The sequence below is a fragment of the Hymenobacter norwichensis DSM 15439 genome (genome assembly GCF_000420705.1).
Taxonomy (GTDB): Bacteria; Bacteroidota; Bacteroidia; order Cytophagales; family Hymenobacteraceae; genus Hymenobacter; species Hymenobacter norwichensis.
Genome location: NZ_ATVL01000011.1, coordinates 230,158 through 344,039 on the forward strand (window position 1 = coordinate 230,158; position 113,882 = coordinate 344,039).

Annotated in this window: 102 protein-coding genes and 2 tRNA genes; 52 read left to right on the forward strand and 52 right to left on the reverse strand. The window is 56.9% G+C overall.

Annotated features, from left to right (window positions below; all coding sequences use genetic code 11):
* The first annotated feature begins 64 nt into the window (after nt 1–64).
* A complete protein-coding gene (locus G536_RS0121630; protein WP_022825696.1) occupies nt 65–826 on the forward strand; it encodes an exodeoxyribonuclease III in 762 nt (253 codons plus the stop codon).
* Here G536_RS0121630 and G536_RS0121635 read toward each other — a convergent pair.
* The 7 genes from G536_RS0121635 to G536_RS0121670 form a co-directional block, all read right to left on the reverse strand.
* Nucleotides 823–2,091 carry a protoporphyrinogen/coproporphyrinogen oxidase gene (locus G536_RS0121635; RefSeq protein ID WP_022825697.1) on the reverse strand — a complete coding sequence of 423 codons (1,269 nt, stop codon included), beginning with the start codon at nt 2,089–2,091 and terminating at the stop codon, nt 823–825. The genes G536_RS0121630 and G536_RS0121635 overlap by 4 nt on opposite strands.
* A gap of 59 nt (nt 2,092–2,150) precedes the next feature.
* Nucleotides 2,151–2,930: a toxin-antitoxin system YwqK family antitoxin gene (locus G536_RS0121640; RefSeq protein ID WP_022825698.1), complete on the reverse strand. Its 780-nt coding sequence runs from the start codon at nt 2,928–2,930 to the stop codon at nt 2,151–2,153.
* A 28-nt stretch (nt 2,931–2,958) separates the two neighbouring features.
* Entirely contained in the window at nt 2,959–3,648 is a 690-nt protein-coding gene (locus tag G536_RS0121645; RefSeq protein WP_022825699.1) for a c-type heme family protein, read from the reverse strand.
* 103 nt (nt 3,649–3,751) lie between these two features.
* The gene (thrC, locus tag G536_RS0121650) at nt 3,752–5,044 is read right to left on the reverse strand and encodes a threonine synthase (RefSeq protein WP_022825700.1); all 1,293 of its coding nucleotides are present in this window, start codon (nt 5,042–5,044) and stop codon (nt 3,752–3,754) included.
* Nucleotides 5,045–5,082: 38 nt separating this feature from the next.
* Nucleotides 5,083–6,009 (reverse strand): homoserine kinase, encoded by a 927-nt coding sequence (locus G536_RS0121655; RefSeq protein WP_022825701.1) that lies wholly within the window; start codon nt 6,007–6,009, stop codon nt 5,083–5,085.
* A 100-nt stretch (nt 6,010–6,109) separates the two neighbouring features.
* Entirely contained in the window at nt 6,110–8,557 is a 2,448-nt protein-coding gene (gene thrA, locus G536_RS0121660; protein WP_022825702.1) for a bifunctional aspartate kinase/homoserine dehydrogenase I, read from the reverse strand.
* A gap of 281 nt (nt 8,558–8,838) precedes the next feature.
* Nucleotides 8,839–9,732, reverse strand: a complete 894-nt coding sequence (locus G536_RS0121670; RefSeq protein ID WP_022825704.1) for an outer membrane beta-barrel protein — start codon at nt 9,730–9,732, stop codon at nt 8,839–8,841.
* A 239-nt stretch (nt 9,733–9,971) separates the two neighbouring features.
* Here G536_RS0121670 and prfA point away from each other — a divergent pair, with 239 nt between their 5' ends.
* The 4 genes from prfA (at nt 9,972) to G536_RS29320 (ending at nt 13,842) form a co-directional block, all read left to right on the forward strand.
* Nucleotides 9,972–11,042 carry a peptide chain release factor 1 gene (gene prfA / locus G536_RS0121675; RefSeq protein WP_022825705.1) on the forward strand — a complete coding sequence of 357 codons (1,071 nt, stop codon included), beginning with the start codon at nt 9,972–9,974 and terminating at the stop codon, nt 11,040–11,042.
* Between the two features lie 180 nt (nt 11,043–11,222).
* Entirely contained in the window at nt 11,223–12,737 is a 1,515-nt protein-coding gene (locus tag G536_RS0121680; protein ID WP_022825706.1) for a hypothetical protein, read from the forward strand.
* Between the two features lie 4 nt (nt 12,738–12,741).
* Nucleotides 12,742–13,167, forward strand: coding sequence for a secondary thiamine-phosphate synthase enzyme YjbQ (locus G536_RS0121685; RefSeq protein ID WP_022825707.1), 426 nt, complete (start codon nt 12,742–12,744; stop codon nt 13,165–13,167).
* Nucleotides 13,168–13,269: 102 nt separating this feature from the next.
* On the forward strand, nt 13,270–13,842 hold the full coding sequence (locus G536_RS29320) for a hypothetical protein (RefSeq protein ID WP_022825708.1): 573 nt from the start codon (nt 13,270–13,272) through the stop codon (nt 13,840–13,842).
* A 507-nt stretch (nt 13,843–14,349) separates the two neighbouring features.
* Here G536_RS29320 and G536_RS0121695 read toward each other — a convergent pair.
* Entirely contained in the window at nt 14,350–14,940 is a 591-nt protein-coding gene (locus G536_RS0121695) for a hypothetical protein (RefSeq protein WP_022825709.1), read from the reverse strand.
* Nucleotides 14,933–16,480 carry a 2,3-bisphosphoglycerate-independent phosphoglycerate mutase gene (gpmI, locus tag G536_RS0121700; RefSeq protein WP_026880468.1) on the reverse strand — a complete coding sequence of 516 codons (1,548 nt, stop codon included), beginning with the start codon at nt 16,478–16,480 and terminating at the stop codon, nt 14,933–14,935. Before gpmI ends, G536_RS0121695 begins: the two co-directional genes overlap by 8 nt.
* Before the next feature lie 145 nt (nt 16,481–16,625).
* Here gpmI and G536_RS0121705 point away from each other — a divergent pair, with 145 nt between their 5' ends.
* From G536_RS0121705 to G536_RS0121725, 6 genes are all read left to right on the forward strand, one after another.
* Nucleotides 16,626–17,024 (forward strand): DUF4783 domain-containing protein, encoded by a 399-nt coding sequence (locus G536_RS0121705; RefSeq protein WP_022825711.1) that lies wholly within the window; start codon nt 16,626–16,628, stop codon nt 17,022–17,024.
* 171 nt (nt 17,025–17,195) lie between these two features.
* Nucleotides 17,196–18,056 carry a carboxylating nicotinate-nucleotide diphosphorylase gene (gene nadC / locus G536_RS0121710; RefSeq protein WP_022825712.1) on the forward strand — a complete coding sequence of 287 codons (861 nt, stop codon included), beginning with the start codon at nt 17,196–17,198 and terminating at the stop codon, nt 18,054–18,056.
* 64 nt (nt 18,057–18,120) lie between these two features.
* Nucleotides 18,121–18,735, forward strand: a complete 615-nt coding sequence (locus tag G536_RS0121715) for a hypothetical protein (RefSeq protein ID WP_022825713.1) — start codon at nt 18,121–18,123, stop codon at nt 18,733–18,735.
* Between the two features lie 145 nt (nt 18,736–18,880).
* Nucleotides 18,881–19,243, forward strand: a complete 363-nt coding sequence (locus tag G536_RS29325; RefSeq protein WP_022825714.1) for a hypothetical protein — start codon at nt 18,881–18,883, stop codon at nt 19,241–19,243.
* Between the two features lie 12 nt (nt 19,244–19,255).
* The gene (locus G536_RS32325) at nt 19,256–19,522 is read left to right on the forward strand and encodes a heavy metal-binding domain-containing protein (RefSeq protein WP_157530840.1); all 267 of its coding nucleotides are present in this window, start codon (nt 19,256–19,258) and stop codon (nt 19,520–19,522) included.
* A 221-nt stretch (nt 19,523–19,743) separates the two neighbouring features.
* The gene (locus G536_RS0121725; RefSeq protein ID WP_022825715.1) at nt 19,744–20,481 is read left to right on the forward strand and encodes a ZIP family metal transporter; all 738 of its coding nucleotides are present in this window, start codon (nt 19,744–19,746) and stop codon (nt 20,479–20,481) included.
* A 73-nt stretch (nt 20,482–20,554) separates the two neighbouring features.
* Here the strand turns inward: G536_RS0121725 and G536_RS29330 are convergent, their stop codons facing one another.
* From G536_RS29330 to G536_RS0121740, 3 genes are all read right to left on the reverse strand, one after another.
* The gene (locus G536_RS29330; protein ID WP_022825716.1) at nt 20,555–20,887 is read right to left on the reverse strand and encodes a chaperone modulator CbpM; all 333 of its coding nucleotides are present in this window, start codon (nt 20,885–20,887) and stop codon (nt 20,555–20,557) included.
* Between the two features lie 26 nt (nt 20,888–20,913).
* Entirely contained in the window at nt 20,914–21,825 is a 912-nt protein-coding gene (locus tag G536_RS0121735; RefSeq protein ID WP_022825717.1) for a DnaJ C-terminal domain-containing protein, read from the reverse strand.
* Between the two features lie 111 nt (nt 21,826–21,936).
* Nucleotides 21,937–22,272 carry a DUF3140 domain-containing protein gene (locus G536_RS0121740; protein ID WP_022825718.1) on the reverse strand — a complete coding sequence of 112 codons (336 nt, stop codon included), beginning with the start codon at nt 22,270–22,272 and terminating at the stop codon, nt 21,937–21,939.
* 146 nt (nt 22,273–22,418) lie between these two features.
* Here G536_RS0121740 and G536_RS0121745 point away from each other — a divergent pair, with 146 nt between their 5' ends.
* Nucleotides 22,419–22,832, forward strand: a complete 414-nt coding sequence (locus G536_RS0121745) for a DUF6799 domain-containing protein (RefSeq protein ID WP_022825719.1) — start codon at nt 22,419–22,421, stop codon at nt 22,830–22,832.
* 95 nt (nt 22,833–22,927) lie between these two features.
* Here the strand turns inward: G536_RS0121745 and G536_RS0121750 are convergent, their stop codons facing one another.
* The 3 genes from G536_RS0121750 to G536_RS29335 all read right to left on the reverse strand — a co-directional run bounded on the left by G536_RS0121750 (nt 22,928) and on the right by G536_RS29335 (nt 24,534).
* The gene (locus G536_RS0121750) at nt 22,928–23,116 is read right to left on the reverse strand and encodes a hypothetical protein (RefSeq protein ID WP_026880469.1); all 189 of its coding nucleotides are present in this window, start codon (nt 23,114–23,116) and stop codon (nt 22,928–22,930) included.
* A 77-nt stretch (nt 23,117–23,193) separates the two neighbouring features.
* Nucleotides 23,194–23,601 carry a septal ring lytic transglycosylase RlpA family protein gene (locus G536_RS0121755; RefSeq protein ID WP_022825721.1) on the reverse strand — a complete coding sequence of 136 codons (408 nt, stop codon included), beginning with the start codon at nt 23,599–23,601 and terminating at the stop codon, nt 23,194–23,196.
* Nucleotides 23,602–23,709: 108 nt separating this feature from the next.
* Nucleotides 23,710–24,534 carry a glycoside hydrolase family 25 protein gene (locus G536_RS29335; protein ID WP_169515137.1) on the reverse strand — a complete coding sequence of 275 codons (825 nt, stop codon included), beginning with the start codon at nt 24,532–24,534 and terminating at the stop codon, nt 23,710–23,712.
* A 120-nt stretch (nt 24,535–24,654) separates the two neighbouring features.
* Here G536_RS29335 and G536_RS0121765 point away from each other — a divergent pair, with 120 nt between their 5' ends.
* Nucleotides 24,655–24,930, forward strand: a complete 276-nt coding sequence (locus tag G536_RS0121765) for a VF530 family protein (protein WP_022825723.1) — start codon at nt 24,655–24,657, stop codon at nt 24,928–24,930.
* A 75-nt stretch (nt 24,931–25,005) separates the two neighbouring features.
* Nucleotides 25,006–25,329 (forward strand): hypothetical protein, encoded by a 324-nt coding sequence (locus G536_RS0121770; protein WP_022825724.1) that lies wholly within the window; start codon nt 25,006–25,008, stop codon nt 25,327–25,329.
* Nucleotides 25,330–25,462: 133 nt separating this feature from the next.
* Here the strand turns inward: G536_RS0121770 and G536_RS0121775 are convergent, their stop codons facing one another.
* Nucleotides 25,463–25,813: an Hsp20/alpha crystallin family protein gene (locus G536_RS0121775; RefSeq protein ID WP_169515138.1), complete on the reverse strand. Its 351-nt coding sequence runs from the start codon at nt 25,811–25,813 to the stop codon at nt 25,463–25,465.
* A gap of 259 nt (nt 25,814–26,072) precedes the next feature.
* On the opposite strand from G536_RS0121775, the gene G536_RS0121780 reads away from it, so the two are divergent.
* Nucleotides 26,073–26,729, forward strand: coding sequence for an alpha/beta hydrolase (locus G536_RS0121780; RefSeq protein ID WP_022825726.1), 657 nt, complete (start codon nt 26,073–26,075; stop codon nt 26,727–26,729).
* 135 nt (nt 26,730–26,864) lie between these two features.
* Nucleotides 26,865–27,650 (forward strand): PPK2 family polyphosphate kinase, encoded by a 786-nt coding sequence (locus G536_RS29340; protein WP_022825727.1) that lies wholly within the window; start codon nt 26,865–26,867, stop codon nt 27,648–27,650.
* Between the two features lie 28 nt (nt 27,651–27,678).
* On the opposite strand, the gene G536_RS0121790 is transcribed toward G536_RS29340, so the two are convergent.
* Together G536_RS0121790 and G536_RS0121795 are read right to left on the reverse strand one after the other, a co-directional pair.
* Nucleotides 27,679–28,221 (reverse strand): GNAT family N-acetyltransferase, encoded by a 543-nt coding sequence (locus G536_RS0121790; protein WP_022825728.1) that lies wholly within the window; start codon nt 28,219–28,221, stop codon nt 27,679–27,681.
* A gap of 47 nt (nt 28,222–28,268) precedes the next feature.
* Nucleotides 28,269–28,730, reverse strand: coding sequence for an SUKH-3 domain-containing protein (locus G536_RS0121795; RefSeq protein ID WP_022825729.1), 462 nt, complete (start codon nt 28,728–28,730; stop codon nt 28,269–28,271).
* Between the two features lie 201 nt (nt 28,731–28,931).
* On the opposite strand from G536_RS0121795, the gene G536_RS0121800 reads away from it, so the two are divergent.
* Entirely contained in the window at nt 28,932–30,008 is a 1,077-nt protein-coding gene (locus G536_RS0121800; protein ID WP_022825730.1) for an NADH:flavin oxidoreductase/NADH oxidase, read from the forward strand.
* Nucleotides 30,009–30,241: 233 nt separating this feature from the next.
* Here G536_RS0121800 and G536_RS0121805 read toward each other — a convergent pair whose 3' ends face one another.
* The gene (locus G536_RS0121805) at nt 30,242–31,093 is read right to left on the reverse strand and encodes a pirin family protein (RefSeq protein WP_022825731.1); all 852 of its coding nucleotides are present in this window, start codon (nt 31,091–31,093) and stop codon (nt 30,242–30,244) included.
* A gap of 182 nt (nt 31,094–31,275) precedes the next feature.
* Here G536_RS0121805 and G536_RS0121810 point away from each other — a divergent pair, with 182 nt between their 5' ends.
* The gene (locus tag G536_RS0121810; protein WP_022825732.1) at nt 31,276–31,728 is read left to right on the forward strand and encodes a VOC family protein; all 453 of its coding nucleotides are present in this window, start codon (nt 31,276–31,278) and stop codon (nt 31,726–31,728) included.
* A 133-nt stretch (nt 31,729–31,861) separates the two neighbouring features.
* Here the strand turns inward: G536_RS0121810 and G536_RS0121815 are convergent, their stop codons facing one another.
* Nucleotides 31,862–35,881, reverse strand: a complete 4,020-nt coding sequence (locus G536_RS0121815) for a T9SS type A sorting domain-containing protein (RefSeq protein WP_022825733.1) — start codon at nt 35,879–35,881, stop codon at nt 31,862–31,864.
* Between the two features lie 204 nt (nt 35,882–36,085).
* Nucleotides 36,086–38,002 (reverse strand): peptide-N-glycosidase F-related protein, encoded by a 1,917-nt coding sequence (locus G536_RS0121820; protein ID WP_022825734.1) that lies wholly within the window; start codon nt 38,000–38,002, stop codon nt 36,086–36,088.
* A 438-nt stretch (nt 38,003–38,440) separates the two neighbouring features.
* On the opposite strand from G536_RS0121820, the gene G536_RS0121825 reads away from it, so the two are divergent.
* Entirely contained in the window at nt 38,441–39,286 is an 846-nt protein-coding gene (locus G536_RS0121825; protein ID WP_051167074.1) for an SDR family oxidoreductase, read from the forward strand.
* 198 nt (nt 39,287–39,484) lie between these two features.
* Here G536_RS0121825 and G536_RS0121830 read toward each other — a convergent pair whose 3' ends face one another.
* Nucleotides 39,485–40,330, reverse strand: coding sequence for a helix-turn-helix domain-containing protein (locus tag G536_RS0121830; protein WP_022825736.1), 846 nt, complete (start codon nt 40,328–40,330; stop codon nt 39,485–39,487).
* 391 nt (nt 40,331–40,721) lie between these two features.
* On the opposite strand from G536_RS0121830, the gene G536_RS0121835 reads away from it, so the two are divergent.
* On the forward strand, nt 40,722–42,881 hold the full coding sequence (locus tag G536_RS0121835) for a glycoside hydrolase family 97 protein (RefSeq protein ID WP_022825737.1): 2,160 nt from the start codon (nt 40,722–40,724) through the stop codon (nt 42,879–42,881).
* Between the two features lie 261 nt (nt 42,882–43,142).
* Here the strand turns inward: G536_RS0121835 and G536_RS0121840 are convergent, their stop codons facing one another.
* Nucleotides 43,143–43,823, reverse strand: a complete 681-nt coding sequence (locus G536_RS0121840; RefSeq protein WP_022825738.1) for a response regulator transcription factor — start codon at nt 43,821–43,823, stop codon at nt 43,143–43,145.
* A 10-nt stretch (nt 43,824–43,833) separates the two neighbouring features.
* The gene (locus G536_RS0121845) at nt 43,834–45,219 is read right to left on the reverse strand and encodes a sensor histidine kinase (protein ID WP_022825739.1); all 1,386 of its coding nucleotides are present in this window, start codon (nt 45,217–45,219) and stop codon (nt 43,834–43,836) included.
* A gap of 178 nt (nt 45,220–45,397) precedes the next feature.
* On the opposite strand from G536_RS0121845, the gene G536_RS0121850 reads away from it, so the two are divergent.
* The 4 genes from G536_RS0121850 to G536_RS0121865 all read left to right on the forward strand — a co-directional run bounded on the left by G536_RS0121850 (nt 45,398) and on the right by G536_RS0121865 (nt 52,637).
* On the forward strand, nt 45,398–48,397 hold the full coding sequence (locus tag G536_RS0121850; protein WP_022825740.1) for a glycosyltransferase family 117 protein: 3,000 nt from the start codon (nt 45,398–45,400) through the stop codon (nt 48,395–48,397).
* 347 nt (nt 48,398–48,744) lie between these two features.
* A complete protein-coding gene (locus G536_RS0121855) occupies nt 48,745–49,338 on the forward strand; it encodes a gluconate 2-dehydrogenase subunit 3 family protein (protein WP_022825741.1) in 594 nt (197 codons plus the stop codon).
* Nucleotides 49,339–49,464: 126 nt separating this feature from the next.
* Nucleotides 49,465–51,144: a GMC family oxidoreductase gene (locus G536_RS0121860; RefSeq protein WP_022825742.1), complete on the forward strand. Its 1,680-nt coding sequence runs from the start codon at nt 49,465–49,467 to the stop codon at nt 51,142–51,144.
* A gap of 158 nt (nt 51,145–51,302) precedes the next feature.
* The gene (locus G536_RS0121865) at nt 51,303–52,637 is read left to right on the forward strand and encodes a family 1 glycosylhydrolase (protein WP_022825743.1); all 1,335 of its coding nucleotides are present in this window, start codon (nt 51,303–51,305) and stop codon (nt 52,635–52,637) included.
* Between the two features lie 87 nt (nt 52,638–52,724).
* On the opposite strand, the gene G536_RS0121870 is transcribed toward G536_RS0121865, so the two are convergent.
* Nucleotides 52,725–54,236 (reverse strand): catalase, encoded by a 1,512-nt coding sequence (locus G536_RS0121870; RefSeq protein ID WP_022825744.1) that lies wholly within the window; start codon nt 54,234–54,236, stop codon nt 52,725–52,727.
* Between the two features lie 143 nt (nt 54,237–54,379).
* On the opposite strand from G536_RS0121870, the gene G536_RS0121875 reads away from it, so the two are divergent.
* The 4 genes from G536_RS0121875 (at nt 54,380) to G536_RS0121890 (ending at nt 61,518) form a co-directional block, all read left to right on the forward strand.
* Nucleotides 54,380–55,309, forward strand: a complete 930-nt coding sequence (locus tag G536_RS0121875) for a LysR substrate-binding domain-containing protein (protein WP_022825745.1) — start codon at nt 54,380–54,382, stop codon at nt 55,307–55,309.
* Between the two features lie 269 nt (nt 55,310–55,578).
* Nucleotides 55,579–58,035: a T9SS type A sorting domain-containing protein gene (locus G536_RS0121880; protein ID WP_084708775.1), complete on the forward strand. Its 2,457-nt coding sequence runs from the start codon at nt 55,579–55,581 to the stop codon at nt 58,033–58,035.
* A 532-nt stretch (nt 58,036–58,567) separates the two neighbouring features.
* Nucleotides 58,568–60,589: a T9SS type A sorting domain-containing protein gene (locus G536_RS0121885; protein ID WP_084708777.1), complete on the forward strand. Its 2,022-nt coding sequence runs from the start codon at nt 58,568–58,570 to the stop codon at nt 60,587–60,589.
* Nucleotides 60,590–60,756: 167 nt separating this feature from the next.
* Nucleotides 60,757–61,518, forward strand: a complete 762-nt coding sequence (locus G536_RS0121890) for an alpha/beta fold hydrolase (protein WP_022825748.1) — start codon at nt 60,757–60,759, stop codon at nt 61,516–61,518.
* Nucleotides 61,519–61,797: 279 nt separating this feature from the next.
* On the opposite strand, the gene G536_RS29345 is transcribed toward G536_RS0121890, so the two are convergent.
* Complete coding sequence (locus tag G536_RS29345; RefSeq protein WP_022825749.1) at nt 61,798–64,134, reverse strand: patatin-like phospholipase family protein; 2,337 nt, start codon at nt 64,132–64,134, stop codon at nt 61,798–61,800.
* An 818-nt stretch (nt 64,135–64,952) separates the two neighbouring features.
* Here G536_RS29345 and G536_RS0121900 point away from each other — a divergent pair.
* Entirely contained in the window at nt 64,953–66,491 is a 1,539-nt protein-coding gene (locus G536_RS0121900; protein ID WP_169515139.1) for a PA14 domain-containing protein, read from the forward strand.
* A gap of 364 nt (nt 66,492–66,855) precedes the next feature.
* On the opposite strand, the gene G536_RS29350 is transcribed toward G536_RS0121900, so the two are convergent.
* From G536_RS29350 to G536_RS29355, 4 genes are all read right to left on the reverse strand, one after another.
* Complete coding sequence (locus G536_RS29350; protein ID WP_022825752.1) at nt 66,856–67,599, reverse strand: phospholipase D-like domain-containing protein; 744 nt, start codon at nt 67,597–67,599, stop codon at nt 66,856–66,858.
* Nucleotides 67,600–67,678: 79 nt separating this feature from the next.
* Nucleotides 67,679–68,881: a hypothetical protein gene (locus tag G536_RS0121915; protein WP_026880475.1), complete on the reverse strand. Its 1,203-nt coding sequence runs from the start codon at nt 68,879–68,881 to the stop codon at nt 67,679–67,681.
* A 134-nt stretch (nt 68,882–69,015) separates the two neighbouring features.
* Nucleotides 69,016–69,978, reverse strand: a complete 963-nt coding sequence (locus G536_RS0121920) for a cation diffusion facilitator family transporter (RefSeq protein WP_022825754.1) — start codon at nt 69,976–69,978, stop codon at nt 69,016–69,018.
* Nucleotides 69,979–70,074: 96 nt separating this feature from the next.
* Nucleotides 70,075–70,293: a cation efflux transmembrane domain-containing protein gene (locus G536_RS29355; RefSeq protein ID WP_084708780.1), complete on the reverse strand. Its 219-nt coding sequence runs from the start codon at nt 70,291–70,293 to the stop codon at nt 70,075–70,077.
* A 142-nt stretch (nt 70,294–70,435) separates the two neighbouring features.
* Between G536_RS29355 and G536_RS0121930 the strand changes: the two genes are divergently transcribed.
* Nucleotides 70,436–71,875 carry an APC family permease gene (locus G536_RS0121930; protein WP_022825756.1) on the forward strand — a complete coding sequence of 480 codons (1,440 nt, stop codon included), beginning with the start codon at nt 70,436–70,438 and terminating at the stop codon, nt 71,873–71,875.
* A 69-nt stretch (nt 71,876–71,944) separates the two neighbouring features.
* The gene (locus G536_RS0121935) at nt 71,945–72,553 is read left to right on the forward strand and encodes a DNA-3-methyladenine glycosylase I (RefSeq protein WP_022825757.1); all 609 of its coding nucleotides are present in this window, start codon (nt 71,945–71,947) and stop codon (nt 72,551–72,553) included.
* A gap of 16 nt (nt 72,554–72,569) precedes the next feature.
* On the opposite strand, the gene crcB is transcribed toward G536_RS0121935, so the two are convergent.
* From crcB to G536_RS0121960, 5 genes are all read right to left on the reverse strand, one after another.
* A complete protein-coding gene (gene crcB, locus G536_RS0121940; RefSeq protein WP_022825758.1) occupies nt 72,570–72,947 on the reverse strand; it encodes a fluoride efflux transporter CrcB in 378 nt (125 codons plus the stop codon).
* A 70-nt stretch (nt 72,948–73,017) separates the two neighbouring features.
* Complete coding sequence (locus G536_RS0121945; RefSeq protein WP_022825759.1) at nt 73,018–73,431, reverse strand: EamA family transporter; 414 nt, start codon at nt 73,429–73,431, stop codon at nt 73,018–73,020.
* Between the two features lie 73 nt (nt 73,432–73,504).
* Nucleotides 73,505–74,020 carry a GNAT family N-acetyltransferase gene (locus G536_RS0121950; protein ID WP_022825760.1) on the reverse strand — a complete coding sequence of 172 codons (516 nt, stop codon included), beginning with the start codon at nt 74,018–74,020 and terminating at the stop codon, nt 73,505–73,507.
* Between the two features lie 81 nt (nt 74,021–74,101).
* The gene (gene hemB / locus G536_RS0121955) at nt 74,102–75,094 is read right to left on the reverse strand and encodes a porphobilinogen synthase (protein WP_022825761.1); all 993 of its coding nucleotides are present in this window, start codon (nt 75,092–75,094) and stop codon (nt 74,102–74,104) included.
* A 75-nt stretch (nt 75,095–75,169) separates the two neighbouring features.
* Nucleotides 75,170–75,706 (reverse strand): hypothetical protein, encoded by a 537-nt coding sequence (locus G536_RS0121960; protein ID WP_022825762.1) that lies wholly within the window; start codon nt 75,704–75,706, stop codon nt 75,170–75,172.
* A gap of 173 nt (nt 75,707–75,879) precedes the next feature.
* On the opposite strand from G536_RS0121960, the gene G536_RS0121965 reads away from it, so the two are divergent.
* Nucleotides 75,880–76,200 (forward strand): hypothetical protein, encoded by a 321-nt coding sequence (locus tag G536_RS0121965; RefSeq protein ID WP_022825763.1) that lies wholly within the window; start codon nt 75,880–75,882, stop codon nt 76,198–76,200.
* A 113-nt stretch (nt 76,201–76,313) separates the two neighbouring features.
* Here G536_RS0121965 and G536_RS0121970 read toward each other — a convergent pair whose 3' ends face one another.
* Complete coding sequence (locus G536_RS0121970) at nt 76,314–76,841, reverse strand: hypothetical protein (protein ID WP_169515141.1); 528 nt, start codon at nt 76,839–76,841, stop codon at nt 76,314–76,316.
* A 72-nt stretch (nt 76,842–76,913) separates the two neighbouring features.
* A complete protein-coding gene (gene rocD, locus G536_RS0121975) occupies nt 76,914–78,167 on the reverse strand; it encodes an ornithine--oxo-acid transaminase (RefSeq protein ID WP_022825765.1) in 1,254 nt (417 codons plus the stop codon).
* A gap of 210 nt (nt 78,168–78,377) precedes the next feature.
* Here rocD and G536_RS0121980 point away from each other — a divergent pair, with 210 nt between their 5' ends.
* Entirely contained in the window at nt 78,378–79,310 is a 933-nt protein-coding gene (locus G536_RS0121980) for an LEA/WHy family protein (RefSeq protein WP_084708782.1), read from the forward strand.
* Nucleotides 79,311–79,486: 176 nt separating this feature from the next.
* Nucleotides 79,487–79,984: a methylated-DNA--[protein]-cysteine S-methyltransferase gene (locus G536_RS0121985; protein WP_022825767.1), complete on the forward strand. Its 498-nt coding sequence runs from the start codon at nt 79,487–79,489 to the stop codon at nt 79,982–79,984.
* A 129-nt stretch (nt 79,985–80,113) separates the two neighbouring features.
* Here G536_RS0121985 and G536_RS0121990 read toward each other — a convergent pair whose 3' ends face one another.
* On the reverse strand, nt 80,114–80,992 hold the full coding sequence (locus G536_RS0121990; protein WP_022825768.1) for an alpha/beta hydrolase: 879 nt from the start codon (nt 80,990–80,992) through the stop codon (nt 80,114–80,116).
* A 212-nt stretch (nt 80,993–81,204) separates the two neighbouring features.
* Here G536_RS0121990 and G536_RS29360 point away from each other — a divergent pair, with 212 nt between their 5' ends.
* Complete coding sequence (locus G536_RS29360; RefSeq protein WP_022825769.1) at nt 81,205–81,924, forward strand: tetratricopeptide repeat protein; 720 nt, start codon at nt 81,205–81,207, stop codon at nt 81,922–81,924.
* Between the two features lie 231 nt (nt 81,925–82,155).
* Entirely contained in the window at nt 82,156–82,761 is a 606-nt protein-coding gene (locus tag G536_RS0122000; RefSeq protein WP_033370670.1) for a hypothetical protein, read from the forward strand.
* Nucleotides 82,762–82,860: 99 nt separating this feature from the next.
* Here G536_RS0122000 and G536_RS0122005 read toward each other — a convergent pair whose 3' ends face one another.
* Complete coding sequence (locus G536_RS0122005) at nt 82,861–85,275, reverse strand: M4 family metallopeptidase (protein ID WP_051167065.1); 2,415 nt, start codon at nt 85,273–85,275, stop codon at nt 82,861–82,863.
* 292 nt (nt 85,276–85,567) lie between these two features.
* Here G536_RS0122005 and G536_RS0122010 point away from each other — a divergent pair, with 292 nt between their 5' ends.
* Entirely contained in the window at nt 85,568–86,356 is a 789-nt protein-coding gene (locus G536_RS0122010; protein ID WP_022825773.1) for an SDR family oxidoreductase, read from the forward strand.
* Between the two features lie 43 nt (nt 86,357–86,399).
* Here G536_RS0122010 and G536_RS0122015 read toward each other — a convergent pair whose 3' ends face one another.
* Nucleotides 86,400–86,582 (reverse strand): hypothetical protein, encoded by a 183-nt coding sequence (locus G536_RS0122015; protein ID WP_022825774.1) that lies wholly within the window; start codon nt 86,580–86,582, stop codon nt 86,400–86,402.
* Between the two features lie 168 nt (nt 86,583–86,750).
* On the reverse strand, nt 86,751–87,131 hold the full coding sequence (locus G536_RS0122020; RefSeq protein ID WP_051167075.1) for a hypothetical protein: 381 nt from the start codon (nt 87,129–87,131) through the stop codon (nt 86,751–86,753).
* Between the two features lie 313 nt (nt 87,132–87,444).
* On the opposite strand from G536_RS0122020, the gene G536_RS31090 reads away from it, so the two are divergent.
* A complete protein-coding gene (locus G536_RS31090) occupies nt 87,445–89,814 on the forward strand; it encodes a response regulator (RefSeq protein ID WP_157530842.1) in 2,370 nt (789 codons plus the stop codon).
* A gap of 6 nt (nt 89,815–89,820) precedes the next feature.
* On the opposite strand, the gene G536_RS0122035 is transcribed toward G536_RS31090, so the two are convergent.
* Together G536_RS0122035 and G536_RS0122040 are read right to left on the reverse strand one after the other, a co-directional pair.
* Nucleotides 89,821–90,552, reverse strand: a complete 732-nt coding sequence (locus G536_RS0122035) for a LytR/AlgR family response regulator transcription factor (RefSeq protein ID WP_022825778.1) — start codon at nt 90,550–90,552, stop codon at nt 89,821–89,823.
* A gap of 201 nt (nt 90,553–90,753) precedes the next feature.
* Nucleotides 90,754–91,713, reverse strand: a complete 960-nt coding sequence (locus tag G536_RS0122040) for a ribonucleoside-diphosphate reductase small subunit (protein WP_022825779.1) — start codon at nt 91,711–91,713, stop codon at nt 90,754–90,756.
* 470 nt (nt 91,714–92,183) lie between these two features.
* Between G536_RS0122040 and rplU the strand changes: the two genes are divergently transcribed.
* The gene (rplU, locus tag G536_RS0122045; protein ID WP_022825780.1) at nt 92,184–92,489 is read left to right on the forward strand and encodes a 50S ribosomal protein L21; all 306 of its coding nucleotides are present in this window, start codon (nt 92,184–92,186) and stop codon (nt 92,487–92,489) included.
* 116 nt (nt 92,490–92,605) lie between these two features.
* Nucleotides 92,606–92,893, forward strand: a complete 288-nt coding sequence (gene rpmA / locus G536_RS0122050) for a 50S ribosomal protein L27 (protein ID WP_022825781.1) — start codon at nt 92,606–92,608, stop codon at nt 92,891–92,893.
* Between the two features lie 132 nt (nt 92,894–93,025).
* On the opposite strand, the gene G536_RS0122055 is transcribed toward rpmA, so the two are convergent.
* The 4 genes from G536_RS0122055 to hemW form a co-directional block, all read right to left on the reverse strand.
* Nucleotides 93,026–93,802: a cyclase family protein gene (locus tag G536_RS0122055; RefSeq protein ID WP_022825782.1), complete on the reverse strand. Its 777-nt coding sequence runs from the start codon at nt 93,800–93,802 to the stop codon at nt 93,026–93,028.
* A gap of 179 nt (nt 93,803–93,981) precedes the next feature.
* On the reverse strand, nt 93,982–94,632 hold the full coding sequence (locus G536_RS0122060) for an alpha/beta fold hydrolase (protein ID WP_022825783.1): 651 nt from the start codon (nt 94,630–94,632) through the stop codon (nt 93,982–93,984).
* Between the two features lie 48 nt (nt 94,633–94,680).
* Nucleotides 94,681–95,166 (reverse strand): hypothetical protein, encoded by a 486-nt coding sequence (locus G536_RS0122065; protein WP_157530844.1) that lies wholly within the window; start codon nt 95,164–95,166, stop codon nt 94,681–94,683.
* Nucleotides 95,167–95,305: 139 nt separating this feature from the next.
* Nucleotides 95,306–96,457, reverse strand: a complete 1,152-nt coding sequence (gene hemW / locus G536_RS0122070) for a radical SAM family heme chaperone HemW (protein WP_026880480.1) — start codon at nt 96,455–96,457, stop codon at nt 95,306–95,308.
* Between the two features lie 115 nt (nt 96,458–96,572).
* Here hemW and G536_RS29370 point away from each other — a divergent pair, with 115 nt between their 5' ends.
* Together G536_RS29370 and G536_RS0122080 are read left to right on the forward strand one after the other, a co-directional pair.
* Nucleotides 96,573–98,474: a BamA/TamA family outer membrane protein gene (locus G536_RS29370; RefSeq protein ID WP_084708784.1), complete on the forward strand. Its 1,902-nt coding sequence runs from the start codon at nt 96,573–96,575 to the stop codon at nt 98,472–98,474.
* Between the two features lie 146 nt (nt 98,475–98,620).
* Nucleotides 98,621–98,693: transfer RNA gene (locus G536_RS0122080), tRNA-Met, on the forward strand.
* Between the two features lie 80 nt (nt 98,694–98,773).
* Here the strand turns inward: G536_RS0122080 and G536_RS0122085 are convergent.
* A complete protein-coding gene (locus G536_RS0122085; protein ID WP_169515142.1) occupies nt 98,774–99,991 on the reverse strand; it encodes a zinc dependent phospholipase C family protein in 1,218 nt (405 codons plus the stop codon).
* 226 nt (nt 99,992–100,217) lie between these two features.
* Nucleotides 100,218–100,290: transfer RNA gene (locus tag G536_RS0122090), tRNA-Phe, on the reverse strand.
* Nucleotides 100,291–100,455: 165 nt separating this feature from the next.
* Here G536_RS0122090 and G536_RS0122095 point away from each other — a divergent pair.
* The 5 genes from G536_RS0122095 to G536_RS0122115 all read left to right on the forward strand — a co-directional run bounded on the left by G536_RS0122095 (nt 100,456) and on the right by G536_RS0122115 (nt 106,689).
* On the forward strand, nt 100,456–101,859 hold the full coding sequence (locus tag G536_RS0122095) for a 4Fe-4S dicluster domain-containing protein (RefSeq protein WP_022825787.1): 1,404 nt from the start codon (nt 100,456–100,458) through the stop codon (nt 101,857–101,859).
* Between the two features lie 150 nt (nt 101,860–102,009).
* The gene (locus G536_RS0122100) at nt 102,010–102,870 is read left to right on the forward strand and encodes a (Fe-S)-binding protein (protein ID WP_022825788.1); all 861 of its coding nucleotides are present in this window, start codon (nt 102,010–102,012) and stop codon (nt 102,868–102,870) included.
* Between the two features lie 170 nt (nt 102,871–103,040).
* Complete coding sequence (locus G536_RS0122105) at nt 103,041–103,526, forward strand: hypothetical protein (protein WP_022825789.1); 486 nt, start codon at nt 103,041–103,043, stop codon at nt 103,524–103,526.
* Between the two features lie 80 nt (nt 103,527–103,606).
* Complete coding sequence (locus G536_RS0122110) at nt 103,607–105,568, forward strand: CHU_0125 family OmpA-like outer membrane integrity protein (protein ID WP_483790108.1); 1,962 nt, start codon at nt 103,607–103,609, stop codon at nt 105,566–105,568.
* 230 nt (nt 105,569–105,798) lie between these two features.
* Nucleotides 105,799–106,689 carry a proline and serine-rich protein 1 family protein gene (locus tag G536_RS0122115; protein ID WP_022825791.1) on the forward strand — a complete coding sequence of 297 codons (891 nt, stop codon included), beginning with the start codon at nt 105,799–105,801 and terminating at the stop codon, nt 106,687–106,689.
* Between the two features lie 107 nt (nt 106,690–106,796).
* Here the strand turns inward: G536_RS0122115 and G536_RS0122120 are convergent, their stop codons facing one another.
* Nucleotides 106,797–107,273 (reverse strand): DUF4293 domain-containing protein, encoded by a 477-nt coding sequence (locus G536_RS0122120; protein WP_022825792.1) that lies wholly within the window; start codon nt 107,271–107,273, stop codon nt 106,797–106,799.
* Between the two features lie 91 nt (nt 107,274–107,364).
* Here G536_RS0122120 and G536_RS0122130 point away from each other — a divergent pair, with 91 nt between their 5' ends.
* From G536_RS0122130 to G536_RS0122150, 5 genes are all read left to right on the forward strand, one after another.
* Nucleotides 107,365–108,567 (forward strand): thiolase family protein, encoded by a 1,203-nt coding sequence (locus G536_RS0122130; RefSeq protein WP_022825793.1) that lies wholly within the window; start codon nt 107,365–107,367, stop codon nt 108,565–108,567.
* A gap of 92 nt (nt 108,568–108,659) precedes the next feature.
* A complete protein-coding gene (locus G536_RS0122135) occupies nt 108,660–109,202 on the forward strand; it encodes a GNAT family N-acetyltransferase (protein WP_022825794.1) in 543 nt (180 codons plus the stop codon).
* A 104-nt stretch (nt 109,203–109,306) separates the two neighbouring features.
* Nucleotides 109,307–110,098 carry a tRNA pseudouridine(38-40) synthase TruA gene (gene truA, locus G536_RS29375; RefSeq protein ID WP_022825795.1) on the forward strand — a complete coding sequence of 264 codons (792 nt, stop codon included), beginning with the start codon at nt 109,307–109,309 and terminating at the stop codon, nt 110,096–110,098.
* A 158-nt stretch (nt 110,099–110,256) separates the two neighbouring features.
* The gene (locus G536_RS0122145) at nt 110,257–111,966 is read left to right on the forward strand and encodes an ABC transporter ATP-binding protein (protein WP_051167076.1); all 1,710 of its coding nucleotides are present in this window, start codon (nt 110,257–110,259) and stop codon (nt 111,964–111,966) included.
* Between the two features lie 112 nt (nt 111,967–112,078).
* Complete coding sequence (locus G536_RS0122150; RefSeq protein WP_157530846.1) at nt 112,079–112,603, forward strand: hypothetical protein; 525 nt, start codon at nt 112,079–112,081, stop codon at nt 112,601–112,603.
* Between the two features lie 75 nt (nt 112,604–112,678).
* Here the strand turns inward: G536_RS0122150 and G536_RS0122155 are convergent, their stop codons facing one another.
* Nucleotides 112,679–113,404: a hypothetical protein gene (locus G536_RS0122155; protein WP_022825798.1), complete on the reverse strand. Its 726-nt coding sequence runs from the start codon at nt 113,402–113,404 to the stop codon at nt 112,679–112,681.
* A 140-nt stretch (nt 113,405–113,544) separates the two neighbouring features.
* Nucleotides 113,545–113,775 (reverse strand): hypothetical protein, encoded by a 231-nt coding sequence (locus G536_RS0122160; RefSeq protein WP_022825799.1) that lies wholly within the window; start codon nt 113,773–113,775, stop codon nt 113,545–113,547.
* Nucleotides 113,776–113,882: the final 107 nt, after the last annotated feature.

Consider the following 113,882-nt stretch of genomic DNA (forward strand, 5'->3'; position numbering starts at 1 on the left):
TAGTCAGTCTAATAGCAGCGCAACAACGCACAAATCAACTAGTTAGTAATCAATAATTCAACTGATGAACATCGTCAGCTACAACGTGAACGGTTTGCGTTCGGCGCTGAGCAAGGGGCTGCTGGATTGGGTGCGGGAGGCGCAACCCGACGTGCTGTGTGTGCAGGAAATCAAGGCCGGACGGGAGGCGCTGGACGTATCGGGCTTCACTGAACTGGGCTACCATGCGTATCTGCATCCTGCGGAAAAGCCCGGCTACAGCGGCGTAGCTACGTTCGCGAAGCAGCTACCCACTCATGTGGAAACGGGTTGCGGTACGCCGCTCTACGATACGGAAGGCCGGGTGCTGCGCCTTGATTTCGACGATTTTTCGGTGTTAAACGTGTATATGCCTTCGGGTACCAGCGGGCCGGAGCGGCAGGCATTCAAGGTGGAGTGGCTGCACTTTTTCCGGCGCTACGTGCACCAATTGCGGGTTGAGGGTCGGCACTTGGTGGTGGGTGGCGACTTCAATTGCTGCCAGACGGCCATCGACCTGCACAATCCCAAAGCCAACCAAAACAGCCCCGGTTACACACCCGAAGAGCGGCAGTGGTTCAAGGATTTGCTGGCCGACGGCTTCACCGATTCGTTTCGCCACCACCACGGCGATGCTACCGGGCATTACTCTTGGTGGAGCTACCGGGCAGGCTCGCGCAAGCGCAACGTCGGCTGGCGCCTCGACCACCTGTTGGTAGACAAAACCCTGGAGCCTCGCATCAAAGACGCCGGCCTGCTCCCCGATGTGGTGTACTCCGACCATTGCCCAGCCTACCTAACTTTCTAAGAACCTAAAATCAACTCAGCTACTTGCCGGCCCGAGGCCATAGCGGCATTAAGTGAGGGGTAGGCAGTGTAGTCGCCGCAACGGTAGAGGGTGGGGTTGAGCTTTAGCTCCTGGTGCTGTGCCGGTCCGTTGGCGTATATAGGCAATGCGTGCGGAATGTGATAAGTGCGCAAGTGCTTCCATTGCGCTACTTCGTCGCCAAACCAGAGCATGAGCTCGGCGTGCAGCATAGCTACGAGAGTGGTTTCTGGTAGATGATGCTCGCCGTGAGTGCTCACCGAAACTAGCGTTTTACCTGGCGGTGCATAATCCGGAGAAACATCAGAAGGAAAGCAGACGTTGTGGGCCATGTGGCCGGGCGCCGCATTGAGGCGCAGCAGCTTATCCTGACGGCCAGGGGAGGTAGGAGCCGCAAAATACGTGCAGGTGGTACGCCGCCAGGCCGTAGCGTGTAGCTGCGGGAGGTGTGGCAGCAAGCGGGCAGTAGTGTCGCCATCTGTGGCTACTACTATGGCCGCGGCGGCTAGGGCTTCGCCACCGCGCAGGCGCACGGTGGTACCTTCTACAGTTTCCACGGGTGAGTTGAGGCGTACGGTGCCAGCAGGCAGGCGCTGGGCCAGCTGTTCGGGAATCTGCTGTATGCCTAGCGCTGGTACTGTGGCTTCGCCTTCTACGAACTGCTTGAACACAAACTCGAAGAAATTGCTGGCGGTGGTCAGGCTTCGGTCGAGAAATACGCCGCCGAAAAACGGGCGGAAGAAGGTGTCAATTATTTGCTCGCTCCAGCCGTAGCGCCGCAGGAAAGTAAGTGTATCAGTGGCGGGATGGGCCAACAGTTCCTCACTGGTGCGGCTGCGGACGTGCTGCACTAAGCTGAGAATCCGAAGCTTATCAGCAAGGGTGCCGATGGGCGAAGTCAGGGCCGGGAAAGCGGCCAGCGGGTTTTGCAGCGGATTTTGCAGCGTGGTTTCGCGCCCGTCGGGCAGGCGAATAACAGCTCCCGAGCGAAAGGCTTTCAGGTCGAGGGCACCGTAGTCCATCATGCGCTGCACTTCAGGATACTTGGTGAGGAGTACCTGAAAGCCATGGTCGAGGCGGAAGCCGTCGGCCGTAACATCGGTGCGGACTCGGCCGCCTACGGCCTCGGTGGCTTCGAGTACCACTACGGGCACGCCCGCGCGATGCAGGTAGTTAGCGCAGGTCAGGCCGGCCATACCGGCCCCAATCACGACGACGGGGAGTTGTGCAGAAGCTGGAACGTTCATATATCAACCCGAAACTGAAAAATGGGCGCTAAGGTTGGGGTAGCCCGATAAGGAAGCCGCTAATTGGTGCCGGAGCAAGCCAAACTAAGCTTGTATTCGTCGGCCATAAGATATCCCTGCCAGTCGGTGACGGAAAGGCGTGGCTGATCCTGGTAGCCCTCCAACTGGTCAATAAGGAAACCGCCGCGGAACCTCCCTTTAACAAAAGTTTCCCGTGCTACCACAGCCCCATTTTGCTGGCGGCGCAGAAACCATTTGCCATCCTGCACGCCACTCACCACGGCACCTTGCAGCCGCATACCATCTTCGTCGCGGTACCAGGTGCCGGTGCCGTTCTTGACGGTCTGCTGGCCGGCTTCGTTCCAGAATTGCTGAATGAGTGGGTACTGGCCGTTGCGGAAGCTGAGTACCTGCCGGTGTTGGCCCGACGGGTACCAGTAGCCCCAGTCACCGACCTGCTGGCCTTGGAGATAACGGCCGCGCGCCGCCAGTTCGCCGGTTGGGTGGTACAACTCCAACTGCCCCTCTAGCTTGCCCTCTCGGTACGCGGCTTGTAGTAGCAATTGGTTGTTGCTGAGCTGGTAGTCGCGCACGTAGCCAAAGAACCGGCCAGCGCTGTCGAGGCGGACGTGGCGACGGATGGCCGCACAGCCGGGCGGCGTGAGCTTGTATTCCAGCGAGTAGAAGAACACGACGCTGTCTTTGCCCACTACGCGGTAGCACTCGTCTAGCTTGGCAAATGCGGGTAGCTGCTCACGGGTTTGCGCGTACGCGGCGTTGCCAAGCAGAATAAATAGTAGGCCGAGTAGTCGCCTGTAGGCAGGAAAGAAATGTCGCACAAGGAATAAACGGTTAATAGCTAGGGGCTTAAAACAGCTTCTTGCGAGGCTTCATTATTTTGCGTGTTTTCATGGTATAGAACTCCGCCACACCGGTTCGTTGCATAGAAACTTGCCACACGCCCATTGCCTGGCCTATCTGGTAGCCTGTGGCTTTGTCCTGCGGGAATTGCTTGGTAATAAGTGCGTAATCGGCCGGCGCAATATCTTTCCCTACTTCGCCGTGGCAGCGTAAGCACAGCGCATCATTCAGCACGATGGGCCGCTGGTAGCTGAAGACGTCGGTGCCGATGCGGGCCACTTGGCGGGTAGTATCGGGCGCGAGGTCGGTGGGCGAGAGGGTGGCTTGGTTGGCCGGGTTGCGGGGGCGTGCACTGCGGCGCCGGACAGTAGCCTCCAGCACCCGCGCTACCGAGTCGACGGAAGCAAAGGTTTCGGGGCGGCAGTAGGGTAGGGCCCCCGCTACGCCGCTAGCTTGGAGCTTTTCAGCTAGCACGCGGCGCAACTCCCGGTCGGCGTGGTGGGTGAGCGAGTCACCGGCCCAGCGCGTGGCGCGCAGCAAATCGGCGGGTAGAATGCGCTTCACGGTCATATTTTCCAGGTCGCGCGCTATCTTCTTGCCGTTTTTGATGTGCTCAATTTGGTCGGAGCTACAGGCGGTCAGCAACCCGGTGAGTAGCAGCGCAGTAGCGGTAAGTCGGCGGAAAACGAGAGGCATGGCAGGAGGGAAAAGCAGCACCGCAAAGAGACAACAACGGCCGCACTTCCCCAACTACCCGCCAAAGGCCGTTCTGGTTTCGGCAACAGCCAGCAGCCGGCATTTACCGCAGCAAAAACTCCTGCAACGCCGCATAGTCTGGCTCGAGCAGCACGCTTTGCTTGGTGCGCGACAACAGGCCCCGCACCGCCACAGGTACCGGCACCTCGGTCCCGATAACCGGCTCTACCACCTCCGGGAATTTCACGGGGTGTGCCGTTTCCAAGAAGATGCCGTGCGCTTCGGGGTGCTCTGTCAGGTAGTCTTCCAGCGCCCGGAAGGCTACGGCGCCGTGTGGGTCGAGGAGGTAGCCGGTTTGCTGATGCACGCGCCCAATGGTAGCCGTAGTTTCCGCATCCGACACTACCGCGCCGCTGACCAGCCGGCTTACTGCTGCGTGCTGCTGCTCAAACAGCTCCAGAATCCGCCCGAAGTTGCTGGGGTTGCCCACGTCCATGGCGTTGGAGAGCGTAACCACCGCTGGCCGCGCCGCAAACATGCCGGTACGCAAGTAGTCGGCCACGGCCGAGTTGGCGTTGCAGGCGGCCACAAAGTGCCCAATGGGTAAGCCCGAGGCGTGGGCCATGAGCCCGGCGCAGATGTTGCCGAAGTTGCCGCTGGGCACGGCTACCACTGGCGCCGTATCGTGCGCCCATTGTTGCAGGGCGTAGCAGTAATAGAACTGCTGCGGCAGCCAGCGGGCCACGTTGATGGAGTTGGCCGACGTGAGTTGCCGATGCGCCAACACCTGCGGGTCGAGGAAAGCCTGCTTCACCAGCCGCTGGCAGTCGTCGAAGTTGCCGCGCACTTCCAGGGCCGTAATGTTCTGGCCCAGGGTGGTCAGCTGCAACTCCTGCAAAGGGCTGACCTTGCCCGATGGGTACAGAATAACCACTTCCACGCCTTCCACTCCCAGAAATCCGTCGGCTACGGCGCCGCCCGTGTCGCCGGAGGTGGCTACCAGCACCGTGACGGGAGCCGTTTGCTGCTGCGAGAAATACCCCAGGCAGCGGCTCATAAACCGGGCGCCCACATCCTTGAACGCCAGCGTGGGGCCGTGGAACAGTTCCAGCGCGCTTATCTGCCCGGTTACCGGCACCAGCGGAAACTCGAAATCCACGGTTTCCGCACAGATGCTGCGTAGCACATCCGTTGGAATAGCGTCGCCCACGTAAGGCTGAATCACCTCGAAGGCCAGCTCGGCCCGCGTCATGGTTTTCAGGTTGGCTAGTACTTCGGGCGAGAATTGCGGAATCCGCTCGGGGAAATACAGGCCACCATCAGGCGCTTGGCCGGCAATGGTAGCGGCCCGGAAGTCAACGGTTGGAGCTTGCTGGTTGAGGCTGTAGTAGCGCATAGTGAAGGTGTTAAGGGCTTGCTGTAGCGGCGGCGCTACTATTTGAACCGGACGCCGGTGGTATTAATCGTGCTGACGTGGATGTGGAAATCGACGCCGAGCTGCTGGTACACTTCCCGCATGGCGTCGGCCACGGCCTGCGCGGTGGCTTGGGTTTCGCTGAGCATGAAAATAGACGGTCCCGAACCCGAAATGCCTCCGCCCAAAGCTCCCGCTTCCAGGCTGCGTGCTTTCACGGCGGCAAAACCCGGAATGAGGATGCTGCGCACCGGCTCTACAATACCGTCTTCCAGAGAGCGGCCAATCAGCTGGTAGTCTGACTTCAACAAACCGGCCACCAGCCCGGCCACGTTGCCCCACTGCCGGATGGCAGCTTTCAGCGGGACTTGCTGCTTGAGGATCTGGCGGGCATCGGCGGTGCGCACTTCAATTTGGGGGTGCACCACCGTGACGTGCAGCGGCGGCGCTTGCAGCGGCACCACGTCCAGTGGTTCGGCTGAGCGGATGAGCGTAACGCCGCCGTAAATGGCAGGTGCAATGTTGTCGGCGTGCTGGGCGCCGGAAGCCACTTCTTCGCCAAACATGGCAAAACGCACCAGTTCTTCCTTCGTGAAGATGTTGCCCAACAGCTGATTAGCGCCCACCACGGCTCCGGCCGCACTGGCGGCACTGCTGCCAATGCCGCTGCCCGGCAGAATAGCCTTGTTGATGCGCATCTCGAAGCCGGTACCCGCCGGGGCCGCACGGAGCAGCGCCAGCAGGGCCGCCCCGGCCACGTTGCGCGCCGGTTCGGTGGGCAGGTCGAAGGCGTCTTCGTGGGTGATGGTCACGCCGGGCTGCTCGGTGAGGCGCAGGTGCATGGTGTCGTAGGGCGCTTCCAGGGCAAACCCCAGCACATCGAACCCGCACACCATGTTGGCCACGGTAGCCGGCGAGTACAGCGTCAGAAAATCAGAATCAGGCATGAGGTAAAGCAGTAGCGCGAAGCCGTTGCTTCGCGTGTCGGAACACGATAAGTGGCTCTTTGGAAGGCTGTTAGGCGAGAAGCAAGGGCTTGGTACTACCCTACGCCCGGGCGGCCCGGATGATGTCGGCGAAGACGCCGGAGGCCGTAACGTCGGCACCCGCGCCGGCCCCTTTCACCACCAGCGGCTGCTCAGGATAGCGGTTCGTGAAGAAGAGCACGGCGTTGTCTTTGCCTTGCAACACGTAGAAATCGTGGCCCGGTGCCACGCTTTGCAGCCCCACGCTGGCTTGGCCGTCGGCGTAGCGCGCCACAAACTTCAGCCGTTTGCCTTGCGCTGCGGCTGCATCATACAGGCTGCGGAAATGCGCTTCGTGCACCGCCAGTTGCCCGTAAAACGCATCCACGTCGCCTTCCAGGCACGATGCCGGCAGGAAGGACTCGTTGTGAATATCGGCCAGCTCCATTTCCTGGCCGGCTTCACGGGCCAGAATCAGAATCTTACGGGCCACGTCGGTGCCGCTCAGGTCCAGGCGCGGGTCGGGTTCGGTGTAGCCTTCGGCCTGGGCCTGGCGCACCACTTCGGCAAACGGCACGGTGCCGTCGTAGTGGTTGAATACGAAGTTGAGTGTACCCGACAGCACGGCTTCAATCCGGTGCACCTGGTCGCCGCTGCGTATTAGGTCGTTGAGCGAGCCGATAACGGGCAGGCCGGCCCCCACGTTAGTTTCAAACAGAAACTCGGTATTGAACTCGCGCACCAAGGATTTCAGGCGGGCATAATTCGCGTATTCCGACGAGCAAGCCACCTTGTTGCAAGCCACTACCGCCATGCTTTTCTCCAGCAACGATGCGTAGATGGTAGCCACGTCGGCGCTGGCCGTTACATCCACGAACACCGTGTTGCGCAGGTTGCGGACGCGAAGCTGAGTTACCACTTCCTGAAGGTCGAGCGGCTGACCTTTTTCCAAGGCTGCCTGCCAGTTGCCAAGGTCGAGGCTGCCTTCTTCGGCCAGCACAAACTGGCGGCTGTTGGCCAGCCCGACCACCCGCAGGTTCAGGCGCAGTTTCTCGCGCAGCCACAGCTGCTGCCGGGCTAGCTGTTCGAGAAGCTTGCTGCCCACGTTGCCCACGCCCGCCACAAACAGGTTCACTTGCTTGGTAGTCTCCTCGAAAAACTCTTCGTGCAATACGTTGATGGCCTTGCGCACATCAGCGGTGCGGATAACTGCCGAAATATTCCGCTCCGACGAGCCCTGCGCAATGGCCCGGATATTCACGCCGTTCTGGCCCAGGGCCCCAAACATTCGGCCGCTGATGCCGGGGTGGTTGCGCATTTGCTCGCCCACCAGCGCCACAATGGCCAAGTCGGTTTCGCAACGCAGCGGCTCCACTTTACCGGCGGCTATTTCGGTGCTGAATTCCTCGTTAACCACTGTTTGGGCCACGGCTGCATCGGCGGCCCGCACGGCCACGCAGATGGAGTGCTCCGACGAGCTTTGGGTGATGAGAATCACGTTGATGCGCTGCTGGGCCAGCGCCCCAAACAGCCGCCGCGAGAAGCCCGGAATACCCACCATGCCGCTGCCTTCCAGGTTTAGCAAGGCTAGTTGCGAGATACTCGACAAGCCCCGCACCACATCCTGGTTGGCGGGCGGGCTTACTTCTACCAGCGTGCCTTCGTCTTCTGGCGCGAAGGTGTTTTTGATCCACAGCGGGATGCCCTGGCTCATGACCGGCTGAATGGTAGGCGGATACAGCACCTTCGCGCCGAAGTGTGACAGTTCCATAGCCTCCTGATAGGAGATACGTGGAATCGGGCGGGCCAGAGTCACGAGGCGAGGGTCGGCCGTCATCATGCCGCTCACGTCGGTCCAGATTTCCAGCCGCGTTGCTGCCAAAGCGCCAGCGAAAATAGCCGCCGTGTAGTCGGAGCCGCCGCGACCGAGGGTGGTAGTAACGCCCTGCGCATCGCTGCCAATAAAGCCGGGTACCACGTACACCGCGCTGGGCTGCGCGGCCACAAATTCCTGAATCTGCTGGTTGGTAACGGCGGTGTCAACGGCTGCAAACCCGTAGTTGGAGTTGGTGCGGATGAGTTGCCGGCTGTCCTGCCACAAGTGCGCCGTGTCTTGCGCTTTCAAACAAGCCGCCAGCAGCCGCGACGACAGCAACTCGCCGTAACTCACCAGCCGGTCCAGCGTCCGGTTCGACAGTTCGCCCAACGAAAATACCCCGTCGCAGATGCTGTCCAGCTCGTTGCAGTACGTCTTCACTAGGCTCAGAACCGCGCTTTGGTCGGGGATGGGCAGTAGGCCTCGCACGGCTTCCAAGTGGCGCTCTTCCAGCAGCTTGAGGGTGGTGCGGTACTCTTCCGACCCCGTGGCGGCCAACCGGCCGGCTTCAATCAGGGCGTCGGTAGTGCCCCCGAGGGCCGATACAACTACCACAGTAGGTGCTTGCTGCCCAGCCGCGGCTACGAGCCGGGCTACGCGCTGGAGATTGGGCGCCGTAGCCACCGACGAACCACCGAATTTCAGAACCTGCATACAGAAATAAGACGTGAAAGGACACAAAAAAACCCGTCGGTTCCGGCTTGGCTTCTGGTTAGGAAGCGGCCGGCGACGGGCTGCGAAACATCAAAGGGAGGAGAGGTAGCGCAGCCCGTCTAGCGGGTTGTAATACCTGTAATAATGCCGGTGCCGGTCGTCAGAGAGACGCCGGTGCAAGCAGAAATAGTGGACGTTGAGAAGGAAAGGAAGGCCATGAGTGCGTACTTCTGGCCGTAAAGTAGTGAATATTCGGAAAGCTGCTACAACTGGCTCGCGAATTACTGCAAGAAATATACCGCCGCTACGCTCACGGCGTGTTGCTTCACTTGGTAGGGAGTTGCTCGTTTCTGCCAGTTGCTAGCAGAGAACACACCCGAGAGAGCAGGCCGCAAGCTCAGCGTGCAGGCAAGGCGGGAGGTAAGCTGATATTCAGTTTCGGCCACCAACCGCCAGTTAATTAGCCGCAGGGCTGGGTCGTCCTGTTTCTTGCGGGTGGTAGCCACTTTCGGCTGGCCATTGGGCTGCGCTTCCGGGTAAGAGGTTTCGATGCGTACTTGCCTGTCTAGGAGTAGGCTAGTAGCCACGCCAACTTGCAAGTGCCACCGCTCTGCCACTTTGTAGCGGGCGTACAATGGTAGCTCCAGAGACGCCATAGAGTAACGGTAAACCGTTGGTAAATCAGCTTCGCTGATAGCATTGGCAACGCGTGGCCGCCCGTTTGCATCCAATAGGATGTTGCCATTCTGGTCCCTAACAAACCCGATTCCATTTATCACAAAGCTACCATTCGGGTTCTGCACCATTCCGCTACCCGTGGAAACATACCGTTCGTAGCCAGCTTTTTCCGGCGAAAAGCGCTGTTCTATGGCAAAAGGCTGGTATTGAAGCAATAATTCAGCTCCATAGCTCCAACGGCCGGCAGCGGAGTAGCGCGCCATCAGGCCAGCCGTGAAGCCGGATTTAGCTTGAAAGGTGTGGTCGTAGGAAGTAGGCTGCGACAATACGAAGCCACCCGCGCTACCCGATACGGACACCGCCCTTGCGTAAGTGGGCATATACTTGCCGGTAGGCAACGAGCACCCGGCGGCGGCTTTCACGGCAAACTGTATTTGCTGGGCCTGCGCGGTAACAGCTAGGGCTAGCACACTAATAGGAAGTAGGAGTAGCTTCATAAAAAGATAAAAGGTGCAGGAAATGGATAACGTGTTGCAAGATAGATATAGGCGCGCTGCGCACTATTTGAGTGCCCAAAAGTGTTCGTAAAAAAGTTGCAAAAGGAAGAAACGCAACCGCTGAGCATAGGCAGCGGAAGGCGGCCGCAACCCACTGGAACGCACGCAATGTGGTGGCCTTTCGGGACGGGTTCGTTTTCAGTACCTTTGCATTCCTACTATAATTCTCTGAAGGCAAGATGCTAGATAAACTGGAGGCCATCCAACAGCGGTTCAACGACGTGGCGGAGCAGCTCACGCAGCCCGACGCCATGAGCGACATGAAGCGCTACAAGACGCTCAATAAAGAATATAAAGACCTGAACAAGATTGTTGTTGAGTACAAGGCCTACCAGAACGTGTTGGCCAACATCGACAACGCCAAGGAGGTCATTGCCAACGAAAAAGACGAGGACTTCCGCCAGATGGCGAAAGACGAGCTAGAAACGCTCTACCCCGAGCAGGAGCGCCTCGAAGTGCTGATTAAAGACCTGCTGCTGCCCAAGGACCCCAACGACTCGAAAGACGTCATCATGGAAATCCGGGCCGGTGCGGGCGGCGACGAGGCGGCTATTTTTGCCGGCGACTTGCAGCGCATGTACATGCGCTACGCCGAACGGCACGGTCTGAAAATGGACTTGATTGACGCCACCGAAGGTACTTCGGGTGGCTACAAGGAAATTATCCTGGCCGTGAAAGGCGAGGATGTGTACGGCAAGCTGAAGTTCGAATCGGGGGTGCACCGCGTGCAGCGCGTGCCAGCCACCGAAACCCAGGGCCGCATTCACACCTCGGTGGCTTCTATTGTGGTGATGCCGGAAGCCGAGGAACTGGACGTGCAGATTGACATGAATGATGTGCGCAAGGACCTCTTCATGTCGTCGGGCCCTGGTGGGCAGTCGGTAAACACCACGTACTCGGCCGTGCGCCTCACCCACTTGCCTACGGGCTTGGTGGCGCAGTGCCAGGACCAGAAGTCGCAGCTCAAAAACTTCGACAAGGCGTTGCAAGTGCTTCGTTCGCGCATCTACGAAATCGAACTGGCCAAGAAGAACGAGGTGGAAGGTGCCGCCCGCAAGAGCATGATTGGTGGTGGCGACCGGTCCGACAAAATCCGGACCTACAACTACCCCCAAGGCCGCGTAACTGACCACCGCATTGGCTTCACGGTGTACAACCTGGCCAGCGTGATGGAAGGTAACATCGACGACTTTGTGGAGCAGCTCCGCCTCGCTGAAAGCGCTGAGCGCCTGAAAGAAGGCGTGTCGTAATACGTACTAAGCCCAGCCGAAATTCGTTTGTCGTGCTGATAAAGTGAAGTAGTATTCTATACCGTCATGCTGAGCTTGCCGAAGCATCTCTGCCGCTAAACTAATTCCTAATGTAAGGACGAAGCGGTAGAGATGCTTCGGCAAGCTCAGCATGACGGTTTATTTTAGTCCCACTCATCTATGCGCTTTCTACTCCCGTTGCTGCTTGTTTTTTCGGCGTTGCTGTGCTTGCTGCCGGGTTGCGAGCCGAAGGAAGACATTCTCACCACCGATGGTAGCGCCCAGCTGGAATTTTCGGCCGATACGGTGCTATTCGATACCGTTTTCGCGCAGGTGGGCACCGTCAGCAAGCGCTTGTGGGTGTACAACCGCAACAACCGCGCAGTGCGGGTAGAGCAAATTCAACTGTCGAATACCAACCCTGGCACCTACTCGCTCATCGTGAACGGCGACGAAACAAACGCCGCTAGTAACCTTGAAATCAGGGGCAAGGACAGCCTGTTGATTCTGGTGAAAGCCGTGCTTGGCCCTAGCGCCACCGTCAATAAGCCGTTTTTGGTGGATGATGAGGTGCGGTTTCGTACCAACGGCAACGACCAGCAAGTGAAGTTGGTAGCTTACGGACAGAATGCCTATTTCCATGGTATCGAAGAGCATATCACCCGCAACACCACCTGGCCCAAGAACCGCCCTCACGTTATCTACGGCTTTGTGGTCGTGGACCCCGGCGTGACATTGCGCATTCAGCCGGGCACGCGCATTTACTCGCACGCGGGGTCGGGTATGCTGGTGCAGGGGCGGCTGAGCATCAACGAAGGCATCAACCCCGCCACGGAGCTGGCACCCAACGACACGGCCACGTTCGTGCGTTTTCAGGGCGACCGGCTGGAGGCAGGCTACAGTGATACACCGGGGCAGTGGCGAGGCATTCAGTTTGCGGCCGGCAGCAGTACCAACAACGTGGTACGCTTCACGGAAATCAAGAATGCCGGCTTTGGCTTGCTGATTTATAACCCGCTGAATGGCCCGCACCCCAAGGTAACAGCCGAGCACACCATTCTGCGCAACATTTCCGGGGCAGCCCTCACCTTCGCCAGCGGCGGCCAGGGGTTCGACGGAGCCGGCGTTTTGAGCTTCTCCGGCGACTTTGATTTGCGCAATTGCCTGTTTACCAACTGCGGTGAGTACGCTATAGCGGCCTATGGGGGTACATATGACTTGAATTATTGCACCATTGCCAACTACACGCCGCAGTTTCAGCGTAAATCGGCCGCGCTAAGCCTCACCAACGAAATAGTGGATACGCGGGCGGCGCAACCGAACATCACCCGCATTACCATCAACAATTCCATCGTGTGGGGCTCGATTGTCGATGAGCTGTTTTTCAAGAACGGCGACCAATACCGCCCTAACCTGATTATCCGCAACAGCATCCTGCGGACCGAAGAATACAAGGCTGCCACCGATGCGGGTAGCAAGCTGGGCCTCAACAACAACAGCAACCAGATCAACACCACTCCCAAGTTCAAACACTCCCCCGAGAACTTCGGCGACCGGTACGACTACCGCCTCGACACGCTTTCCCCAGCCAGCAACAAAGGCATCTACAACGCCCAAATACCACGCGACTTGCTGTATAAGGTGCGAAACACGACCGCGCCAGATTTGGGCGCGTATGAGCGGGTAAACCCTTAGGCGAATGATCTACTTTCAGAAACGTTTGCGCCTGCCGGCCGTGCGGCGGGGCTTCCACCTGGTTACCGACTTGCTGGTGGCCGAACTGCCAGAACTAGAGCAGATTCGGATTGGAACGGCGCACTTTTTCATCCAGCATACTTCGGCAAGCCTGAGCGTCAACGAAAACGCCGATCCTACCGTGCGTGTTGATTTCGAGAGCTATTTCAACCGGGCAGTACCCGAAAACGCGCCATATTTTCGCCACACGCTGGAAGGTCCCGATGATATGCCGGCTCATTTGAAGGCGGCTATGTTGGGCCACGCAGTGAGCTTGCCTATCATAAAGGGTGAGTTGGCACTAGGTACTTGGCAAGGAATTTATCTGGGGGAGCACCGCAACGATGGTGGGCGCCGCTGGGTGGTAGCTACCCTAATGGGCACGGAATAGCGCCAAGAATATATCTTTAGCTGGCTGGTATAAATTTTCGGTTGACAAGCCCAACGGCAGCTACTTTCCGTATGAAAGGCTGATTTCCTTACTTTCACACTCATGGGTACAGTTCTGTCGCCTTCCTATAACTTCTTGTCCATCCTGTTGCTATGTGGTGCACTAGGCTTGGCGAGTTGTGAGGCCAAGCAGCCACCCGTTGCTACTACTAAGCCTAAAAATACCCCGGCGCCAACCCCCGCGGCTCCTGCTCGTCCGGAAGCTCCCAAAGCTGCCTGCACGCTCATCAACGATACGTTGGCCGGTCAGCCATTTGGTGAGGAGCCTACAGTAGCAGAGTTAATGCGCACCGGAGCCAAAGTGCTGAGTCGTAAGCCGTTTGCCAACCTACACGAAACCGGGCAGATGGATACCATCCTGATGGTCAGGCACCAGGGAAACTCGTTTGAGTTCTACCGCACTCCCGATAAGGATCTGCTTCGGCAAGCCGTTATTACCAACTTCCGGCCTGCTTACGGCCAACGCTTGCGTGCTACCCTCAACGAATCGGCGCGGCAAAGTGGTGGCCCATGTGGGGAGCTACGCCTCCGCGACACCGAGCGGGCCAATACTATATCGGCCACCTTTACGGCCGGGCAACCCAGCCAAGCTCGTGTGCAACCCTATTGGGACTAGCAACTTATGGCAGAAAATAGGGTAGCCAATAGGCTATCGGCCGACTAGAGGGCAGGTAGCCGTTATGGGCCAACTGCCATACTATGGTAAAGCCTGAAGCCAACCAGCTAAATAGGAGTAGAACAGACAGCCGCCAACTGTTACGCCAGCGCCACACCCAAAACAGTTGGGCCAGGGTCATTAGAATTTCAAACCGCCAAGTTGCCCACCAGTAAGTTGCAGGGTAGCTATTGATGTATGCAAACTGCACGAATTCACCTTGTGCTTACCAGGCATGAACAAATTCAGCAGTAGTGAAGACTATCCAAAGTAGGGCGCTACTCGTGAGTAGCAGATTGATAGGTGCCAGCCACTTTCGGCCAAAATTCGCATACCTGGGCCACAGTGCTACCACCAGCGCTGCCGGACTAAGCAACACCCAAGTAGTAGCTAAGGTCAGCCAGACAAGCATAGCATAATGAGGTAGCCAGTAAGTCCAGAAAAGCTCAGTGGAAAGCACTAAGTATCTTAGTCTAGCACCCGTGTTCGTACCGTGTAATATACCGTATCGAACATAATCAGCTTCTGCACTCCTTGCACTTCGTATTCCTTTAAAGCGCCTCCTTGCGTACGCAAACGCAGGCGCTTTTCGCTGTAGAACAACGGGTTGTCTTGCCTAATAGTAGCGGCCAACTCCTGTCCTGTACTTGGAGTATCCCCCAAGGTACCAACTACCAGCGAAACTACTGGCGCTTTGGTGTCGGCAGCAATTAGTTTGTATGACTTTGCGTTAGTAAGCTCACCAGAAGGACCAGCTACTGTTTCTGAATATGCGCCGCGTAGGGCGGGCTTGTTGATGTCGGCTTGGTAGAAAACCTGTAGCTCTTTGCTCCAGTCGGTTTTCACTACGCGGGTGGTTTCCACTTTGCCGTCGCGCAGGCGCACCTGCTTTTCCACCACGGGCTGCTGGCGGTTGAGTTCCGCTATCTGCGTATCCAGTAGGCCCTTTACATCAAAGTAGTTGGGCTTGCGGTTAGCCGCGGGGCGCACTGAAGCATCTTCCAACCCGCAGGCCGCAAGCATCAGCAATGCTGGTAATAGCCAGTGGCCCTTACGCATTCGGAGGGGTTGCCGGTTGCAGCAAGCTCACGCCAGTCATATCGGCGGGCTTGGGCAAGCCCATTAGCGCTAATACCGTAGGTGCAATGTCGCCGAGCTTGCCATCGGTGAGAGTGCCGCGGTAGTCGTTGTCGGCCAGGATGCAAGGTACCAAGTTGGTGGTGTGCGCCGTGTTAGGCGAGCCATCCGGGTTGACCATGAACTCGGCGTTGCCGTGGTCGGCAATGATGATGCAGGCGTAGTTGCTAGCGAGGGCGGCTTCCACTACTACTTTAGCGCAGGCGTCTACCGTTTCCACGGCTTTCACTACGGCCTCAAACACGCCAGTATGGCCCACCATATCGGGGTTGGCAAAGTTGAGCACCACAAAATCAGCCGACTTGGCTTGCAACTCCGGCACTAGAGCGTCGCGCAAGTCGGCGGCACTCATTTCGGGTTGCAGGTCGTAGGTGGCTACTTTTGGAGAAGGGCGCATCAGGCGGGTTTCGCCCTCAAACTCCTTTTCGCGCCCGCCCGAGAAAAAGAACGTTACGTGCGGGTACTTCTCGGTTTCGGCAATGCGAATCTGCTTTTTGTGGTTGGCTTCCAGCACCGCGCCCAAGGTGTTTTCAAGGTTGTCTTTCTCGAAAATCGGGGTGACGCCCACAAACGTGGCGTCGTAGTTGGTCATGGTGAGGTAATGCAGGTTCAGCCGGTGCATCTGGAAGGCGTGGAAATCCTGCTGCGTGAGGGCCTGCGTGATTTCGCGGCCCCGGTCGGTGCGGAAGTTAAAGCACAGTACCACGTCGCCTTCCTGAATGGTAGCCAGCGGCAAGCCGTCGGCGCCTACTTTCACAATGGGCTTCAGAAATTCATCCGTGACTCCTTCTTTGTAGGAGTCCTGCATGCTCTGAATTAGGTTCTGGGAGGGCGTGCCTTTGCCATTCACCAACAAGTCGTAGGCCACTTTTACCCGTTCCCATCGGTTGTCGCGGTCCATGGCGTAATAGCGGCCCACAATGGAGGCAATCTTGCCGCTGGCGCCGCGCTGTAGGTGCTGTTCCAGGTCGTTCACATATGCTACGCCTCCTTTGGGGTCGGTGTCGCGGCCATCGGTGAAAGCATGAATGAACACCTTATGCACATCGGCGTCGTGGGCCAGCGTGCACAGGGCTTTCAGGTGTTCGATGTGGGAGTGCACGCCGCCATCGGATAACAGGCCCATAAAATGCACGTTTTTACCGCTGGTGCGGGCGTACTCGAAGGCTTTTTCCAGCGCCGGGATAGAACCCAGCTTCCGCTCCCGAATAGCTTTGTTGATGCGCACCAGCTCCTGATACACCACGCGGCCGGCCCCAATATTCATGTGGCCCACCTCGGAGTTGCCCATCTGCCCATCGGGGAGGCCTACGGCTTCGCCCGAAGCTTGGAGCTTGCTGTGCGGAAAGCGCTGAAACAATGAATCAACGAAAGGGGTCTGGGCTTTGTCAACCGCCGAAACTTCCTTGTTTCTGGCCAATCCCCAGCCATCCAGAATCACCAACAGTACCTGCTTATTCATGCCCGCAAAGATAGGCGGCTTGCACCGGACCAACCGCATTTTCTTATCTTGGCTGTCTTCGTTGAAAATAACCTCGGGCCTTTCCGCTACGTAGGCATGGTTGGCATAATTTTAGCTCGCTGCATGACGCACTCTATACTCTGAGATGAAACGCATTTTTTTCAAGGCCTTCGTATTCGTGTGGCTCTTATTTTCGGTGGCGGCGGCGCAGGCGCAGGGCGATGCCTTTGGCTCGGTGAGCAATGCGCTTCGTAACTCTTCTTCCCGCGAATTGTCGCAGTATTTCGGTCCTACCGTTGAAATCAGCATTGATGGCGACCGGCAGAGCTACAGTGCCACGCAGGCTGAGTTTGTGATGAAGGACTTTTTTGCCAAGACTTCTCCTGCCAACTTCGAGATAGTGCATCAAGGCGCTAGCCCCGGTGGTATTCCGTATGCCGTAGGTAAGTACCGCAGCAAAGCCGGCTCGTATCGGGTGTTTGTGAAAATGAAAAGCACAAATGGCACCTTGCGCATCGACAATATGGAGTTCACCAAAGAGTAAACAAGGGGTTACTCTCCTTCCATATTTCCCTTAGTTGAAACCCTGACGGTAAGCCGGCAGGGTTTTTTTGTGTTGTACGGCGCTGCCGCTACCACTTACTGGCCTAGCCGAGGGCATACTACTGCTAGTGAGTTGAACCGAAGAAGGGGCTTTTTTCACTACTTTTGCACCGTGCAAACCACCTCCTACCTCACTCCCGAAGCTCTATCGACTTTCATCCGCACAGCGCTAGCTGAAGATGTAGGCGACGGCGACCATTCTTCCTTGGCTTCTGTGCCCGCCGACGCGCAAAACAGAGCCCGGCTGCTAGTGAAAGATGAAGGCGTGCTGGCAGGAGTGGAGCTGGCACATCTGATTTTCCGGGAAGTTGATGCCAGCTTACAAGTAGAGCAGATCTTGGCCGACGGGGCCCGCGTAAAGCACGGCGACATTGTGCTGAACGTGGAAGGCCGGGCGCAAAGCATTCTGACGGCTGAGCGGCTGGTACTCAACTGCATGCAGCGCATGAGCGGTATTGCCACTCACACAGCCTACCTGAACACGCTACTCGCTGGCACCAAGGCCCGCCTGCTCGACACCCGCAAAACCACGCCCAATTTCCGGATTTGCGAGAAGTGGGCCGTGCTAATTGGTGGTGGCGTAAATCACCGCTACGGCCTCTTCGACCAAATTATCCTCAAAGACAACCACGTTGATTACGCCGGCGGCATCCGGGCGGCCATTGAAGCCACGCAGGCTTACCTGAAGCAAACGGGCCGGCAACTACCCATTGAAGTGGAAACCCGTAGCCTGGCTGAAGTGCAGGAAGCGCTGGATACGGGCGGGATCCAACGCATCATGCTCGACAATATGGCCCCCAGCTTGCTACGCGAGGCGGTAAAGCTTATCAATGGGCGTTTCTCTACCGAAGCCAGCGGCGGCATCACCGAACATACCATTGCCGAAGTAGCCGCTACCGGTGTCGATTTTATTTCCGTTGGAGCTCTTACACATTCCACGAAGAGCCTCGATTTAAGTTTGAAAGCGTATTAAATGGTTGACCGTTCAGTAAACTGATAGAACAATCAACCATTTAACCATTCAGCAATTCAAGAAAATGCAACAACCTAATCAGCGGGGCGGCTACCGGCAGCAACAGCAGGCCCAGGCCGGTTCGCCGCTCGCCATTCGCACCAAGAAACACCAGCTCGATTCCAACCTTTACACCCGCGTGGCCATGAGCTACGTGTGGCGCAAGGAATGGTGGTTTGCTATTATTCCGTTTGTAATAGGAGTACTACCCGCCGCCATCTGGCCGTCGTGGTGGTGGCTGGCTTCCGGGCTAGTGCTCACTATACTGTACGTGCTGCTGCGCTCCTCGCAGATTACGGCCGTAACGCAGGTGGAGCAAACCAAGCCGCTGTTTGAGCGCATGAGCTACGTAATTGACCAGCGCCAGATTGGGCTGATGCAGAACGAGAAAGAAGGCCGCGGCATGGGCGTTAATTGGGAAATGATTGGCCGCGTACAGCGCCAGCCCGATGGCTACTTGTTGTGGTTCCGCAACCAAGACGTGCCCGCCGAAGTAACTGGCTGGAAAGCTTGGGTAGCTCGTACCTTCGAAACGCCCATGTTTTTGCACGTACCATTTAAGGTGTTCAACTCGCCCAACGACCAGAAGCTGTTCGAGTCGATGCTGCGCCGCAAAAGCCTACTGCCTGCGGAAGCGTAGTCAACAGCTGCATTGGTGGCTTCTTTGGGTGGTTGACTTTTATAGGTTTAGGTTGTTTAAACAATCAGCACCTTCTCGCCAATCATACAAGAGGTCAACATTCAGCCAGGCAACAATCAACCATAACAATCAACTCTTCAATACAATGACCAAGCAACTCGTGCTTTCTGCTTTGGCTGTGGCCGCGCTTTCTCTAGCTTCTTGCAGCAACGAACCTTCCGACTGGCGTCCCGACAAAAAAGTATCGTTGGATATGGTAGAGCCCGGCTCCCGTTCTTCCGACAACTTCGACCAGCATACTGCTGCGGCTGCCGACCAGCACAAAGGAGCGGCCATTGAGCGTCCGGTTAGCTCGCAAGTGATTCTAGATGGCAAAGCTAAGCCTAGTGCTACCTCTAACGTTTCGGCCGATGCCCAGGAAGCAGAAGTAACCAAGAAGGCTGCTGACCGGGTGAAAGCAGGTGCAAAGCCCGTGAAAGCGGAAGATGAGCCGGCGAAGGCAGAATAAGGCTTGAATCGTATGAGGAAATCATTGCTGAAGCACGTAGCTTCTGTTTTTTTACTTGGTACCAGCCTCGTGGTATCAACGGCTTGCGACCATAAACCGGCAACTACCACTGCTGCCACTACTACTGCACCAGCCGCCGACAGTACGCACGCAGCAGTAGCCATGGCCTACGTTTGCCCAATGGGCTGTGAGGGCAGTGCCAGCAACTCACCGGGCAAATGCCCTGTGTGCGAAATGGATTTAGAGCCTAATCCGGATTTCAAGCCAGTAGCTCAGTAAAAACCACTAAGTGGTTGGCTGATAAGGGGAAGCCGAGTTGTCTGCCAGACGCTCGGCTTCCTCTTTCTATTCCATCCAAACGAGGATAGAAACAATTTTGTAACATTGTTGCATAAATAGCGTGTTGCCCTCGGTTGGCCTACGCTAATTGTGTTGCGGAAAGAAGGCCATTGCTAGCGCAGGTTCTCTTTTTCGATTCCTTTTTATTTTACCCACTGCATATGTGGTTTGCTGTACTGCTGTTGTTTTCTACTGTGCTGGGAGCTGGTTGGGCCACCCAATTAGTGCCCACAGCTAGTACCACTTGGATGAAGCCTTTGCTGGCTTTCAGCGGAGCGTATCTGTTTACGCTTACCATCACCCATCTACTACCAGAGGCCTTGCTGCTAGTGCCCGGCGACATGCACCGCATTGGGTATTATGTGCTGGCTGGTTTTTTCGGGCAACTTGTGCTGGAAGTATTTTCGCAGGGGGTGGAGCATGGGCATGTGCATCACCATACATCCCACGCCGGGCATGTACCGTTTCTGCTGCTATTCTCGCTAATTATTCACTCCTTTTTGGAGGGTAGTATTCTAGTGAAAGCCCCGGAAGCTGGCACCGTCAGCGACAATTTTTACGCCATCCTAACGGGGGTGGCGCTACACCACATTCCGGCGGCTTTTGCGCTGGTAGCGGCGTTGCAGTTGCGGTTGGGGGCTTTTCGGCGGGTGTTGCCCTTGCTAATTGTGTTTGCGCTGGCGGCCCCAGTAGGCATCGTAGTCAGCAACTATGTGGTGCTTGACAAGCTCCTGACCGGCGGACTCTACGCGGCACTGCTCGGGTTCGTAGCGGGTAACTTTCTACACGTTTCCACTACCATTCTTTTTGAGACTAGCCCCGAGCATCGCCTCAATTTGCCGAAACTGGTGGCTACCCTAGCCGGCACCGCCCTGGCCTTGGGCGTAGAACTACTCTAAGTGAATGAAACGGCGAGTCTGCTGTTCGGCTTACGCTATTTGCGCGGCCAGAACAGCAGACTCGCCGTTTCACTTACAGCCAATCATCCGCATCGAGGGTGGGGCCGGTGCTACTGAGGAGATGCTCAAACTGCCGGGCGCGGGCACGTTGCAACATCAATTCGTGCTGTAGCGCCAATAGGCGCTGCCGCATGGCCAGTACCACGTCTATGCCTTCTTTGCTTAAGCCTAACTCATGGTGCAAGCGAGACAAACGAGCTAAATGGTCGGGCTCCTCTTCAATAAAGCCAGTGGCCGGATCGGTGGCTAGCAAGCCAAGATCGGCAAAGTCGTGCAGGTCGGTTTCACTCAGGCCGTAGCGCAGGGCGCAGTCGTGGTAGGTGATGCTGATGATGTACGTTTTCATAAGCTATACGGGGTGGGGCTCAGAAATTAATCGTTGCGCAGGGCGGCTAGCTGCCGAAGCAGGTCTTTTTCCTGGTCGTTGAGGCGTTGCGGCAGTTGCACGGTCAGGTGCAGGTACAAGTCGCCGAACTGACCTTCCTGCCCATACACCGGGAAGCCCTTGCCCCGCAGCCGGAGGCGCGTGCCGTTCTGAGTTTCGGGCTTGATGTTGATTTTTACCGGCCCGGCCAGCGTGTCTACCACCTGCTCGCCGCCCAGCAGCGCTCGGTACAGCGGTACTTGTACTTCCTGCGTGAGGTCGTTGCTAAGGCGGGCAAAGCGGGCATCGGGCAGCACCCGGAGCGTGATGTAGAGGGAGCCACTGGGGCCGCCGTTGCGGCCGGGTGCGCCCTGGTCGCGCAGCCGGATGGTCTGGCCGTCTTCCACGCCCGGCTTGATGGTAATGCGCAGGCTTTTGCCGTTCACGTTGAGGGTACGCGGCCCGCCCCGGTAGGCGTCTTCCAGCGTCAACTCCAGCTCAGCTTGGTAGTCTTGGCCGGCCCCGGCCCGGCTGCCGCCCCGGTTGCCCATGCCACCGAAGATGTTGCTGAAGAAGTCGGAAAAGCTAGCATCGTCGCCGAAGCTCTCAAAGCCCCCACCACCCCCACCTTGCTGGTACTGCGACCAGTCGAAGCCACCTTGGGTTTGGCCCCGACCGGCTCCGGCGTGCTGGTAGCGCTGCCAATCAGCACCTAACTCGTCGTATTTTCGGCGCTTCTCCTCGTCAGAGAGTACTTCATGAGCCTCATTGATTTCTTTGAACTTGCGCTCCGCTTCCGCATTGTTGGGGTTCACATCGGGGTGGTACTGGCGGGCCAGCTTGCGGTAGGCTTTCTTGATTTGGTCGTTGGTAGCTTTCTTATCAACGCCCAGGGCCTTGTAATAATCTTTGTAATCCATGGAGCAGCAGGGTAGGAGAAAGTGAAGTAGGGGAGCTATGCAGTGCAGGCCATTACTCACCCAGCAACTTGGCGGCTGGTAAGCAGTAACTTACGCTTCGCAACTAGCTGCTTACTTCAGCGGGTCGTGGCCCCAGTTCATCAGTGAATACCGCCAGCGCGAATGCTCAACATCGGAAGAGGGCCGCTGCGCCGAGTGGCGGCTGACGTAGCTGTGCACTTTGTGCATGTGGGCCTCATCGTCGGGGGTGAGGTCAGCTTTCTTCTTGTGCAAGATGCGGATGATATGCTCGCCCGACTTGTGTCCGATGCTTTTGCCGTCGCCACTGTCTTGCCCAACTGATTTAGATTCTTCCGTTTTCAACCACTTCTCTAGCTCGGTGGCTGTCATGTTCACGTCGTCCTTGAATTGTTTGAAAATATCGTCGGTTTTTGGGTCGGAGCTCATACGCTAGCTTATTGGATGAGAGGAAAGAACAGAAGTAGAAACGAAACAGAACGAAACGGGGTTGCCGGAACAGAATTGGCCTCAGTTTTGTATGTTGCAGTAGTATTACTATCCTAAGTTCTCTGCCTTTTTCTTTTCTTGCTTCAATGAACAAAATTCCTGCTCTAGCGCTAGTTGCGCTGCTTGGTCTGGGTAGCGTAGTCGCTCAGGCGCAAACCAAAATTCCGCCCCGCAAGCCGGTACAGCCCAAAGCAAAAGTTGCCAGCAACGGCCCTAGTGTGAAGGATGGCGTGACACTAAAAGACGGCAAGGTGCTAATGACCCAGAGCAGCCTAACCACAACTGTTACGCAGGAAACGGTCCTCATCAGCGGCACCAAAATACGGCCCGACGGTACCGTAACCATGAAAGACGGCAGCACTACTACCCTCAAAGAAGGCGACTATATGTCGTTGAGCGGGCGCCTAACTACCGCAGCTTACAAAGCCCAGCAGGATAGTTTATCGCAAGCGGCCAAGGATAATAACAAAGGCAAAAAGGGCAAGAAGAAAGGCAAGTAAGCTAGAGCATTGTCTGTGCAAAAAACGCCAACGGCAGCCCAACCTCAAGGTCGGGCTGCCGTTGGCGTTTAGCGGCATTGGTGGGCGTTCTTGATTTAGGAGTAATCCTGGAGGATAGCCAGTGCCTCGGTGTCGTCTTTAGCTTCCACTACCTCGTTAATAACATACTGCACTTCTGCTTCCGTCCACCCTTGCGCTTCAGCTGCTTTGATAAAGGCTTCCAGAGCCAGAAAGCGGCCCGGTTTGAGTGGCGGAAGCCACGCTACTTTTTTACGAATACGCATTGCCGTTTCTGTTGAATAGGTGGGAAATGGGAGCAAGTTGTAATAGTACGAAACCAGCATCAGGAAGGCTAAGGGCGCTAGCGTTTCTTTTTCACAACTTTCAACTGCACTGGCGCTACCCCCGAGTCGACCATCCCGATGCGGCGGGCGGCCTTGCGCGACAAATCCACGATGCGGCCTTTGGCGTGCGGCCCCCGGTCAGTGACTTTCACTTTCACGGAGCGGTGAGTGCGCTGGTTGGTAACTCGAATGACCGTACCGAAAGGCAACGTGTTGTGCGCGGCCGTGAGCTTGTTGGCTCGGTACCGAGTGCCGCTGGCCGTTTTGCGCCCCTCAAACTTGTCGGCGTAGTAGGAGCCCTGCCCGGTTTGGGTGAAGGCTGACTTGCCACCGGAGCAGGCCCCAAGCAGGCTGGCCGCTCCCAGCAGAGCACCGGCCATAAGGGAAGGCGAAAACAACAGGCGGCGGATGGAAGCAATAGGCATGAGAACGGGGTTAGGTGAACCTTGCCGGCGGTGTTAGCAACACCGCCGTGGCGAAACACAAAAGAACTGGCTGCCAATACCGGCAGGCAAATAGCTGGCCAGCCGCCATTACCGCTTTGAAGAAGGCGCAGACTTAGGCGGAATACGCAAATCGAGCAAACTCTGGAAGCTGCCCTGAAATACGTTGAAATCAACGGTGCCCCGAATGCCGGGAATGTAGGCTTCGTCGGAATGCTGCCAGATAATCCACTTCTCGCGCGGCAGGCGGGGCTGATCCACCTCGTAGTGCGCCAGCCACAAAGGGTACTTATCGAAATGGCCCGCGAGGTAACGTTGGTAGAAGCTGTAGTTGGAGTAGAGAATTGGCCGTACGCCGTAGTGCCGCTCCACCAACCGCAGCCAGGTAGCTACGTTGCGGCGCATCACGGCCACATCGTGAAACTCGGCGTGCTCTACGTCTAGCACCGGCGGCAAGTCGCCGGGGGCCAGGGGCACGGTGCGCGTGAACAGGTTGGCTTGCTTGGCGCCGTCGTAGGTGGGTTGGAAGTAGTGGTAGGCGCCCCGGTACACCCCGGCTTTGCGGGCCGCTTTCCAGTTGCGCTGAAACTTGGAGTCGCGCAGCGTAACGCCTTCGGTGGCCTTGATGAAGGCGAATTTCACGTGGTTGCGCGACACCTCTGCCCAGTCGATTCGTCCTTGGTAGGCCGATACGTCAATGCCGTGCACAGCGTAGCCATCCAGCAACGGCGTTTTCTCGCGGCCAGTGAGGTGCCCACTTACAAACGAAGCCCACGCCCGGCGCGCATGCCGGTTGATTTGCCGCTGATAGTGGTAGTAGACTGCAACGCTGCCCACCACCAACAGCAGGGCTAGCCAGCGAAGCGCCGGACGCCAAGGCGAAGAGTGAACAGGGGGAGCAGAGCGGCGCTTCATACGGGTGGTCATGGCAAAAGTAACGCCCGGAAACTGTTGGCTAGTGCCTGTGGTCAACAAACTACCATGGGTTTACCACTTTTTCCGACCTTGCCACCCGATTCTGTTTTCCACTTTCCTATGCCTACCCCTCCTGCTTCCGCCTCCGATGCCCGCGACGAAAACGGCCACCTCATCCGGGAGCTGCACGGCGTTACGCTGGCGTCCATTCTCGAGTATTTGCAGGCGCACTACGGCTGGCCCGGCCTCGATGAGCGGCTGCGTATGAATTGCTTCGTAGTAAATCCCAGCGTGAAATCAGCCCTCACGTTTCTGCGCCGTACGCCCTGGGCGCGGGCTAAAGTGGAAGCACTGTACATTGAAACCCGCACGGCGGAAGTAACCGGCAAAAAGTGAAACGTAGTGCCGCACAGTGGGGCGATAAGCCAGTAAAAATCCTCAACTTCACAACTCACCATTTCGCCTAACCCGATGGCCGACGTAACCGAAAAATCAGGCCCTGGTGCGCTTTTGCTGGGGGCCGTCTTTTTCGTGGCGTTTGAAACGGCGGCGTACCAGTTGCTGCGGTGGGTAACGTCGCCGCTGGGCGTGGCCGACCAGTTTCAGCCCGAAAACACTATTGTACCCAATTGGGTGAAAACGGTGGTGTTTTTGCTGCTGCATATGGTGCTGATTGTGGTGGCCGTGCTGCTACTCAGCAACCGGCTGCCTCGGCGCTACCGGGGGCAGGTAATGGGCTGGTTCTACCTATCCCTGCTGACGGGATTCGTGCTTTTGATTCCGTTGTTCGATTAGCATAGAAAGCATTAGGTTAGTCAGTTGGCTGAGCTGTTTATGGAAATGAATGGACAAAAAAAAGCCACTGCATCGCAGTGGCTGGGTACAACAAGGTGCCGGTCGGTCCCGGCGTTATGAGCAACGGCTTGGTTTAGCGCTGCTTGATATCAATTTCGCGCTGCTGGCTGCTGGGGTCCAGGTACGGAATGCGCACTTGCAGCTCGTTGTTCTCGTGGATGGCGTCGATGCGCGTCAGGTCGAGGTTGCCGGGCAAGTCGAGGATGCGGGTGAACAACGGCGCGGCCAGTTGGTCTTCGGGCTCGTGGCGGAACTCGCCGAAGACGGTCATGCGGTTGTTGTTGAGCACGACGTGGATGTTTTCGGGGCTGACCGAAGGAGCTGCTACCCGAACAACCACGCCTTTCTTCAGCTTATCAATCCGCATTTGGGCTTGGGCAATACCACCACCCAGCGTGTTGAGCAAGTCAAGTTGCGGGGCCATATTGCGGATGAATTCTCTGCTTATCAAGTTCATAGTCGGTGTCCCTTTCGTAGTTACGAGAGGGGTATTGCAAACTATGTACCAACAATGTATGGGGTAGTATGCTAATGGTTTACTGACACAAGGGCAGCGTAACGATCAAGGCAAAAAGATGTTTTCGGCCATTGTGTCTTGCTGAAGCGTAGTAGAATGCCAGCGGTACAGTGTGGTCTTGCGTATACAGCTGTGCACCCGATTCCGTAACGCTACCCCTGTTTTTATGCAGCTTCATACCTTCTCTACCACACGCACGGCCCGTTACTACAGCCTCGGTGAGCCCGGACCTGACATCCGGCACGTCTGGTTCTGCCTACACAGCCACAACGAATCGGTGGATGGTTTTGCCGCTCAGCTGCGCCCCCTCGATACACCGGAGCGCCTCCTGATTCTGCCAGAAGGTCTGGCCCGCTTCGACCAGCCTGCTGCCGTTGCTACCGATGCCGGTAGCCCGATGGCCGCCTGGTTTGCCAGCGACGCCACCGAGTACGACCTGCCGGATGTAGCGCAGTACCTGGAGAACCTAGCTGCGCAGATACTAGCCGCCTGCCCACCCCAGACGCCGATTACGGTGCTCGGGCATGGGCACGGTGCGGCGGCGGCCTGCCGCTGGCTAGCCAATAGCGGCCTCCACTACGACCGGCTGGTGCTATATGCCGCCGTTTTCCCGCCCGAAATCAACCGGCAGGCCACGTTGGCGGGGCTGCCCAAACGGCCAGTGGTAGTGGTAGCTACTACCGCTGATATTTATTCGCCGGAAGCCACCGGCGAAGGACTTATGCACGATCTGCACGCCGCGGGCTTAGAGGCACAGCTTCGCCATGCTTCCGATGGGGCTATCACCTTGGCGGCTTTGGGTGCTGGAGCTGAAACCGCGTAATTGTTGTGGGTATAATGCCTACTATAAGCTGCGCCATAATATGCCGCTGTGCGTATAGCGTGGGGCGCGCACTGCGTTCCATCCGGCATTCGGGATTGAACCCGCTGCCCACGACTTTGTTGACTCAATTGCCCTATGAAAACCCCCAAAGCCATCAACCTAACCAAGCTGCCTAGCCGGGCTCCGTCTGAGTTTCACAAAGAATCGACGTTGCGGGAAATGAAACGTATTCGGCAGGAGCTGATTGACTTACAAAACCGGCTGTATGCCGAGAACAAGAGAAGCGTGTTGGTGGTGTTGCAGGGTATGGATGCCAGCGGCAAAGACGGCCTAATTCGGCGGGTATTCAGTGGTATCAACCCACAGGGTGTGCGAGTGCATTCGTTTAAGGAGCCTACCGAGCTGGAACTGGCCCACGATTTTCTGTGGCGGGTGCACCAGCAAGTACCGCCCAAGGGTATGATTCACGTATTCAACCGGTCCCACTACGAAGATGTGCTGGTGACCAGAGTGTCGGGGTTGGTGAGCAACGAGGAAGCTAAGCGGCGCTTCACGGCCATCAATAACTTCGAGAAGCTGTTGCAGCAGGCCGGCACTACGGTCTTGAAGTTCTACCTGCACGTATCAGAAAAGGAGCAGCGGGAGCGGCTGCTTGAGCGCGTAACCGACCCCGAAAAGCACTGGAAATACGAGGCCGGCGACGAAGACAAAGCCAAGCAGTGGCCCGCGTACCGCGCTGTGTATGAAGATGTATTCGAGCACTGCAACCCTAGTTCCTGCCCGTGGCACCTGGTGCCCGCCGACCAAAACTGGTACAAAGCCTACGTGGTAGCCCGCAGCCTGCGCGACGCCCTGGTAAAGCTCGACCCACAGTATCCATCCTCCAAAGGAGAGCGCCCCAAGCCGGATGCCACGCGGTAGTGAACTACCTGGCTTCCTCAAATTATACTTATACCACCGCCGGCTCTACGTCCCGCTCGAAGCGCAGGCGGCCATCGGAGTTTGTGCCGGTGGCTTGAAAGCCGTTAGCTAGTAGCACCTGTTGGGAAGCGGCATTCTCAGGGAAGGTGTGTGCTACTACGTGGCGGACCATACCGGTGTTGGCGGCTTGCTCCAGTAAGCCGGCCACTAACTCAGTGGCCAAGCCCTGTTTGCGCCACTCGTCCACAATGGAGTAGCCGATTTCTACGGTACCGGCCTCAGGTGGGCCCATAAAGCCGCCCGCACCAATTAGGGTTTTGGGCGTGTCGGGGGTGGCTTTACGGATGGCGTACCAGCCATACCAGCCTGCGGCGTGCCGGCCCCCAATGGTGAGTTGGTCGAGGAAGTAGTGCATGGCGGCTTCATCGTACTCGCCAGGGGGCCAAGATGTAGGGATAGTGGCTCCGAGCAAAACCGGAAAATAACGCGGCTTGTGCAACTCGGCGGTGAGCAAGGCCCGGCTGGCAGCCAGCAACGTGAGGCGGGGCGTTTGATGAATAAGCGGAATCATAAGAGAATATACGCCGCGCTGGGCGCTGGGTGACGAATATCGGTAAGTTACCGGACCGGAGTGGAAACTTCCTGGAAAGGTAAGTCCAGAATAACGGCTTCAACCCCAGCACTTCCTGAACTAGCAATACGATAAAAGCCGCCGGCAAATGCCCCGTATAATGTGCCTTCGGCATCCATGAGCAAGCACAGCGGATCGGTGTAGGCCTGCCCCACTACGCACAAGGTTTGCTGCGGCACGCACGGGCTGTACTCGCGCAGCAGCTGCGGCAAATTGGGAAAGGCGGCGGCCCTGTGCGCATCGAAGAATACTCGGCTAATGCTAAGGTCGTGGCGGACGAAAAAGCAGTACAGCCCCCCAAACTCTTGCAGGAATGCCTCAGCCGTAGGCAGCCACGGCAACCCTAGCCGGAGGGCCTGCTCTCGATAATGCTGCGTATCAACGACGCGCCCCTGATGCCAGCCGGCATCGGTCAGGAGATGATAAACTTCGTCGCAAAAAACAAACATGGCTAAGAGACAGAAGACAAAAGTAACACAAGGAAGCGCAGCCTGTCTGCCTCAATATAATGCACCGCGCAGCAGGTAGTGTCAGCGCCGTGCGTACAGTGCCGTAAGCTGGGCGTTGGAAGCCATTTGGAAAACCCTAGGCGCTGCCTGTAGTTAAAGCAGTCAACACTTTTCTTGTTGTTCCTTTTCGATTGTATCTGTATGTCTGCTTTGTTTTCTCCCTTCACGCTGCGCGGCGTTACGCTGCGCAACCGCCTAGTTGTTTCGCCTATGTGCGAGTATAGCAGCCAAGACGGTTTCGCCAACGATTGGCACCTAGTGCACCTGGGCAGCCGGGCCGTAGGTGGCGCCGGCCTTATCATCACCGAAGCTGCTGCTGTGTCGCCGGAAGGCCGCATCACCCCCGACGACCTGGGCATCTGGAAAGACGAGCACATTGCCGGTCTGCGCCGCATCAACGACTTTATTACGGCCCAAGGCTGCGTACCCGGCATTCAGTTGGCCCACGCCGGCCGCAAAGCCAGCCACCAAAGCCCTTGGAAAGGCGGCGCCGTAGTGCCCGAAACCGAAGGTGGCTGGCAAACCGTAGCGCCAAGTGCCGAGGCCTTCACGGCCAATGAGCCCGCCCCGCTGGAACTAGATAAAGCCGGCTTGGAGAAAGTGCGGGCTGATTTCCGGGAAGCTACGCGCCGCTCCTTGGAAGCTGGCTTCCAGGTAATTGAGTTGCACGCGGCCCACGGCTACCTGTTCCACGAGTTTTTGTCGCCGCTCAGCAACCACCGATCCGACGAATACGGCGGTTCTCTGGAAAACCGCTGCCGCCTGCTGCTGGAAGTAACCGAAGACACCCGCGCCCTCCTGCCCGACCACCTACCGCTGCTGGTGCGCATTTCGGCTACCGACTGGACGGAAGGCGGCTGGACCATCGACGATTCTATTGCGCTAACGGAATTATTGAAGCAGCGCGGCGTCGACCTAATTGACTGTTCCACTGGCGGCAACGTGCCCAAGGCCGATATTCCGGTGGGCCCTGGCTACCAGGTGCCGTTTGCCACCCGAGTACGCGAGGAAACCGGCCTGCCTACCGGCGCCGTGGGCATGATTACCACCGCCGAGCAAGCCGAAGAAATCATCAGCAAAGGCCAAGCCGACCTAGTACTGCTAGCCCGCGAGCTGCTCCGTGACCCATACTTCCCATTACACGCCGCCCACGAGTTGGGCGCCGACGTGAAATGGCCCGTGCAATACGAGCGCGCCCAACCACGGAAGGAGAAGTAGTGAGATAGTGAGTTTGATGTTCAAGCCGCGCAAGGGGTACAGATTGACACGTACTTGCTTGAAAACTTGATGGAACGTCATTCCGAGCGTGCCGGGGAATCTCGCGTGCTGATGTTGTGGTAATAAGCCAGATGTCATTCCGAGACTCTCCGGCAAGCTCGGAATGACGTTCTATTTTGATTTTCTGTTTACACAGTATGGAACGTCAAACTCACTATTTCACCAATTCACCGCTAGTTCCACCGGCCAAACTTGCCAGCTTGATAGTCTTGGTAGGCTTGGCGGATTTCTCGTTCGGTGTTCATCACGAAGGGGCCAGCGGCTACTATGGGCTCTTGAAAGGGCAGGGCGTGGCCGAGGAGAAGCACGGCGTCGGTATGGGCCTCAATGTGCAACTCATTACCGTCGTAGTTGAACTCGGTGAGGTAGCGGGCCTCGGTTTCCTGGCCGTTCACGTGTAGCTTGCCCCGGATGGTGTAGAAGAACACGGTATGCTCGGCCGGAGTGGGTAGCGTAAGCTTGGCCCCGGCCTGCAAGTCGATAGTAGCCAAGTGTATATCGGTGAGTGGCTGGTAGCTGCCCATTGTGCCTGCCCACTCGCCCGCTACGGCGTGAAGCTGCACGCGGCCCTCATCCAGCGTGATGGTAGGAATTTCTGTTTGCTGCAAGCCAGTGTAGGCCGGAGTCGTCATTTTGTGTTGGGCCGGCAGATTCACCCAGAGCTGCAAAATCTCCAGCGGCCCGCCCGTGCGCTTGAACGCCGGCGACGAAACTTCCGCGTGAATCAGGCCGCTGCCCGCCGTCATCCACTGAATACCACCGGCCTCGATGATGCTTTGGTGGCCGCCGGTGTCCTGGTGCATGATGTCGCCATCGAGAATAAAGGTTACGGTTTCGAAGCCACGGTGCGGGTGCGGGCCGAACGGCAGGCCTTGATTATTAGGTGTATACACCTGTGGCCCGTGGTGATTCAGAAACAAAAACGGGTCGAGGTGCTCAACCGACGGCGTAGGCAGAGCCCGGTAGGTTACCAAATCGGCAATGGGCGAATTGACGGCGCGGTGCTGCTGCTTGACGGTGCGCATAAAAGGAAGGTTGTTGATTCAGAGAGGAAAAAGTATCGGTAAAAGCCGGAAGCAAGTAAACTGTTTCGCAGCAGGGCACGCGGTCCGCAGCCAGCCGCTGCCCGTGCAAGCTGCCCGCTTTGCCAGGAAGCGCCTGAAAATCAGTAAATAGCTGCCCCAATCAAACCCGCCCAACCCGTCCCATGAAACGCGTAGCTTTTCTCTTCCTACTTTTTATTTCGTTTGGTCTGCTACCCACAGCAGCCCAAGCGCAGCAGCCCACCCTCACGTTCAACCACGCCGCTATTTGCGTGAAGGATTTGAAAGCCAGCACCGATTTCTACAAGCTGGTGCTGGCCCTACCCGAAATACCCAACCCCTTCAACGACGGCCGGCACACCTGGCTCAGCATTGGGCCGCAACTCCAGATGCACATTATTCAAGGCACTTGCACTCTCACACCGGAAAAGAACGTGCACCTGTGTTTCAGCACGGCCTCGGTACCGGAGTTTGCCAAACGCCTCGACAGGCAGAAGGTAGCATATAGCAATTTGCTGGGCCAGCAAAGCCAAGTAACCCTCCGGGCCGATGGCGTGCGGCAGCTGTATTTGCAGGACCCCGATGGCTATTGGATTGAAATCAACGACGCGAAGTAGCGCCCTCAGTGGTGCCTCGACCTCCGCAGCAGCCTCCAGCTATTGATAACCTATAAACTAATATAAAACAATAAACCCTTGGCGCTTGAGCGTCAAGGGTTTATTGTTTTATATTCTGTGTGTTGCAGCTATCCTATTCTAGTATCACCCGGCGGATGGTGGTTTGGCCTTCGGTGCTGAGGCGGAGCAGATAGATGCCGGGGGCCGCACCTGGCACGGCCAGCTCGGTGCGGGAGGTGCCTGTGGTGTGGCGTACCTGCTGCTGGTGTACCGGGCGTCCCAGCACATCAAGCAGTTCCGTGTCAATAAGGCGGGCCGGACCTTGCACTTCCAGCGTCAGGGGCTGGGTGGCTAGGGCTGGGTTCGGGAATACGCTTAAGCTTAGGCCGCGCAGAGCGGGCACGGTGGCCTGCGGCTGCCGGATGGTGAGCGTGACGGTGGTATTGCTGCTCACGCAGGCATTCACCGAATCGACAACGTAATAGGTGTACACGCCCACGGCGGTGCGGCCGGTAGCATACGAGTCGCCGGCAAACAGGCGCTGGGTGCGGGCCGCATCAGCGTACCATACGCGGGTGCCGGCGGTGCCGGTGCTGGCCGTGGCGGTGAGGGGCGGTACCGGCTGCCCTAAATTAGCTGTTAGGCTGGGAGCAGTAGGTGCCGGCAAGGCGGTAGGCGTAAACTCGAAAGCACCAATATCGGGAGTGGTGGGGTTGCGCGTAACGCCCGCATAATCAGCCGGGAAGCCGGAAATCGGACGGGCGTGGCCATCGAGGTTGCAGCTGCGCTCAGGCACAACGCTCACGATACCGGGGGCAGAGGTAGTAAAGTACACGCGGGCCGCCAGACTGGCCTGATCCTGGGCGGTAGCCGTGCGCAATGCTGCAAGCGTTGGGCGGGCGGCCCCGTTCACGTAGGCTAGCGTGCTATTAGCGCCCACCACCGAGTAGGCGTTGTTATTAATGGTAGTGAAAGGCGAAGTGGCCGAAGCCGAATACAGAGCGTAGGTTTTGCCAGCGGCAGCCGTAGTAGTCTGTTCATTGGCGAGGATATTGTTGAGCATTTCCACGCCTGTTACGCCGGTATTCAGGGCTACAGCGGCCGTAATTGGGGTGGTGCCATTCGCAAGATTGCCGGTCAGCCAGATGCTGTTGTAGTACAGCTTATACCCGCCGCCCGACGAAATATAGATGCCGTGCGGCGTGAAGGTGTAGTCGTCCTCGCCAGTGCCCTGGATGCCCGAAATTAGGTTGTTTACCACTTGGATATCGGCGGTGGCAGAGGTAGCCGAAAGACGGATACCGTAGGCGCCGTACGCGTCGGTGGTGGTGGCGGCGGTTTGGGTGATGTCGGAAATGGTGTTGGCGAAAATCAAACCGCTGCTGCTGGTTGTGCCTACCACAATGCCGGCTGCCGCGCCGCCGCTGGCCCGCGTTACGCCCGCAATGGTATTGTTAAATACTCTAAAGGTGGTAGTAGCCAGTATAACAATGCCACTGGTACTCACCTTATCAGCGGCCACGGTGGAGCCGATCAGGTTGTCGTTGGCCGTGAAGATAACGCAATTGGCCTGGGTTTGGATGGCGGTGGCCGTGCGGCTGATGGCCGAGCGCTGGATGCGGCTGCTGCCCGTACCGTTGAACGCCACCCCATACGCCGTCGTCGGGCTGGCCGCTTTCAGGTTCAGGTGGCTCAGCAGCACGTTGTTGCCCGATACGAATACCACGCCACTGCTGGTAGCCGTGCCATTGTTTGTAAACGACAAACCGCGGCTGGTAGGACTGCTGGTACCTTCGCCGGTCACCGTTACATGTTCGGCATCTACAATGAGCAGGGGCGTGGTCGTGCTGGCCGGGGCCGTAAACGAAGAACCCGACTGGTCGGCCAGCGCCGAATTGATGGTGATGGTATTGACGTTGCTAGAGCCGGGGTTGGGATTAATAGTAATTGGGTACGTTTCGGTGGGGTACGTGGCATCGAGGAGGCGCAAAGTAAGGGCGCCGCCCAGCACACTGCTGTTCACGGCGGCTACAGCGGCCGTCAGGGTGGGGTAGTCGGCGGTAGCGGCGGTACCCACGGTTTTCACGCCGCTCAGCGCGCCAATAATCCGGTAATAGCTAGGCCGGGTAGGGGCGCTGGTGATGGCACTTACCGAGGTAGCCGCAAAGCCCGCGCCGGGCGAAGCACTCACGTTCGGGGGGGTAGCCAAATCCTGCGCCGCTACAAAGTACTGGAGGGTGTCGCCGAGGGCTGGGGCGGAGCGTAACTTGCTGGTATCGATAGTGAACAAGGTAACCGTGCCCGGCGCGGGACCTGGGGTTACCCACTTCCAGCCGTTGCCGGTGGCGTCGTTGGGGGCCGTGAATACGTTGGCGTCGGTGCTTTTCTTGTAGTAGAGCCGCGGGGAGCCGCTTGCCGTAGCATCCACCCCCGAGGCATCGTTGATTTGCGTGGCCAAGGTACGGTTACCAGTGCTAGCTGTATTGCCTAGCGGCTGGTAGGTGATGGTCGGGCCGGTGAGGTCAACGGCTACAAACGTGCCTTCGTCGGCGCCTATGTCGGGGGTAGCTACGGTGCGGGCGGTGCCGTCAATATCAGTCGGGACCGGTAGGGCGGAAGCCACCAGGGAGCCGCCACCGCTTTCCACCTGGGTGGCTGCGCCGGGCTGAATGTGCGGGTCGGTCAGGGCATTCACAAACGGTACGTTTTCCGTTGCCGAGCCCTGCTCGGCGGGAGCAGCCCGCAACTTGTACTGCGCCAGCGTCTGATCTACGGCCGGCGTGGTGGCCACCCCGTAGAAAATCGGCTTCTCCGCCGAGGGGGTGCCCGCGTAAAACAGGTTGTTGCCCGAAGTAGCCGCCAGGTTAGTTACCGAAGCCGTGCTCTTGAAAAAGGCCGCCGCCACGCCGCCGCCGCCGGCCGGCAGCCCGGTTACCAGGTTCACAAAGATGTTGTTGCGTAAGTCAACCGGCGGGGCGCTGGAAATATAAAACGCACCGCTTTTGTTGGAGGCGGCCGTGGCAGTGTAAGTCAGCACCACCGTGTTGTGGTAGCAGTAGTTGTTGGTGCCGCCCCGGAAACTCAGCGCCCGTACCGAGGTGCCCGCCGTGCTGCCCGGCGCTTTCACGTCGTACACAAAGTTGTTGAACACGTAATTGGTAGTGCCCCCGTTGATGTCCATGCCCGAGGCAAAGCCGCCGGTGCCACTCGACAGAATATCGTAGGTGCGGTTGCGCCCCACCCGGTGCAACACCCCGCTGTTCACGAAGATGGCCTGCGCCGCCGACGTACTGCCCGTGCCCACCAGACCGTGCACGCGGTTGTCGAGAATGTTGGCCGAGTTGCTGGCGCCCGTCGAGTAGATGCCGTACACCGCGCTGGCCCCACTGAGGGTGGCTATTTCGGTATTGCTGACGCGGGCATTGGTTTGGGAACGAAGGTAGATGCCATACACGGTAGTGGTTGGGCTACCCGTAGCCGCCCCGATAGTAAGTACCCGGCTCGGTGCGCCGCCCAGTAGCTGGTCTATTTCGTTGCCGTCGTCGGTGCCGCTGGTGGTGGCATCCAGGTTGTAGCCGTAGTAGCAGTCCTGCACGGTGTTCGACAGGAAGCGGTTCAGGTTGTTGCCGCCGTCTTGCACGTACACCCCGTTGGTGCGGTTGGCGTTGCCGCGGGTCAGGTCCACGGTGGCGTTCTGAATAGTGTTATGGGTGGCCCCGTCTTTCAGCAGAAACCCATATTCCAGCTGCTGTGCGCCGGTGGTGTTGGTGGCCGCGTCGTTGATGTCAATGCCGTCGAAGGTCACGTAGTCGGCCCCATCGAGGGTTACGGCCGCGTCGGTGGTGCCCGTGCCCGTGCCTTGCAGTTTGGGGTTGGCCAGGGTACCGTCTTTGCGGAAGATGATGGGGTTGGCGGCCGTGCCGCTTACGGTAATGGCTGGTACCAGCTCGGCAAACGTAGCGCCGCTTTTCACTTGAAACGTCACGCCGCCCGTGCCCACACCCTGCGCGTTTAGGGCCGCCACAGCCGCCGCAAACGTGGGGTAGTTGCTAGCGCCGCTGCCCGCCGGGTCAATGGTGCGGGTACCTGTCAGCTGGGCCATGGCGCCGTGGCTGATGCCAAGCGCCAGTAAGGCGTAGAAGAGTTTATGCATAAGTATGAGAAAGGAAGGATGGAAAGCTTTGTGATATTTAGGCTTGACAGTCAGTTGCTTGTACTAAAATCCATTGAGGCAGAAACCACTTGCGAGCCTTACAAGGTAGAAGAAGTTACGATTACAAGCCCGACCACCAAGTACAAACCAGCCCGACCGCCGAAAGGCAGCCGGGCTGGCAGTAACGGCATGAGGTGTAGCGGCTTATTCGATAATGATGCTACGGTGCACTACGCCCTCAGTGGTCGTGCATTCTAGGGTGTAGAACCCAGCCGGCAATTGGTGCAGGTCGAGGACCGCGGCGGTAGCTTGCACGTTGGTGAGCGTAGCGGTGTGGGCCACGCGGCCGGTTACATCAAGCACGCGCACACCCACCGTCTGGCGCTGGCTCAGGTGCCAATCCAGCGTGAAACGCCCGTCCGCCGATGGGTTGGGAAACACTTTCAGGCTAGACTCCGGCAAGCCGGGCTGAGTAGATAGTAGTGCGGACACGTTGAACCGGTACACATACTGGCACCCAAAATCAGGGTTGAAGGTGCGGATGAGCGAGCCACCCACGGCCGTTAGCAGCCGGAACGAGCCGCTGCCCGCGTTGGGGTTGGCCCACCAGCTCAGCCCGTCGCAGCCGGTATCGTTGATAACCAGGCGGTAGCAGCCGGGCCCTAGGTTCTGCACGTCGTTGTAGGTGGTTTGGCGCGTAACGCCAGTGCGGGCCGATACCACTTGGTTTTGGGCATCAAACAGCTGCCAGGTGGTTTGGGCGTTGTTGTTGGTAGTGAAGGAGAACGTAACGTTGGCGGGCAGTACGGGGTTTGGCAAGAACTTGCTGCGCTGCGTATTATTCAGCGTGTTGGCGTCGGGCTGGCCATTGGCCGTCACTAGGTTCACTTCAAATGTGCCCACGGCCTGCGTCGAAATGATACCGCCGGCCACCGGTAGCGTCACTTCGGTTTGGGCTAAAAACGCCAGGTTGCCGGTCCAGGTATAGGTCTGCCATGTGCGTTGGTCGATGCGGTAACGGATGGTCGCACTTGTGAGGGCCGTACTGCCGGTGTTGCGCAGTAGCACGCGCGCCGCGTCGCAGGCAGGGTTTTCGCGGAAGTAGTTTTCGTTGTTGGTTGGCACAATGATGTCTTCTAAGGCCGCATCTACCACGAAGTTGGGCGCGCTATAGCTCACCAGTTGCGTATGCCAGTAGTAACCTGCGTTGGCCAAAGTCTGGTTGGAGGCCTGATAGGCGGGCATGTTGATGTTTACGCGGCGGGCCGGGCTACCAGCTGTAGGTAGGGCCCCTAGGTCGTCGTAAATAGCATCTACTGCGTTGCCGGGGCACCAGTTGGCGCGGTTGTATATCCAGGTACCGGTTTGCGGGTACACTTGGTTGAGGCCGCAGTTGTTGCGCCAGAGAGGGTGCTGCCTCACCAAGTTGTTGTCGAGCAGCAGATCGAACGAGAAGTTGCAGAACTCGGCACAGTTGCTGGGGTCGGCACCGTGCCCCGTAACAATGCTTTTCAATTGCGCCGAGGCTGCGCCAGTTGCTGCCGCCACTGGCTTATCAAGCAAGTGGTTTTCAATAGGATCGGCAACCCGGCCGTAGGGGAAATAGCCGCTGTACACGTTGGTGGCATCAAGGGCGTCGCGCGGCGGGGTGCCTTCAATGTACTCCAGATACATCGTCAAGCTAAAACCCCAAGAGTAGCCGTCGTAGCGGTAGCGCATGGTGCGGGTGCCCTTAAGCACAGAGGCATAATCGGTTACGTCGATTGCATAGTCGTGTTTGCGGTTCTGCTGGAGCCAGTCGGAAGCATAGGGCGTGATAACGCGGGCAATTTCCAGCGTGTCGTGGCTGGGTGGCAGCACCAGCACCTGGGTGGTGTAGTCCCAAGACCCGCAATATTGCGTGCCGGGCTCACAAGCATAGCGCCCCAGCACGTAATGCAGACGAATCTTGCTGTAGCGACCCGCGGCCGGCAGTACTGCGGTGGTATCAAAGTCGCCGTAGTGCGTAATGTGCCGGTTACTGAAAATGGTAACGCGGGTGGTGTCGCCGGGGGCGGCCCAAGTCTGGGTGCTGGTTAGCAGCGCGAAGAATAAGAAAAGTAGGAGTACAGGTTGGCGCATACGCAAAATGGAAAAGTGGAAATGAAGGATATTTACTATAGCAATACTAAGTGAAACCAAGTGGAGTAAGTGTTAACTAGTTGAAAAATAAAGTTATACAAAATCGTTTGCGCTGGACTTTCGCTATGAGCCGCTTCTTGTTGTCACCTTAGGAGCCGGCGTTGCTCAGTTCAGGCAGTAGCCGTTGGTACCGCAGATTACATGTCGGCAAACCGAAGAATACGGGCCAAGCACGACGCAGGCTGGCATTTTTGCGTACGCTCTATCTCCACTGTATCTACTTCCGTCGTCATGGCCGCCAAGAAAGCTACTCCCCAGCCCGAGTCCTCCGAATCTAGCAAACCCGCTACCCAGAAACCCACCGCCACCCCAGCTGCTAAAAGCGCCGCCAATGCCACCGAGGCCCCCAAGCCCGTGAAGCGCCCCACGGCCAAAGACATGAAAGAGCACGCTCAGAAGCTGCCCTATCCGGCCAAGCAAGCTGATATGAAGCTGCAACCCGGCATGAGCTTCAGCACCTACCGCGCCGCTGCCAAGCTTCAGGATAAAATTGCGTTGGTAACCGGCGCTGATTCCGGCATCGGGCGGGCGGTAGCCGTGGCTTTTGCCATGGAAGGTGCCCACGTGGCTGTGCTCTTCAACGAAAACGTGGTGGACGCCGAAGAAACCAAGCGCCTCGTAGAAGCCCAGGGCCGCCGCTGCATCCTGCTGCAAAGCGACGTGCGCGACCCAGAGCAGTGCAAGCAAGCCGTGCGCCGCACCCGCGCCGAGCTAGGTGGCCTCAACATTCTGGTCAACAACGCCGCGTTTCAGATGAGCCAGGAGAAGTTCGAGGACATCCCCGAAGAGCAGATCCGCCGCACCTTCGATACCAACATCCTGGGCTACATCTGGATGGCGCAGGCCGCCATTCCGCACCTCCAGGAAAACGACTGTATCATCAACACCGGCAGCATCGTGGGCCTCACCGGCATCCCGATTCTAGTGGATTACGCCTGCACCAAGTCGGCCATTCATGCCCTCACCAAGAGCCTAGCCACCTACCTCGGCGAGAAAGGCATTCGGGTGAACTGCGTGGTGCCCGGCCCAGTCTGGACGCCCAACATCCCCGGCACCATGCCCCGCGAAGAAATCGAAAAATTCGGCTACGAAGTGGCGCTGGCCCGCCCCGGCCAACCCGAAGAACTAGCCCCCGCCTACGTGCTGCTCGCCTCTCAAGACGGCTCTTTCATGACTGGTAGCCTGGTCCACGTCACCGGCGGTAAAATGAGTTCCGATCAGTAAGGCGCTGATATTATGCGTTTAAGAAAGATAGTTATGCTACACGTAATGTAGGGACTACCTTCATAGGCCGTCATTCCGAGCTTAGCGAGGAACCTCGCGCGCTGATGCTGGAGTAGCAATTCTAACGTCAGCACGCTAGATTCCTCGCCAAGCTCGGAATGACGTTTTTGAGGTTATTTTACTGTCTTCCGAAGCGAATCAGGCGCGGTGACGCTTCTTGAATTGCAGTGGATTCTCGCCGGTAATTCGCCGGAACGTTTTGGTGAAATACGACAGGTTCTCGAAGCCACAAGCGAAGCACGCTTCCGACACGGTGGCATCCTGCAACAACAGCCTCTGGGCCTGATGCACTCGGTATTGATTAAGAAACTGGGTGAAAGTCAGCCGGGTAATGCGCTTGAAATACCGGCAGAAAGCGGCTTCCGTCAGGTTGGTGAGGGCCGCCACCTCCCGAATCTCGATTTTGCGCGGGTAGTGCTCGGCCACCACTTCGCTCACCCGCTGAAGCCGCTGCTGCTCCTGCAAGTTGTACGCGCTGATAACAGCCTCCCCGTGTAGTAGTTGGTGGTCGGCGCTAGTGGCTAGCTCCTGGAATATGCGCAATAGCGTCAGCAGCCGTTCAAACGGTGCCATGTCAGCTAGTTGCCCGAGGTGTTGACCAATGCGGCGCTTGGTTTCGCCGTGGAAGGAGACACCCAGGCGGGCCCGTTCAAAGAGCTGCGTAATGGCTGCAAACTCGGGGGTTTTCCGGAAGGCGTCGCCCAGGAAATGGTCTTTCAGCTGAACCACCACTTTCTTGGGCTCCGTTACCACGCCATAGTCGAAATTCAGGTGCGGGATGTTGGGGCCAATGAACACCAAGTCGCTGCCCTCGTAGCGCGAAATATGGTCGCCGACGTGGCGGGTGCCGTTGGCACCCTCGATGTAGGCTAACTCATATTCGGGGTGATAGTGCCAGAAAAACACATCCGTTACGCACGGAGTTAACAGCAGACGAAACGAGCTTTCGGCGTCGGGCAGGATATGCTCACGGACTATCTTCATGCGTGGTTTTAGTCACTTATCCAGCCAAATCGACAATTTTGGCGGAATGGAGAGCAATATAGTGCTAAAACTAGCAAGTTGAGTCCTAACCCTTTGGTCTAGAACGGCTGCAACTTTGTGAGGCTTTTGGTTGCCACTTGCTGGCGTTTCTACCAAACAGCCGTCATGCAGAGCGCAGCGAAGCATCTCGCGTGCCGACGTTGCAGTATCAATCCAATGTCAGCAGGCGAGATGCTTCGCTGCGCTCTGCATGACAGTCTTGTTTTGATTAAGACAACCTTAGTGTCCACACACCTTAGAGACGCAATTGCTTAATGACCTTAAGCGCTTCTTGCTGGTTCTGTTTTCCCGCCTAATTGCCCGTTCCCCTTTCCATTCCCACTCCTCTTACATGATGCATCATTCCTTCTTTCAAGCGTCAACTACTGGCTGCAAAGCCGCCCGGTTGCTGCTCCTGCTCTGCGTTAGTTTGCTTTGGCAAACGGCCAGCGCCCAGGAAATCAAGTCACCTAACACCAACCTGACGCTCACCTTCGCGCTGCAAAACGACGGCGTGCCCACGTACCGCCTCACCTACAAGGGTCGCGACGTTATCCGCCAGAGCAAGCTGGGGTTGGAGCTGAAAAACGCGCCGGCCCTCACCAATGGGTTTGCTGTGGCCGGCACCAAGCAAGCCACCTTCAACGAAACTTGGCAGCCGGTGTGGGGCGAGGTGAAAACCATCCGCAACCACTACAACGAGCTGGCCGTGACCCTCACTCAAGCCGCCACCCAGCGTACCATATTGGTGCGCTTCCGGGTGTTCGACGATGGGCTGGGCCTGCGCTACGAGTTTCCACGCCAGCCGAAGCTCGACTACTTCACTATCAAGGAGGAACGCACGCAGTTTGCGCTGGCCGGCGACCACAAAGCATTCTGGCTGCCCGGTGACTACGACACCCAGGAGTACAGCACCGTTACCTCGAACCTGTCGGAAATTCGGGGCAAGATGAAAGCGGCTACCACACCCAACGCCTCCCAAACGCCTTTCTCGGCCACGGGCGTGCAAACGCCGCTCATGCTCAAGAGCAAGGACGGCCTCTACATCAACATCCACGAGGCGGCCCTAATCGACTACTCGGCCATGCACCTGGAGCTCGATGACAAGAACTTCGTGCTGGAGTCGCACCTGACGCCCGATGCGATAGGCGACAAAGGCCTCATCCAGACCCCGGCTGTTTCGCCTTGGCGCACTGTGATTGTGAGTGATAAAGCGGGTGATATTCTGGAGTCGAAGTTGGTGCTGAACCTCAACGAGCCCACCAAGTTCAAGGACGTGTCCTGGATTAAGCCGGTGAAGTATGTAGGGGTGTGGTGGGAGATGATTACGGGCAAGAGCAGCTGGTCGTACACCAACCAAGAGAACATCAAGCTCGACTCCATCGACTACTCCAAAGTGAAGCCCAACGGCACCCATGGCGCCAACAACGCCCACGTGAAAGAGTACATCGACTTCGCCGCCAAACATGGTTTCGCCGCCGTGCTGGTGGAAGGCTGGAACACGGGTTGGGAAGATTGGTTCGGCAAGCACAAAGACTACGTGTTCGACTTCGTGACGCCATACCCCGATTTCGATGTGCAGGAGTTACAGCGCTACGCCGCCAGCAAAAACGTGAAGATCATCATGCACCACGAAACCTCGGGCTCGGTGCGCAACTATGAGCGGCACCTGGATTCGGCGTTTCAGTTCATGAACAAGTACGGCTACAACGCCGTGAAAACCGGCTACGTGGGCGACATTGTGCCCCTGGGCCACCACCACTACGACCAGTGGGTGAACAACCATTACCAGTACGTGCTGGAAAAGGCCGCCGAGCATAAAATCATGGTGAACGGCCACGAAGCGGTGCGCCCCACTGGCCTAGCCCGCACCTTCCCCAACCTGATTGGCAACGAAGCCGCCCGCGGCACCGAGTACGAGGCTTTCGGTGGCAACAACGCCGACCACACCACCATCTTGCCCTTCACGCGCCTCATCGGCGGGCCGATGGACTACACGCCGGGTATCTTCCAAACCAAAGTCAGCGCCTACAACCCGCAGAATACCTCCTTCGTGCACAGCACGTTGGCCCGACAGCTGGCCCTCTACGTGACCATGTACAGCCCCCTGCAAATGGCCGCCGACCTGCCCGAAACCTACAACAAGCACCTCGACGCTTTCCAGTTCATCAAGGACGTGGCCGTAGATTGGGACGATAGCAAAGTACTGGAAGCCGAACCCGGCGACTACATCACCTACGCCCGCAAAGCCAAGGGCAAAACCAGCTGGTTCGTAGGCAGCACCTGCGACGAAAACGGCCGCACCTCGAAAATCAACCTGAACTTCCTCGACCCCGGCAAAAAGTACGTGGCCACCATCTACGCCGACGGCAAAAACGCGCACTACGAGAAGAACCCGCAGGCCTACGCCATCCGCAAGATGAACGTAACCAGCAGGTCCAAGCTAAGCCAATATTGCGCCCCAGGTGGTGGCTATGCCATCAGCATCATGGAAGCCAGCGCGGCACGCTAGTAGCTAGAGAGGAAAATCGAAAGCACCGATTCCTATATTAAAAGCCCGTCATGCAGAGGCGAAGCCGAAGCATCTCGCGTGCTGACGACAGGTTACTAATCTTACGTCAGCACGCGAGATGCTTCGGCTTCGCCTCTGCATGACGGGCTTCTTAGTATTAAGGTTCACGCCCTTGCTAGTACACAACTACGCCCTGCGGCACCCAGGTTCTTGAACCGGGTATAGCAGGGCGTAGTTGTGTAGGTGGCTCCTAACTCAGCCTCAGCAAATCAGCTTGTAGCCGATGCCGCGGACGTTCAGGATTTGCACTTGTGGGTCGTCGCGTAGGTAGCGGCGCAGGCGGGTCACGAAGACATCGAGGCTGCGGCCGTTGAAGAAATGGTCTTGGCCCCAGAGGTCGAGTAGCACGGTGGAGCGTTCCAGCACTTGGTTGCGGTGGTCGTGGAGGCGCTTGAGGAGTTCGGCTTCGCGGTTGGTTAGCTCGATTTCGGTGTCGGAGAGGCGCAGGCGCTGCTGGGTGTAGGCGAAAACGTAGCGCCCGATATGCAATGGTTCGGAAGCCGAGGTAGCGGTGGGCGCGGCGGGGCGGTTGAGCTGGGCTTGGATGCGAACAATTAGCTCGTCCATGCTGAAGGGCTTCTTAAGGTAGTCGTTGCCGCCTAGCTCGAAGCCGCGCACCACGTCGGCGGGTTGCGAAAGGGCCGTGAGGAAGATGAGCGGGACAGTGGCGTTTTCCTGCCGGAGCTGCTTGCCTAGTGCAAATCCATCGAGTTGCGGCATCATAATATCAGCCACTACGATGTCGGGCGTTTGCTGCCGGAACAAGCGCAAGCCTTGGGCCCCGTCGGCGGCGTGCTGCACCGTGAAGCCGCGCATTTCCAGGCTGTCTTTGATGATGAGGGCGAGGGCGGCTTCATCTTCCACCAGCAGAACCGTTGCCATATTCAGACTCTTACAATGCGGGCAGCCAGAACGAAAACGAGCTGCCGCTGCCCAGCTCACTGCGTAGCTGTAACCGGCCACCATGCCGCTCAATCACCTGCCGCACGTAGTACAACCCCAGTCCGAACCCTTTGACGGAGTGCAGGTTACCAGTGGGCACCCGAAAGAATCGGTCGAATACGGCGGGCTGGTAGCTGGCTGGAATCCCAATGCCATCGTCGGCCACGGTGAGGCGCCAGCCGGTGGTTTCGGGCTGGCCCTGGATGGTAATCGTGACCTGCTCGCGAGAGTACTTAATGGCGTTGTCGATGAGGTTGCTGATGACGTTGCGCAGGTGCAGCCGGTCGCAGAGGATAGCCGCCGAATCCACGTCCACGGCAAAACGCACGGCTTTGGTAGTGGTGAGTTGGTGTTGCTGCACCAGTTCGGCTACCAGCTCGGCGGGGCGCACCGTTTCGGGTTCCAGACGGAGCGGCTGGCGCTCGGCTACCGCCATATGTAGTACGTGGTCAACCAGGCCCGACAGGCGTTGTAATTCCTGCTGCGAAATGGCGAGGTAGGTCTGGGTTTTTTGTGGATTCTGCAATGCCCCGAAGTGCTGCAACGCTTCCACCGCCGCCGACACCGTGGCAATGGGCGTTTTCAGCTCGTGGGTCATGTTGTTGATGAAGTCTTCCCGGATTTCCGACAGCTTTTTCTGGCGCAAAATCGTGGACAGCATCAAAGCAAAGCACGCCGTGGTGATGCATAGCAACCCCAAGGAGCCTGCCAGCAGCCCACCCATGCGGTGCAGCGCGTAAGGCCACGGCGGCTCAAAACTGGCCCGGATGGCTACGTTCGGCAACGTCGGCAATACCACGGCGGGCGTCTGCACGGCGTAGCCGGCCGGTGCGGGCTGTTGGCGTCGGGCCGCGGCCGTAGCTACGGTATCAAACAGGAAAGCGGCTTCGGCGCCGCGCTGCCGCAGTTCGGCTTGGTAGGCAGTGGCCAGGCGTGAGAGGTTGAGCGTGGGCTGGTGGTCGGCGTTGCGAAGCAGGAACTGTAGAAACGCCTGAGCCACACTGTCATCCTGGTGGTAGGTAGCCAGAGTGGTAGCCCGCTTCCGGCTGCCGGCTTGGAGCAGCTGCCTCAGTTGGGCGCGGCCAGCCGTGTCGAGGGGCTGCATGGGCAAGGCCACCTGGCCGTAGGGCTGGCCGGGCGTGGTGGGCTGGAGCAGCGCCCGGACCTCGGCCATTTGCTGTTGCTGCACCACCGACAGCAGCGCCTCGTGTGCCGTGCGCGTGAACTGGGTGGCCGTCAGCTGGTAGGTAGTATAAAGCCAATAGGCCTGGAACCCGTTGATGCCCAGCATACATAAGCTCATCAGCCAGAAAATAATACGCAGGCGACTTTTCATACGCGGGGGCGCTGCTGATAGGCAGCCAATCGAAAGTACGGGGCTGCTCCGGCCCGACCAAGCCGTTAACAATCATTAACACAAAATAACAGTCGTTTACACCCCCTTGGCGGTCCTTTGCCACCGCAGCAACCTTCCATCCGGCTGCCCACGCTGGGCGTGGTTTTCTGCTGTCTGTATGGGTTCTTATGCGCGTTTGAATAATCTGGTGGGCTGGCTGGTATTTGCGGTGGCCACCGGGGTGTACCTGAGTACTCTGGAGCCCACGGCCTCGTTCTGGGACTGTGGCGAGTTCATTGCCTGTTCTTACAAGCTGCTGGTGCCGCACCCGCCCGGCGCCCCGCTGTTCCTGCTGCTCGGCCGGCTGTTCTCTTTGTTCAGCTTCGGCGACACCAGCAAAGTGGCCGTACTCATCAATACGTTGTCGGCGCTGAGCAGCGCGTTTGCGGTGCTGTTTCTATTCTGGAGCATTACGCTGCTGGCCAGCAAAATAATTCTGCGCGGACCCAGCCCAACCGGCCACCCCCGGCCAGTTCCTACCCGCGGCCAGGCACTGCTGATGCAGGCGGCAGGCGTGGTAGGGGCGCTGGCCTTCGCCTTCTCCGATTCGTTCTGGTTCAATGCTGAGGAAGCCGAGGTGTACGCCATGTCGGCTTTGTGCACGGCGGCGGTGGTGTGGCTGATGCTGAAGTGGGAAAACCGCGCCGACGAACCCGATTCCGACAAGTGGCTGGTGCTCATTGCCTACGTTATTGGCTTGAGTATTGGAGTACACCTGCTGAATCTGGTGGCTATTCCGGCGCTGGGCTTGCTGTACTACCACCGGCGGCAGGCCACGCCCACGCTGTGGGGCAGCGTGCTTACCTTGTTGATTAGCAGCGTAATCGTGGGAGTGGTGTTGGTGGGCGTTATTCCGGGGCTGCCATCGTTGGCGGGGAGCTTCGAGGTGTTTTTCGTCAACTCAATTGGGCTGCCGTTCAACTCGGGCGTGGTGGGGTTCGTGCTGCTGCTTGTGGGGTTGCTGGTGCTGGGGTTCCGGCAGTCGTACCGGCGCAAGTCACGGCTGCTGAACACCGCTTTGTTGAGCTTCACGTTCATTTTGATTGGCTACTCCTGCTACCTGATTGTACCGATTCGCAGTTCCTACCAGCCCACCATCAACCAGAACGGGCCGCGCGACGTGCTCAGTTTCGTGAGCTACCTCAAGCGCGAGCAGTACGGCTCCCGGCCCTTACTCTACGGCCCGCACGTATTCGCCCAACCCATTGCCCAGGAAGATGCCGGTCCGCGCTACGTGCGTGAGGGCCAGCAGTACGTGGTGGCCGAGCAGCGCCAGGAGCTGATTTACCGCGACGAAGACAAGATGCTGCTGCCCCGCCTATATTCCGATGGCACTTCCAGCGCCGCCCAGCGCGCCGCCGCTTACCGCCAATGGGTTAATATTCAGGAAGGCGTGAAGCCGACGATGGGTGAAAACCTCGCGTTCCTGTTCCGCTACCAGATGGGCCATATGTTCTGGCGTTACTTCCTGTGGAACTACGTGGGCCGCGAAAGTGACGTGCAACACGCCGGCGTGCTGTGGCCCACCACCAGACACGAAGCCCTGCCCGAACGAGTAGCCGACAGCAAAGCCCGCAACAATTTTCTGGCTTTACCGCTGCTGCTTGGGGTGCTGGGTCTAGTCTACCAAGTGCGCCGTGACTCCCGCAACGCGCTAGTAGTTGGGCTGTTGTTCCTGTTCACCGGCCTGGCCATCATCGTGTACCTCAACCAGCCGCCGCAGGAGCCGCGGGAGCGGGACTACACCTTCACGGGCGCCACCTACGCCTTTGCCATCTGGATAGGGCTGGGCGTGCTGGCGCTGGCCGAGGTCCTAAAGCGGCTGCTGAAAGCCGATACCGCCCGTGCCGTCGTAGCCTTGCTGCTGGGGTTGGTAGTACCGGGCATCATGCTGGCCGAAGGCTGGGATGACCACGACCGGTCCGACCGATTTTCGTCCGTTGATGCGGCCAAGAACCTGCTGAATTCCTGCGCCCCCAACGCCATCCTGTTCACCAACGGCGACAACGACACCTTCCCGCTTTGGTATGCCCAGGAAGTGGAAGGCATCCGCACCGATGTACGGGTGGCCGTGCTCAGCTACCTGAACACCGATTGGTACATCCAGCAGATGATGAACCGCTCGTATAAGTCGCAGCCGCTGCCCATTTCGCTGCCCGCCGACCGGTACCGGCAAGGCACCAACGACTATCTGCCCTACGCCGAAAATCCCAACGTGAGCAGCGTCAACCTCCACGATTTCATTGGGTTAGTGAAGACCAACAGCGACTTGCTCAAGGTCAGCTACGGCGACGGTGGCCCCACGCTGCTCTCGTTTCCGTCGCCCAAGTTTTACCTGCCCGTCGATACGGCGGCCGTCAAGCAGCTCGGCATCATTCCGCTCAGCCGCCGCGGGCAGCTAGTATCCCAGATGGAGTTCAACATCGGCAAGGGCGCCATGGAGAAGCGCAACCTGTTCGTGCTCGATATTCTGGCCACCAACCAGTGGAAGCGCCCCGTGTACTTCGCCACCAGCGTAGCCCGCACTGAAGACCACCTGGGGCTTGATGCCTACTTCCAGCTGGAAGGCCTGGCCTGGCGGGTGCTGCCGCTGAAAAACCCCAACGACGACCCGCGCGAAGAAGCCGGCTACGTGGAAAAGGACCTGCTCTACCAACGCCTAATGCAGCAGTTCGCCTACCGGGGCCTCGACAACCCAGCCGTTTTTCACGATGAAAACAGCCAGATGTTCCCAGTGAACTACCGCGCAAAGTTCGCCCGCTTAGCCAACGTCTACCTAGCCGCCGGCGACACCGCCACTGCCAAGAAGCTGGCCGACAAGTGCCTGACCGTCATGCCCGACAATGCCATTCCCTACGATTATAACACTGCGCAACTGTTGCCGGCCCTGGCAGCGGGAGGGGAGCAAGCCCGCGCCAACCAGCTATTCGACTTGCTATTCAGCCGCGCCCAGCGTGCCCTTGCCTACTATAGCAACCCCGCCCACGCCCTCTTCGACCGGGAGCTGAGCCAGCAGCTTGCCACCACCCAGCAACTCTACCTGGCCGCCCAGCAAATCGGCGACGAACAGCGCGCCAACCAGGCGTTCCAGCTCCTGCGGCCCTACTTGCAGCAGTAAAAGGCAGCCGTAGCAATTGGCTTTAGTGTGTGTGGACAGTAACCATGTATATTATAATAAGCCTACGATTAAAAGCCCGTCATGCTTCGGCTCCGCCTCTGCATGACGGCCTATCTGCGTTGCCAATCTCTTCTAGGAAGGCACAACTAATCGCGGCTCCTCTACTTGGCAACCCTGTAAGGTCGCCGAGTGGGGGCATCGTTGTATCAGTACGTACATGAATTTCAAAAAAATACTGCTCAGCTTCATAACTAAATGCCCTGCCAAATAGTAATGATGAACACTGTCGAGGTAAGGCGTTGCAAACGTCCGCAGCCTCTACCTCTCATCTACTAGCAATCAGAAGCTTGAGCAACTATCCTGAAGGAACCGTCCGGGCCCTGTTGGTTACGGATATGGTAACGCCTGCCACCCGCGCCGCGTTGCAAGGCCGCCTCAACACGTCGGTGCACGAGCCCCAGTTTTTCGAGCCGCAAACCTACGCCCTGCTGCAAGCCGTGGCCGCCCGCCTCATCCCGCAGCCCGACCGCGCCGAACCCATCGACATCGTAGCCGGAGTAGACCAGCGCCTTCTTGAAGGCAAGGCCGACGGCTGGCGCTACGACGCCATGCCCCCCGACCGGGAAGCCTACCGGTTGGGCCTGGGCGGTATCACCCAAGCCGCCGAAGCCTTATTTCAACAGCCGTTCCTCAGCTTGCCCGAAGCTCAGCAGGATGCCGTGCTCGAAGCCGTAGCCGCTGGCACTGCACCCGGCGAGAACTGGCAGCAATTGCCCATTGCCCGGTTTTTCGAGGAAATGCTGGCCGAACTAACCGAGAACTACTACGCCCACCCGCTGGCCCAAGAGGAAATCGGGTACGTGGGCATGGCCGACGTGCCGGGCTGGCAGCACATCCAGCCCGGCCAGCTAGAGCTCCGCGAACCAGAAGAGGTGAAATAGTGAACTGGTGAGCTAGTGAGTTTGCCGTTTCAGCGGCATGAGTCTGTGCTACTGCGCTGACATCTAGTTCATTCACTCACCAATACAGCAAACTCACCATTTCACCATCTCACTATTTCACCGTACATGCCCGACGAAGAAGTTCTCGAAGAAGGCGTTCTGAACCCCGTGAAACCGGAAATCCAGGACCCGCTGCTACAAGCTATACTAGAAGAAAACGGCACCCCTGCCACCGCGCCCACCGGCGAAGAACAGCCCAATCCGCTGCCCAATCCCACGGATATTGTTGACTGTGTGGTGATTGGCACGGGTGCCGGCGGCGCGCCACTATTGGCCCGGCTGGCTATGGCCGGCCTACGCGTGGTGGCCCTGGAAGCCGGCCCCCGCCACGATGCTCGCACGGACTACGCCACCGACGAAAAAGCTCAGGCGTTCCTGTTCTGGAACGACGAGCGGCTGTCGGCGGGCAAGAACCCGGTGGCGTTTGGCCGCAACAACTCCGGTACCGGCGTGGGCGGCTCCACGCTGCACTACACTGCCTACACTCCCCGCGCCCACCGTGGCGACCTAATCCTGCACACCGAGTTCGGGCAGGGTGTAGACTGGCCATTCGGCATTGAGGAGCTGGAGCCGTATTACGAAGAGCTGGAGCACTTTATGGGTATCTCGGGACCCACGCCGTACCCCTGGGACCCCAGCCGCCGCAAGGGCTACCCGCTGGCCCCGCTACCACTGAACGGCGCGGCGCTGCTGATGCAAAAGGCCTGTGCCCAATTGGGTATCCAGACCTCCCCGGCGGCTAATGCGGCGTTGTCGGCGCGGTACTACCAGGAAGGTATTGGCTGGCGCGAGGCTTGCACCAACCGCGGCTTCTGCCAGGCCGGTTGCAACATAGGCGCCAAAGCCAGTATGGATGTCACGTTTCTGCCTTTGGCCGAAGCGCACGGCGCCGAAATTCGGGCTGATGCCTTCGTAACGGAGATTGAGCGGGACGCTCAGGGCAGCATAGTAGCCGTAGTGTACGAGCAGTACGGCCAGACCGTGCGGCAGCGGTGCAAGAACCTGTTCCTGTGTGCTGGTGCTGTGGAAACGCCGCGCTTGTTGATGCTCAATGAGTTGGCACTAACCAGCGGACAGGTCGGCAAGCACTTCATGGCCCACCCCGGCGTGCAGGTGTGGGGGACCTTCCCTGAGGATATCCGGCCGTACAAAGGCATTCCGGGTGGCTTGATTTCCGAGGATACCCACCGGCCCAAAGACGCTGATTTTGCGGGTGGCTACTTGCTGCAAAGCATTGGAGTGATGCCCGTTACGTTTGCTTCCCAAATGGCGCGCGGCCGCAAGTTGTGGGGCCAGGCTCTGCGTGACTACATGGTGAACTACAACCACATTGCCGGCATCAACATCCTCGGCGACTGTCTGCCGCACGAGGCGAACTTCCTGGAGCTTTCCGACGAGAAGGACGCCCGCGGTTTGCCCAAGCCTCGCCTGCACTTCACGGCCCAGGAAAACGAGCAGCGCATGAACCGCCACGCCGAGAAGCTGATGCGCCAGATTTGGGAAGCTGCTGGCGCCACCGACATCTGGGCCTTCGAGCGGTATGCCCACGTCATTGGTACGGCCCGCATGGGCAAGAGCGGCGACGACGCAGTGGTAAACCCCGACGGCCGCGCCTTCGACGTGCCCAATCTCTACATCTGCGACAACTCGGTGTTCCCGAGCGCCCTCAGCGTCAACCCGGCCCTCACCATCATGGCCCTTAGTTTGCGCACCGCCGACAAGTTTCTGGCTGGATTGAAAGCGTAGGCTGAAACAGAACGTCATGCAGAGCGCCGCGAAGCATCTCGCGTGCTGACGATAGAGTAGTAACCCTGCGTCAGCACGCGAGATGCTTCGCTCTGCTCTGCATGACGTTCTTCTTTACTATGAGGTGCCCTTCTGGTACGTCATTTTAGCTTCAGAAAATGAAATCCTTTCTCACCCATATTAAAGATAAATTCGGCGACGGCGGCTATGAAGGCGACCAGTTCGGCGGGGCAGCCGGCCACGATGGGAGTGGCTTGCCAACTGGGGCGGCCGGCAACTTCATGTTTGCCACCGGCATCGAATGCTCGTACCCTACTATTGCCAACGGTACCATCCGGCGCGACTTACTAGCGGAAACCGACCACTACAACCGCTACAAGGAAGACTTGGGGTTGGTGAAGGAACTGGGTCTGAAAGTGCTGCGCTACAACCTGCCGTACTACCTTATTCAGAAAGCACCCGGCAAGTACGACTGGGAGTTTGCTGACAAGGCTATGTCCGAAATGCAGCGCCTCGGCATCATTCCGATTCTGGATTTGATGCACTTCGGGGTGCCCGACTGGATAGGCAACTTTCAGAACTCCGAACTGCCGGTGCATTTTGCCGAGTACTGCGGCGCCGTAGCCAAACGCTACCCCTGGGTGCGCTTCTATACACCTGTCAATGAGATATATGTGACGGCGCGGGCTTCGGCTAAAGATGGTATTTGGAACGAACAGCTCAAAGATGACCGGGCGTTTATTACGGCTATGAAGCACTGCGCGGCGGCCAGCATCATGGGCACCCAGCAGATTGCCCGCTACCGTCCCGACTGTGTAATTGTGCAAAGCGAATCGGCGGAGTATATCCATGAGATGCGCGCCGTGCCCAGTCCGGAAATTTGCCTCACCAACAAGCTGCGTTTTCTGTCTCTGGATTTGCTGTACGCCCATCCGCTCGACTCGGAAGTGCTGCTCTACTGCCTCGACAATGGCCTAACTCGGCAGGAACTCGACTGGTTTATGGCTGGCGAGCCGCCCGGCTACCAAGTTATGGGCAACGACTACTACGGCCGCAACGAGAAGATAATCAAGCCAGATGGCGAGATGTGCCAGGCCGAGGACGTGCTGGGCTGGTACACCATGACGCGCCAGTACTACGAGCGGTACCGCAAGCCCGTGATGCACACCGAAACCAACACTTTCGATGCGAAAGAGGCCCCCAACTGGCTTTGGAAGCAATGGGTGAACGTAACCCGCATCCGGGAAGACGGCATCCCGGTTATCGGCTTCACCTGGTACTCCTTACTCGACCAGCTCGACTGGGATATTTCGCTGGCCGAAAAGCGCCTCACCGTCAACGCCTGCGGCCTTTATGACCTAGACCGCAAAATCCGGCCGGTAGGGGAGAGCTACAAGATGATGATTCGGGAGTTCGGCCAGATTACGATGGTGCCCTACGCCGAGATGTTTGCTATTACTAGCCAGCCCGCTTTGCTGAAAGTGAAAGTGTAGCTACCCGAAGACTAGGTAGTGCAAAAACTGAAAAAGGCCGCCCTGGGTTTCCAGGGCGGCCTTTTTTTACTTGGTAATCTGCTGAACTTAAGTAGTTACGGCAGCAGCGTTATGCTCCATTGGCATTTCGGCATCTACACCGAGGCCTTTGGCAATGGCCATGCCCAAGCGCACATCAGCACGGAACCAGTGGCACAGCTGACGCTGGGTAATGAGGTCTTTTTTGGGGCCTTCGATGCCGCTCATGGCGCCTACTACGTTGGTAATCAGGTTTTGCTGAGCCTGCTTGTCGAGGAGGCGGAACAGGTTGCCGGCCTGGGTGTAGTGGTCGTCGTTGCCGGGGCCTTCGTTCCGGTCGTAGCGGGCGGCAAAACCATCCAGTTCCTGGGCGGGTTCCCCCTGGGTTTTGTCTTCCGTGGGGCCATCAAACGAGTTGGGGAAGTAGTTGGGGCCGGGGCCACCGTTGGCACCCAAGGCCATCAGGCCGTCGCGCTGGTAGTTGCTGAAGCCGAAGGGGCAGGCGTTTACGGGCAGGTGCTCGTAGTTCACGCCGAGGCGGTAACGCTGCGCATCAGGGTAGCTCAGGATACGGCCTTGCAGCATTTTGTCGGGCGAGTAGCCAATGCCGTCCACCACATGGGCCGGCGCAAAAGCGGCCTGCTCTACGTGGGCGTGGTAGTTTTCAGGAATGGCGTTCAGCTCCATTACGCCTACTTCTTGCAGCGGGAACTCGCCTTGGGGCCACACCTTGGTCAGGTCGAAGGGGTTCCAGCGGAAGTCGCGGGCCTGCTCCTCGGTCATGGTCTGAATGAACATGGTCCACTTCGGGAAGTTGCCGTTGTCGATGGCGTCTATCAGGTCGTGCTGCGCGAAATCCGCATCCTCGGCCTTCATCAGGCGAGCTTCCTCATCAGAGAAGTTCTTCACGCCCTGCTGGGTGCGGAAGTGGAATTTCACCCAGGTCCGCTCGTTGGCGGCGTTGATCAGGGAGAAAGTGTGCGAACCGTAGCCGTGCATGTGGCGGTAGCCGTAGGGCGTGCCGCGGTCTGACATCAGGATGGTTACTTGGTGCAGGCTCTCGGGGTTCAGGCTCCAGTAGTCCCACATCATAGTAGGGCTCTTGCGGTTGCTGCGAGCTTCCCGCTTCTGGGTGTGGATAAAGTCCATGAACTTGATGGGGTCCTTCACGAAGAACACCGGCGTGTTGTTGCCCACCAAATCCCAGTTGCCGTCTTCGGTATAGAATTTCAGCGCGAAGCCGCGGGGGTCCCGCTCGGTATCAGCTGAGCCTTTCTCGCCGCCCACAGTGCTGAAGCGAGTGAACAGTTTGCACTCGTTGCCCACTTTGCTGAACAGCTTGGCGCGGGTTAGGTGCGTGATGTCGTGGGTGACGGTGAACTTACCGTACGCGCCGCTGCCTTTGGCGTGCACCACGCGCTCCGGAATCCGCTCCCGGTTGAAATGGGCCGACTTCTCGTGAAAGAAATAGTCTTGCAGCAACAGCGGACCGCGGGCACCAGCTGACTGCGTGTTTTGGTTGTCGAAAATCGGACGGCCCGAAGCGGTAGTCAGCTTCTTGGGTTGAGTTGATTCTTCCATGAGGTGGAGAGGGAATGATAAATATAGACAGCAATGAAACCTATGATAGCGGCATGCTGAGCGGCTACAAAGGTTGAGCACGCTAGTCTATCAACAAAATCGATTGTTCTTATAGTAGTATAGCCTGTGTCTATATTTGTGGCATGACCATTCAACAGCTTGAATACCTGGTAGCCCTCGATACGCACCGCCAATTTGTGCTAGCCGCCGAGAAATGCCATGTTACGCAGCCTACCTTAAGCATGCAGCTGCAAAAGCTGGAGGAAGAACTGGGCGTGCTGCTTTTCGACCGCACCAACAAAGGCGTGCAGCCTACATTGGTTGGCGCCAAGGTGGTGCAACAAGCCCGGCAGGTGCTCCGCGAAATGCAGCAGCTGCGTGAAGTGGTGCAGTTGGAGAAAGGCGAGTTGGTAGGCGAGTTGCGGCTGGGCATCATCCCAACGCTGGCGCCCTACTTGGTGCCGCTGTTTTTGGTGGAGCTGGTAGAGCAGTACCCGCAACTCCGGGTGCAGGTAGAGGAGTTGCAGTCGGCCCAGATACTGCCGCGCCTCAAAGACCACACGCTGGATATCGGCCTGCTGGTTACGCCGCTCGACGACCGGCAGTTGCGCGAAATTCCGGTGCTGGAAGAACCTTTCTTGGGTTACGTATCGGCCAACCATGCGCTGTACCAGCAGGCCACTATTGCCCCGCAGGACATGGGCGCGCCGGGGTTGTGGCTGTTGCAGCAAGGGCACTGCTTCCGCCACCAAGTGCTCAACATCTGCGCCCCCGCCCCCGTGGATACTACCCGGCCCTTCACCTACGAAAGCGGCTCCATTGAAACCCTGAAAGAACTGGTGCGCCACAACCACGGCTACACGCTGGTGCCCGAACTGTCGGTGCTACAGGAGCTAGGCAACCCCATGGTGAAGCGCTTTGCCGCGCCCGAACCGGTGCGCGAAATTAGCCTGGTGGTGCACCAGGGGTTTGTGCGGCTGCCGCTGCTGGCCTCATTGCGCGACATCATTGTACGTAAGGTGCCCGAGCGGCTGCGGGCTGGTAAAGCAGGACAGAAAATACGGTGGAAATAGCACTGAAACGGTAGTGGTCGGCGCATCAGAAATATGGCCGCTGGATTATCCTCAATTAAGTGCTACTTGGAAACAGAAATCAGGTATATTGACGCAGCCAAGCTACTTAAACCTCAGCAGGTATTCACTGAAATATGATGATAATGTGAATACATTGAACTGTTAACAGCGAGTTACACCCAGCACCCTGGCAAGCTGTCAACTGTACTACCCAAAACGCCTGTGGGCTTCAAGCAGATTTTCCTTCTTCCACCTTTCTACTTTATTGTATGATCACAATGCTTTACTCACCTACTTCTCGGCTATCCAAACGACTTCGGTCGGGGCTGACCGCCTTGGCCGCGGGCCTATTGCTGGCTCCTGCTGCATGGGCACAAGTTCAAGTGCCAGTCGGCAACCCTACCGGTACAGGCAGCACCACCGCTCGTAAGCCACTCGGTACCTTTTACGGGTACGAGCGTAGCGCCATGATTTACACCGCCGCCGAAATCGGAACCAGTGGCAGCATCACCAGCGTAGGCTTCTACCTCAACTCGGTGAGCACACCAGGGGCCGCCCCTACCAAGATTTACCTGAAAACGGTAACCAACGCCAGCTTTGCCGCCGCCACAACCGTTGCTGCGGAAGAAACCGGTGCCACTCTGGTATATGACAGCACCATTCCAGCTGCCTCTTTCACGGCGAATACCTGGGTGAGCGTTCCTTTGACTGCCCCCTTTGCTTACAATGGCACTTCCAACCTGGAAGTAATTGTAGAAACCAACTCCACTGGAGGTGGTAACGAAACCAACACTGGCAAAGCATTCCGCTACACTTCTACGGGCAACAGCCGGACCCAATTCTGGCAGACAGATAATACTGCTCCAACAACTACCGGTACGTTAAGCGTTTACCGGCCCAACATTCAACTGACAGGTCTTACGGCCCCCACGTGCCCACCCGTAACGGCGCTGACCGTTGGTACTATTACTAATTCTACGGCCCAGCTTACCTTCACGGGCGGCACCGGCAACACGGGGTATACCGTTATTTACACAACAGCAGCTGGCACGTCTACTACCGTAACGCCCGCTCCTACCACTTCGCCAGTAACGCTGACGGGACTGACACCGGGCACAACCTACAGCGTGTCGGTTGCCGGTAACTGCTCAGGCACTACTACTTCACAGGCCGTAACCACCTCGTTCAGCACGCCCGCAGTTGCGCCGGCCAATGATGAATGTGCCACTGCTACCACTTTGACAGTGGCAACCACCTGCACTCCGATTACTACTACCAATACGGGGGCTACGGCTTCCACTGGCGTTCCGGCCCCAAGCTCGACCACCGGTACGGGCTGCTTTGTTGCTGCCACGCCCGTCAGCAACGACGTGTGGTACAGTATCGTTGTACCCGCCTCTGGCAACGTAACTGTTACTACTAGCGCCGTAACAGGCTCATCAGTAAACGATACTGGCTTGGTATTATATACTGGTACCTGCGGCTCTCTAACGGAGGTTGCCTGCAGCGACGATGCTACGGCTACTAGCTTCTTCTCAAGTGCTACGGCTACTGGACTTACCCCCGGCGCTACCATTTATGCGCGAGTATGGAGCTTCGGGACTACCCCTACCGGTCAGTTTGGTATCTGTGCCTCCGTTCCTGTTCCCGATGCTGCTGTGCAGGTTATCTACTCAGCGGGCAAAGTTCCGGTATCGGCTCCGCAAAGTGTACAAGCTGTTGTTCGCAATGCTGGAGCCCTTCCTCTGGCCAATGTTCCGGTTACGCTTAGCGTGACGGGGGCTACCACGTTTACCGACGTCAAGCTGATAACTTCACTGGCTGCCGGAGCATCCGCTACGGTTACCTTCGCCACCTATACGCCCGCGGCTACCGGAAGCAACACGCTAACGGTAACTATACCTACGGATGGTGTGGCCTCCAACAACACCTTGACGTACACGCAAGCTGTAACGGCCAATACGCTTTCGTATATAGATGCTAGCCAGCCACTGAATACAGCGGGTATCGGAGTTAATACCGGTGCTCTGGTTTCTCGTTTCACTAGTAATAGTGCGGCCACAATTGGCTCTGTGAGCATAAATCTGGCTGCGGTTGCCAGCAGTACGTCCACCTATCAGGTGGTAATACTGGATGCAACTGGCACCGGCGGCCTGCCCGGCGCAGTGCTGTTTACGTCGCCTACCCAGACTCGTACGGCCGCTGCGGCCTTGGTAACTGTACCCGTAACAGGAACCGTGTCGGTAAATGGTCCTTTCTATGTAGGAGTAAGAGAGGTTGCTGGCAGCGTACAGATAGCCTACCAAGTGGAATCACCGCTGCGTACGGGCACGCACTACGCCCAGCTTCCGGGTTCTGCCACGTGGGACGACGTGAGCACCCTAGCTATAGGCGGGGTTGCAGCTACCACGCGCCTGGCTATCGACGTGACGTTTGCCACCCGCGTGCTCTCCAAGCGTGATGCGCAGTTGGAGCAAGCGCTGAGCGTGTTCCCCAACCCGGCCCACGGCCAGTTCACGTTGCGCTTGCCCGCCATTGCTGGTCAGCGCACGGCGCAGGTGTCGCTGATCAACACGCTGGGCCAGCAGGTGCTGCGCCGCACCATCTCGCTGAGCGCCGGCGGGACCGACACGCAACTGGAGGTAAGCCAGTTGGCCAAGGGCATCTACACCTTGCGCGTGCAAACCAACGAGCAGGTGGCCACCAAGCAACTCAGCGTGGAATAAGCAGCGCGTCACGCCACCAGCAAAAAGCCCGACCTCCCCTGAGGTCGGGCTTTTTATTTCAGTGTTTCTATTGCGCTGGATTGTTCTGGTGGCGTCGACTCTGTATGAGTGGTATCGGCGTATAGGCTTCTGACAATAGTTATACATCAGCACGCTTGTTGCGAGCTTAGCTGTTGTCGGAGTTTATATGACGAAGGGGTGTTTACTAGGGGCTTCACTTGCAAAGCAGGCCGGCTACTTGTCAGCTAAAGAGTCTCGAAAATTGTAGTTATCGGTTGAAAGGACGCACGCGCTTGGAGTTGCGTAACACACAATGAGTTGCGGTACGTAGTGCTTCTTAAAGAAAAGCCGGTATCTTGACTTTACTGGAACAGCAGCCCACCCTTAACTGCTTGTTTGAAAGACATATACGTACTAAGTGTAGGATGCCTGCCGACTCACTGCCTGGTAGCCCGTTTCCTTTTGGTACAGCTGAAAGGTGCTACCCAAACTTGAAATCTCACTTTCTTTATTCCTCTTAAATTTTCACTGTATGCGTAAAAACATTTACTCATCCACTTCTTGGCTATCCAACCGGTTCCGCTCGAGGCTGTTGGCTTTGGCGACCGGCTTGCTGCTGGCGCCAGTAGCGGCTTGGGCACAAGCCCCAGCCAACGACAACTGCGCCGGCGCTTTGCCCCTAACGGTTGGGGCAACGTGCACGCCCCTTGTCGGCACCAACCTGAATGCCACCAACGGCACCACGCCTGCTGTTTCGTGCGGGGACACGTCGATACCGGCCAGCAAGGATGTGTGGTATAGCGTGGTGGTGCCCGCCGGCGGCAGCTTCAGCGTGTCCACTAGCGCCGTGGCAGGCAGCGCCTTTGACGATACGGTAGTGGAAGTCTACTCCGGCACGTGCGGCAGCCTCACCTCCATTGGCTGCAACGATGACATTGTGGACGGTGTGGAGCGGTTTTCGGCGGTGGCCGTTCGGGGGCAAACTCCGGGTACAACGGTATATGTGCGGGTTTTCGGCTTCGATGCCAGTGTGGGTACCGGCCAGTTCAACATCTGCGCAAACATTGTACCGGCGAATGACAACTGCACCGGAGCTACTCCGCTAACCGTCGGAACCACTTGCACGCCAGTTACGACTACTAACCTAAACGCAACGGCCAGTACTGCGCCAACTCCCACCTGTGGTAGCCTAGCCACTAACGATGTGTGGTACAGCATGGCGGTGCCGGCCAGCGGAGCCGTGGTGGTAACAACCGGCGGAGTAGCGGGCAGCACCATGGCCGACCCGGTAATGCAGCTTTACTCTGGTTCGTGCACGTCGCTGGTTTCGGTGGGCTGCAACGATGATGCCTCGGCTGGCAACCGGTTCCCTAGCGTGACGGCCACTGGCCTGACACCGGGTAGCACCGTGTACGCCCGTGTATTCAGTCTCGGCAACAATCCTACCGGACAGTTCACCATCTGCGCTACTTCCTTGCCGGCTAGTGATGCTGCCCTGCAAACGCTATATACGGTGGGCAGAGCCCCAGTTTCGTCGCCACAAACGGTACAGGCAGTGGTGCGTAACGTGGGTGCCACGGCGCGGCCCGCTTCAACGGCCACCTTGTCGGTAACCGGCGCTACCACCTTCACCGATACCAAGGCTATACCGGCGCTAGCTGCTGGAGCTTCGGCAACCATTACGTTTGCAGCTTACACGCCAGCTACAGTTGGCAACAATACCGTGTCGGTGGCCCTCCCCAGCGACGACCTGGCTACCAATAACACGCTGACCTACGCGCAAGCCGTAACGGCTAATAGCCTCTCGTACACCGATGCTAACCAAGCGCTTAGCACTACCGGAACAGGGGTGCCAGGCACAAGGCCCAACGGACTTTTGGTTGCCAAACACTTTATCAACAGTACCGCTACAATAGGAGAAGTGAAAGTTGCATTTACGGCCAATGCTACCACTACATCTACATACCAAGTGGTGGTGATGAGTGCAACGACGGCCGGCTTGCCTAACGCTGTACTCTTCACCTCACCCACGCTCACCCGCCCCACCGCAGCCGGCGTTGTGAGCGTGCCCGTGACGGGGGCAACTGTCAACGGCACGTTCTTCGTGGGCCTGAAAGAGGTGTCTGGGGAAGCTGATGTAGCGTATCAAGTGGAGAATCCGTTGCGCCCAGCTACCTTTTACTACCAAGTAGAAGGCACTACCACCTGGAATGATTTGGCCGCCAGTGCCATGCAAACCCGGTTGGCGTTAGAGGTAGGCTTCAGCACGCGGGTGCTCTCCAAGCGCGACGCGCAACTGGAGCAAGCGCTGAGCGTGTTCCCCAACCCCGCCCACGATCAGCTCACGCTACGCCTGCCCGCGCTGGCTGGCCAGCGCACAGCCGAACTAACGCTGCTCAACGCACTGGGCCAGCAGGTGCTGCGCCGCACCATCTCGCTGAGCGCAGGCGGGACCGACACGCAGCTGGAGGTAAGCCAGTTGGCCAAGGGCATCTACACCTTGCGCGTACAGACCAATGAGCAAGTGGCCACCAAGCAAATCAGCGTAGAATAAGCGGCTGCCTAACGCCAGCATTATCCGCGCGGAATTTTGTCACAGAAAAGCCCGGCTCCGAAAGGAAGTCGGGCTTTTTATTTCAGCATGAATTGAGTGGGCTACGTATGCTTGGCAGCTACTGGTATTGTGCAGGTACTTGGTGGCATCACCCTCTGCTTTCTATTATGTCGTCAGTTGCTCAATCCACTCAATCCGCTGCTTCACCTCTTACTTTTGTGTGCCTGCACTACTGGGCCGGTTCCGGCCGGGAGTGGGAAGCCGTTGCCAAGCTGCTTGCTCCCGATTTTACAGCGCTGGCCCCCGACCTTGGCGGCTTCGGTGAAGCCCCGGCCCCAACCGGTGGCCATTCCGTAGATGCCTATGCCGACCAGTTAGCCGCCTACCTGCACGACCAACAGCTGAAGCGCTACGTGTTGGTGGGGCACAGCATGGGAGGCAAAATTGCGCTGGCTTTGGCGGCTCGGCAGCCTGCTGAGTTGGCTGGGGTAGCACTGCTAAGTCCGTCGCCGCCTACGCCCGAGCCCATGACCGAGGACGACCGCCAAGGCAGCCTGCGGGCATACGGAAAACCAGCCAAGGCGCAGGAAACCATGCAGCACATTACGGCCCGGTCCCTGCCCGCTACAGTGCAGCAGCAAATCATCGACGACAACCTGCGCAGTACCAAGGCTGCCTGGGATGCTTGGTTGCTCCACGGCAGCCGCGAAAACATAGCCAGCCGCCTCTGCCATATTCAAGTGCCCTGCACTGTGCTGGCCGGCGACCAGGATGCTATTATGTCGCCTTCGGTGCACGGACTTGAAACGCTACCCCTACTGCCCGAAAATACGCCGTTGGAAATCATTAGTGGAGCGGGGCACTTACTGCCGTATGAAGCTCCTGAAGAAGTAGCCAAACTGCTCCGCTCGTTTGCAATGCAGTTGTAAGTTATTGTATACTAGATGCTTTAATGTATAAAATTGTTGTCGCAGCCTCAAGCCCTTGGTCTCATAGCCAAGTGCATTTATCATCGTTGAAACGCCACAGTCATAAGCTTACGTCCTGCCTTTTTAGCTGATAGTTACCACCGCTTGTGGCTATGTTGAGTGGCTCTCCCGCGGGCTACGCCGACGTGGAAGCCATAAAACAGTGAGGGGCAAGGCTGACGTTTCATCTGCGTAGGCAGAACGTCGACCTCGTCCCTCACTGTTTTACTACCTCACGATTTACTCCAACGACCGTTCACGGAACAGCACAAAGCCGATATGAGCGAAAACGCCGAACTGGTGGTCGGGGTCATCGTAGTGGATGAACTGGAGGGACGCTGGGCCAACGGGTGTTTGGTACACCAAGCCCGTCATGGCAGTAAGGTAGGGGCGGCTAACGGTGGTACCACGCTTAGCAACAACTGGGTTGAAATCCTGCTGCTCCCAAGGCCGGAACAGGGTGTGCGCGTATACCTCACTGCGCCACTCCAACGAGCCTAATATAGCCTTGATGTAACGCAAGCCCACCGCTGCATAGGCCGTACCCCGGTACCGGTCCAGAAACAGAGTGCGCGAATCGGGCAGAGGCAGGAAGGCTGCCGCCGATGTCAGAGACGAGCGGTACGTGGCAAATGGCCCCTGGGTGGTAGCCACTGCGTCGATAGTATAGCCCCAGGCGTGGACGCGGCGTCCCACCGAATCAACTTTATGAAATGTGAAATATTGCTCGATGTACAACCGGCTCTGGAGCCACTGGTGGTTTTTGGTACGGTCGGCTAGGCCATTGGCCGTTGAGCCGGCTTTGTAGTTTTCCTCAGCTAGTACACCGCGCAACGAGAATTCGGCCCGGCGGCCGCTCACCGGATATTGCCGCCGGTTCAGGGAGTTGCGCTGAAACTGAAGGGCTCCGGTTACGCCCGTTACATTGTTCTTGTCCAGGGTGGCGTCGCTGCTGATTTCGTTGGTGTTAGCAAACCGGTCACGGTTCGTAAACAGCCCCCCACTCAGAATGTAGCGGCTGCGGTAGTTGGGGCTGTAGCCAATGGCTACGCTGGTTTTCAGGTCGCGCTGCTGAAGCTGGGTGTTTTGGGCAGTACTACCTAGCAGGCCTCCCGTATCTTGGTAGTTGAAGTTGTTGAACGTAATGCCGGGCTCCACATAAAACGGATGGTTGCCCGGAATGCTGATGCGGAAAGTGCCCTGTGCTCCGTTGTAGAATCGTCCGATGGTGGCGTTGGCCTTCACCGTATACAGAAACCGGTTGAGGTAGCGGTAGGCTCCACCTAGGTAAAAGTTGCTCATAGAACGCGACGACAGCAGCACCCCCAAGTCGGTGGTCAAATTGCTGTTCTGGCGCGCATCTAGGTTCAGCGTGTAGCCTTGCAGTTTGCTGTCGTAGCGGACACGTGGGTACACGTTGTTGAAAAAATCGTTGTTCACGAGCCGGTAGTACCCTTCCTCTATGTCGCCGGGAGAATAAGTAGTACCGGTTTTCTGGAAGAAACGACGCACAAACTCCTGCTGCTGCGCTGGTACGCCTTGCACGGTTATCTGCTTGAACTCCGGTTTGGGGGCCCGCTCCTGAAATGCCCGGCGCCGCTGCTGCAACGCCAAGGTATCCTCGCGCCGCGGGATGCGGCTGAGCAACTGGTCGAGTTTTTTCTCAGTAGCTTGGGTGCCTAGCACCACCAACTGCTTCACCTTGTTGAAGTCGGCTGCCGTAAATTCATCTATTTTCGGCTGAATAAAAATGCCATTCGGGCCTACTGATGTGGTATCGGCTCCGTTGAAGCCCACAAACAGCAGCGTATTGGCCAGCAGGGCGTCGTCTTTTTCCTTGGGGTATTTATTGAAGGCCACATCACCCACATTCACCCCGATAATGATGTCGGGCTTGAATTCTTGCCGCATTACGTCGGTTGGGAAGTTGTCCACTACCGCCCCATCGAACAGGTAACGGCCATCGGGCTGCCGGATGGGCCGGAAGGCTAGCGGAAAGGCCATGGAGTTGCGCACCGCATCGGCCAATGACCCATCGCGCTGCACTACGCGCTGGCGCGTAAACACCTCGGAGGCTACACTGCGGTAAGGCACCATTAGCTTGTTGAAATCGTAGCCGGATACAGCCCCGGCTGGGGCCAACATAGTGGATAGTACGTAGTTAAGGGTTACGTCGTCGACTAGCTTAGGCGTCACACGGGCTTTCAGCGTCGAGTCGATGGCTAGGCGCAAGTGCAGGGCGGCCGGATTGTAGTCGCCGTCGTAATAGTTGTATACCTTTCCTTCCAGCGGATCACCCGACACCCAGTTCTGGAAATCAGGCTTGAGTACAATTTCTTCTATTTCCGCCGGCGAATACCCAGCTGCGTACATGGCGCCCACAATGGCTCCCATGCTTGTGCCCACAATGTAATCGATGGGAATTCTGTTTTTCTCTAGCACCTTCAGCACGCCCACGTGTGCCAAGCCTTTGGCTCCGCCACCACTAAGTACTAATCCAACCTTTTGAGCATGAATAGCTTGGCTATTCCATAAGGTTGTAATCAGCAAGATGATAAGAAGGTAGTGTTTACGCATATGTAAAAGTCAAAAAAGAAAGCTCCGCAGCAAGACAGCGCGTTTCCTACGCACTGCTTGGTAGCAGGTTGCGCCAATAAAAGGCAGAAAACTTATTCCAGCAAGAGCAGCCAGCGGATGAGGCTTTTTCAACGACGACCTCCGTTTTCTACTAGTACTAGTTCTGCAAAGGTAGAGCCGCAAGCAGGAAGGATAACGCACAATTAGATTACTATAAATTAGAAGTTGATAACCCGACTTCAACGCTAATAGATATAGTGCAGCCAAAGAGCTAGCCGAGTGCCTACCTAAGCTTATCCGCCAGCGCAACTCAGCTAAACACTACCATTAAAGCAGGGCATTACATCCAGCGCCACCAGTTAAGCGAAAGCAGGTGCATAGGTCGCCTTGGAAACTGCTGAAGCAGGCATGGCGAGCTTTTATGAACAAGTTTTGTAGCCTGGTCTAGGAAGTAAACAACAGTGGTTGCACCGATCATGTGGCCTATCACACTATTGTTGAGCTACATTATAAATGCATTTGGTGGTAGGCAGATAGAGGATAATAAATTATGGACTGTTATTGTACTTTACAGTTAAAAGTTTGAAGGCAAAATAGGGATGTTAACCGAGCGTATGAGATACGTTTGTAAATGCATTATATTGTACCGGCTTGGAATAATGGCCTTGTTTAGCCAAGGGTAAGTGGCGGTGCTGTATGCAGTTGTAATGCGGTTCGGTTGGTTGATTCTTGGATTATTTTGATTTGATACTTCAATCTTTCTTGTTGTGCGAAACTTACTGTTCCGTTCTATAATCAAACTTAGCTTATGCGGCGGAGTGCTGGTAGGCTTATCATCAGCAGCTACTCTCGGGCGAGCTGAATCAGGCGATACGCCTGGGGTTGCCGTGGTGCAAGGTGCGGGTACTGGCCTCACGGCTTCTTACTTCCGCAACGGTACGTTGGCCGGCGTTCCAGTGCTAACCCGAATCGATCCGGCTATCGATTTCCAATGGGGTGCTGGCTCGCCTGGCCCCGAGGTGCCCGCCGACAATTTCTCGGTGCGGTGGGAAGGGTTGCTGGCGGCTCCGGCTACTGGCCGCTACAAGTTTTCGGTGCAAACTAGTGAAGGGGTGCGCATGTGGGTGAACGGCAAGAAGGTGCTGGACACCTGGGACGGCAAAAAGAACAGCGGGGAAGCGCCTTTGGCCATTGCTAACCTGGCAGCGGGCGAAAAAACGTCTATCAAGCTAGAGTACTTCGACCAGGAAGGCGACGCCCGCATTCAACTGCAATGGACACCCCCTGGCCAAGCCGAGCAAACTATTCCGTCGGGTAACTTGTATCCGCTGGGCTCATCTCTCGCCCCTGATCCGGCTGGGGCTAATCCGGCCGTGGCTGCAAAGCCTGCGCCAGCTGCCAAACCTGCTGCGGCCGAAGTGAAAGCTCCCAAGGCCGTAAAGGAACCGAAAACCGCTAAGGATGCGGCAGTAGCTGCTGCGCCAACCGCCAAACCGGCCGCCACTAAGCCTGCTGCCAAACCAGCCGCTGAGCCCAAGCCTGCTCCCGCTCCTAAATCAGTAGCCGCCGAGCCCAAACCCTCACCTGCCTTTGTGCCAGGTGTGTACACCCTGAAAGTGCGTACCGATGAAAAACCATTGGAACTAGCCGACCAGACGCAGGTAAATGCCGCTGCAAACCCACTGGGCGCAGCTGCTCCCAGCACAGTGCCACAGTGGAGCATCGAGCCGGCCGGTACGGGCTATTACCGCATTGCCGTGCAAGGTGGGCGCAAAGTGCTAGAGGTACTGGGTAGCGCTACTTCTAATGGTACGCCCCTCAGCTTGTGGCCTTTCTACAGTGGCAACAATCAGCTGTGGGCCATTGAGCCTCTTGAGGATGGCTATTACAAGCTCACCGCCAAGCACAGTGGCAAAGCCGTGACGCTTAATACCCCCGAGGAAGGAGGACTGCAACAGCGCCGCTACGCCAACCGCCCCACCCAGCAATGGAAGCTGGAAGCCGCTACTCCGGTGGCCCTAATTCCTGCAGGTGCAGTACCCAGCAGCACGCCCAGCGTAGGCGCCAACCAGTTAAGCGTGTACCCGAACCCCAGCAATGGCGTGATGCAGATGTCATATCAGCTGGGAGTTGAGCAGCCCCTTGGCTGGGTGCTATACAACCAGAGTGGCATTGCCGTACGGGTATCCGACTACCGGCGCCAGACGGCCGGTGGGCACCACCAAACCCTGGATTTCCGCAGCTTGCCTGCCGGCGACTACTACCTGAACCTGACAGTAGGAACCATAAACACCAAGCACCCGGTAAGTATCCGGCGGCCGGCGGCCGAGGCTCCCGCTACCACTGCCGCCGAATAAGCGGATTCTGTTAATGCTGTGGCAGTGCTGATTAAAGAACTGAGGGCTAATCTTATATTACTGGCTATTAGCACACTGCTGATGCTTATAGAAGTGAACCTAGACTACCGGGATAGTACTTCGAGTGAAATCGTCGAAGCTGTAATTCTGCTTCCGCCATTGTACCTGCTCGCGGTATTGGCCCCGTTACGATACGTTGTACTAGGCGTTGCTTGGGGAATGCGCCAAGTGGTAAGCGCCATAAAGTAAGCACGCAGGAGTACTAACGGCCGCTTCATCAAGATAAGCAGCCAACACAAAAAGAGGAGGAGCTGGTAACATTGCGTTACTAGCTTCTCCTCTTTTTGTGTTGTATATCAGCTATTTAAGGTATGTTAAATACTTTCATTTGCTCCCAAAGTCGCTCAAACTCTTGGCAGTAGCGTTGCGTCAATGTGTGGTCGTCGGTGATAAGCAGATTTTCGAGGTTGTGTTCGGCCGCCGACCGGGTCCAGTTGTAGGAACCGGTGAGTACCGTGCGGCAGTCGGCTACCGCAAACTTGTGGTGCATGTGGTACTCGGAGTGGTCGATGCGGGTGGGAATGCCCGCCGCAGCTAGTTGCCGGACATCAGAGCCCCGGTCCAACAGCTTTTCGTTGTCGGTGAGTAGGCGCACGCGCAGTCCTCGGCGGTGCGCAGTTAGGAGGGCATCGGTCAGCCGGTCGTCGGCTACCGTGAACACGCACACATCCAATTGATGCGCCGCCTGTTTGATGAAGCGCTGAATGGCTGCCACGCACTCGTCGCCGGGACTGAAATGCACTTCAGAGCGGATAGCTCTAGCGGGCGGGGCTGCTGGCGGCAACAGCAACGCACTGGCCGTTTCCAGCCATTCCACCACGGCTTTATCTTGAAAGCTGTTAAAGCGGGAACGGGCAAGGTTAAACAACTCGTGGCGCAACTCATGCAAATCGGTGCCGTGCTGCCCGTGTTCCGCAAGTTGCTGCCGAAGCTGCCGCGCCTCCTGCTGGCTTAGGGTAGAGTCAGCGAAGGCGCGCGCGAAATGGCGTAGCAATTCGGTTGTGGCTACCGACAGACGACGGCCTGTACCGTCCTGATTATTGGGCATACATAACAGACGGTGGAGTGAAAGAATGCAGCAAACTCAACAGCCACAACTTACGCAAACAAGCCGTAGAATTCGTGAATCAGGAAAAAGCCTCTGCTAAAGCGGGCTTACGGACGGTAGCGTGCTGCACTTGCTGCTGAGCAGCTAACAGTGCTTTGGCGTAGGGCTCGTGTAGTACGCGCAACGGTGGCCCATCGGGGCGCAGTACAGCATCCCAGAGGCCTGAACGGTGCCATTCCCGGTCCAGGAAATCCCAGTCGGGCCGGTCGAGGATGGGGTAGAGGCACACGCCCCACAGCGGAATCCCCATTTTCAGCGCGGCGGCACATTCGCGCCCAATCATTTCCATCCAAACAGGCCGGTCTACACCGGGGTGGCTGGTTTCAGTGAGTACAATGGGGCAGCCATACCGCTCGTGGGCCATAGCCAGCAGGTGGCGCAACGGCTTCCACTGCGGGTGAGCGGGCTGGTCGTTCCATGGAATGCGGTGGTGCGGGTCCAGCTCCCACTGGTTGTCGTAATAGAAATTGAAGCCTAGCATGTCCAGGTACTCGGGGCGGCCGCCCAGCTCGGGGCACAGCCGGCCCGCCAGCATATCCACCGACTGAAATTGGTGCGACGTGTACTCGGCCATGCGCTGCCGCTCAGCACGTTTGGCGCCGGGCTTAGGTACGATGTTGATAAGCGGCTCGGTGGTTAGAATCCGCACATTGGGGTCCACTTCGCGCATAGCGGCCACGCCCTCAATATAGGCGCGCATTAACCCACGCTTCACTTCCCAACCTTGGCCCACGCAGTAAGGCGAAGTGCCGCGCACGTCGCCACCCAGCCAGCTCATAAAGCTTACCTCGTTGATAGGCGTTACAATTAGTTCGCCCTCGGGCTGCTCGTCGCGGTAGAACTGCACAAAGGCCCGGCACAGCGCCGCGAAACGCCGCGCAAACAGCGGGTGTAAAGGGGTCATGTCGTCGGGGTAACCGAAGTGGCAGATGTCCCAGAGCTGCTGAATGCCGTGGCGGCGGCCAGCGGCCAGCATGTCGCGTACGGTGCTCCAGTCGTACTGATACGGCACTTTCTCGATTTGGCTCCAGCGGATACCCTCTCGCACCGTGGTCAGGTTGTACTGCTGCAAATCCTGGTAGTCCTGGTCAATGAGCTGCAAGTGGCCGGTGAGGGGCAGAAAATCGACACGGTTGCCGAAACAGTTGAGTTGGTCGGTACATTCGTAACCGGCCATCCAGAACGATTGAAACGGATTCGAGCGAGTAGTAGCAGGCGGCATAAGGTCGGGAATAGGGTAGAAAAACGGCGTCAACCCGGTTGAGCTGACGCCATTTTAACTGTAGAAGCCAAGATAAAGTTGGAATCAGCCTGAAACTAACCCTGCTCCAGCAAGTTGCGCCGGAATTGTGAGCTTTAAATCTGCGGAGATACTGCCGACGAATCAGAAGCCAACGGTGCCCGCTGCTTACCTGCAATGGACTTGGCTTCAATGAAAATGCGCTTAAATTCAGGAAACTTAGCTCGTACTACATCTTGCAGCCGACTAACGGCCTGTTCTACTTCATTAGCCGACAGGTGGTCTTGGAATTCCACGTCGAGTGCCAATACCACGTCATGCGGGCCCATGTACATAGTAAGTGGCCGCCGAATAGCTTCTACGGCGTGGTCTTGGCGGGCTAAGGCTTCCAGTTCATCCAGCGTGGCATCATCTACGCCTTCGCCTACTAGCAAGCCTTTGGTCTTATATATCAAGAAAATAGCTACTGAAACGAGCAGGAGCCCAATGCAAATAGACGCGCCGCCATCGAAATACGGATTGTTCAGCAGATGCCCGAAGTACACGCCCACCAAGGCAATGGCCAAGCCCGTTAGGGCCGCCAAATCTTCCATCAGGATAGCGAAAACCGAAGGGTCTTTGCTACGACCCAGCGTTTCCCAGAAGCCAGCATCACCCCGGTCTTTGTTGAACTCGCGGAACGCCAGGAAGCAGGAAATGCCCTCGAATACCAAAGACAGCCCCAAAACCACGTAGTTCCAAGTGGGGTCGGTGATGGGGGAAGGGTGCTTGAGGTGTTCTATACCCTCGTAGAACGACATGCCGCCGCCCACCGAAAACACCAGGATAGCCACAATTAATGACCAGAAATACAGCTCCTTACTGCGCCCAAATGGATGGCGGGAATCAGCAGGTTTTTCCGATTGCTTGACCCCAAACAGAATTAGCAGGCCGTTGCCACTGTCTACCAACGAGTGAATGCCCTCGGAAAGCATGGCCGAGCTACCGGTAAAGAAGGCGGCCACAAACTTGGAAATGGCAATAGCGACGTTAGCCCCGATGGCCCCGTAAATGGCAACTTTAGAACCCCCAGCAGACATGAAAATGTGGTTGGTGAAGCCCGAAGACAGGAACGGGTTGTCGGTGGTACGCAGCCAGGCAGAACGAGGTTAGCTGCTGCCTAGCAATAATGGAGCTTATGCAGAAGTAGTAGCTATTTTCATCTTGTGGCGCTGGCTGCGGCTCATGCCAAACAGAATCAGCAGGCCGTTGCCACTGTCTACCAAAGAGTAAATGGCCTCGGAAAGCATAGCAGGGCTATCCGTGAAGAAAACAGCCGCAAATTTGGAAACAGCAATGGCCCAGTTGACGCCAACGGCTCCGTACACCACTCTTTCAGAAGAGTTGCTTGCCATGCCTCAGGAGATAAAACCGCCAGAATAGCCTAGCTTCTTAGGCGTATGCAGCCGTTAACTACAAAGTTCACCCATGAACTGCCCGCCAAGCAGGGCGGATATCACTCGAACAATCTGCTTTTATCTGACTTTTACCCCTCATATGGCTGAACCCGCTACTCCTCCTACTTCTGCATCTGCTGCTCCCCTCCGCCGCCGGCTGGGGCTGGTGCAGGCCACGGCCCTCAACATGATAGACATGGTAGGCATCGGGCCATTCGTGACGCTGCCGCTGGTTATGGGCTTTATGGGCCCGAACTTTCTGCTGGGCTGGTTGGCCGGAGCGGTACTGGCGCTGGTTGATGGTTTGATTTGGAGTGAGTTGGGTGCTGCCTACCCTGAGGCAGGCGGCTCGTACCGGTTTCTGAAACTAGCTTACGGCGAACAGAAATGGGGCCGGCTAATGTCGTTTCTGTACGTGTGGCAAACCTTGGTGCAGGCGCCGTTGGTGGTGGCTTCGGGCGCCATTGGGTTTGCGCAATACTTCAGTTACCTGGTACCGCTACCCGAATGGTGGCAGCCCAAACTGGTGGCCGGCGTGGTGGTACTATTGCTGATTGCACTGCTCTACCGCCGCATAGATGACATTGGCCGGCTAGGGGTGATGCTGTGGGTGGGTGTGCTGGGCCTCATGGGCTGGCTGATTTTCGGGGGACTCACCCACGCTACACACGCAGTGGCTTGGCTGCCGGAAGGCGGCCTGTCGGGCCTGGTTTCGTGGCAAGATGGACAACTGACGGGTGTGTTGCTGTCGGCTGCGCTGGGGCAGGCGGCCGTCAAGACTATCTACTCCTACTTGGGCTACTACAACGTGTGCCACTTAGGCGGCGAAATTCAAAACCCGCAGCAGGTAATTCCGCGCAGTATTTTTTTGAGCATTCTGGGCATCATGGTGTTGTATCTGCTGCTCAATTGGAGCGTGGGGGCCGTTATTCCGTGGCAGGAAGCCAGCAAGTCGCAGTTTATTGTCAGTGCCTTCGTTGAAAAGCTCTATGGCGCTACGGCTGCCAAAGCTGCTACGGCATTGGTGCTGTGGGTGGCGTTTGCCTCATTGTTTGCGGTGTTGTTGGGTTACTCGCGCATTCCGTACGCCGCCGCCGCCGACGGTGAGTTTCTGCCAGTCTTCGCCAAAACCCATCCTACCAAGCAATTCCCGCACGTATCGTTGCTGATTTTGGGTGGGGTAGGGTTTGTATTTAGTCTGCTGTTCCGGCTGGGCGAAGTCATCAGCGCTATTCTGGCCATGCGGATTCTAGTGCAGTTTGTGGGGCAGGCCGTGGGGTTGGTGCTGCTTCGGCGGCGGCGCGGCACGGCGGGCCTGCCATTCAAGATGCCACTCTATCCGCTGCCAGTTGTGGTGGCCGTGGTGGTATGGCTATGGGTATTCTGGAGCATCAAGGACGGCGCCGTGCTCTACGAAAGCGCTGATACGCGCATCTTCTTGCCTTTCCAGGTGGCCGCCCTGCTCATGATGACGCTGGGTACCGGTGTGTTTCTGCTGTGGAGCCGCCGGCTGGGCCGCTGGCCGTTTGCGCGGGGCTGATTGTAGCACAAGTACCGCCGTATTTCTGCATTATGCCTGTCAAGCAGTTGGTTTTCAAGTTTTTGATAAATGACAGATGGTTTGCTTTCCTGCTCATGGTTTGCTCAAAGCCCATTGCTGCAAGCTTTCCACGACCATGAATGGGGCGAGCCAGTGACAGAGCCAGGCATCCTGTTTGAGTATCTAGTGCTGCACTCGTTTCAAATCGGGTTCGATTTTCCGGTGGTGCTGGGGCGTCGAGAGGCATTTCGGGAGTATCTGGCTGGCTTTAACCCAGTGCAATTGGCGCGGTTTGGGGAGGTAGAAATAGAGGAACTGCTGCTTAATCCGCGCATTATTCGCAACCGGCGCAAGTTGCAAGCTACCGTGCAAAACGCTCGCGCCTGGCTACAACTCCAGCGGGAACTAGGCGGCGAAGACCAGCTGCTACCGTTTTTCTACGCCTTTGTGGGAGGGCAGCCATTCAATACTCAACGGCGTAGTGGCTGCTCTGCGCCTAGCACTACACCCGCCAGTATGGCTATGAGCAAGGAATTAAAGCGCCGCGGCTTTGCCATGATGGGACCCGTAACTTGCCACAACATCATGCAAACCGCCGGTTTGCTAAACGACCATCTGCTGTCGTGTCCGCAACATGAAAAGTGCCGGTTGCTGGCACTGGCCAGTGCCAGCAAATAGCCAAGCAACCAAGTGCTTATAAAGCCCGAACCAATGCTACGCCGGCAAACGTAGCCAGTAACCCCAGCAAAACGCTCCCCACTACGTACAGCACCACCAAGGCATACTGTCCGTTTTCTAGTAGAGCGAGGGTTTCGTAGGAAAAGGTGGAAAAAGTGGTGAAGCCCCCGCAAAAACCAGTAGTGAGTAACAGCCGCATTTCGGGCGAGGCAATAGTGCCCCGCTCGGCCGATGCGTAAAACAAGCCAATTAGCAGGCAGCCCAGCACATTCACCAGCAAAGTGCCCAGTGGAAACGGCTGCGCGAAATACCGCGCCACCAACAACTGCCCGTAGTAGCGGCACACACTGCCCACGCCGCCGCCAAGAGCAATAAGAACTACGTGTCGGAGCATAAGACTGGGCAAAGGGGCTTGCTTCAAGAGAAAAAGAGGCTGGCAAGATAAGGCATTGCCGCCTGGAGCCTCACAAAATTAGCACCAGCGTACCGCCAATGATAAGCAGAGCCCCCAGCGCCGCTTTCAGCGTAAGTACCTCTCCCAAAAACAGCACCGACAGCACAATGGCAATGGCCACGCTCAGCTTATCGACGGGCGCTACCTGCGACACTTTGCCGAGTTGTAACGCCTTAAAATAGAAGATCCACGACAAACCCGTAGCCCCACCCGACAGTATCAGGAACAACCAATTGCGCGGCGTGAGCGAGTGCAAATCAGCAGCGCTACCCCGCGCCCACACGATACCCCAGGCTACCAGCAGGATAACAACGGTCCGGATGGCCGTGGCCAAATCCGAGTTGACGCCCTTGATGCCTACCTTAGCCAGCACAGCCGTAAGTGCCGCAAAAACGGCCGAAAGCAAAGCGTAAGTCCACCACATGAGGTTGAGCGTTGGTTGTTGCGGGCTGCGTGTTATTTCGTTCTAACGACAATCGGCCCGCAACAACTAACGCCTACCCTTCAATCTTCTTCTCGTAGCAGAAAAAACGTAGGCCCGGCCGGAAGCCCAGCGTGATTTCACCCGCAAAGCGGTAGCCTAGCTTGGGAAACAGTCGCTGAGTGGCGGCGTTTTCCGAGTTAGTGTCCACGCGCAACGTGTTTAGGCTCCACTCGCGCGCTAGCACTTCGGCTTGCTGCAACAGCGCCGCGGCCACTCCTTGCCCTTGCGCGGCTGGGTCTACGGCCAATCGGTGCGTTACTACGGCCGGCGTGGTGGGGTCCCAGTCGGCTTGGGCGTACTCAGGGTCTTGGGCGTTGTTGGTTAGTGCTGCTATACCCAGTAGCTGACCATCCAGCTCCGCTACCCACAACTGCTGCTGGCGGATATCTTTCTGAAAAACCGCTTCATTCGGGTAGTCCGCCGACCATTGGAAGTTACCGGTTTCATTCATCAGCGGCACCACCCGGCGGATAAGTGTCACGATGGCGGGCAAATCGGTGGGGGTAGCAAGGCGGAGGGTGAGCGGCATGACGGCTGGGAAGAAGTGGTGGAAGCGCAAAAAAAGAACGCGCCAAAGCGCGTTCCTAATTCTTCAAACGAAAATCGAGGGCTAACCCCGCCGCAGCACTTCGGCAGCGTCGGGGGCGAAATAGGTCAGGATGGCGTCGGCACCAGCGCGCTTGATGCTGGTTAGTACTTCCATCATGGCCTTTTCGCCGTCGATCCAGCCGTTTTGGGCAGCTGCTTTCACCATAGCATACTCGCCCGAAATATTATAGGCGGTAACGGGTAGGTTGGTAGCGTTTTTCACTTCCCGGATGATGTCGAGGTAGCTCAGGGCTGGCTTAATCATCACCATATCAGCGCCTTCGGCTTCGTCGAGGGCCAATTCGCGCAAGGCTTCCAGGCGGTTGGCGTAGTTCATCTGGTAGGTTTTCTTATCGCCTTTTTTCGGGGCCGAATCCAGGGCGTCGCGGAAGGGGCCGTAGAAGGCCGAGGCGTATTTGGCGGTGTAGCTCATGATGCTTACGTGCGAAAAGCCGTTGCTGTCGAGCACGTCCCGAATCCAGGCTACCCGGCCGTCCATCATGTCCGAAGGCCCAATGATGTCGGCGCCGGCACGGGCCTGAGCCAGCGCCATTTGACCAAGGATTTCTAAAGAAGCATCGTTGAGAATCTCGCCCGATTCTGCATCCACGATACCGTCGTGGCCATCGGAGGAGTACGGGTCCATGGCTACGTCGGTCATGATGGCTACTTCCGGAAACTGCCGCTTGATGTCGGCAACGGTACGCAGGTACAGGCCTTCAGGGTTTTTCGACTCTTGAGCCAGCCGGTCTTTCAGTGTATCGTTGATGGCCGGAAACGGCGCAAAGCTCTTGATGCCCAGCTCCACGCAACGCCCAATTTCGTCGATGAGGCGGTCGGCGGTGAAGCGGTAGATGCCGGGCATCGAGTGGATTTCCAGCGCTTTGCTCTGGCCTTCAATCAGGAAAACGGGGTAGATAAGGTCGTGCGTGGTAAGGCGCGTTTCCTGCACCATGTCGCGGATAACCTGAGACTTCCGGTTGCGGCGCGGGCGGTGCGTGGGGACGTTGGGCATTGGTTCGGTCAGTTGGTAAGACGGGATAGAACAACTGAGGCAAAGGTAAGGTTGCGGCCGGGGTGGTGCAGTGGCTTATTTCCAACGCCAACTGCCTACGTAGCCTCGGGCAAGAAATAAGTAACCAGGCACACCCAACGCCAGCCCGACCAATAAACCTGACCCTCCCCCAATAGTCAGTCCTAGTACTAAGGCTCCAATAACAAGCGCAATTCCCCCAAGAAAGAACACATCATCAGTCTTGGTAGTGGAATGATGCGGCCTCCTGTATTGGGGCTTTTTTGAAGTGATGGTAGCTTTGTGTTCCTGTCTTGCCACCAGATAAGGCTGCATAATCCTAATTGGCTGGCGGTGAGATTGTATCTGTTCGGTTTGTACTCTGGTCAGGCGTTGCAGGTGAGGCGAAAAGCTTCTGCTGCTTAATGAAATAGTAGTTGTATGCGTCGAGCTGTTCGCCTGAACTAGCTTATAAATAACTTCAACAGAGGCCGTATCCCCCTGCACTGCCAGTGGCTGAACCGGGCGAAACTGAAACGCCACTTTCTCGCTACGGCAGCCAGCTAGCAACAACAGCACCAGTGCGAGCCCATAAGCAGAAGATATGCTAGGCATAAAGCGAGAATAGCAGGTAAAAGTAGAGCAACGAAGCTAGTGTAAGTGCTTCACTGTGAAGCTCGACACTATGAAGAAGGCAGAATTTTCTACAGCCTTTCTTTCCGGTTTGGCCGTAAAAGCTGGCAGAGCATAACTAGTCCCACCCAACTTTCACCAATCAGAACAACGCTATGAAAGACAGCAAGCAAACCCCGAATCATCCGAATAGCGGCGAAACTGGCAAACAAGCTCCTGGCGTAAGCGGCCAGCCGTCCGGTCCGCACGAAGGCCCCGTAGCCGGCGACGCTACCAACACCCGTGGCGAGAATGTACCCAGCGCTGAAGGCCACGGCGGCGGCGCCAAAAAAGCTAAAGCTGACACCAAACAAGATAGCCCGCAAGGCTCAAAGGCGGCCCCATCGGATGAGCGCGGCGCCGACAGCTCCGACAAAGAGTTCCGCAACAACCAGCCCAACGACAGCACTTCCCAAACCGGCCGCCACACGTCGTAAGTGTAAGCAGCCACTCAACATGAAGGGCCCATAGCCTGCCGATGAAGATAATCGGTAGGCTATGGGCCCTTCTTTTCTAGCAGGATGGAAGCAGTTCTATGATTCGAGCTAGCCTACATATTGAAGAACTCCTGGAACACTTCCAGCCAAGCATGTTTACCCCCAATGCCCACTCCCAAAAAGTAGTAACCGAGTAGCACCACCAGCGCGCCCACGCCTAACCCTAGCCAGCCACCTAGCAAAATGCCCCCTACTACGCCACCCACCACCAAGGCCGCGCCCAGTAGAAAGGCGGCTGTGTGCTCCAACTGCGGCTGCTGCGGCCGGTGGTGCTTACTGGTAGTATTTGATTTAGAGTAAGATGTGGCGGCGCTGGCTGACTTGAAAGGAACTGGAATCAGCCGCTCAACCAGCCGTACTCGCTTAGCTTGTCGATGCCGAGGGATGGCAGGTACTGCCGCTACAGGCCGCTCCGCTGGCGTAACGGCAGCTATTGTCTTTTCTAGAACGGTAGCTACAGCAGGGCGGGTATCCAGCTTAGAAGGCGGCGGTGCGGGCTGAAATTGGAAGGCGGTTTTAGTGGTTTGGCAGCCAGTGGCCAGCAGCATGAGCGCGCAGTAGAAAAGTAAAGTTTGTTTCACAGCAGAGGACACAACAGAAAAGTAGGTCGCCCAAGATAGGACGACCTACGCAGGTTACAGGTGGTCTTGTGCTTAAAACGCCAGAATCACCTCTTCAATAATGTCGCAGGCTTCGTGAAGCTGCTCTTCGGCGATAACCAGCGGCGGCGCGAACCTAATAATGTCGCCGTGGGTGGGCTTGGCTAGTACGCCGCGCTCCATGAGGGTCACGCATACGTCCCAGGCAGTGCGGCCGTCAGCGTTGGGCTTGATAACCACAGCGTTGAGTAAGCCTTTGCCGCGCACCAGCTCCACCACTTCGGGGCGCTTGGCCTGCACCCGGCGCATCCGCTCCCGAAATACCTCGCCTAGGGCCCGCGCGTTGGCGGTCAGCTTTTCATCAATGAGCACGTCCAACGCAGCGCGCATCACCACGGAGGCCAGCGGGTTGCCCCCGAACGTAGAGCCGTGCTGGCCAGGCTGGATAGTAAGCATGATTTCATTGCGGGCTAGCACTGCCGACACGGGCAGCACGCCGCCGCTCAGGGCCTTGCCCAGAATCAAAATATCGGCGTGCACGCCCTCGTAGCACACGGCTAGTAACTCGCCGGTGCGGCCCAGCCCGGTCTGGATTTCGTCGGCAATGAACAGCACCTTATGGGCCTTGCAAATGGCCGCGGCCTTAGCCAGATAGCCTTCCGATGGCACCATCACCCCAGCTTCACCCTGAATCGGTTCTACTAAAAAGGCGCACACGTGCGGGTCTTGCACGGCTTCTTCCAGTGCGGCCAAATCATCATACGGTACCACTTGGTAGCCAGGCGTGTAGGGCCCGAAGCCGCCGGTGGAATCGGGGTCGGTGCTGAAGGAGATGATGCCGGTGGTGCGGCCGTGGAAGTTGTGTTCGGCCACCAGGATACGGGCCTGATTAGGGGCAATGCCCTTCTCCTGGTAGCCCCACTTGCGGGCTAACTTGAGGGCGGTTTCCACGGCTTCGGCCCCCGAGTTCATCAGTAGCGCCTTGTCGTAATTGAACAGTTCACAGAGCTGCTTCTCAGCCGCGCCCAACTGGTCGTTGAAGAAAGCCCGGCTAGTGAGCGTCAGCTTCTGGGCCTGCTCGGTAAGAGCTCCGATAATGCGTGGGTGGCAATGGCCTTGGTTCACGGCTGAGTAGGCTGATAGGAAGTCGTAGTAGTGCTTGCCGTCCACATCCCAGAGGTGCACCCCTTCGCCCCGGCTCAGCACCACGGGCAGCGGATGGTAATTGTGGGCACCGTATTGGTCTTCGAGGGCCATGAATTCCTGGCTGCGGCTGCTGGTGTCGGTAGTGGTGGATGGGGTGGACATAGCGAAAGGAGTGGGGCTGGGAAAAAGGTAAAGCACTGTAAGCCAAACCTACGCAAAAAGCACCGACTGGGGTGAAGCCCAACGGTTAGTGCCTCGACTATAACAAGTTAGCCGACGCTCTTCGTATAGAAATGTAAGATGTTGATTGATAGTGCATTGTGTTGTTGTGCTTCAAGCTCGTCACTATACTTTCATTTAAGCTGAAGCGTAATGGCTACTCGTTCTTTTGTTAAGCGGCATCCGGTGGTGTCGGTCTTATTGGTATTGCTACTGCTGTTGGTTGGCGCAGTAGCATGGGTGTATTTCAAAAACGAGAAAGGCAAGGGCTTGCTCCCTACGTTGGCCGACACCAGCAAGGAGTTGCTGCCCACGCTGGAAAACACCACCCTCGCCATCAACAACATAACGCCCGATTCGCTGAAAGCGCAGGTGAAAATGGACATGCACAACAACATGCCCATCACGTTGCGCATCGACAGCCTGCGCTACCAAACCCGTGTCGATGGCACCTTGCTCACCCAGGGAGCTAAAGACAGCTCCTTGGTGCTACACGGCGACTCGCTCAGCCACCTGAGTTTGCCCGTAGCCATGGACCTGAGCAAGGTGAAGGATAAGCTGAAAACCAGCCAGCAGGATTGCGTGGATGTGCAGCTGACCATGGACCTATACACCAAGCTGCCCATAGCCGGCACCAAAAAAATACCCGTGGAAATAACCCAGCGCGTGTATGTGCCCAAACTACCGAAGGTGGAAATAGACGATGTAGACGTGACCGACTTGGGCCTGAAAAACGGTGAAGCCATCGTCCGCTTCAACATCACCAACTACAACCCGTTCCCAGTTACCATCAAGCAGGTGAATTACCGGTTTCGGGTTGGCGGCGACGATATGGACATCAAGGGCACCGAAACCAAGGACATCACTTTCCGCAAGCGTGGCACTGAAACCATGCCGGTACACATACGGTTCGAGCCCAAGGCACTGCCCAAAGTGGCGTTCAAAACCCTGTTTAAAGCCAAAAAAACACCTTATAACTTGACAGGTAACGTGGTGGTTGCAGCAGGAAAGCACAACCCAAAGGATATGACGATGAAGTTTGCCAGCACCGGCTCCCTCAAAGACCTAAAAGACATTCCGAAGTAGGGGCTTCTGGGCGAACGGAGTTGTTGTTGCGACGCAGCAAGGAAGTTGAGCTGAAGAAGCTCCCCCATTTAAGTTGGATTGCTCCTGCATCGAGGTGGTAACACTGCTATAGGCATTGGCGCTATGGTAAAACCGGTATTTTTACTGGCTTTCCCTCCAACTTGCTTCTGCAAAAGATGCTCCTTTCCGCTGCCACTCACGCCTACCTCACTTCCCCGCTGGGTATCTTGGCGCTACACGGCACCGAGGCCGGTTTAGTTGCCGTGCAGTTTCTGGATGCGCCTCAGCCTGAGACACCAGCGGCAGAAGTGCCGGAGTGCCTGCGGGAAGCTTGCCGGCAATTGCGCGCCTACTTCCAGCGGGAACTGCGCGACTTCAACCTAACATACGATGTGCAGCAAGGCACTGAGTTTCAGCGGCAGGTGTGGGCCACATTGCTTGGTATCGGGTTCGGCCGCACGGCGTCTTACCTTGACCTGGCCCGACAACTGGGCAACCCCGGTGCTGTGCGGGCCGTGGGCGCCGCCAATGGCCAGAATCCGTTGGGCTTGGTATGGCCCTGCCACCGCATCATTGGGGCCAGCGGCCAGCTAACTGGCTACGCCGGCGGCCTGTGGCGCAAAAAGTGGCTTCTTGAGTTTGAGCAACCCACCGCACAGGCGTCTTTGTGGTGAGCGGTGAGATGGTGAAAGTAGAACGTCATGCAGAGGCAAACCCGGAGTATATTGCCTACTAAAACTGATTATTACTTCAACATCACTATGTAAGATGCTTCGGCTGTGCCTCTGCATGACGGCCTTGTGTCATTTCACCATTTTCAATAGTTCCTGGTAAATCACGTTGTCTTTCCAGTACAGCTGCAACACCATGGGTGCGTGCTTTTTACCGGGTAGTACCGTGAACTTAGGCGGGTGACCGAGGCTAGTTAGTCTCTGCTCGAATTTGCGGCTGCTGTTGCGGATAGATGGGTAGGTTTCGCCCCCAATGAAGATCAGAAAAGGAGGGGCGGCAGCCGTAACATGGTATAGCGCCGATACATCCTTCCAGACTTCCGGCTGCTTGCCGTAAGGGATGAGGTATTGCGCGTCGTTGGGGTACTCCAACTTGGTGAGGTAGTCAAACATATCAAGGCCGGCCGGGTCGTCGAGGATAGCGCCTTTGATGGGGTTCTGCGCCAAGCCGCGCCGCGCAAACAGGCGATTGTCGGTAGCCAGCAACGCCGCCAGGCCGCCCCCGGCCGAGTGGCCCATCATAAACAGCCGCTGTGGGTCGCCGCCGTATTCTTGAGCGTGCTCAGTGACCCAAACGACGGCGCGGGCGCAGTCGTCGGCCATAGCGGGTACTTCCACTTTCGGAGAGAGTCGGTAGTTGATAACCACGGCCACTACCCCTTGCTTGGCCAGCCGCCGACCTACAAACGAGTAGAAATTCTTGTTGCCGCTGTTCCAACTGCCGCCATGTATAAACACCACTATGGGATACGGTGCTGTGGATTTCTTGCGCGGAGCATATACATCCAGCAAATGCCGTTCGGCGTCGAACGTAGGGTCGGTGGCGGGCACGTAGGCTACATCCTGAGTGCGGCGACTAGGGCGGGCAGTGGCATATTCGTTGGCTACTACCAGCAGCAACGGTAGCACGAGCAAGGCTGGCGCAAGCAGCCAGCGGCGAGAAAACAGCATATAAACAATAAAAAAACGGCCCCTTGATTAGCCGCGCTTCACACCTACGCATCATTGCTGCTACCGGATGGGTTGGAGGCTGGCAAAGCATAAGTTGCTGTGAAAACCTTGCACACCACAACGCCCGTTCGGAACGTTATATTTGTCGGAACCCATGGTGGCCGCAGTGCTAGTGGCTGGGTGTTTTCGTTTTTTTGTACCCGTTTGCTCACATGAAATACCCACTGTACGTGGCCCTCGGGCTGCTCACCTTATTCACCCTGCCCGCTGAGGCGCAGCGCAAAACTAAAATCAAGGCGAAAGGCGACGTGGCCGTAAGTGCCGCCAACCGGCTCCAACCATTATTCGGAGGCATTTCACCCGCCCAGGCGGAGGGGGTGGTTGGCGCAGCGTTTTTGGCTGATGTGCAGCGTAGCTTCGCCTCCAAGGAAGAAGCTAGCCGCTTTTTTTCCACTAAAGCTTACGAATACCTCACCGAGGGTAAGCCTGATACGGCCATCTACCGCTTCAACCTGGCTTGGTTGCTCAACCCCAAAAACGCCGACGTGTACCGCGGCCTGGGCGTTATCAGCAGCCGCAACCCCACCCCCGACGAATCCATTAACCTGCTCAACCAAGGCCTGGCACTGGCTCCCAACGACGCCCTGATTCTCAGTGACCTAGGCAGCAGCTACCTGATTCGATACGAGCAAACCAAGAAGAAAAAAGACCTGACTACCGGCCACGACTACCTGCAAAAAGCCGCCGCTGCCGACCCCAACAATGCTGTAGCCTGGCAGCAATTGGGCCGGGCGTATTTCTTGCAGGAGGATTACACCAAAGCCTGGGAAGCCATTCACAAAGGCGGCAGCCTCAACGTATCCAGCATCGATTTCGATTTCTTGAGTGAGCTGATTGCCAAAATGCCCGATCCCCAGGGAATGTTCAAGTAGGAAATAGGTAATTAGGTAGTGAGGTTGATATTCTGCTTCCCACTCGCTACTGCGTAAACTTCTCACCTCCTCACCCAATCACCTTTTACTGTAAACTGAGTGAAGTTTTCCCAGCTAATTTTTTCTGCTCTTGCAGGCCTCACCCTTGCACATACTGCCACCGCTCAAGATAGGCCGGAGCGCCGCCGCAAACATTATGATGGCCAAGCACGCGCTTATCACCGAGGGCCAGTGCGTTTCACGGCTGGCGGTGGGGCGGCTTTTTACAGCGGGGACTTAGGCAGCAGCCTCTCCGAGAATTTTGTGGGCGGTAGCTTTAGCCTGGGAATGGTGTATCTGCTACGGCCGCACTGGGTGATTGGGGCCGAGGGCACGTATTTCCAGATTGGCGCCAAAGACCAGCTGCCTGAGCGGGGCTATGCCTTCCGTGGGCGCAATGCGAGTGGCGTTACGTTCTTGCGGTATGAGTTGCTGCGCGACGAAGGTGCATATGCTAACCGCAAAAAGGCTCCAGCCTTGGTGAAGCCTTACATAAAAGCCGGTGCCGGCTTATTGCTCTACAACCCCAAATCGTACCGCGGTACCACCCGCCCCGACGAGCGAACCGTGTTCCTGAACCCTGAACGCAACGACTACCCCGCTCTAGCTGTAGTGGCTCCGGTGGGCCTGGGTGTGGTGCTGCGGCTTTCGCCTAAACTGAATGCCACATTGGAGGGGGCGTACTACTTTACCACCACCGACCACCTCGACGACATCAGCACCCGTGCTAACCCCAGCCAGAACGACGGATACGGTATTGCCGAACTGAAACTGGAATACGCTCCCTGGGGCCGTTAAGCGCAACTGCTTCCCTACCGTAGCTACATAAAAAAGGCCCGTCGGAAGACGGGCCTTTTTTATGTAGCTACGGTAGGGAAGTGCCAGAAGCTTGAAGGGCTACTGCTTCACGAAGCGCTGGTGGAACACCTTCTGGCCATCGGTGGCAGTGAGGGTATAGATGCCTTTCGCCAAGGTGGCAACGTTTAGCTGATTGCCTTCCACTTGTACACCAAGCACTTTCACGCCCCGCAAATCGGTTACCGTTACCGAGGTAATGGCAATGTTGTTGGGCATGGTAAGGCGCAGTACGTCGGTGGCTGGGTTGGGGTACAGCTCCAGGTTTTGGGTGGTAGTTTGAGTGAGCAAACCCATGTTGCCACCGTTAGCAGAACCAGTTTCCGCAACGGCTGCCCCGCCCGAGATGGTGATGCTGTAATCTTCGGTTTCGCCGTAGCTATAAGAGCCGCAGCTGGTGGTGGCCGCGTTGTCGCTCATCAGAACCCGCATGCGGGTTTTGCCGGTTTTGGCCGTAGCGGGCACCGTGAAGGTGCTGCTGAGCGTAGCCGCGCTGCTGCTGCTGCCACTCACCACGGTTTCGCTGGCATCAGAGAAGTCACCGTCCTGGTTATAGTCGATGAAAATTTTCCAGTACTCGGTGTAAGCCGTGCTAGTGAAGCCCGCCGAGAAGTTGATGGTTTGCGAAGTGCCGGCCGTTACGTTGGCGTTCAGGGCCGTGCCATCGTAGTAGCCCGCGTCTTTGCTGGAAGTGCGGTTGATGCCACCGAGGCTCACCAGATCAATCCATTCGTAGCTGACGTTGGTGCCTTTGCTGGTGCAGTACGCAACCGTAGTAGGTGGCGGGGTGGTAGTGCCACCGCCAGCCGCAGCGCCTACGCCCACGGCGTACCAGGCGTTGGTTACGGCTGTTACCTGCGCCGAACCTGCACCATACAGGTCAGTAGCGGCCTGGATGGAATAGGTGCGTGTCGCTGCGTAGTTAGACGAGGCCGTGAGGTACACGCTTTCGGTGCGGTAGGCAATTTTGGCGGCGGCATCAATCCCGATGCCGGTTACGCTGTAGGCGCTGCCGATGTCGTTGGTGCCGGTTTTGCCCACGCTCAGGATGTAGAACCAGTGGTTGAGTACGCCGCTGTTGGTGTGCACGCCGCCGTTGTCGCCGGTGCCGCTGTACCAGCTGGTGCCTTTGTAGGTATCGGGCTGGCCTTCGGCATTTGGGTTACTCATTGAGCGGAGCGAAGGCCGCACTTTGTCGATGTCCTCGCCAATCAGCCAGGTTGCCTTGTTGGGGTCCTTGTAATACTCCACGGCCGCGCCCCAGATATCGGAGAAGCCCTCGTTCAGAGCACCCGATTCGTTGGAATACGTGAGGTTGGCGGTGCTGGAGCACACGGCGTGCCCGATTTCGTGGGCGCATACGTCCAGCGAGGTCAAGGGGTCGAAGCGGGTGTACCCGTCGCCGTAGGTCATTACCGAGCCGTTCCAGTAGGCATTTTCGTAGCCTTTACCGTCGCCGGGCGTATCATCAAAGTGCACGTAGCTCTTGATTTTAGCGCCGGCGTTGTTGTAGGAGTTGCGGGCATGCACGTTCTTCCAGTAGTCGTACACGGCCTGGGCACCCCAGTGAGCATCCAGGGCGGCGTTATCGAAGTTGGCGTTGGCGTACTCGGTCCAGCTGTTGTCGGCGTCTACAAAGTCAACGGCGTTGGTGTAGCTGTTGCCTTTCTTGCAATTGTAAGTTTCAATACCCGAGCCACGGGTGGCTTCGCGCAAGTAATAGCCGCCAGTGGTGGTGCTGGTGGCGCTACTTTGGGTGCCCGAGTACTTGGTGGCAAACGTGCCGGTAGCTGCCGCGTGCTTGATAATGGCATCCTGCAACACCACTTCGCCGGAGTGGGCATCTACGTACACGTAAGCGCGGCTCACTGGGCTTTGCGCGTACACATCAAATTTCCAGGCTAGCGTGGGTTTGCCGGTGCGGGCAGGGTTGGTGCTTAGCTCGTTGCGCACAATCACCAGTTCACCCTGAGGCCGGTAGGTGGCGGCCGGATTGTTTTCCTGCTGCTTCAAGCCCGCTTCCTCTGCTGGGTCTTCCCACATGTACTTCTTGGCCCCCACAAAAGAAAGGGCTCGTTGCAGGGCGGCTTTGGCGTCCACGGAAGGCATTACGCTCAAGTTGCTGATGCGCTCCACTTGGCCGCTCATGCTTTCCACTTTGCCTTGTTTGGCGTGCAGCGTGTAGGTGGCGTGCTCTACCTTGATGCCTTTGTAGTATTGGGTATACTTTTCATGGGCAAAGCCTAGTTTGTCGAGTTCGGTGCGGGCGCGCAGCATCTGGTCGTCGTTGCTGAGCTGGAGCTGCTCCACAAATGCCTGCCGGGCTTGGCTAAGCGTGTAAGCGGGAGCTTCCGCCCGAAACTGGACGAGGGCCGGTGTGCCATCTTCGGCCATGAATTTTTTGGCAGCTTTGGTGGCATCCTGGGCAAAAGCCGATGAGCCAGGCAGCGCGCCCATTAAAAGGAGCGCTGCTACAGGGTACTTTTTTAACATAATGAGTTGGTTGGAAAGGAAGGATAGAACGGGTGCTTACTTTTTGGTAAGCGTATAGCCAATTTACACTTTTGTCAATATGTAATCGTTTGCGTTAAAAATATATCCTATCAAGCAGTATATAATTTGAAATATACTAATAATATAAGTGATAATTAATCTTGATTCTATTTTATTAATATAGTTTTAATGCTGATTTACTTGCTTGCAGGAGCACTGAAAGGCCATAGTTTTACACATATCTTTTCCTACCTATATGACTCAACCTTCTGCTCTTTTACAAACCCGATGGAGCCTAGCTGGTCAGCTAGCCATTGTAACGGGTGCATCCAAAGGTATTGGCGCCGCTGTGGCCGCCGAGCTGTTGGCCTTCGGAGCAACGGTACTAGCGGTGGCCCGCCAAGCTCCCGAACTGGAAGCACAGGTAGCCGCGTGGCGCGCCGCCGGCTTCGAGGCCCACGCCGTAGCCGCCGATGTTAGCCAAGAAACTGGGCGGCAGCAAGTGCTAGCAGCAGCAGCGCAGTTGGGACCGGCAGTGCATATCCTCGTCAACAATGTGGGAACCAACATCCGCAAGCCTACCATCGAGTACTCCGCGGCGGAATTTCAGCATTTGCTAGCCACCAATCTGGAGTCGGCATTTGGGCTGTGCCAAGGCGCATATCCGCAGTTACAAGCGGCCGGCAACGCCAGCATCGTTAATATTTCGTCGGTGGCTGGCCTTACGCACGTGCGCACCGGGGCCATTTACGGCATGACCAAAGCTGCCCTCAACCAACTTAGCCGCAACCTAGCTGTGGAGTGGGCCAGCGCGGGTATCCGCGTCAACACGGTGGCACCGTGGTACATCCAAACTCCGCTAGCTGAAACCGTGCTGCGCAACCCCGATTACTTGAAACAGGTGCTGGACCGCACCCCGCTCGGCCGCATTGGCGAGCCGGAGGAAGTGGCAGCGGCCGTGGCTTTCCTGTGCTTGCCTGCCGCCCGTTACATCACCGGCCAGTGCCTGAGCGTAGACGGTGGCTTCGAGGTATTCGGCTTTTAAGCATACGTTGGCGACTGAGTGTAACCGAAGTCGGCGGCAAGGTTTATTTATTCCGTTCCAAATACCACCACAGCCCGCCCACAGCCAGCGTGGCCGCAGCTACTAGCGCCACGGTGGTAGTACCGCGGCCGTAGTTCACGCACGAGCAATCCGTAAACAGCGGCTGGCCATTCCAGCGAATACGGCGGCGGCAGGCAAAGCAGGGCGACACGAAGGTAGGGTTCATAGGGCAGTTGTATAAGAGTATAGACGTTAATACCATAGTGCTCCTTTGGTAACCGTTGGGCTCGGTGGCAGCGCACCAGGCTAGGAGTAAAGCCCCCTTGCAACACGAAAAAAGCCGCCCCACTTCGGGGCGGCTTTTTCCATCATAGGCCCGATGGCCCAGTATGCCTTACTTCAGCAACTCAGCGCTCTGGCGGCACACGTCGCGGGCAATTGCCAGGTTGGTGTCGCGCGAATTCACCGCCAGATAGATGAACTTCTTGCCGTCGTCGGTCAGGTTGATGAGGTGAATTTGGTTGGTGAGGGTGATGAGGATATCATCAATCTTCTCGCCTTGCAGCTTCAGGGCCGACATGGCCTTTTGCTTCTGCTTTACTACTTCGGTGTTGTAAGCAGCGGCCGTTTCGGGGTTCAAGCCGGGAGTGTTGCTGTGCGAAGCCAGGGCCATGCCCGACTGGATGTCAACTACGGCTACGGCCATCAGGCCCGGCAGCGAATCGATGATTTCTTGTACGGTCAGACCGGCGGGGGTGTTGGTAGAGTAAGCCATGATGGAAAGTTGGTAAATGTTGAAAATGAATGAGATGTAAATCGAAGTAGGCGGGTAGTTGGCGAAGCGAGTGATTTGCTTGACTCGGCAGCCCTTGTGCCCCGTTGACATTACAAGGATAGGGCAGCGCTGAGCCGGCTGCCGGACTTTCTGCCGGATTGCCACTTTTTTGCAGTGAACGGTCGTATTTTTACAGTGAATGGAAATGCCCAGCCTTTCACCACGTGACGTATCTCTTGAGCCCTCTCAACTAAACCGGGAACCTGCTGCCGGAGCAGCATAGTTGATACTGGCCACCCTTATCCTGTTTTGCATGCCGTTCCCATCTGCGCGCCCATTCATTCCATCCGAAGCCGAAATGCGCATTGCGGAGCTGGAGCAGGCGCTACGCGAAGCCGACGAGCGCGCTACCACTGCCGAGCGCCGGTTGGCTGGTATGGTAGAGCAAGCCGAGCCCGGTCGGCTTCTGGTTGGGCCTGATGGAACTATCGAGCGTATCAATGAGGCGCTGTGCCAACTGCTAGGCGCCCCGGAGCCCCCAACCTATTGGGTGGGCCAGCCGGCCGATGCACTACTGGCCCGGTTGCAGCGTCTGATGGTGCATGCTAAGCAGTACGCGCAACAAATGCAGGAGCACCGCACCGCGCAACAGCCTGTACTAGGCGAAGAAATACCGCTCTGCGACGGCCGCATGCTAACCCAGGACTATGTGCTGCTGCCGGCCTCCAACGGGGCAGCCCGCTCCGAGCTGTTTAGTTACCGCCTGCTTTCGTCGCCTGCCTCCGCCGAAGACACCATTAAGAGCCCGGCCGGGCAGCTCCTGCGCGACTTACCCGCCGCCGTAGCCACCCACGATTTGCAAGGTGTGTTGCTCTCCTGTAACCACGCCTTCGCGCGCCTTCTGCAACGCCCGGCCATGCATCTGCTGGGTACCCCGCTAAGCGAGTTTACGCCCAGCGCCGACCAGGTCCAGGCTGGAGCTACCTACATAGCGCAGTTTCAAATGGCCCGGGCGGCGGTGCAAGGCCAACTGCCAGTGCTGACTCCCGAAGGTGCCCATCGGCACCTGCTTTATCGCGCTAACCGCCTCGACCCGCCGGGGCAGCCGCCATACGTGCTGCTATGTGCCCTCGACATCACGGAACGGACGCAGACGGAAGCTGAGCTAAAACGCGCCAAAGAAAAAGCTGAAACGTCGGCGCAGGCCAAGGAAACATTTCTGGCCAACCTCAGCCACGAAATCCGGACGCCCATGAACGGGGTGCTGGGCATGGCCCGCCAGCTTACCAAAACCTCCCTCGACCAAACCCAGCGCGAACTGCTGCGCATCATTCAAGCCTCGGGCGAGCATCTGTTGGCCGTGCTTAATGAAGTGCTCGACCTCACCAAAATCAGCTCGGCGCGGCTGGAGTTAGAGCAGATGTCGTTTGATTTGCGCGCCTCTATGGAAGAAGCCCTGCGGCCCCTGGCTGTGCAGGCCACCGAAAGATGCATCAACTTCCACGTTGCTTTGCTATTGCAGTCGGAGCCGCTGCCTCGGGTGATGGGCGACCCATTTCGGCTGAATCAAGTGCTTATCAACTTGGTGTCCAACGCTCTCAAGTTCACTCCCGCCGATGGCAGCGTTTCAATAGGAGGCTTCCTGATAAGCGAAACCGAAACCCACCTCACGGCTGGTTTTCGGGTGACGGATACGGGTATTGGTATTCCCGCCGATAAGCTTGACCATATTTTCGAGGACTTTGTGCAGGCTGGTACTGATACCGCGCGGCGCTTCGGCGGCACCGGTCTGGGCTTGGGTATTGCCCGCGCCCTCGTCGAGCAGATGGGCGGCGCTATTACCGTGGAAAGCCAGCCGGGCAACGGTAGCACGTTTCAGTTCACCGTGACGCTGCCGCTAGCCGAAGGCAGTGAAAACGAGTCGAGCCCAGCCCTCACCGACACCGGAGCGCTGCACAAACGGCGGGTGCTGGTAGTGGAAGACAACCACATCAACCGCGAGGTGGTGCGCCTGCTGCTGCAAAGCTGGGGTGTGGAGGTAGACGAAGCTGAAGACGGCCCCACAGCCTTGGACCTGCACTCCCAGCACCACTACGATGCTATCCTGATGGATATCCAGATGCCGGGCATGAGTGGAGTGGAGGCTACCACTCAAATCCGGCTGCACCCCGAGTTTGAGCGGGCCCAGGTGCCGGTGCTGGCCCTCACCGCCAATGCCTTCCGCTCCGACCTCGACCGGTACCTAAAAGCCGGCATCAATGAGTGCCTAACCAAACCATTCAAAGAAGAAGAGTTCTACCGCAAGCTAGTGGCGTTGGTGCAAGCCCCACCCACACCACTCTACAACCTAGCCTTAGTGCATGAGCTAGCCGACGGCGACACTGTTTTCGTGGAGCGCATTATCCGGTCGTTCTTGTTGCATATTCCGCCTAGCATCCAGCAAATTCAAACGGCGGCTGCCGCCGGGCAGTGGGCGCAGGTAGCCAAGCTGGTGCATCATATCAAGCCCAATCTGGTGCAGTTTGGGGTAGCAGCTCTCACCCAGCCATTGCAGCTACTCATGGAGCAGCCCCGCCCCGGCGCCAAAGCCGCCACCCTGCGCACGGCCGCCGTGCGGCAACTGGTTCGGCAAGTAAACCGCGTATTGGAGGCTCTGCCCGAGCAATTGCCCGCTGTGTCTTAAGCTAGTCTACAGGGCCCCCAGCCGCTGCGTGAGCTGCTCCTGATACGGGCGGCTCACCGGTACTTCGTGGTGGCCCAGACGCAACATATTGTCTTCCAGTGCTTCTACCCGGTGTAGGTTCACAATGTAGGAGCGGTGCACCCGCACGAAATGGCGGAAAGGCAGCCGGTCTTCCATGTTCTTGAGCGTGCCTCCTACAATGTGCTTGTGCTTGTCAGTTACTAGCAGCACATAGGTGGAAAGCGCCTCAATGAAAAGCACATCTTCGAAATTGATGCGTTGCAGCTTTCCGTTGATTTTCACAAATAGGTCGGTGCCAGTGGCGGAAATATCGGTGGGTACAGCGGCGCTGAGGGCTGGCGAGGCTGGTTGATGCTGTTCCGTGACGCGGGCAATAGCTTGGCAAAACCGCGCGTAATTCACCGGCTTCACCAAGTAGTCGAGTACCCGTAGCTCAAAAGCATCCACAGCAAACGAAGCGTGCGTAGTCACCAGAATGATAGCGGGTTTCGGCTCGGGTAGCAGTTTTACTAGCTCCAACCCACTGATGTGCGGCATTTCAATGTCCAGCAGCAGCACGTCCACCGGGCCACCGTCGTGGAAATAGGTTAGGGCTTCCACTGCATCCGGAAACGACGCGGCCAGTGTCAGTTGGTCGTGCCGCTCCACGGCCCGTTCCAGCGTGAAGCGGTTTATTTCGTTATCGTCGATAATAACACAGGCAAGCAGAGTAGCCATGATAGTAGCTTAAAGCAATTGGTACGCTTAATTACGAAACCAAGGATAGAGAATAGCACCGGAAATGGCTTTAAAGGTAATAGCACCGCCCCAGCTTGCATGTATAACTAAAAAATAGAATACTGGCTATGTAGTTGACAGTAAACAGAAAAGGCCAGCGCTGAACACGCTGGCCTTTTTTATTCAAGTACTGAAAGCTGGTTAAAAATCTTCGTCCAGCGAGAAGGCGTTTTCCGTCCGCTCGCTCATCACGCCAGCTTTCTGGTATTCAGCCACCCGCTTCTCGAAGAAGTTGGTTTTGCCTTGCAGCGAAATCATTTCCATGAAGTCGAAGGGGTTGGTGGCGTTGTAAATCTTGCTGTATCCCAAAGACTCCAACAACCGGTCGGCCACAAACTCAATGTACTGCGACATGCTGTTGGCGTTCATCCCAATCAGGTTCACGGGCAGCGCGTCGGTCACGAACTCCTGCTCAATGGTTACCGCATCACGGATGATGTCGTGCACGCGGGCTTCGGGTAGCTTGTTTTGAAGGTAGCTGTAGAGCAGGCAGGCGAAGTCGCAGTGCAGTCCTTCGTCGCGCGAAATTAGCTCGTTACTAAACGTCAGACCGGGCATCAGGCCCCGCTTTTTCAGCCAGAAAATCGAGCAGAACGAGCCCGAAAAGAAGATTCCTTCCACGGCAGCAAACGCAATAATGCGCTCAGCAAAGTCTTCGGAATTAATCCATTTCAAAGCCCACTCGCCTTTCCTTTTCACGCACGGCACGGTTTCCAGCGCGTTGAAGAGGCGGTCCTTTTCCTGCACGTTTTTGATGTAAGTGTCAATCAGCAGCGAGTAGGTTTCGCTGTGAATGTTTTCCATCATAATTTGGAAACCGTAGAAGCAGCGTGCCTCAGGCATCTGCACTTCCTGCATGAAGTTGACGGCCAAGTTTTCGTTCACGATACCATCGGAGGCCGCGAAGAAAGCCAGCACATGGCTGATGAAATGCCGCTCGTTATCGTTGAGGTTGTCCCAGTCTTTCTGGTCCTGTCCCAAGTCAATTTCCTCGGCCGTCCAGAACGAGGCTTCGGCTTTCTTGTACATCTGCCACACGTCGTTGTTCTGGATAGGGAACAAGACGAAGCGGTTGGGATTCTCGATGAGCAGAGGTTCCATAAGAGAAAAGCAAAAAGTGAATAGGCGTCTAAATAAGAGCAGGCTACCAAGCCAAGCACAGTGCCTAACCCACCGTTGAAGCAGATTGTTCAGTTGTGCTCACCTAGGCCGCCGGAAGGTTGATGCACCAAATATAACCCCCACATACGGGAAGGTCGGCTGGCCAAAACCATTTTTTCTCTGTTAATTTTTCTGCATGAACCCTATTTTAGGAGTAAGCCTTATTCTAGGAATACAACTGAAAAAACCTTGAAAAAGACTGTTTTACGCAGTGTTATCCACAATTGCCGTGTGGATAATTGCAGTTGTCCACAAAAAGTGTATTCGCGCGTCTAGTATCCACCGGTTTCAGGGTTGGTTTCTCAACCGCTAAAATGGTTGGGTAATGAGGTTTAATGAGTTAGGGTTTGGATTTGTAAAATGGTACTCGTACTTTTGCCTTCCATTTTTCAGAAACCGCGAAGACGCCGATGTACGCAATTGTCAATATAGCCGGTAAGCAGACCAAGGTCGAAGCCAATAAATTTGTATACGCCCACCGCTTGGCTGGCAATGTTGGCGATACCGTAGAATTGGGCAAAGCTCTGCTCACCGATGATAACGGAACCCTGAACATTGGCTCGCCCCTGTTGGACGTAGCCGTGACGGGTACTATCCTTGCCCATGTAAAGGGCGACAAGGTTCTTGTTTTCAAGAAGAAGCGCCGCAAGGGCTACCGCAAGCTGAACGGCCACCGTCAGCAGTTCACCAAAGTAATGATCAACAGCATCGGCTAGATTTAAAGCTGTTAGCTGATGGCTATTTGCTGTTAGCTTCTGCTTTTTTCGAATCGGGCTTTTCCTCGAACATAAGCTAACGGCCAACAGCTAGTAGCTAAAAGCTAAATAATACCATGGCACACAAGAAAGGCGTAGGTAGCTCCAACAACGGTCGTGAATCGCATTCCAAGCGTCTCGGCGTGAAAATTTTCGGTGGTCAGTCCATCATTGCCGGCAACATCATCGTGCGTCAGCGTGGTACCAAGCACCACCCTGGCCAGAACGTGGGTATCGGCAAAGACCACACTCTGTTCGCTATGATCGACGGCACGGTGCAGTTCCGCAAGGGCCGCCAGGACCGCTCGTTCGTAACGGTAGTACCTGCCGCAGCTACCGAAGCTGTTGTAGTAGCCGCCGAGTAGTTTTAGTTGGCGCCGACTTACGTAAGTAGTTGGCTTCGCAACGCAGAAAGGGCCGCCCATACAGGGTGGCCTTTTCTGCGTTGGAGTGTTGTCACTTACTTTGTTAACAAGGCAGGCTCCTATAAAAAAATGCTACGAGTTGTAATGCAACTGATAGAGTATCGGCTTGCTTGGGCTAGCATCCAATTCTAAACTGGTGATTTGTAGGTTCAGCAGATAGAGCCCATCCTCTAGCTCATCGGGCACAAAGATTAGCTCGGTGATGGTGGCTTGCTGACGGGTAGCATGAGGGTACTGCCAGAATGCGTGGTGGGCTAGCAGTTCACCACCATCCTCTTCGCGGTCCACGCTGGGCAGGTCGAGGAGCAGGTGCTCGATGTGGTTGGCGGCCAGGTAGTGGGCCAAAGCAGGCTCCAGATAGATAGGGTTGGTGCCGGAATATTGTAGGGTGCGTTTGACTTTGTGGTTGGGCAGAGTGCGCAGAATGAGTGCCTCGGACCGAATGGCCGCATCGGGGCCGCCGTCTAGCTCACGCTGCACATCAGCTAGCATTACCACTTGGTCGCCATTGGGCTGGGGCCGGGGCTGCACTGAAACCAGCCGGGCCACAAATAGAAAGCGGCGCAAACAGCGGTTAAGAGTAGCCGTCGGGTCGGGTGAGATGTGGCCGTAGCACTCGGTGTGGGTGCCGTTGCCGTGTGGGGTCAGGTGCACCCGTTTGTAGTTGGTGCTGCCACCATCAGCCACGCTCCCTACAAAATCTCCCACCCGGATTACATCAAACTGTACCGGCTCTGCCCAAAAGCAGTTCACCTGATTTTCGCCTGGCGCTAGGGGTAAGGAAATGTCGTGTGGTGCAGCGGGGTTGAAAGAAAACGTACGGCCCTGATGCGGATAGGTAGCAAGCATGGAGTAATTTGCTGATTGTTAATAGTTACCAGTTAGCGTTCAGTGCTTTGTGTAGTAGCTGCCACGCATTGTTACAGCGGCTTCCAAACAGTATACTCAGTTCCAGTTACTCCAGTCTGACGGCTTTTCGGCCGTCGGATCGGTTGTCGTCTGCCAGCATCAACCAACAGACCAGTAAATCAACAGTCGGTCTCCGCGGCTATCTTGTTCAGAATCTCGCTGATTTCTTGGGCGTGGCTGTAGGCCATAAAGTGGCCGCCGCCCTGGATGAGATAGTCCACGGGGGTAGGACCAGGCGGGAATACCCGGTCGTGGGTGCCCAGAATCTGGGTGCTGCGTCCGACGTGAGTGCTGTCCCAGTGTAGGAGTCGGTCGATGGCCCAGCGGGTATAGAGCGGCTGCATATCGTGCAGAATCTGTTTGAAGAGTTGATATTCTTCGCCGTTGCTGACGCCGAAATACCATTGACCGGCCCGCGGAAACAGCTTCAACCACTGCGGCGGGAATAGTCGGTACGCCCGCGTTGCCCGAATCAGGCGCAGTAAAGGCGGTAGGCAACTGGCATCGGGAATACTGGAAATCAGGACGGTACGCAGCCCAGAGCGAATTCGATTAATTTCCAGCCCCACCACACCACCAAACGAAACGCCAACGAGCAAGCCTGTTTGGTTTAGCGGAATATCGGTGGCCATGCGCGCGGCATAGTCTGGCAGGCTTTCATCCGGTTCGGGCGTGAGCCAGGGCAGCAACCGGGTTTCCACTTGCAACAAAGGCCGCAGGTTCTGAAACACCCGCTCATCAGCCCCCAGGCCTGGAATGAGATAAATCATATGGTTGCTGACGGCTGTGTTGTTGCTTGTTGATTATTTCTCTGACAATCAGGGTTCTACGCGCAGAAACACGCCTTCCAGGTAAAAGATATTGTGCGGGGCACCGGGCTCGTAGTCTTCCTCTTCGTCCTTATCAGCCTCCATGCCAATGATAAATGTTTCCGGGTCTTCTTCCTCGCCTTCAGGCATTTCGTCGGCGGGGTAAGTGCAGGAGAGCTTGAGGGCCACGTTGGGTAGGGCTACGGGCGGCTCCTCCTCGGTGGTATATTCCAGCAGACAAGGCCATTCCGTGACGGTAGCCAGGGCGTCGGCCACATCTTCCTGCAACGCTGCCGCCCGCGTATCGGCCAAGCGTAGCAGCAGGTCGAGGCTCTGAAATTGCAGGCCCAGGTGGAAGAAGTGCAGTTCCTGGTCGAAGAAAGTGGTGGCCCAAATGGTTACGTCGTCGGAATTGTCGAACACAATGGCCGTTATCTGGACCTGCTCGATGAAAAAGTCCGTGTCATCGGCCAAGGCATCAATCAGTCTTCTCATGGTCACGGATTTTTGCGGATTATAAGGTTGGTGCGGCTGCTTTAGCGGTCAGCACGGTCGCCTTACTGCCAAAGTTAGGCCGGGCTGCCTTGTAAGATGGCAAAGGAATTTAATGGATTTAAATCCACTGCATCTGCTTTCAAGTAGCGGAATCGGTGGCTTGAAACAGTTCCAGGGTTATTTGGTCGGCCAGCAGCTTGCCTTTGTCGGTGAGTATCAGCACGTCATCAGGGCTGAGCGTGGCCCAGCCGCTTGTTTGCAGATACGTTAAATAATCTGTCCGCTGGCTCTGCAAATCCACCCCCAAGGTGCTGCGCAGATGGCGTAAGTCGGTGCCGCGGGTAGTACGCAAGCTGGTCATCAGGTACTCGTTGGCCCGGTCGGTGGGGGAGAGGTGCTCGATGGTGGCCGGCACCTCCTGGCGTTCCAGTACGGCCGTTACGTACTGTGGATTGTTGGCCAGCGTGTACTGCCGACTCTCGCCATTAAACGAGTGCGCGCTCGGCCCCAGGCCCAGATACGGCACCCCACGCCAGTACGCCGAGTTATGGCGCGACTCACGACCGGGCTGGCTGAAGTTGCTGATTTCGTATTGCTGGTAGCTATGGCGTGCAATTTCTGCAAGCAGCATCTCGAACTGTCCGGCCACAAACTCGTCGGGCGGGGGCCGGAAGGTGCCTTTCTTCAGCTGCCGCCCAAACACTGTATCGGGCTCAATAGTAAGCGCGTAGCACGAGAGGTGCGGCACCTGCAAAGCAAACGCCTGCGCCAAATCCTGCTCCCAGATGCGGTGGTCGGGAGCCGGTACGCCGTAAATCAGATCGATGGAAATATTCTCGAAGCCTGCGGCTTGCGCCAGCCGCACTGCTGCTGTCGATTCGGGCGCCGAGTGGGCTCGGTTCATCAGCCGCAAGTGTGGTTCGTGGAAGCTTTGGAGCCCGATACTGAGCCGATTAATGGGGGAAGCGGCCAACTCTTGTACTTTGCTGGCTGTCAGGTCGTCGGGGTTGGCTTCCAGCGTTATTTCAGCGTCGGCAGCCACCCTGAAATAACGATGAATGGCCTCGAAAATCTGGTTCAGTTCCGCCCCCGTCAGCAACGACGGCGTACCGCCTCCGAAGTAGATGGTTTCCAGCGTGGCTTGCGGCCCCAGGTAGTTGGCCCGCAAGGCTAGCTCCTGGGTTATGGCTTCCACCAGGCGGCTTTTCAGCGCCATAGAAGTGCTGAAGTGAAAGTCGCAGTAGTGACAGGCCTGCTTGCAAAAGGGAATGTGGAGGTAAAGACCGGGCACCTAGTAGTGGTAATAAAAAACAAGTGACGCGCTAAAGCTCACCGAAATCGAAGTAAGCCTTCCTGAAAAGTATCTTTAGGAAATTAAAAGTTCGTTTTCGCGTTTGTGTTCCCAAATGTACGCTCGCCTCGCTGCTTACTGGTTGTTGGTGCTGCTACTCAGCGGTAGTCTGCGTCCGGCGTGCGCCCAAACGGCCCCGCCGCTCAACTTGAACTTGCCGCCTCAGCAGACGCCCACCGTACCCGATTCCAGCCGTGCCCGCACCTCGGCTGATTCTGGACGGTTAGCCGTGCCACGACCTGCCCCTGGACGCCCACTGCCCGTTCGTCGTCCGCGCACACTGATACTGCAAACCGAAGCCGCCGACCAGCCGCTGTTGCGACACTACCGCGTGAAAACCAGTCTGGCCGATTCGTTGACCGTGCTGCGGGAGGTGCGGGAGTTGGTGCTGGCCTTGCAGGGCGAATCCTACCTTACCGCCTCCGCCGACGAAATGCGCTGGCGCCACGACACGGTAAGGGTGCAGCTCTACGTGGGGGAGAAGTTTCGGTGGGCCCGGTTACGCAACGGCAACCTGGGCGACGGCCTGCTGACTCGCGCTGGCTACCGCGAAAAACTCTACCGCGGCCAGCCGTTTCAGCCGCAGGAGTGGAGCCGCTTACAGGAGCGTATTTTGGGGGAAGCTGAAAACCAGGGCTTCCCATTCGCCATCGTCCGGCTGGATTCGGCGCAGTTGCGCGGTGCTGATATCGAAGGCCGGGTGCTGCTGGAACGGGGCCCGCTCATCGTGTTCGACTCGTTGCAAATTGTCGGTAGCACGAAGGTCCGCAAACGGTTTCTAACCAAATATTTACAGCTCTTTCCTGAGCAGTCGTTCAGCCAGCAGCGAGTGGAGGAAGCCGCCCGCCGCCTGCGCCAGCTACCCTACCTGCAACTCAAAGCCGAGCCCGAGGTGCGTTTTGCCAAAGGTCGGGCGCGGGTGTATCTGCTGCTCGAAGACCGCACCGCCAACCAGTTTGATGCCATTGTGGGCATTCTGCCCAATCCCACGCCCGGCATCGGGCAAAAGCGCGTGCAGGTTACCGGCGACGTAACCATTGCGTTGCGCAACATCAAAGGTGGTGGCAAGGGCTTAGGGTTGCAATGGCGCAAAGTGGATTTGAACTCGCAGCAGCTCGACGCTCAGTACACGCACCCCACGTTTTTTGGCACGCCTCTGGAGCTGGGAGGCAGCTTCAACCTCTACCGCCAGTCCGACCCGGTGAATGCCTTCCAGACGCTTCGGCCCCGTCTTCAGCTCACTTACCCCACGGCGCGGGCTGGCCGCGTCAGCTTCTTCACGGAGTGGCGTAGCTCCCGCCTGCTGGCCGTCGATAGCCAGGCTACCGCCCTGCCCGCCAACCTTGATACCCGCTTCACCTCCTACGGCCTCGACTACACTTGGACCACCCTCGACGATGCGTATTTCCCGCGCCAAGGAATACTGGCCAACGGGCAGGCTTCGGTAGGTAGCAAAATCATCAGTCGAAATTCGCAACTGAAAGCAGAACTGTACCAGGACCTGCCGCTCCGCACCACGCAGGTCAGCGCTAGCACCCGCTTGGAGCGCTACACCCGTATCGGGCGTGGGGGGGTGCTGCTGACGCGCCTGCGTGGGGAAGCCCTCTTCAACCGGCGTCTGTTCCTCAACGACCTGTTTCGGGTAGGCGGCTTGGCTACGTTGCGAGGCTTCAACGAGCTGAATTTCTACGCCAGCCAGTATGCTGTTGGCACTGCCGAGTTCCGGCAGTTCACGGGGCCCGATGCCTACGTTTTTGCCTTCGTGGACCAAGGCTACCTGCGTCAAGACATCCTCACGCAGGTCGGCGAAAACTCTCCCACAGGGGTTGGCGCGGGGCTCAGCTTCCGCACTGGGGCCGGCCAGTTTCAATTCGTGTACGCCCTCGGCCGCGACAATCAGCAGAAACTGGCTCTCAACTCCGGCAAGATTCACTTCGGTATCACCAGCCGTTTTTAGCACAAGGCGAACTTTTAGGAGCACGCTTGCCTGTCAAGTCGAAAAAAAAGCCGCTGACTATCAGCAACAAAGCGATGTGAATAGCTTATTTTATGCGGTGGTATGGCTTTTGTCAGAAAGGCTCGTACATTTGCAGAACCAAACAGTGCGGGGTGGAGCAGTTGGTAGCTCGTTGGGCTCATAACCCAAAGGTCACTGGTTCGAGTCCAGTCCCCGCTACCTAAAAGGGCGTTTCCAATCCGGAAACGCCCTTTTCTTTTTTGCTGTCAACTTGAAAGCAGTTTTCCTGGCCACTTGCCTTATGGCGTAGCTTCGGCTGGGGCCTGCCAAGCCCGCAATTCCTTCAGAGCTTCCTGGGTCTGGCGGATGGTGGCCGCCTTTTTCTCGTCCTGGTCGATAGGCTGCTTGGGTGGGCTGTCGGTGAAGAAGCTCAGGATGCTCTTCTGCAATGTGGGTGTCATGCCCGGAAATTGCTTTTCGTGAAGCTTGCGCACCAGTTCACCGTACGTCTCGTCGGCTAGGGCATACTCCCCGAGTTTGGTATCGAGGCCGGTGTCAAAGTCATAGTTGGGCAGGGGCGGCGGATTGCCGGTGGCTGACTGGCTGGTTTTCTTCAGGATGGTACCGTAGTCGTTGAGTACCCGCTGGAAGCTCTGCTTGAAAAACTTCTGGGCTTCAGGGGTTGGGAGCTTGAACGCAAACGGCTTCAAGGGGCCAGCCTTAGGCAGCACACTCACCGCCTTCGACATCACCTTAGACCCAAAGCCGGGCTTGTCGAAGCGAGCCGTACCAAACTCCTTACGGTACCGTTGCGGACTGATCCGATACACATAGTCGCGGCGGCGGGCTCGGGCATCAAGTTTTTTGATTTCCCTGCGGTTGGCATGCCAAGCCGCCCGGGAGGCCGTTGGGATAAGTTGCATCACGGAAAAGCGGTAGGCACTAACGCTCAGGTCCACGTTGAACACAATCTGCCCCAGATCCAGGCCGTAGGTTCGCTGGAAAGCCCGCTCCAGTAGATCTTTATCTACCTGAAAGCCAATGAAATCGTGGTAGCCATCGGAACGGTAGCGCCCGGCGGCCAACTGTACCACATCGAAGGCAAACTCCAGTTGGTTGTGTTGCACGGGAGCTTCTTCGTACGTAATACGGTTGCCAAACTTCGTGCGCAGTTCCGGATAAACTGACGGCATAGCCAAGTTCGTGCCCTCGGAATGTCCCCGTATATCAGCCACGTAGTGCGAAAGAGCACCTAAGGCAAAGGCGTACTCGTTCCGGTCGTTGGCTTCAGCCAGGATGTTCTCTACGAAGTCGCCACTACGGACGTAATGCGTAAGGTTGGAAAATAGGCTGGAGCCAAACGGGTAATAGCCGATGTCCTGAATAATAGAGCCGCCGTAGGCGTATGATTTGGCTGCAATCAGCTCGTCTCGCGTAGCGCCGGGGTAGCGCTTTTCCAGCAGAGGTATTAGGTTGCGCCGCCAGGCAGAGTCGATGATGGCTTGGTGCGTAAGCACGGAATAGCCCGCTGCACTTTGCGGGAAAAAGCTGGCTAACAAAAGGATAACGCCAGCCCAAAAGGGAAAAACACGCATGTAATGAAGTCGGGTGCTGAATAGGCAAACCCGGCACTGCGTACGCGCGGAAGGGAGCTGTTGTTTAGTTTGCGAACTGGCCATGGAAAGGCTGCAGCAACTGAAAACCAACAAAAAAGCCTCTCAGAATAATCTGAGAGGCTTTTCGTGGTAATGGTTGGAATCGAACCAACGACACCAGCATTTTCAGTGCTGTGCTCTACCAACTGAGCTACATTACCAGCTCTTGGTATCCTCAGTGGCGTTTTAGCCGTTGAGGAGCACAAAAGTAGTAAACCAAAATCAACCTGCAACACTTATTTAAAAAATCTTTCTCTGGCGAAAGCTGTAATTTGTTATGCATACCGAGTATATTTCGGCCTGAACCCCAACTCAACTTCCCTTCCGTGCATTTCTCCATCCAAAACTTTCTTTTCCTGCTGGTCGCAATAGCGGGCTTTGGCCTGTTTGCCTGGCAGGCCCGGAAAATCCGCGCAAACATACTCGTTGGGCGCGACCGGGACATGAGTGGCAACGTGAGTGAGCGGCTCAACAAAACGTTGCTCGTGGCTTTCGGGCAATCCAAAATGTTCAAGCGCCTCACGCCGGCTTTCCTGCATCTGATTGTGTACGTGGGGTTTCTGGTGATAAATGTAGAGGTAATTGAGATTATGGTGGACGGCCTGTTCGGTACGCACCGGTTCTTGCAATTCCTCGGGCCGCTCTACGACGTGCTGATGGCCACCAACGAAATTCTGGGTGCTTTGGTGATTGTAGCGGTAGTGGCGTTCTGGTGGCGGCGTAACCGCAAGCCACCTGTGCGCCGCTTCCAAGGTCCGGAGCTACGCATGTGGCCCAAACTCGACGCCAATATCATCCTCTATGTAGAGGTAGTTCTGATGGTGGCTTTATTCACCATGAACACCGCTGACCTCAAGCTGCACCAACTTCGGGGCGTGGATATGCCGGGTACCTTCCCCATCAGCAACCTGCTGACAGGCTTATTTCCAAGCAACGAAGCTGCGCTGCATGTGCTGGAGCGTGTGGGCTGGTGGGCGCATATTGTGGGCATTCTGTGCTTTCTGAACTACCTGCCTAGCTCCAAGCACTTCCACATCATCATGGCTTTCCCGAATGTATACTACTCCCGACTGGTGCCCCAGGGGCAGTTTTCCAATGTGGAGAGCATTACTCACGAGGTGAAAGCCATGATGGACCCCAGCTACCAAGTACCCGCGCCGCCCACCGCTCCCGATGGTTCGGTGCTGGCGCCCACACCTTTCGGGGCCAAGGATGTGGATGATTTGGCTTGGACCAACCTGTTGAATGCTTATTCCTGCACTGAGTGTGGGCGCTGCACTTCGGTTTGCCCCGCCAACATCACTGGTAAGCTGCTCTCCCCGCGCAAAATCATCATGGACACCCGCGACCGGGTGGAAGAGAAGTACAACTCGCCGCTGATTTTCAACCCTAGCCTCTACGGTGCGGAAGCCAAGCACGACCCTCAGGAAACGCTCGATAAGGAAAACCACACGCTGCTGCGCGGCTACGTGACGCCCGAGGAACTGTGGGCTTGCACTACTTGCAATGCCTGCGTGGAAGCCTGCCCTGTGAACATCAATCCGCTGGAAAGCATTATTGAGATGCGCCGTTTTCTGGTACTGGAGGAATCGGCGGCGCCCAATTCGTTGAACGTCATGTTCAGCAACATTGAAAACAACGGCGCTCCTTGGGCCTTCTCGCCCTCCGACCGGTTCAACTGGGCCGACGATCTGTACGTGGCAGACAAGGAAACAGTGGTTAGAAGCTAGGGGCTAGAATTCGTTATTGCTTCCAGTCAATGGCTTATAGTACTTACTTCTTTCGTAATAAATCGTCTCAAAGCTGGTGGTAGCCATTCGGGCTCCTAGCTTCTAACTCCTAGCTTTTCCATGGAAAAACGACAAATAACCGTTCCGCTGATGGCCGACCTCGCTGCCCAAGGCGAGACGCCTGAAATTCTGTTTTGGGTGGGCTGCGCCGGCGCTTTCGACGACCGGTATAAGCGGGTGACTCGCGCCTTTGTGCGGATTTTGGAGCACGTAGGCGTGAAATACGCTGTACTGGGTATGGAAGAATCCTGCACCGGCGACCCAGCTAAGCGTGCGGGCAACGAGTTTCTGTTTCAGATGCAGGCGGCTACCAACATTGCTACCCTTAATGGCTATGGCATCAAGAAGGTGGTAACAGCCTGCCCGCACTGCTTCAATACCATCAAAAACGAGTATCCGGCGCTGGGCGGCGAATACGAAGTGCTGCACCACAGCTCCTTTTTGCAGCAGCTCATCAACGAAGGCCGGGTGAAAGTGGAAGGCGGTGAATCGTACAAAGGCCGCCGCATCACATTCCATGATTCCTGCTACTTGGGCCGCGCCAATGACATCTACGAAGCTCCGCGCGCGGTGCTGGAGGCCCTGGACGCCGACCTTGTGGAAATGAAACGTAGCAAAGCCAACGGCCTGTGTTGCGGCGCGGGCGGTGCCCAAATGTGGAAAGAGCCCGAGCCCGGCAAGAAGGACGTGAACATTGAGCGCACCGAAGAAGCCTTAGCTACGCTAGACGGCAACGCCGCTGCGCTGGCCAGCCTCTACGGGGTGGAAAGTGGCAACCAAGGCGCAACGCCCGCCCCGAAGGCCAATAGCCAAGGCAGCATTATTGCGGTAGGTTGCCCTTTCTGCATGACTATGATGAGCGACGGTGTGAAAAATAAAGAGCGCGAAAACAACGTGCAAGTCTTTGACCTAGCCGAGTTAGTGGCCTCTGCCGAAGGGCTGAACGCATAAGCAACCCTTACTAGCTGCCTCTGTACAGTAAATAGCAGATTTTCTATCGTTTAAATCAGGCAACCCCGTCGGAACTTACCGGCGGGGTTGTTCTTTTGTAAGAAAATAAATCATCCTGCTTAGTCGTTACTGCTAGACCAAGCAGATTCTCCAGCATTCTAGTATCTGTCATGTACGTTCCTTTCAATCAGCTCCCCAACTCAGCCCGCATCTGGATTTATCAGGCCGACCGGCCTCTAACTGAGGCCGAAATAGCCACCGTGCAGCCCGCTTTGCAGCACTTTGCTACCGAGTGGACCAGCCACGGCCGGTCGTTGCAGGCTTCCGCCGAGATTCTGCATCACCAGTTTCTGGTTATCGGGCTAGATGAGGCAGTGGCCGATGCCAGTGGCTGTTCCATTGATGCCTCAGTGCGGTTTGTGCGGGCAGTAGAAGATGCGCTGAACGTGTCGTTGCTGGAAAAGTCGCGCCTAGCTTTCTTGGTAGATGGGCAGGTGGAACTGCTAGACCGGCGGGAGTTGAAAGCTGCTGTAGCCGCGGGTCAGCTGGTTTCCGATACGCCCTATTTCGATGCTACCGTGGCCCGAAAAGACGGTTTACAAAACTCGTTTCCTACGGCGGCTAGCCGTACCTGGTTGGCTCGATACTTTCACTAAGCCGAGGAAAAATTTTGCTTTCCAAACTATTATCCTGTTCAAACTTAGTATTATTAGGCCTTGAATGGCCTCCTTTCACGATGCCTAGCTTTCACTTCCACCCTTCACCACCTATGAAGAAACTACTACTAGTATGCGTTGCTGCCAGTTCAACTGCCTTATTGAGCGGGTGCGCAACGACCGGCGGCTTGAGTAAAGCAGACAAGCGCTTTACCCGAGGCGAATACGAAACTGCAATAGAGCTCTACAAAGCAGACGTAGCTAAGGGAAAAAATACCGCTATGTCGAACTATGGCATTGCGGAGGCCTATCGTCGCTCCAACCGTATCGAGCAGGCCGAGAGCTACTACAAAGCCGCAATTGATGGAGGTGCTAAAGCTCCCGATGCAGTGTTCTACTACGGCCAGGCCCTGAAAGCCAATGGTAAGTTCGATGAAGCCGCCCAGCAATTCGATGCTTACGTGCAAAACAGTGCCGGCCGCACCCTGGCTGCTCGTGCCGAAATGGAATCCAAGAACGCGAAGATGGCCAACACCATTGTAGCCATGCGTTCCAACAACGAGGTAACTGCCCTCGACCAGGTGAACACGCCTGCCGCTGAGTACGGCTCGACCCTAGTACCCGACACCAAAGAGTTGGTGTTTGCTTCCGGCCGCGAAGGCAAGAAGTTTCCAGGCAACGGTGAGAATTTCAGCGACTTGTACGCTGTGAAGTTCGACGATGCCGATAAAATGACGGGCGGCACGGTGCGTAAGCTGGAGCCTTTGTTCAACACCGAAAACAAGCACGAAGCCAGCGCCACGTATACGCCCGACGGCAAAACGATGGTATTCGCCCGTTCCAACGACGGCTCGAAAAAGGGCCTGCTGAGCGTGGACCTCTGGATTTCGTACAACAAAAACGGCGCTTGGAGTGAGCCAGTACTAGCTAACATCAACGACCGGTCGGCTGACGATTTCGCGCCAGCTTTTGCTCCCGACGGCCAGACATTGTACTTCGCTTCCAGCCGCAAAGGTGGCCTCGGTGGCAACGACATCTACAAGGCTACCCTCGGCCCGAACGGCCGTTTCTCGCCTGCCGAAAACCTGGGTGACCAGATCAACACGGCTGGCAACGACAACTTCCCCGCTGTAGCTCCCGACAACACGCTGTACTTCTCTTCGGATGGACAGCCTGGCTTGGGTAAGCTCGACATCTTCATGGTGGACAAGGGCAAGGTAGTAAACCTGGGTGCCCCGGTAAACAGCAACGGCGACGACTTCGCTCCTTACTTCGCTACGAAGGACATGGGCGTTTTCTCCTCGAACCGCGCAGGCGGCAAGGGTTCCGATGACCTCTACATGTTCCGTAAGAAGCCGCTGAAGCTGGTAACGTTCATTGCGGACGGTACGCTGGTGGAGCGCGACGCCAAAACCGGCACTACCACGCCAGTATCCGGCGAAACAGTGGAGCTGATTGGCCGCGACGGCAAGAAAATTCAGGAAGTAACCACTGGCGCTGATGGCAAATTCAGCATCAAGCTCGACTCCGCTGCGGCTAGCTACGCCGTAGTAGCCGACCGCCCTGGTTATTTCACTGCTCGTAGCGCTGTGAGCACCGTAGGCCGCAAGCCTTCCCAGGATCAGCTGCCGAACGAAATGAACGACGTGAGCATCCCGGTGACGCTGACGCTGACCAAAATCGTTAAAAACGTGGCTATTCGCGTAGAAAACATCCTCTACGACTACGACAAGGCGGATATCCGTCCGGATGCTGCTGCCGAGCTGGACAAGCTGGTAGAAACGCTGAATGACAACCCGAAAATCACCATCGAACTCAGCTCGCACACCGACTCTCGCGGTAAGGATGCCTACAACCAGACTCTGTCGCAGAAACGTGCGCAGTCGGCCGTAGACTACATCATTTCCAAGGGTGTTGACAAGAGCCGCATCACGGCTAAGGGCTACGGCGAGGCTCGTCCGGAAATCAAGAATGCCAAGACCGAGGATGAATTCCAGCGCAACCGTCGCACGGAATTCAAAGTGACCAAAATTGCTGAGTAAGCAGTTCTGAATTTCCTCTGAATAGAAAAGAGCCCCCGTACTGAAAGGTGCGGGGGCTCTTTTCTATTCATTCTACGCTTCATTGCCTTACGGATGCTGGTAAGGGGTGTAACAGCCGCAAAAGGTACAGTTTATTCAGCTGTGAGCCTGGTTTCTCGTAAGTGGCACAATCCTTGGAAATGACAGAAATACGGACGCAAACGAATTGCTTCCAGCAACCTACCACTGCCATGAAAAAGGCGCTACTCTTCTGCTTCGGCCTGCTTTTGCTAGCGGCAGCACAACTCCAAGCCGCTCCGGCCAACGTGAACTTCACGTCGGAGCGCGGCACCCTGTTCAACCTCCGTTTCGATGGCCGCGCCCTTACCCGGGGCGGTGCCCGCCAGGTTCACCTCGACCGACTTGTGCCGGGCGTGCATTGGGTGGACTTCGCCATTCCGGTTGGGTACGGCCGCTCCATCAACTACCGCACCCGAGTGTTTCTGGATGCAGGTTTGGAAACCAGTTACGTGCTGCTGACTCGGCCGGGCTTTGCACCTGAGCTGCGCAAAGTGGCGGCAGTGCCCCTGCGGGGCTACGGTCCGCCACCCCGTGGCGGGCAGGGCGGCTACCAGAACGGTAACGACGATTATTACTACGAGGATGGCGACGTGCACCGCAACCAACCCATTGACCCAAGCAATGAAGACACCCGCGGCGGCTATCCGAATGGCAACTACCCTAACGGCAGCAATAACGGCTACCCTACCCCCAATAACAACGGTGGCAACTACCCCAGCGGCGGCTACAGCAATGGCAACGGCTACCCGGGCAGTGGTGCGAGCTACAACCGTGTACTATCGGCGCAGGATGTGGATGGGTTGGTAGCAGCCATGCATCGACAGTCGTTCGATAAAGACCGGATGCCAATGGCCCAGCAGGCACTCAGCGAAACGGCCATCCGGGCCGAAGACCTAACCCGGTTGATGAAAGAGCTAAGCTTCGAGAGTGCGAAAATGGAGTTGGCTAAATACGGTGTACCCCGCGTAGCCGACCGCCAGAACCTGTACCGCCTCAACGATGGTTTCACGTTCTCCGCTTCGGCCCGGGAGTTTCAAGATTACCTCGCGCAACAGCGCTGAAAGGGCAGTACGTAGTAAGACTAAGACTTAAAAACAGAAGCGCCGCTTGGTAGAACCAAGCGGCGCTTCTGTTTTACACTTCCAATTCTTGTTTCAGTAGCTACTACTTACCGCAGCCGGTCCATGCTGCGGACTAGCTGCTCGTCGCGGCGGATGAAGCGGTTGGCCAGCACGTTGAGGAGTAGTGCCAGCGTAGGCAGATAGAACCCAGCCTGGTAGTCGCCCAGAATTTTCACGTTTAGCATCTGCTCACCTAGGTTCGAGAAGTAGAACCCGGCCCCAATGGTGCATAGAATCAACAGCAAATTGAGCATGCCCAGCTTGAGCTGCAAAAACCTGTTCCGAAACTGGAAGATTTCAAACAAGGCTAAGGCGGCCGAGGCGGCTGCAAACGCTGCAATCAGCCACACGTTGCCGGGAGCGGCTAGGCCGGTGCCGGCCTTGTTATAGGCAAAGCCAGTGGCCGTTAGGGTCAACTCCTGGCCGGTTATGGGGTCGGCTTTGTGCCAGATGGGGAGGAAAACCACGGCAATCATGCACAGGGCCAGTAAAAGCAGGAATACGCTTTGGATTCTTTGTATCATCTTTGTGTTCAGGTAATGATGGGGCCTGGCAGGAAAGCCGGGCCGGCAAAAGTAGCCAACATCAACTGGAAAAACGCATTCAAATCAGACAATGCCCACTGCTTATATAGTTGACGCCGTTCGGACTCCCATCGGCAAATTTGGGGGTGCCCTCCACAGCGTCCGTCCCGATGACCTAGCTGCGCACGTACTGCGCGAACTGATGCGCCGCAACCCCAGCGTGGATAAGGCGGCAATTGAAGATGTAATAATGGGCGCCGCCAACCAAGCTGGCGAAGACAACCGCAACGTAGCCCGCATGGCTGCGCTGCTGGCGGGCCTACCCATTACGGTGCCCGGCGTAACCGTAAACCGCCTATGTGCTTCTGGCTTACAGAGCATTACCGATGCTTCCCGTGCCGTAATGGCGGGTGAAGGCGACGTATATCTGGCGGGTGGTTCGGAAAGCATGACCCGCGCGCCGTTTGTGATGGCGAAGTCGGAAACGGCTTTCGGGCGGGAGCTGACGGCCCACGACACCACGTTGGGCTGGCGCTTCACCAATCCCAAGCTTAGCAAGATGCACCACCCGTACGCTATGGGCGAAACCGCCGAAAACGTAGCGCGCAAGTATGGCATCACCCGGCGCGAGCAGGACGAGTTTGCGTTTGAGTCACAGCGCCGCTACCACCGGGCCGCCGAGAAGGGTCGGTTCCGTAAGGAAATCGTGCCGGTATTTGTGGCCGCCCCCAAAGGAGATGCCGCGCTGTTTGATACCGACGAGCCGCCGCGTCTGAGCACCATCGAGAAGCTAGGCACGCTGAAACCCGCTTTCCAGCCCGTAGATGGCACCGTAACGGCCGGTAACTCCGCTGGCATTAATGATGGCGCCGCCGCCGTAATGGTGGTGAGCGAAGAGGCCGTGAAGCGCTACAACCTAAAGCCGTTGGCCCGGGTAGTAGGTTCGGCCTTCGCGGGCGTTGACCCAGCATACATGGGCTTAGGGCCGGTGCCCGCCACCCAAAAGGTACTACAACGCACGGGCTTAACGCTGAACGATATCGGGCTGATTGAGCTGAACGAGGCGTTTGCCGCGCAAAGCATTGCCTGTATCCGTGAATTGGGCCTGAACCCGGAAATCGTGAACGTGAACGGGGGCGCCATTGCCATCGGGCACCCACTGGGCACTAGCGGTTCGCGCCTCACGGCTACGCTGCTGCACGAAATGCAGCGCCGCCAGGATGTCCGCTACGGCCTCGTAACTATGTGCGTGGGCGTGGGCCAAGGCGCGGCCATCGTCTACGAGAAAGCATAACTCGTTTTTTGTGGTTGGTTTTTCGTGGTTCGTCTTGACACAAGCTTCTGCTGAGGAACTACGAAAAACCAACCACGAAAAACGAACAGTCTATGACCGACCCGCTGCTTACGCCTACGCTGGAACTACCGCTACCCGGAGTCCGGCTGCGACCCTGGTCGTTTGCCGATGCGCCGGCGCTAGTAGAGTATGCCAACGACCCGCGCATTGCCGAAAATCTGCGCGACACGTTTCCGTACCCGTACACCCAGCAGGACGCTGAATTCTATCTTTGCCTGATGGCCGACCAGCAGCGCGACCTGCATCTGGCGTTTGAGGTAGAAGGTAAGGCAGTGGGTAGCGTGGGCGTACATTTTAAAACGGATGTGCGCCGCCGCTCCGCCGAAATCGGGTATTGGCTCGGGCAGCCATACTGGGGGCGGGGCTTAACCACCGCCGCCGTACAGCGGGTAGCAGAATACGTATTCGCCCATTTCGACGTGTGCCGGCTCTACGCCGTGGTGTTCGAAACCAACCTTGCCTCGGCACGGGTGCTGGAAAAAGCTGGGTTTGAGCTGGAAGCCGTGCTGCGCAAAAGCATTGTCAAGCACAACCAGATGTTTGATTCGCGGCTGTACGCTAAAATCAATGGGTGAATAAGTGGATGGAGTGACCTACGTTAGGATAAGCTCGCCTTTCCTGTTTTGTCGTTACTTCACTTCATCCATTCATCTATTCACTCATTCACCCATTGTCAAGTTTGCGCTACTTCCTTCACTTAGCCTACGATGGCACCCGCTACCACGGCTGGCAGGTGCAGCCCAACACGCTCACGGTGCAGCAGGAGTTAGACCGGTGCCTCTCGCAGGTGCTGCGGCAGCCAGTGTACTCGCTGGGTAGTGGCCGTACCGATACAGGCGTGCACGCCAGCCACCAGGTAGCGCACTTCGAGGCTGAATTTCCGGAAACGCTGGATCTGGAAACGGCGCTGTACCGCTTCAACCGCGCTTTCCCGCCCGATATTGCCGCCTATGCCTTGCATCCGGTACCCGATAACGCCCACGCCCGGTTCTCAGCCGATGCCCGCACCTACGAATACTACGTGCGCCTCGTACCCGACCCGTTTAGCGTAGGGCGAGCCTTGTACTTGGACCGCGCGCCCGATGTGGAGGCCATGAACCAGGCCGCCGCCACCCTGCTCGGCTCCCGCGACTTCACGGCCTTCTCTAAAGTGAAAGGCGGCGAAAACCACTATGTGTGCGTGGTGTATGAGGCCAGCTGGCACGTAATGCCCGGCGGGCTGATGTTCCGGATCCGGGCTAACCGGTTTGTGCGGGGCATGGTGCGGCTGGTGGTAGGCACCCTGCTCACCGTGGGTCGGGGCAAGATTACACCCGCGCAGTTTCAGCAGATTCTGCACGCCCAGCGCCGGGTAGATGCCAGTAGCGCGGCGCCGGCCCAAGGCCTCTACCTGAGCCGCGTAGAGTACATGCCCGATGTGGTGCCCCCCGAACTACTGCCGCCAGGTTTGCCGTACTTTGTAGGGAAGTAAACTCCGCTGGCTCTGAAGTATAGTGCTGCCGAAAACCGCTCTGCAACTTCCGGCCGGTGTGCCTGGTTACTAGCACTCAATACCTTTCTATTTTGGAACCAACTACCGCTTCTGCCAAATCCGGCAATATCTTCGATTGGCAGGTGCTGCGCCGGCTGATGGTGTACGTGCGGCCTTACCGGCGCATCTTCTACCTGCTGGTTTTCCTGACGCTGGCGGCGGCGGTGCTCGGTACGCTCCGGCCATTCCTCATCCAGCGCATGGTGGACGTCACCATTGAGGAAAACGACTGGCTCGGGCTCAACAAGATGTTTGGGCTGCTGCTGGTGCTGCTGGTGGCCAACTCCTTCGTGAGTTACCTGCAAACTTACTTCGGTGGCTGGCTCGGCCAGTACATCGTGCGCGACATTCGGGTGGATCTGTACAAGCACATCCTCAACCTGCGCCTCAAGTTCTTCGACCGGACTCCTATCGGCGTGCTTACCACCCGCAACATTTCCGACGTGGAAACCCTGTCGGATGTGTTTAGTGAAGGGCTAGCGGCTATGCTGGGAGACATTTTGCAGCTGGTCTTCATCATGGGCTTCATGTTCTACATCGACTGGCGGCTGACCTTGGTGAGCTTATCGGTAATTCCGCCGCTGCTGTTTAGCACCTACGTGTTTAAGGAGAAGGTGAAGAAGTCGTTTCAGGAGGTGCGCACGGCCGTAGCTAGCCTCAATGCCTTCGTGCAAGAGCACCTGACGGGCATGAACGTGGTGCAGATTTTCAACAACGAGGAGCGTGAGTACCGCAAGTTTCAGGCCCTGAACCAGGAGCACACCCGTGCCAATATCCGCTCAGTGCTGTACTACTCCATCTATTTCCCGGTGGCCGAAGTGCTGGGTGCCGTGGGGGTGGGGTTGCTGGTGTGGTACGCCGCCCAAGGTCAGATTGAGGGCACCATTTCCAAGGGCGCCCTCATTGCCTTCATCATGTACAACGCGTTGTTTTTCCGCCCCATCCGCCAGATTGCCGACCGGTTTAACACCTTACAACTTGGCTTGGTAAGCACCGAGCGGCTACTGAAATTACTCGACAGCCAGGATTTCATTCCCGACAACGGCACCTTAGCCCCGGCCACGTTACGCGGCGAGGTGGAGTTCGACAAGGTGTGGTTTGCTTACAATGAAGAAGAGTACGTACTGCGCGACATCAGTTTCAAGGTGGAGCCCGGCCAGACCATAGCGTTTGTGGGCGCTACCGGCGCCGGCAAAACCAGCATCATCAACCTGCTCAGCCGCTTCTACGACATCAATAAAGGCCATATCAAAGTAGATGGTCACGACTTGCAGGACTACGACCTAAGTGCTTTGCGCCGCCATATTGGCGTAGTGTTGCAGGATGTGTTCCTGTTTGCGGGTACCATTCGTGACAATATCACGCTAGGCAGCCAGGACATTACCGACGAGCAAATCTGGGAAGCTGCCGACTTGGTAGGAGCGCGACGGTTCATCGAGCGGCTGCCCGGCTCCCTCGATTATCCTGTAATGGAGCGCGGTGCCACGCTTTCGGTAGGGCAGCGGCAGCTCATTAGTTTCGTGCGGGCTATGGTGTACCAGCCCACGATTATTGTGTTGGATGAGGCCACTTCCTCGGTTGACTCGGAAACCGAGGAGCTGATTCAGGCGGCTATCGAGAAGCTGATGCAGGGCCGGACCTCGCTGGTTATTGCTCACCGCCTCAGCACCATCCAAAAAGCCGACCGCATCATTGTAATGGACCACGGCGAAATCAAAGAATCGGGCCGCCACGAGGAGTTGCTGCGCCAGAGCGGATACTACGCCCAACTCTACCAGATGCAGTACCGCGACGTGCTGAAGGCATAAGCACAAGCAGCGCTACTGGCAGGTTATGGCACATGTGTGCTACTTCTTGCTTGCCTTCCTGTCATTCTTCGGCTTTCCTGCTGCACCTTTGCAGCCCCAAAGCAACTACTTCATGAACCGTATTTTTCTTATCCTTTCCCTGCTGCTCATCGTGGCAGTTGGCGTGGCCTACTATGTGCTGGGCGGCTTCAAAACGGCCGACGTGAAGCTGGAAACCACCGCGCAGCCGGTTTTTGTAGCCGGCAAATACTTTGAGGGCCCGGCCGGCAGTGAAGCCTTCGGTGACCTAACCCGTGAGGCCTACGAAATTCGTACGTCGGGCAAGATCAACGGCACGTTCGGCAACATCTTCTACAACGACCCTGCCTCATCCAGCGAAGCGGCTAGGGTATTTGTGGGGCTGATTGTGGATGATACTACCTCGCAGAAGCTGCCAGCCGGCTACCGGTACCGGGTGTTTCCGGCCGGGCAGCGGGTGTTGCACTCCGCCATCGAAGCCAGTTACTTGGTAGCCCCCGGCAAGCTCTATACCGGTATCAAATCAACGGCTAAGGAGCAAAGCCTAACCTTGCAGAATATCTACCTGGAGCGGTTTCCAACTACCGGCCCCGTGGAAGTGTGGGCTGTGGTGAAGTAGATTCAGTTAAGCCTAATATGAAACGGGCTCCTTCGCACTGTGCGAAGGAGCCCATTTGCTTAGGTAGCAGGGAAGCTAGTTTCCTAGGTGGAACGATGCGCCTACAGCTAGGTATTGCAGCCCAAAATTAGCCCCGAAACTGCTGCTAGTGCCTTCGTAATTAGTTTGATAGGACTGATTGCTTTGAAACGTGCTTTCCGATTTAGATGCAGTATACGATAAGCCACCTACCGTAAGCTCTAACCCAAGTTTGGGGGTGGGAAAGAATACAAAGCCGGGGGATAATGTAGCAAAACCACCAGTCGATTTTGCCTCGGAACTATAATACTCTTCATTATTGATTCCTGAATAATAACTGCTGTTATTCTGGATTTGGCGCTGGTATCCTCCAGCCAATTGACCATAGAAAGCTACTCTTTCACCCAGCATTTTATAGTAGCGCACAAAGGGGCCTATCGTTGCGCCTTTTGTTCTGTCATTACGATGATAAGTGTTGGGACTACCATTGTCATTTCTGGTTTCTATGTTCTTACCTGAACCTACGCTGCCACGGATGCCAAGAGCCAGGTTGTCAGCTACAAAGAAGCCAATTTGGGGCGCAAAATTGAAGCTGGACTGCTTGGAATCCTGCTGAACGTTGGCCACAGAACCAGAAGGGGTGGTAGATGTAGACTCGCCCTTCGATTGATAATAATTCACCTGTCCACTCACGAGCAACTTGCCTGCTTCTGTTTGAGCCTGCGCCGTGCCTATTGCGGTGCCCAGTAGCAGAATACTTGAAACCGATTTCTTGATTGACATAAAAGGAGTAGATAAAAGATGAAAAGTACGCCTCCAACGCACTATTCATCGGGATTATTAGGGTAATCGGATTTATATATTTTATCGAAAATATGCTCAGTCGCGCAATAAAAAAGCCTTAGCTCCTATGAGCCGAGAGGTTACACCAGCAAGTTATCCTGGGCAGTTTGCTGGCAGCGGATGGAGGTGATTTGCAGACCCAGCAGATGCGGGCTTCGGAATTGCTCGTAGAGGTCAGTGAATACCTCGTTCAGTTCTGGTGTTTCGCTTAACTGATAGTGGCACACCTGGTGGGTATTCACAATGTAGCCGTCTTCAAATTCAGCTAGTGTAAGCTGATAGCAAACTGTGTACTGAGGTTCCTTTTTCATAGCCGTTGGAAGAAAGGACGTAAGCAGAGTGGATACGCAAATCTAATATATTTAGTATGAATACCATCTTAATTAGTATATATAGTTGCATTCATCGTTCCTGAATC

Excerpts from the sequence above, each read along its gene's own strand:
- G536_RS0121965 (WP_022825763.1), top strand. The coding sequence starts at position 75,880 with ATGAAAGACAGCAAGCAAACCCCGAATCATCCGAATAGCGGCGAAACT.
- G536_RS0121870 (WP_022825744.1), bottom strand. The coding sequence starts at position 54,236 with ATGGAAGAATCAACTCAACCCAAGAAGCTGACTACCGCTTCGGGCCGT.
- G536_RS0122135 (WP_022825794.1), top strand. The coding sequence starts at position 108,660 with ATGACCGACCCGCTGCTTACGCCTACGCTGGAACTACCGCTACCCGGA.
- G536_RS0121715 (WP_022825713.1), top strand. The coding sequence starts at position 18,121 with ATGCAACAACCTAATCAGCGGGGCGGCTACCGGCAGCAACAGCAGGCC.
- G536_RS0121990 (WP_022825768.1), bottom strand. The coding sequence starts at position 80,992 with ATGCTGTTTTCTCGCCGCTGGCTGCTTGCGCCAGCCTTGCTCGTGCTA.
- G536_RS0121845 (WP_022825739.1), bottom strand. The coding sequence starts at position 45,219 with ATGAAAAGTCGCCTGCGTATTATTTTCTGGCTGATGAGCTTATGTATG.
- G536_RS0121685 (WP_022825707.1), top strand. The coding sequence starts at position 12,742 with ATGATCTACTTTCAGAAACGTTTGCGCCTGCCGGCCGTGCGGCGGGGC.
- G536_RS0122130 (WP_022825793.1), top strand. The coding sequence starts at position 107,365 with ATGCCCACTGCTTATATAGTTGACGCCGTTCGGACTCCCATCGGCAAA.
- G536_RS0121980 (WP_084708782.1), top strand. The coding sequence starts at position 78,378 with ATGGCTACTCGTTCTTTTGTTAAGCGGCATCCGGTGGTGTCGGTCTTA.
- G536_RS0121835 (WP_022825737.1), top strand. The coding sequence starts at position 40,722 with ATGATGCATCATTCCTTCTTTCAAGCGTCAACTACTGGCTGCAAAGCC.
- G536_RS0121935 (WP_022825757.1), top strand. The coding sequence starts at position 71,945 with ATGACAGATGGTTTGCTTTCCTGCTCATGGTTTGCTCAAAGCCCATTG.
- G536_RS29320 (WP_022825708.1), top strand. The coding sequence starts at position 13,270 with ATGGGTACAGTTCTGTCGCCTTCCTATAACTTCTTGTCCATCCTGTTG.
- G536_RS0122055 (WP_022825782.1), bottom strand. The coding sequence starts at position 93,802 with ATGCTTGCTACCTATCCGCATCAGGGCCGTACGTTTTCTTTCAACCCC.
- G536_RS29345 (WP_022825749.1), bottom strand. The coding sequence starts at position 64,134 with ATGCGTAAACACTACCTTCTTATCATCTTGCTGATTACAACCTTATGG.
- G536_RS0121915 (WP_026880475.1), bottom strand. The coding sequence starts at position 68,881 with ATGCCGCCTGCTACTACTCGCTCGAATCCGTTTCAATCGTTCTGGATG.
- G536_RS0121820 (WP_022825734.1), bottom strand. The coding sequence starts at position 38,002 with ATGCGCCAACCTGTACTCCTACTTTTCTTATTCTTCGCGCTGCTAACC.
- G536_RS0121645 (WP_022825699.1), bottom strand. The coding sequence starts at position 3,648 with ATGCCTCTCGTTTTCCGCCGACTTACCGCTACTGCGCTGCTACTCACC.
- gpmI (WP_026880468.1), bottom strand. The coding sequence starts at position 16,480 with ATGAATAAGCAGGTACTGTTGGTGATTCTGGATGGCTGGGGATTGGCC.
- G536_RS0122010 (WP_022825773.1), top strand. The coding sequence starts at position 85,568 with ATGACTCAACCTTCTGCTCTTTTACAAACCCGATGGAGCCTAGCTGGT.
- G536_RS0121800 (WP_022825730.1), top strand. The coding sequence starts at position 28,932 with ATGTCTGCTTTGTTTTCTCCCTTCACGCTGCGCGGCGTTACGCTGCGC.
- G536_RS0121765 (WP_022825723.1), top strand. The coding sequence starts at position 24,655 with ATGCCTACCCCTCCTGCTTCCGCCTCCGATGCCCGCGACGAAAACGGC.
- G536_RS0122015 (WP_022825774.1), bottom strand. The coding sequence starts at position 86,582 with ATGAACCCTACCTTCGTGTCGCCCTGCTTTGCCTGCCGCCGCCGTATT.
- G536_RS0122110 (WP_483790108.1), top strand. The coding sequence starts at position 103,607 with ATGCCTAGCTTTCACTTCCACCCTTCACCACCTATGAAGAAACTACTA.
- G536_RS0121735 (WP_022825717.1), bottom strand. The coding sequence starts at position 21,825 with ATGGATTACAAAGATTATTACAAGGCCCTGGGCGTTGATAAGAAAGCT.
- G536_RS0121830 (WP_022825736.1), bottom strand. The coding sequence starts at position 40,330 with ATGAAGATAGTCCGTGAGCATATCCTGCCCGACGCCGAAAGCTCGTTT.
- G536_RS29370 (WP_084708784.1), top strand. The coding sequence starts at position 96,573 with ATGTACGCTCGCCTCGCTGCTTACTGGTTGTTGGTGCTGCTACTCAGC.
- G536_RS29335 (WP_169515137.1), bottom strand. The coding sequence starts at position 24,534 with ATGAAGCGCCGCTCTGCTCCCCCTGTTCACTCTTCGCCTTGGCGTCCG.
- G536_RS0122100 (WP_022825788.1), top strand. The coding sequence starts at position 102,010 with ATGGCCGACCTCGCTGCCCAAGGCGAGACGCCTGAAATTCTGTTTTGG.
- G536_RS0121985 (WP_022825767.1), top strand. The coding sequence starts at position 79,487 with ATGCTCCTTTCCGCTGCCACTCACGCCTACCTCACTTCCCCGCTGGGT.
- G536_RS0122150 (WP_157530846.1), top strand. The coding sequence starts at position 112,079 with ATGAACCGTATTTTTCTTATCCTTTCCCTGCTGCTCATCGTGGCAGTT.
- G536_RS0122020 (WP_051167075.1), bottom strand. The coding sequence starts at position 87,131 with ATGGCTTACTCTACCAACACCCCCGCCGGTCTGACCGTACAAGAAATC.
- G536_RS0121920 (WP_022825754.1), bottom strand. The coding sequence starts at position 69,978 with ATGTCTGCTGGGGGTTCTAAAGTTGCCATTTACGGGGCCATCGGGGCT.
- G536_RS0121750 (WP_026880469.1), bottom strand. The coding sequence starts at position 23,116 with ATGCGTATTCGTAAAAAAGTAGCGTGGCTTCCGCCACTCAAACCGGGC.
- thrA (WP_022825702.1), bottom strand. The coding sequence starts at position 8,557 with ATGCAGGTTCTGAAATTCGGTGGTTCGTCGGTGGCTACGGCGCCCAAT.
- G536_RS0121825 (WP_051167074.1), top strand. The coding sequence starts at position 38,441 with ATGAAAGAGCACGCTCAGAAGCTGCCCTATCCGGCCAAGCAAGCTGAT.
- G536_RS0121810 (WP_022825732.1), top strand. The coding sequence starts at position 31,276 with ATGAAACGCGTAGCTTTTCTCTTCCTACTTTTTATTTCGTTTGGTCTG.
- G536_RS0121860 (WP_022825742.1), top strand. The coding sequence starts at position 49,465 with ATGCCCGACGAAGAAGTTCTCGAAGAAGGCGTTCTGAACCCCGTGAAA.
- G536_RS0122115 (WP_022825791.1), top strand. The coding sequence starts at position 105,799 with ATGAAAAAGGCGCTACTCTTCTGCTTCGGCCTGCTTTTGCTAGCGGCA.
- G536_RS0121930 (WP_022825756.1), top strand. The coding sequence starts at position 70,436 with ATGGCTGAACCCGCTACTCCTCCTACTTCTGCATCTGCTGCTCCCCTC.
- G536_RS0121815 (WP_022825733.1), bottom strand. The coding sequence starts at position 35,881 with ATGCATAAACTCTTCTACGCCTTACTGGCGCTTGGCATCAGCCACGGC.
- G536_RS0122035 (WP_022825778.1), bottom strand. The coding sequence starts at position 90,552 with ATGGCTACTCTGCTTGCCTGTGTTATTATCGACGATAACGAAATAAAC.
- G536_RS0121755 (WP_022825721.1), bottom strand. The coding sequence starts at position 23,601 with ATGCCTATTGCTTCCATCCGCCGCCTGTTGTTTTCGCCTTCCCTTATG.
- G536_RS0121790 (WP_022825728.1), bottom strand. The coding sequence starts at position 28,221 with ATGATTCCGCTTATTCATCAAACGCCCCGCCTCACGTTGCTGGCTGCC.
- G536_RS0121950 (WP_022825760.1), bottom strand. The coding sequence starts at position 74,020 with ATGCCGCTCACCCTCCGCCTTGCTACCCCCACCGATTTGCCCGCCATC.
- G536_RS29355 (WP_084708780.1), bottom strand. The coding sequence starts at position 70,293 with ATGGCAAGCAACTCTTCTGAAAGAGTGGTGTACGGAGCCGTTGGCGTC.
- G536_RS0121840 (WP_022825738.1), bottom strand. The coding sequence starts at position 43,823 with ATGGCAACGGTTCTGCTGGTGGAAGATGAAGCCGCCCTCGCCCTCATC.
- G536_RS0122005 (WP_051167065.1), bottom strand. The coding sequence starts at position 85,275 with ATGGGCGCGCTGCCTGGCTCATCGGCTTTTGCCCAGGATGCCACCAAA.
- G536_RS0122155 (WP_022825798.1), bottom strand. The coding sequence starts at position 113,404 with ATGTCAATCAAGAAATCGGTTTCAAGTATTCTGCTACTGGGCACCGCA.
- G536_RS29350 (WP_022825752.1), bottom strand. The coding sequence starts at position 67,599 with ATGCCCAATAATCAGGACGGTACAGGCCGTCGTCTGTCGGTAGCCACA.
- G536_RS0121795 (WP_022825729.1), bottom strand. The coding sequence starts at position 28,730 with ATGTTTGTTTTTTGCGACGAAGTTTATCATCTCCTGACCGATGCCGGC.
- G536_RS0121875 (WP_022825745.1), top strand. The coding sequence starts at position 54,380 with ATGACCATTCAACAGCTTGAATACCTGGTAGCCCTCGATACGCACCGC.
- G536_RS0122065 (WP_157530844.1), bottom strand. The coding sequence starts at position 95,166 with ATGAGAAGACTGATTGATGCCTTGGCCGATGACACGGACTTTTTCATC.
- G536_RS32325 (WP_157530840.1), top strand. The coding sequence starts at position 19,256 with ATGAGGAAATCATTGCTGAAGCACGTAGCTTCTGTTTTTTTACTTGGT.
- G536_RS0121725 (WP_022825715.1), top strand. The coding sequence starts at position 19,744 with ATGTGGTTTGCTGTACTGCTGTTGTTTTCTACTGTGCTGGGAGCTGGT.
- G536_RS29325 (WP_022825714.1), top strand. The coding sequence starts at position 18,881 with ATGACCAAGCAACTCGTGCTTTCTGCTTTGGCTGTGGCCGCGCTTTCT.
- prfA (WP_022825705.1), top strand. The coding sequence starts at position 9,972 with ATGCTAGATAAACTGGAGGCCATCCAACAGCGGTTCAACGACGTGGCG.
- rpmA (WP_022825781.1), top strand. The coding sequence starts at position 92,606 with ATGGCACACAAGAAAGGCGTAGGTAGCTCCAACAACGGTCGTGAATCG.
- G536_RS0121670 (WP_022825704.1), bottom strand. The coding sequence starts at position 9,732 with ATGAAGCTACTCCTACTTCCTATTAGTGTGCTAGCCCTAGCTGTTACC.
- G536_RS0121695 (WP_022825709.1), bottom strand. The coding sequence starts at position 14,940 with ATGCGTAAGGGCCACTGGCTATTACCAGCATTGCTGATGCTTGCGGCC.
- G536_RS29330 (WP_022825716.1), bottom strand. The coding sequence starts at position 20,887 with ATGAAAACGTACATCATCAGCATCACCTACCACGACTGCGCCCTGCGC.
- G536_RS0121890 (WP_022825748.1), top strand. The coding sequence starts at position 60,757 with ATGTCGTCAGTTGCTCAATCCACTCAATCCGCTGCTTCACCTCTTACT.
- G536_RS29340 (WP_022825727.1), top strand. The coding sequence starts at position 26,865 with ATGAAAACCCCCAAAGCCATCAACCTAACCAAGCTGCCTAGCCGGGCT.
- G536_RS0122105 (WP_022825789.1), top strand. The coding sequence starts at position 103,041 with ATGTACGTTCCTTTCAATCAGCTCCCCAACTCAGCCCGCATCTGGATT.
- crcB (WP_022825758.1), bottom strand. The coding sequence starts at position 72,947 with ATGCTCCGACACGTAGTTCTTATTGCTCTTGGCGGCGGCGTGGGCAGT.
- G536_RS0121945 (WP_022825759.1), bottom strand. The coding sequence starts at position 73,431 with ATGTGGTGGACTTACGCTTTGCTTTCGGCCGTTTTTGCGGCACTTACG.
- hemB (WP_022825761.1), bottom strand. The coding sequence starts at position 75,094 with ATGCCCAACGTCCCCACGCACCGCCCGCGCCGCAACCGGAAGTCTCAG.
- rocD (WP_022825765.1), bottom strand. The coding sequence starts at position 78,167 with ATGTCCACCCCATCCACCACTACCGACACCAGCAGCCGCAGCCAGGAA.
- G536_RS0121740 (WP_022825718.1), bottom strand. The coding sequence starts at position 22,272 with ATGAGCTCCGACCCAAAAACCGACGATATTTTCAAACAATTCAAGGAC.
- G536_RS0121680 (WP_022825706.1), top strand. The coding sequence starts at position 11,223 with ATGCGCTTTCTACTCCCGTTGCTGCTTGTTTTTTCGGCGTTGCTGTGC.
- G536_RS0122040 (WP_022825779.1), bottom strand. The coding sequence starts at position 91,713 with ATGGAACCTCTGCTCATCGAGAATCCCAACCGCTTCGTCTTGTTCCCT.
- G536_RS0121885 (WP_084708777.1), top strand. The coding sequence starts at position 58,568 with ATGCGTAAAAACATTTACTCATCCACTTCTTGGCTATCCAACCGGTTC.
- G536_RS0121960 (WP_022825762.1), bottom strand. The coding sequence starts at position 75,706 with ATGCCTAGCATATCTTCTGCTTATGGGCTCGCACTGGTGCTGTTGTTG.
- thrC (WP_022825700.1), bottom strand. The coding sequence starts at position 5,044 with ATGCGCTACTACAGCCTCAACCAGCAAGCTCCAACCGTTGACTTCCGG.
- G536_RS0121745 (WP_022825719.1), top strand. The coding sequence starts at position 22,419 with ATGAACAAAATTCCTGCTCTAGCGCTAGTTGCGCTGCTTGGTCTGGGT.
- G536_RS29360 (WP_022825769.1), top strand. The coding sequence starts at position 81,205 with ATGAAATACCCACTGTACGTGGCCCTCGGGCTGCTCACCTTATTCACC.
- G536_RS0121655 (WP_022825701.1), bottom strand. The coding sequence starts at position 6,009 with ATGCCTGATTCTGATTTTCTGACGCTGTACTCGCCGGCTACCGTGGCC.
- G536_RS0121780 (WP_022825726.1), top strand. The coding sequence starts at position 26,073 with ATGCAGCTTCATACCTTCTCTACCACACGCACGGCCCGTTACTACAGC.
- G536_RS0122120 (WP_022825792.1), bottom strand. The coding sequence starts at position 107,273 with ATGATACAAAGAATCCAAAGCGTATTCCTGCTTTTACTGGCCCTGTGC.
- G536_RS0121880 (WP_084708775.1), top strand. The coding sequence starts at position 55,579 with ATGATCACAATGCTTTACTCACCTACTTCTCGGCTATCCAAACGACTT.
- G536_RS0121630 (WP_022825696.1), top strand. The coding sequence starts at position 65 with ATGAACATCGTCAGCTACAACGTGAACGGTTTGCGTTCGGCGCTGAGC.
- G536_RS0122160 (WP_022825799.1), bottom strand. The coding sequence starts at position 113,775 with ATGAAAAAGGAACCTCAGTACACAGTTTGCTATCAGCTTACACTAGCT.
- G536_RS0121775 (WP_169515138.1), bottom strand. The coding sequence starts at position 25,813 with ATGGCCCCGCAACTTGACTTGCTCAACACGCTGGGTGGTGGTATTGCC.
- G536_RS0121705 (WP_022825711.1), top strand. The coding sequence starts at position 16,626 with ATGAAACGCATTTTTTTCAAGGCCTTCGTATTCGTGTGGCTCTTATTT.
- G536_RS0122060 (WP_022825783.1), bottom strand. The coding sequence starts at position 94,632 with ATGATTTATCTCATTCCAGGCCTGGGGGCTGATGAGCGGGTGTTTCAG.
- G536_RS0121635 (WP_022825697.1), bottom strand. The coding sequence starts at position 2,091 with ATGAACGTTCCAGCTTCTGCACAACTCCCCGTCGTCGTGATTGGGGCC.
- G536_RS0122145 (WP_051167076.1), top strand. The coding sequence starts at position 110,257 with ATGGTGTACGTGCGGCCTTACCGGCGCATCTTCTACCTGCTGGTTTTC.
- G536_RS0121865 (WP_022825743.1), top strand. The coding sequence starts at position 51,303 with ATGAAATCCTTTCTCACCCATATTAAAGATAAATTCGGCGACGGCGGC.
- rplU (WP_022825780.1), top strand. The coding sequence starts at position 92,184 with ATGTACGCAATTGTCAATATAGCCGGTAAGCAGACCAAGGTCGAAGCC.
- G536_RS0121770 (WP_022825724.1), top strand. The coding sequence starts at position 25,006 with ATGGCCGACGTAACCGAAAAATCAGGCCCTGGTGCGCTTTTGCTGGGG.
- G536_RS31090 (WP_157530842.1), top strand. The coding sequence starts at position 87,445 with ATGCCGTTCCCATCTGCGCGCCCATTCATTCCATCCGAAGCCGAAATG.
- G536_RS0121805 (WP_022825731.1), bottom strand. The coding sequence starts at position 31,093 with ATGCGCACCGTCAAGCAGCAGCACCGCGCCGTCAATTCGCCCATTGCC.
- G536_RS0121850 (WP_022825740.1), top strand. The coding sequence starts at position 45,398 with ATGGGTTCTTATGCGCGTTTGAATAATCTGGTGGGCTGGCTGGTATTT.